The 115,343-nt window shown below is 40.1% G+C and carries 97 protein-coding genes, 3 tRNA genes and 1 riboswitch (1 of these 101 running past the window's edge); of the genes, 87 read left to right on the plus strand and 13 right to left on the minus strand.

The features are described 5' to 3' along the window. Nucleotides 1-620: 620 nt before the first annotated feature. The 25 genes from H8S17_RS04970 (at nucleotide 621) to glgA (ending at nucleotide 25,816) form a co-directional block, all read left to right on the plus strand. On the plus strand, nucleotides 621-1,409 hold the full coding sequence (locus tag H8S17_RS04970; protein ID WP_207723369.1) for a PocR ligand-binding domain-containing protein: 789 nt from the start codon (nucleotides 621-623) through the stop codon (nucleotides 1,407-1,409). Then, nucleotides 1,402-3,204, plus strand: a complete 1,803-nt coding sequence (locus H8S17_RS04975; protein ID WP_243237986.1) for a sensor histidine kinase — start codon at nucleotides 1,402-1,404, stop codon at nucleotides 3,202-3,204. Before H8S17_RS04970 ends, H8S17_RS04975 begins: the two co-directional genes overlap by 8 nt. 62 nt (nucleotides 3,205-3,266) lie before the next feature. Continuing rightward, nucleotides 3,267-3,364, plus strand: a riboswitch (THF riboswitch). Nucleotides 3,365-3,446: 82 nt separating this feature from the next. After that, complete coding sequence (locus H8S17_RS04980) at nucleotides 3,447-3,947, plus strand: folate family ECF transporter S component (RefSeq protein WP_186866652.1); 501 nt, start codon at nucleotides 3,447-3,449, stop codon at nucleotides 3,945-3,947. 27 nt (nucleotides 3,948-3,974) lie between these two features. Further along, complete coding sequence (locus H8S17_RS04985) at nucleotides 3,975-4,820, plus strand: response regulator (protein WP_186866488.1); 846 nt, start codon at nucleotides 3,975-3,977, stop codon at nucleotides 4,818-4,820. Nucleotides 4,821-4,848: 28 nt separating this feature from the next. Continuing rightward, nucleotides 4,849-5,244 (plus strand): LytR/AlgR family response regulator transcription factor, encoded by a 396-nt coding sequence (locus H8S17_RS04990; protein WP_186866489.1) that lies wholly within the window; start codon nucleotides 4,849-4,851, stop codon nucleotides 5,242-5,244. Nucleotides 5,245-5,359: 115 nt separating this feature from the next. Beyond that, nucleotides 5,360-6,181, plus strand: a complete 822-nt coding sequence (locus tag H8S17_RS04995) for an undecaprenyl-diphosphate phosphatase (protein WP_243237977.1) — start codon at nucleotides 5,360-5,362, stop codon at nucleotides 6,179-6,181. 9 nt (nucleotides 6,182-6,190) lie between these two features. Further along, a complete protein-coding gene (gene glgX / locus H8S17_RS05000; protein ID WP_186866490.1) occupies nucleotides 6,191-8,281 on the plus strand; it encodes a glycogen debranching protein GlgX in 2,091 nt (696 codons plus the stop codon). Further along, the gene (locus tag H8S17_RS05005; protein WP_186866491.1) at nucleotides 8,274-8,768 is read left to right on the plus strand and encodes a DNA-deoxyinosine glycosylase; all 495 of its coding nucleotides are present in this window, start codon (nucleotides 8,274-8,276) and stop codon (nucleotides 8,766-8,768) included. The genes glgX and H8S17_RS05005 overlap by 8 nt, the downstream gene beginning before the upstream one ends. 17 nt (nucleotides 8,769-8,785) lie before the next feature. Further along, a complete protein-coding gene (gene greA / locus H8S17_RS05010; RefSeq protein WP_178052445.1) occupies nucleotides 8,786-9,289 on the plus strand; it encodes a transcription elongation factor GreA in 504 nt (167 codons plus the stop codon). Beyond that, entirely contained in the window at nucleotides 9,258-10,097 is an 840-nt protein-coding gene (gene srtB, locus H8S17_RS05015; RefSeq protein WP_186866492.1) for a class B sortase, read from the plus strand. Before greA ends, srtB begins: the two co-directional genes overlap by 32 nt. Before the next feature lie 121 nt (nucleotides 10,098-10,218). Continuing rightward, nucleotides 10,219-12,408 carry a bifunctional diguanylate cyclase/phosphodiesterase gene (locus H8S17_RS05020; protein ID WP_186866493.1) on the plus strand — a complete coding sequence of 730 codons (2,190 nt, stop codon included), beginning with the start codon at nucleotides 10,219-10,221 and terminating at the stop codon, nucleotides 12,406-12,408. A gap of 75 nt (nucleotides 12,409-12,483) precedes the next feature. Beyond that, on the plus strand, nucleotides 12,484-12,873 hold the full coding sequence (locus H8S17_RS05025) for a hypothetical protein (protein ID WP_243237978.1): 390 nt from the start codon (nucleotides 12,484-12,486) through the stop codon (nucleotides 12,871-12,873). 79 nt (nucleotides 12,874-12,952) lie between these two features. After that, complete coding sequence (locus H8S17_RS05030) at nucleotides 12,953-13,330, plus strand: Asp23/Gls24 family envelope stress response protein (protein ID WP_178052450.1); 378 nt, start codon at nucleotides 12,953-12,955, stop codon at nucleotides 13,328-13,330. A 50-nt stretch (nucleotides 13,331-13,380) separates the two neighbouring features. Next, nucleotides 13,381-13,773 (plus strand): transcription antitermination factor NusB, encoded by a 393-nt coding sequence (nusB, locus tag H8S17_RS05035; protein WP_178052451.1) that lies wholly within the window; start codon nucleotides 13,381-13,383, stop codon nucleotides 13,771-13,773. Then, complete coding sequence (gene xseA, locus H8S17_RS05040) at nucleotides 13,770-15,020, plus strand: exodeoxyribonuclease VII large subunit (RefSeq protein WP_186866495.1); 1,251 nt, start codon at nucleotides 13,770-13,772, stop codon at nucleotides 15,018-15,020. The genes nusB and xseA overlap by 4 nt, the downstream gene beginning before the upstream one ends. Further along, on the plus strand, nucleotides 14,998-15,216 hold the full coding sequence (xseB, locus tag H8S17_RS05045) for an exodeoxyribonuclease VII small subunit (RefSeq protein ID WP_178051976.1): 219 nt from the start codon (nucleotides 14,998-15,000) through the stop codon (nucleotides 15,214-15,216). Before xseA ends, xseB begins: the two co-directional genes overlap by 23 nt. Before the next feature lie 21 nt (nucleotides 15,217-15,237). After that, nucleotides 15,238-16,125, plus strand: coding sequence for a polyprenyl synthetase family protein (locus tag H8S17_RS05050; protein WP_186866496.1), 888 nt, complete (start codon nucleotides 15,238-15,240; stop codon nucleotides 16,123-16,125). 11 nt (nucleotides 16,126-16,136) lie between these two features. Beyond that, nucleotides 16,137-18,017 (plus strand): 1-deoxy-D-xylulose-5-phosphate synthase, encoded by a 1,881-nt coding sequence (dxs, locus tag H8S17_RS05055; RefSeq protein WP_186866497.1) that lies wholly within the window; start codon nucleotides 16,137-16,139, stop codon nucleotides 18,015-18,017. Next, on the plus strand, nucleotides 18,014-18,817 hold the full coding sequence (locus H8S17_RS05060) for a TlyA family RNA methyltransferase (protein WP_186866498.1): 804 nt from the start codon (nucleotides 18,014-18,016) through the stop codon (nucleotides 18,815-18,817). The genes dxs and H8S17_RS05060 overlap by 4 nt, the downstream gene beginning before the upstream one ends. A 2-nt stretch (nucleotides 18,818-18,819) precedes the next feature. Further along, nucleotides 18,820-19,650 carry an NAD(+)/NADH kinase gene (locus H8S17_RS05065; protein ID WP_186866499.1) on the plus strand — a complete coding sequence of 277 codons (831 nt, stop codon included), beginning with the start codon at nucleotides 18,820-18,822 and terminating at the stop codon, nucleotides 19,648-19,650. Between the two features lie 41 nt (nucleotides 19,651-19,691). Continuing rightward, on the plus strand, nucleotides 19,692-20,156 hold the full coding sequence (argR, locus tag H8S17_RS05070; RefSeq protein WP_178052111.1) for an arginine repressor: 465 nt from the start codon (nucleotides 19,692-19,694) through the stop codon (nucleotides 20,154-20,156). A gap of 31 nt (nucleotides 20,157-20,187) precedes the next feature. Further along, nucleotides 20,188-21,882 carry a DNA repair protein RecN gene (gene recN / locus H8S17_RS05075; protein WP_186866500.1) on the plus strand — a complete coding sequence of 565 codons (1,695 nt, stop codon included), beginning with the start codon at nucleotides 20,188-20,190 and terminating at the stop codon, nucleotides 21,880-21,882. Nucleotides 21,883-21,976: 94 nt separating this feature from the next. Continuing rightward, nucleotides 21,977-23,203, plus strand: coding sequence for a SpoIVB peptidase (gene spoIVB, locus H8S17_RS05080; protein WP_186866501.1), 1,227 nt, complete (start codon nucleotides 21,977-21,979; stop codon nucleotides 23,201-23,203). A 280-nt stretch (nucleotides 23,204-23,483) separates the two neighbouring features. Then, nucleotides 23,484-24,299 (plus strand): sporulation transcription factor Spo0A, encoded by an 816-nt coding sequence (gene spo0A / locus H8S17_RS05085; RefSeq protein ID WP_178050790.1) that lies wholly within the window; start codon nucleotides 23,484-23,486, stop codon nucleotides 24,297-24,299. Between the two features lie 68 nt (nucleotides 24,300-24,367). Continuing rightward, the gene (gene glgA, locus H8S17_RS05090) at nucleotides 24,368-25,816 is read left to right on the plus strand and encodes a glycogen synthase GlgA (protein ID WP_186866502.1); all 1,449 of its coding nucleotides are present in this window, start codon (nucleotides 24,368-24,370) and stop codon (nucleotides 25,814-25,816) included. Here the strand turns inward: glgA and H8S17_RS05095 are convergent. The 7 genes from H8S17_RS05095 to H8S17_RS05120 form a co-directional block, all read right to left on the minus strand. Next, nucleotides 25,813-26,706 carry a DUF5688 family protein gene (locus tag H8S17_RS05095; RefSeq protein ID WP_186866503.1) on the minus strand — a complete coding sequence of 298 codons (894 nt, stop codon included), beginning with the start codon at nucleotides 26,704-26,706 and terminating at the stop codon, nucleotides 25,813-25,815. The two genes, glgA and H8S17_RS05095, sit on opposite strands and share 4 nt — an antisense overlap. A 156-nt stretch (nucleotides 26,707-26,862) precedes the next feature. Further along, complete coding sequence (locus H8S17_RS16460) at nucleotides 26,863-27,915, minus strand: ABC transporter substrate-binding protein (protein WP_243237979.1); 1,053 nt, start codon at nucleotides 27,913-27,915, stop codon at nucleotides 26,863-26,865. Between the two features lie 12 nt (nucleotides 27,916-27,927). Then, nucleotides 27,928-28,707 carry an ABC transporter permease gene (locus tag H8S17_RS16465; protein ID WP_178050786.1) on the minus strand — a complete coding sequence of 260 codons (780 nt, stop codon included), beginning with the start codon at nucleotides 28,705-28,707 and terminating at the stop codon, nucleotides 27,928-27,930. Continuing rightward, entirely contained in the window at nucleotides 28,701-29,525 is an 825-nt protein-coding gene (locus H8S17_RS05105) for an ABC transporter permease (RefSeq protein WP_186866504.1), read from the minus strand. Before H8S17_RS05105 ends, H8S17_RS16465 begins: the two co-directional genes overlap by 7 nt. Beyond that, nucleotides 29,518-30,591, minus strand: a complete 1,074-nt coding sequence (locus H8S17_RS05110) for an ABC transporter ATP-binding protein (protein WP_186866505.1) — start codon at nucleotides 30,589-30,591, stop codon at nucleotides 29,518-29,520. Before H8S17_RS05110 ends, H8S17_RS05105 begins: the two co-directional genes overlap by 8 nt. Nucleotides 30,592-30,618: 27 nt before the next feature. Further along, the gene (locus H8S17_RS05115; protein ID WP_186866506.1) at nucleotides 30,619-31,158 is read right to left on the minus strand and encodes a cupin domain-containing protein; all 540 of its coding nucleotides are present in this window, start codon (nucleotides 31,156-31,158) and stop codon (nucleotides 30,619-30,621) included. A gap of 192 nt (nucleotides 31,159-31,350) precedes the next feature. Then, nucleotides 31,351-32,358 carry a DUF5050 domain-containing protein gene (locus tag H8S17_RS05120; protein WP_186866507.1) on the minus strand — a complete coding sequence of 336 codons (1,008 nt, stop codon included), beginning with the start codon at nucleotides 32,356-32,358 and terminating at the stop codon, nucleotides 31,351-31,353. Between the two features lie 146 nt (nucleotides 32,359-32,504). Here H8S17_RS05120 and pheA point away from each other — a divergent pair, with 146 nt between their 5' ends. Genes pheA through H8S17_RS05145 form a run of 5 tightly spaced genes read left to right on the plus strand, consistent with a single transcriptional unit; the run spans nucleotide 32,505 to nucleotide 39,383 of the window. Continuing rightward, nucleotides 32,505-33,476: a prephenate dehydratase gene (gene pheA / locus H8S17_RS05125; RefSeq protein ID WP_178050781.1), complete on the plus strand. Its 972-nt coding sequence runs from the start codon at nucleotides 32,505-32,507 to the stop codon at nucleotides 33,474-33,476. 25 nt (nucleotides 33,477-33,501) lie between these two features. After that, on the plus strand, nucleotides 33,502-34,800 hold the full coding sequence (locus H8S17_RS05130) for an ATP-binding protein (protein ID WP_186866508.1): 1,299 nt from the start codon (nucleotides 33,502-33,504) through the stop codon (nucleotides 34,798-34,800). A gap of 35 nt (nucleotides 34,801-34,835) precedes the next feature. Continuing rightward, on the plus strand, nucleotides 34,836-36,362 hold the full coding sequence (locus H8S17_RS05135) for a Ppx/GppA phosphatase family protein (protein WP_186866509.1): 1,527 nt from the start codon (nucleotides 34,836-34,838) through the stop codon (nucleotides 36,360-36,362). Nucleotides 36,363-36,418: 56 nt separating this feature from the next. Further along, nucleotides 36,419-38,545, plus strand: coding sequence for an RNA degradosome polyphosphate kinase (locus H8S17_RS05140; protein ID WP_186866510.1), 2,127 nt, complete (start codon nucleotides 36,419-36,421; stop codon nucleotides 38,543-38,545). A gap of 19 nt (nucleotides 38,546-38,564) precedes the next feature. Further along, entirely contained in the window at nucleotides 38,565-39,383 is an 819-nt protein-coding gene (locus H8S17_RS05145; protein WP_186866511.1) for a Cof-type HAD-IIB family hydrolase, read from the plus strand. 36 nt (nucleotides 39,384-39,419) lie between these two features. Here the strand turns inward: H8S17_RS05145 and H8S17_RS05150 are convergent, their stop codons facing one another. After that, on the minus strand, nucleotides 39,420-40,262 hold the full coding sequence (locus H8S17_RS05150; RefSeq protein ID WP_186866512.1) for a PHP domain-containing protein: 843 nt from the start codon (nucleotides 40,260-40,262) through the stop codon (nucleotides 39,420-39,422). A gap of 385 nt (nucleotides 40,263-40,647) precedes the next feature. Between H8S17_RS05150 and infC the strand changes: the two genes are divergently transcribed. The 3 genes from infC to rplT are packed head-to-tail and all read left to right on the plus strand — an operon-like array spanning nucleotide 40,648 to nucleotide 41,744. Continuing rightward, nucleotides 40,648-41,142, plus strand: coding sequence for a translation initiation factor IF-3 (gene infC / locus H8S17_RS05155; protein WP_178050775.1), 495 nt, complete (start codon nucleotides 40,648-40,650; stop codon nucleotides 41,140-41,142). Between the two features lie 23 nt (nucleotides 41,143-41,165). Continuing rightward, nucleotides 41,166-41,363 carry a 50S ribosomal protein L35 gene (rpmI, locus tag H8S17_RS05160; protein WP_178050774.1) on the plus strand — a complete coding sequence of 66 codons (198 nt, stop codon included), beginning with the start codon at nucleotides 41,166-41,168 and terminating at the stop codon, nucleotides 41,361-41,363. Nucleotides 41,364-41,387: 24 nt separating this feature from the next. Next, nucleotides 41,388-41,744 carry a 50S ribosomal protein L20 gene (rplT, locus tag H8S17_RS05165; protein ID WP_178050773.1) on the plus strand — a complete coding sequence of 119 codons (357 nt, stop codon included), beginning with the start codon at nucleotides 41,388-41,390 and terminating at the stop codon, nucleotides 41,742-41,744. Here rplT and H8S17_RS05170 read toward each other — a convergent pair. Then, nucleotides 41,741-42,628, minus strand: coding sequence for an AraC family transcriptional regulator (locus tag H8S17_RS05170; RefSeq protein ID WP_186866513.1), 888 nt, complete (start codon nucleotides 42,626-42,628; stop codon nucleotides 41,741-41,743). The two genes, rplT and H8S17_RS05170, sit on opposite strands and share 4 nt — an antisense overlap. A 171-nt stretch (nucleotides 42,629-42,799) precedes the next feature. On the opposite strand from H8S17_RS05170, the gene galE reads away from it, so the two are divergent. From galE to cls, 25 genes are all read left to right on the plus strand, one after another. Continuing rightward, a complete protein-coding gene (gene galE, locus H8S17_RS05175; RefSeq protein ID WP_186866514.1) occupies nucleotides 42,800-43,816 on the plus strand; it encodes a UDP-glucose 4-epimerase GalE in 1,017 nt (338 codons plus the stop codon). Between the two features lie 68 nt (nucleotides 43,817-43,884). Continuing rightward, nucleotides 43,885-43,956: transfer RNA gene (locus tag H8S17_RS05180), tRNA-Glu, on the plus strand. A gap of 38 nt (nucleotides 43,957-43,994) precedes the next feature. Then, nucleotides 43,995-44,066, plus strand: a tRNA-Glu gene (locus H8S17_RS05185). Nucleotides 44,067-44,280: 214 nt separating this feature from the next. Then, nucleotides 44,281-48,795: a beta-L-arabinofuranosidase domain-containing protein gene (locus H8S17_RS05190; protein ID WP_186866515.1), complete on the plus strand. Its 4,515-nt coding sequence runs from the start codon at nucleotides 44,281-44,283 to the stop codon at nucleotides 48,793-48,795. Nucleotides 48,796-48,870: 75 nt separating this feature from the next. Beyond that, nucleotides 48,871-52,857: an alpha-L-arabinofuranosidase C-terminal domain-containing protein gene (locus H8S17_RS05195; RefSeq protein WP_186866516.1), complete on the plus strand. Its 3,987-nt coding sequence runs from the start codon at nucleotides 48,871-48,873 to the stop codon at nucleotides 52,855-52,857. A gap of 209 nt (nucleotides 52,858-53,066) precedes the next feature. Further along, nucleotides 53,067-54,941 (plus strand): InlB B-repeat-containing protein, encoded by a 1,875-nt coding sequence (locus H8S17_RS16405; protein WP_207723370.1) that lies wholly within the window; start codon nucleotides 53,067-53,069, stop codon nucleotides 54,939-54,941. A 26-nt stretch (nucleotides 54,942-54,967) separates the two neighbouring features. Beyond that, complete coding sequence (locus H8S17_RS05205) at nucleotides 54,968-56,821, plus strand: cache domain-containing sensor histidine kinase (protein ID WP_186866517.1); 1,854 nt, start codon at nucleotides 54,968-54,970, stop codon at nucleotides 56,819-56,821. Continuing rightward, nucleotides 56,781-58,301: a response regulator transcription factor gene (locus H8S17_RS05210; protein ID WP_186866518.1), complete on the plus strand. Its 1,521-nt coding sequence runs from the start codon at nucleotides 56,781-56,783 to the stop codon at nucleotides 58,299-58,301. Before H8S17_RS05205 ends, H8S17_RS05210 begins: the two co-directional genes overlap by 41 nt. An 18-nt stretch (nucleotides 58,302-58,319) precedes the next feature. Then, entirely contained in the window at nucleotides 58,320-59,564 is a 1,245-nt protein-coding gene (locus tag H8S17_RS05215) for an ABC transporter substrate-binding protein (protein ID WP_186866519.1), read from the plus strand. A 37-nt stretch (nucleotides 59,565-59,601) separates the two neighbouring features. After that, nucleotides 59,602-63,426: a beta-L-arabinofuranosidase domain-containing protein gene (locus H8S17_RS05220; protein ID WP_186866520.1), complete on the plus strand. Its 3,825-nt coding sequence runs from the start codon at nucleotides 59,602-59,604 to the stop codon at nucleotides 63,424-63,426. A gap of 150 nt (nucleotides 63,427-63,576) precedes the next feature. Then, nucleotides 63,577-68,799: a beta-L-arabinofuranosidase domain-containing protein gene (locus H8S17_RS05225; protein WP_186866521.1), complete on the plus strand. Its 5,223-nt coding sequence runs from the start codon at nucleotides 63,577-63,579 to the stop codon at nucleotides 68,797-68,799. A gap of 152 nt (nucleotides 68,800-68,951) precedes the next feature. Continuing rightward, nucleotides 68,952-69,419, plus strand: a complete 468-nt coding sequence (gene rimP / locus H8S17_RS05230) for a ribosome maturation factor RimP (protein ID WP_186866522.1) — start codon at nucleotides 68,952-68,954, stop codon at nucleotides 69,417-69,419. A 32-nt stretch (nucleotides 69,420-69,451) separates the two neighbouring features. Continuing rightward, nucleotides 69,452-70,606, plus strand: coding sequence for a transcription termination factor NusA (gene nusA / locus H8S17_RS05235; protein WP_186866523.1), 1,155 nt, complete (start codon nucleotides 69,452-69,454; stop codon nucleotides 70,604-70,606). Further along, on the plus strand, nucleotides 70,596-70,871 hold the full coding sequence (gene rnpM, locus H8S17_RS05240) for an RNase P modulator RnpM (protein ID WP_178052389.1): 276 nt from the start codon (nucleotides 70,596-70,598) through the stop codon (nucleotides 70,869-70,871). Before nusA ends, rnpM begins: the two co-directional genes overlap by 11 nt. Next, nucleotides 70,858-71,175: a L7Ae/L30e/S12e/Gadd45 family ribosomal protein gene (locus H8S17_RS05245; RefSeq protein ID WP_178052388.1), complete on the plus strand. Its 318-nt coding sequence runs from the start codon at nucleotides 70,858-70,860 to the stop codon at nucleotides 71,173-71,175. The genes rnpM and H8S17_RS05245 overlap by 14 nt, the downstream gene beginning before the upstream one ends. 15 nt (nucleotides 71,176-71,190) lie before the next feature. After that, nucleotides 71,191-74,040 (plus strand): translation initiation factor IF-2, encoded by a 2,850-nt coding sequence (gene infB / locus H8S17_RS05250; RefSeq protein ID WP_186866524.1) that lies wholly within the window; start codon nucleotides 71,191-71,193, stop codon nucleotides 74,038-74,040. 17 nt (nucleotides 74,041-74,057) lie between these two features. Beyond that, nucleotides 74,058-74,474 (plus strand): 30S ribosome-binding factor RbfA, encoded by a 417-nt coding sequence (gene rbfA / locus H8S17_RS05255; RefSeq protein WP_178050908.1) that lies wholly within the window; start codon nucleotides 74,058-74,060, stop codon nucleotides 74,472-74,474. Between the two features lie 3 nt (nucleotides 74,475-74,477). Continuing rightward, on the plus strand, nucleotides 74,478-75,425 hold the full coding sequence (locus H8S17_RS05260; RefSeq protein ID WP_186866525.1) for a DHH family phosphoesterase: 948 nt from the start codon (nucleotides 74,478-74,480) through the stop codon (nucleotides 75,423-75,425). 15 nt (nucleotides 75,426-75,440) lie between these two features. Next, on the plus strand, nucleotides 75,441-76,346 hold the full coding sequence (gene truB, locus H8S17_RS05265; RefSeq protein WP_186866526.1) for a tRNA pseudouridine(55) synthase TruB: 906 nt from the start codon (nucleotides 75,441-75,443) through the stop codon (nucleotides 76,344-76,346). Between the two features lie 26 nt (nucleotides 76,347-76,372). Next, on the plus strand, nucleotides 76,373-77,308 hold the full coding sequence (locus tag H8S17_RS05270; protein WP_186866527.1) for a bifunctional riboflavin kinase/FAD synthetase: 936 nt from the start codon (nucleotides 76,373-76,375) through the stop codon (nucleotides 77,306-77,308). Nucleotides 77,309-77,657: 349 nt separating this feature from the next. Beyond that, nucleotides 77,658-78,746 carry a C40 family peptidase gene (locus tag H8S17_RS05275; protein ID WP_186866528.1) on the plus strand — a complete coding sequence of 363 codons (1,089 nt, stop codon included), beginning with the start codon at nucleotides 77,658-77,660 and terminating at the stop codon, nucleotides 78,744-78,746. A 140-nt stretch (nucleotides 78,747-78,886) separates the two neighbouring features. After that, nucleotides 78,887-79,153, plus strand: a complete 267-nt coding sequence (gene rpsO, locus H8S17_RS05280; protein WP_178052190.1) for a 30S ribosomal protein S15 — start codon at nucleotides 78,887-78,889, stop codon at nucleotides 79,151-79,153. A gap of 326 nt (nucleotides 79,154-79,479) precedes the next feature. Beyond that, the gene (locus H8S17_RS05285) at nucleotides 79,480-81,576 is read left to right on the plus strand and encodes a polyribonucleotide nucleotidyltransferase (protein WP_186866529.1); all 2,097 of its coding nucleotides are present in this window, start codon (nucleotides 79,480-79,482) and stop codon (nucleotides 81,574-81,576) included. Between the two features lie 24 nt (nucleotides 81,577-81,600). Further along, nucleotides 81,601-82,560, plus strand: coding sequence for a S8 family peptidase (locus H8S17_RS05290; RefSeq protein ID WP_243237980.1), 960 nt, complete (start codon nucleotides 81,601-81,603; stop codon nucleotides 82,558-82,560). A 22-nt stretch (nucleotides 82,561-82,582) separates the two neighbouring features. After that, the gene (cls, locus tag H8S17_RS05295) at nucleotides 82,583-84,127 is read left to right on the plus strand and encodes a cardiolipin synthase (protein ID WP_207723371.1); all 1,545 of its coding nucleotides are present in this window, start codon (nucleotides 82,583-82,585) and stop codon (nucleotides 84,125-84,127) included. Between the two features lie 65 nt (nucleotides 84,128-84,192). Here the strand turns inward: cls and H8S17_RS05300 are convergent, their stop codons facing one another. Then, nucleotides 84,193-85,389, minus strand: a complete 1,197-nt coding sequence (locus H8S17_RS05300) for a D-alanyl-D-alanine carboxypeptidase family protein (RefSeq protein ID WP_186866530.1) — start codon at nucleotides 85,387-85,389, stop codon at nucleotides 84,193-84,195. A gap of 148 nt (nucleotides 85,390-85,537) precedes the next feature. Between H8S17_RS05300 and H8S17_RS05305 the strand changes: the two genes are divergently transcribed. The 3 genes from H8S17_RS05305 (at nucleotide 85,538) to H8S17_RS05315 (ending at nucleotide 86,983) form a co-directional block, all read left to right on the plus strand. Beyond that, nucleotides 85,538-86,287, plus strand: a complete 750-nt coding sequence (locus H8S17_RS05305) for a segregation and condensation protein A (RefSeq protein ID WP_178051350.1) — start codon at nucleotides 85,538-85,540, stop codon at nucleotides 86,285-86,287. Nucleotides 86,288-86,299: 12 nt separating this feature from the next. Further along, on the plus strand, nucleotides 86,300-86,857 hold the full coding sequence (scpB, locus tag H8S17_RS05310; RefSeq protein ID WP_178051351.1) for an SMC-Scp complex subunit ScpB: 558 nt from the start codon (nucleotides 86,300-86,302) through the stop codon (nucleotides 86,855-86,857). 51 nt (nucleotides 86,858-86,908) lie between these two features. After that, nucleotides 86,909-86,983: transfer RNA gene (locus H8S17_RS05315), tRNA-Pro, on the plus strand. 59 nt (nucleotides 86,984-87,042) lie between these two features. On the opposite strand, the gene H8S17_RS05320 is transcribed toward H8S17_RS05315, so the two are convergent. Further along, entirely contained in the window at nucleotides 87,043-87,588 is a 546-nt protein-coding gene (locus H8S17_RS05320; protein ID WP_186866531.1) for a Uma2 family endonuclease, read from the minus strand. A gap of 317 nt (nucleotides 87,589-87,905) precedes the next feature. Here H8S17_RS05320 and H8S17_RS05325 point away from each other — a divergent pair, with 317 nt between their 5' ends. The 15 genes from H8S17_RS05325 (at nucleotide 87,906) to H8S17_RS05395 (ending at nucleotide 104,835) form a co-directional block, all read left to right on the plus strand. Then, nucleotides 87,906-88,394, plus strand: a complete 489-nt coding sequence (locus H8S17_RS05325; RefSeq protein WP_186866532.1) for a MarR family winged helix-turn-helix transcriptional regulator — start codon at nucleotides 87,906-87,908, stop codon at nucleotides 88,392-88,394. Then, nucleotides 88,378-90,516 carry an ABC transporter ATP-binding protein gene (locus H8S17_RS05330; RefSeq protein WP_186866533.1) on the plus strand — a complete coding sequence of 713 codons (2,139 nt, stop codon included), beginning with the start codon at nucleotides 88,378-88,380 and terminating at the stop codon, nucleotides 90,514-90,516. Before H8S17_RS05325 ends, H8S17_RS05330 begins: the two co-directional genes overlap by 17 nt. A gap of 58 nt (nucleotides 90,517-90,574) precedes the next feature. Next, nucleotides 90,575-92,374 (plus strand): ABC transporter ATP-binding protein, encoded by a 1,800-nt coding sequence (locus H8S17_RS05335; protein ID WP_408639401.1) that lies wholly within the window; start codon nucleotides 90,575-90,577, stop codon nucleotides 92,372-92,374. Between the two features lie 81 nt (nucleotides 92,375-92,455). Beyond that, nucleotides 92,456-93,724, plus strand: coding sequence for a D-alanyl-D-alanine carboxypeptidase family protein (locus H8S17_RS05340; protein WP_456300142.1), 1,269 nt, complete (start codon nucleotides 92,456-92,458; stop codon nucleotides 93,722-93,724). Nucleotides 93,725-93,822: 98 nt separating this feature from the next. Further along, nucleotides 93,823-95,259, plus strand: coding sequence for an acyl-CoA carboxylase subunit beta (locus H8S17_RS05345; RefSeq protein WP_186866536.1), 1,437 nt, complete (start codon nucleotides 93,823-93,825; stop codon nucleotides 95,257-95,259). 18 nt (nucleotides 95,260-95,277) lie between these two features. Further along, nucleotides 95,278-95,985: an OadG family protein gene (locus H8S17_RS05350; RefSeq protein WP_186866537.1), complete on the plus strand. Its 708-nt coding sequence runs from the start codon at nucleotides 95,278-95,280 to the stop codon at nucleotides 95,983-95,985. A 31-nt stretch (nucleotides 95,986-96,016) separates the two neighbouring features. Beyond that, entirely contained in the window at nucleotides 96,017-96,385 is a 369-nt protein-coding gene (locus H8S17_RS05355) for a biotin/lipoyl-containing protein (protein WP_186866538.1), read from the plus strand. Between the two features lie 19 nt (nucleotides 96,386-96,404). Continuing rightward, complete coding sequence (locus H8S17_RS05360; RefSeq protein ID WP_186866539.1) at nucleotides 96,405-97,556, plus strand: sodium ion-translocating decarboxylase subunit beta; 1,152 nt, start codon at nucleotides 96,405-96,407, stop codon at nucleotides 97,554-97,556. 16 nt (nucleotides 97,557-97,572) lie between these two features. After that, complete coding sequence (locus tag H8S17_RS05365) at nucleotides 97,573-98,991, plus strand: oxaloacetate decarboxylase subunit alpha (RefSeq protein WP_186866540.1); 1,419 nt, start codon at nucleotides 97,573-97,575, stop codon at nucleotides 98,989-98,991. A gap of 155 nt (nucleotides 98,992-99,146) precedes the next feature. Next, nucleotides 99,147-100,070 (plus strand): MurR/RpiR family transcriptional regulator, encoded by a 924-nt coding sequence (locus H8S17_RS05370; protein WP_186866656.1) that lies wholly within the window; start codon nucleotides 99,147-99,149, stop codon nucleotides 100,068-100,070. After that, on the plus strand, nucleotides 100,067-101,296 hold the full coding sequence (locus H8S17_RS05375) for a BaiN/RdsA family NAD(P)/FAD-dependent oxidoreductase (RefSeq protein WP_186866541.1): 1,230 nt from the start codon (nucleotides 100,067-100,069) through the stop codon (nucleotides 101,294-101,296). The genes H8S17_RS05370 and H8S17_RS05375 overlap by 4 nt, the downstream gene beginning before the upstream one ends. 64 nt (nucleotides 101,297-101,360) lie before the next feature. After that, nucleotides 101,361-102,020, plus strand: coding sequence for a (d)CMP kinase (cmk, locus tag H8S17_RS05380; RefSeq protein ID WP_186866542.1), 660 nt, complete (start codon nucleotides 101,361-101,363; stop codon nucleotides 102,018-102,020). 1 nt (nucleotide 102,021) lies between these two features. Continuing rightward, entirely contained in the window at nucleotides 102,022-102,876 is an 855-nt protein-coding gene (gene ispH, locus H8S17_RS05385) for a 4-hydroxy-3-methylbut-2-enyl diphosphate reductase (protein WP_186866543.1), read from the plus strand. Beyond that, nucleotides 102,857-103,954 (plus strand): 30S ribosomal protein S1, encoded by a 1,098-nt coding sequence (rpsA, locus tag H8S17_RS05390; RefSeq protein ID WP_178051033.1) that lies wholly within the window; start codon nucleotides 102,857-102,859, stop codon nucleotides 103,952-103,954. Before ispH ends, rpsA begins: the two co-directional genes overlap by 20 nt. Nucleotides 103,955-104,055: 101 nt before the next feature. Continuing rightward, on the plus strand, nucleotides 104,056-104,835 hold the full coding sequence (locus tag H8S17_RS05395) for a CheR family methyltransferase (RefSeq protein WP_186866544.1): 780 nt from the start codon (nucleotides 104,056-104,058) through the stop codon (nucleotides 104,833-104,835). A gap of 21 nt (nucleotides 104,836-104,856) precedes the next feature. Here the strand turns inward: H8S17_RS05395 and H8S17_RS05400 are convergent, their stop codons facing one another. Further along, a complete protein-coding gene (locus tag H8S17_RS05400; RefSeq protein ID WP_186866545.1) occupies nucleotides 104,857-105,957 on the minus strand; it encodes a ribonuclease H-like domain-containing protein in 1,101 nt (366 codons plus the stop codon). A 228-nt stretch (nucleotides 105,958-106,185) separates the two neighbouring features. Here H8S17_RS05400 and rsxC point away from each other — a divergent pair, with 228 nt between their 5' ends. From rsxC to H8S17_RS16470, 7 genes are all read left to right on the plus strand, one after another. Next, nucleotides 106,186-107,505, plus strand: a complete 1,320-nt coding sequence (rsxC, locus tag H8S17_RS05405; protein ID WP_186866546.1) for an electron transport complex subunit RsxC — start codon at nucleotides 106,186-106,188, stop codon at nucleotides 107,503-107,505. A 16-nt stretch (nucleotides 107,506-107,521) separates the two neighbouring features. Continuing rightward, nucleotides 107,522-108,454 (plus strand): RnfABCDGE type electron transport complex subunit D, encoded by a 933-nt coding sequence (locus H8S17_RS05410; RefSeq protein ID WP_178052144.1) that lies wholly within the window; start codon nucleotides 107,522-107,524, stop codon nucleotides 108,452-108,454. 1 nt (nucleotide 108,455) lies between these two features. Then, the gene (locus H8S17_RS05415) at nucleotides 108,456-109,067 is read left to right on the plus strand and encodes an RnfABCDGE type electron transport complex subunit G (protein WP_186866547.1); all 612 of its coding nucleotides are present in this window, start codon (nucleotides 108,456-108,458) and stop codon (nucleotides 109,065-109,067) included. Continuing rightward, the gene (gene rsxE, locus H8S17_RS05420; protein WP_186866548.1) at nucleotides 109,067-109,762 is read left to right on the plus strand and encodes an electron transport complex subunit RsxE; all 696 of its coding nucleotides are present in this window, start codon (nucleotides 109,067-109,069) and stop codon (nucleotides 109,760-109,762) included. Before H8S17_RS05415 ends, rsxE begins: the two co-directional genes overlap by 1 nt. A 14-nt stretch (nucleotides 109,763-109,776) precedes the next feature. Next, on the plus strand, nucleotides 109,777-110,352 hold the full coding sequence (rsxA, locus tag H8S17_RS05425) for an electron transport complex subunit RsxA (protein WP_178052147.1): 576 nt from the start codon (nucleotides 109,777-109,779) through the stop codon (nucleotides 110,350-110,352). 13 nt (nucleotides 110,353-110,365) lie between these two features. Then, on the plus strand, nucleotides 110,366-111,157 hold the full coding sequence (locus H8S17_RS05430; RefSeq protein ID WP_186866549.1) for an RnfABCDGE type electron transport complex subunit B: 792 nt from the start codon (nucleotides 110,366-110,368) through the stop codon (nucleotides 111,155-111,157). Nucleotides 111,158-111,291: 134 nt separating this feature from the next. After that, nucleotides 111,292-112,239: a M15 family metallopeptidase gene (locus H8S17_RS16470; RefSeq protein ID WP_243237982.1), complete on the plus strand. Its 948-nt coding sequence runs from the start codon at nucleotides 111,292-111,294 to the stop codon at nucleotides 112,237-112,239. Between the two features lie 10 nt (nucleotides 112,240-112,249). Here the strand turns inward: H8S17_RS16470 and H8S17_RS05440 are convergent, their stop codons facing one another. Next, entirely contained in the window at nucleotides 112,250-113,287 is a 1,038-nt protein-coding gene (locus tag H8S17_RS05440; protein WP_186866550.1) for an FAD:protein FMN transferase, read from the minus strand. A 178-nt stretch (nucleotides 113,288-113,465) separates the two neighbouring features. Here H8S17_RS05440 and proB point away from each other — a divergent pair, with 178 nt between their 5' ends. The 4 genes in view from proB to H8S17_RS05460 are tightly spaced (at most 15 nt apart) and all read left to right on the plus strand, a layout consistent with a single transcriptional unit that may run on beyond the window. After that, nucleotides 113,466-114,317 carry a glutamate 5-kinase gene (gene proB, locus H8S17_RS05445; RefSeq protein ID WP_178052150.1) on the plus strand — a complete coding sequence of 284 codons (852 nt, stop codon included), beginning with the start codon at nucleotides 113,466-113,468 and terminating at the stop codon, nucleotides 114,315-114,317. A gap of 3 nt (nucleotides 114,318-114,320) precedes the next feature. After that, on the plus strand, nucleotides 114,321-114,551 hold the full coding sequence (locus H8S17_RS05450; RefSeq protein ID WP_178052151.1) for a DUF896 domain-containing protein: 231 nt from the start codon (nucleotides 114,321-114,323) through the stop codon (nucleotides 114,549-114,551). After that, nucleotides 114,529-115,098, plus strand: coding sequence for a 5-formyltetrahydrofolate cyclo-ligase (locus tag H8S17_RS05455; RefSeq protein ID WP_178052152.1), 570 nt, complete (start codon nucleotides 114,529-114,531; stop codon nucleotides 115,096-115,098). Before H8S17_RS05450 ends, H8S17_RS05455 begins: the two co-directional genes overlap by 23 nt. A gap of 15 nt (nucleotides 115,099-115,113) precedes the next feature. Further along, a protein-coding gene (locus tag H8S17_RS05460; protein ID WP_186866551.1) for a glutamate-5-semialdehyde dehydrogenase crosses the window boundary here: on the plus strand, nucleotides 115,114-115,343 show its 5' portion. 1,024 nt of this gene lie beyond the right edge of the window; only the first 230 of its 1,254 coding nucleotides appear in the window; it begins with the start codon at nucleotides 115,114-115,116; its stop codon lies beyond the right edge, outside the window.

Consider the following 115,343-nt stretch of genomic DNA (forward strand, 5'->3'; position numbering starts at 1 on the left):
TGCCAATATTTATGCAAAAGAGTATAAATTATATTTGCCGGATAAAAAGCTGTTACAGAAAAAGCTAAAAGAATGGCTGGATGAAGAACAGAATTGATTCAGAGGGAGAGTGCTATCTGATGGGATAGCATTCTCCCGTTATTGTTATCTGCATAAGCCTTATACTGGAAGTGGTTCTTCGCATAGCAATTCATCATATTCCAATAAATCATCAAGCAGCAGTTCTTCAAGTAGTCATAACACTAAATCGACAGCAGGAAGCAATACGTCATCGTACAATAGCAGTACAAAGAGACGTTCTACTGGAACAAGCAGCTCAAATATCATTATAATCCGTTTTAAGACAGATTTGCAATCTGTCTTTTTGTCGTACCTTCCTTCATGAGTAAATCGTAAACATATCTGTAAAACGGTTTCACTGAGGCTCATCTGTAATTTGTTTCGCAAGAATTCACTCCCTATTTAACGTTAACTAAATGACATTGGGTGTGAACAGTAACATGTAAAGGCAGAGTAGTATGAATTCTACGGTATGCTGGTTGTAAAATCATACATTTTGTGCTATCCTAAAAGGAAGAGAGGGAAACTCATACTATATAAGAGGATGGAGAGATGCGATAATGGAATTGAAAGATTTTATGGATATGTCTAAATTGCAGAAGATTCAGGATGATTTTTCAAATGTGACAGGGTTAGCAGCTATAGCAGTGGATGTGAAGGGAGAGTATATCACAGAAGGAAGTAATTTTACAGATTTTTGTATGAAATATACCAGAGGTTCTGAAGAAGGGAACAGAAGATGTGTGAAGTGTGATAATGAATGTACAGGAACGTACTTTTGTCATGCAGGACTAATGGATTTTTCCGTAGATATTAAGATTGGAAATGAAAAAGTCGGTGCGATCATTGGCGGGCAGGTACTTCCGAATCCACCGGATGAAGAAAAGTTCAGACAGACAGCAGGGGAACTTGGAATCAATGCCGATGATTACATAGCAGCATTGCGGAAAGTACCGGTCAGTACAGAAGAACGTATCCGGGCATCGGCAGAACTGCTTGGAATGATCGTCAATCAGCTGGTCAATCTGGAATATTTTAAACATAACAATGTAGACAGGGTGGAACGGTTAAGTGATGAGATCCGCCAGTCAGAACAGCTTACAAGAACGATCAATGAAAGTACGGGCAAGTTAAAAGCAATTGCTAATAAACAGAGAATGTTAGCACTGAATGCAAGTATCGAAGCAGCGAGAAGTGGAGAAGCCGGCGTAGGATTTGCCGTTGTTGCAAAGAGTATGCAGGATCTGTCCTCGCAGTCTGCAGTGATCTATAATGATATAGAGAATAATACATCAGAGATCACAAAGACCATCTCGAAATTAGCAGAGCTCTTTGAACAGAATGAATAAGCCGTTATTTTCAAAAATCATATATGGTATAACTATCCTGCTTGCAGTCGTTAGCATGGTCTGTTTTATCAATGGAGATATCCGTTATAACCACTTGAACAAGGACAGGCTTCAACATATACAATTTATAGGAACATTTCACATTGGAGACGATAGAGAGGAACAGCCACTAACCGTTGAAAACCTCAACAAAGTCGGAGCAGTAGAAGATCTGACGATGACAGGTCATGTCTGTGAAGATGTAGAGGAAAATGAACAGTTATTTATCTATCTTAGAAGGATCAGTGTTGAAGTATATAAAAATGGAATACATATCTATTCTTATGGTGGAAACGACACGCACTTACCAAATGTGCGCTCTGCCGGAAATGTCTGGTGCAGTTTCTTTTCGGAAGGGCTTTCCACAGAAGATGAATTAACTTTAAAGTTCCATAATCCTTATCCTAGAAATTCTGCAAAAATATATTCTGTATGCCTGCAGAGATTCTATGTTGGGGATAAGATGGAACTGTTTTTGCATATGATTGGTAAAAAACTGCATATCGTGGTGATCTGCATGTTGATTCTTCTGTCAGGTATCGAATTACTGATCTTAGGTGTTACATTGCGGATCATGCATATACAGCAGGAGTGTGCGATTTTTTACTGTGGAATGTTTTTTATAGCATCTAGTATTTGGCTGTTGGTCGACTATTCATATATTTCTCTGATCATACCACGGGGAATGACCTTAGATGTTGTCGATACACTTGTTTTTATGAGTATACCGATATTAGGATTGGGTTATGGACAGAATTATCTGAATAATATAAAGATTAAAAAGATATTTTTTGCTTTAGAACATATTCTGTTATTTACAGCTATTTTATATATGGTTTTACAGGGATTTGGTATGGTAGATGGTGAAATGATGCAGGAATTATTTATGTTTCTGCTTCCGGTAACTTTTGGAATCACCTTTATCTGCCTGTTCACAGATATTCGGAAAAACGAAGATGCTTATGCTAGACTGGTACTATTTTCGGGGATGCTGCTGATCATTGCCGGTACAGTAGGTTATATCTGGTATGAGATCAGCGGTGTATATGGTATCACTTTATTTGGGGTTGGATTAGGCGGATTTGCATTGATACAGTATGTGATCGTGATGCTCAAGTTTAAAGAACGACATACGGCATGGGTAAAGACAAGAGATTTGGAAAAGGAACTTGTAGAAAGCCGCGTAGCGATCATGCTCAGTCAGATACAGCCGCATTTTCTATATAATTCGATCAGCTGCATACAGGAATTGTGCTTAATGGAGCCAAGGAAAGCTTATGATGCTTTAGCACAGTTTGCACATTTTCTGCGTGGTAATATGGATTCCTTGACGAGTACAGAACCGATCCCATTTGAACAGGAACTGCGGCATGTCAAGAACTATCTGGCATTAGAGAAGATCCGTTTTGATGAACGGCTGTCTGTTGTATACCAGATTGATGAAGAGGGATTTTTTATACCGGCATTGACAATACAGCCGATGGTCGAGAATGCCGTCCGCTATGGCATTAGTAAAAAACGGGCAGGAGGAACGGTCACAATCTCTACCCACAGAAGGGAAGATAAGATCGTGGTAACGATTGCAGACGATGGTGTGGGATTCGACCTTTCTAAACCGGTCGGACGCAGTGATGGACGAAGCCACATTGGTATAGAAAATGTCAGAAATCGTTTGAAGAGCCAGTGTAATGGAAGATTAGAAGTAAACAGCAGTCCGAAGGGAACAGTAGTAGATATTTTCCTGCCGGTGAATTAAAGATAAGGAAGCAGTTGCAGTATCAAAGATGATGTGGTACAATATCTTCCGTCGAAAATAAAAGCAGAGTAGAAGCTGGTGCGTTAAGTGTCATGTGAACAGGGAGTTGTCATGTGAACGAAAAGGAAATCTTGCGATACCAGCTTCGCATCCCGCTGCTACAACATAGAAGTGGTAGCCTTCTGGCGGTAGCATTTACGATCGACAATACAGATCCGTGCTACGGAAGAAAGGAGGAAGCCATGCATACAAAGATGAGTGTGAAGTCAATATCGATCATCGGGATTTTAGTTGCCATGGAAATTATTCTGGCCCGCTTTTCCATACATACATGGAATTTAAAGATCGGGTTCAGTTTTATTCCGGTTGTAGTGGCAGCTATTTTTTATGGTCCGGTTACAGCCGGATTAGTGGGAGCAATCGGAGATATTATGGGATATATCTTGTTTCCGGTTGGTGCATATTTCCCGGGATTTACATTGACAGCGTTTGTTACAGGCATGATCTTTGGATTCTTTTTAAGAAAAAGTCAGTCTGTGCTAAATGTAGTCCTTGCAGTACTTTGCGTACAGATATTTGTAAGCCAGTTTATGAATACATATTGGATTTCATTCCTATATGGAAGTCCTTACTGGGCATTGTTTGCAACAAGGATCTATCAGACAGCAGCAATGATCGCTGTAGAGATCATCAGTACACTTTTGATCGTAAAAAAAGTAGTACCGGTATTGACAAGAGAATGATCATACCGGAGATAGGAGAGAGGTATTATGCATCTGTTGGCAGTTGACGATGAAAAGCTGGCATTATTACATTTGACAAATATATTAGAAGAAATGTTCCCGAATGATACTGTGACTGGATTTTCAGACCAGATTGAGGCTCTTGCTTTTGCAAAAGAATTAATGGAAAAAAAGGAGCAGTTGGAATTTTTATTTTTAGATATTGAAATGTATGGAATGTCAGGAATAGAACTTGCCAGACAGTTTAAGGACATTTGTCCGGAGGTGAAGATCTTATTTGTGACCGGACATGATAATTATGCATTAGAAGCATTCCGCTTACATGCAAGAGGTTATATCCTAAAGCCGGTCACAAGAGAATTGATCGAAGAAGAAATGCAGAATATCGAAGGGTATTCCCAGTCAGAAAGACAGCAGCGTATGCAGGGGGAAACAGAGAAGAAAAAGGTCACTGTGCGTACATTTGGCAATTTTGATATTTATGCAGGGGACGAGCCCCTGCAGTTTTCAAGAAGTAAAGCCAAAGAGCTGCTTGCCTTTCTGGTGGATAAGAAGGGAACCGGAGTCAATACAGCAGAGATCAGTTCTATTTTATGGGAAGATAAGGCATATGACAGAAGCCTTAGAAACCAGACGCAGACGGTAATCTCACAGATGATGAGGAACTTAAAAGCAGCCGGGATAGAAGACTGTGTGATCAAAAAATGGAATTATCTTGCGATCGATCCTGAGCGGATTGACTGTGATTATTATAATTTCCTTGCCGGAGATGTCAGGGCGATCAACTCCTATACCGGGGAATATATGTCAAATTACAGCTGGGCAGAATTTACAACGGCATATTTAGATGACATGCTGTTAAAGGAACGATAAGACTTGATGTACTTATGGTGTACTTTTTATGATACAATATAATGTATTAGAGAGAAATGGAGGCAGGGAGATGGTCATTCTAGTCGTGGATAACGATATGGAGAATCTCTGTAATCTGGAACAATGGATTAAAGCCTGTAGAAGTGAAGATGAGATCATCAGTTTTTCGAATTCTGTTCTGGCATTAGAGTACATAGAAGAGCATGAAGTAGATATTCTTTTTACAGAAGTGAAGATGGCAGGAGCGACAGGGTTTATCCTGACGAAGCATTTGAAGAATAAGAATAATAATTCTTATGTGATCTTTATGACAGATTCCCCGACCTATGCGATGAATGCATGGGAAGCACATGTCAATGGTTATGTCTTAAAGCCGTTAAATCAGAACAAGATTGAAGTTGAATTAGAATATGCAGATGTTTAGATACAAAAGAATCTCAGTTTTGGGGATTCTTTTTTCGATTACGGATATCTATTGAAAAGCTATGGAAAAAGAGATAAGATAAGCAAAGAAACCTATAAAAATAATGGAGGATATTATGTTAGAACTATTACAAGCAATCTTTTTTGGAATCGTGGAGGGAATTACAGAGTGGCTGCCGATCAGCAGTACGGGGCATCTGATCCTTTTAAATGAATTTATCAGCTTAGATGTATCAGATGCATTTTTTAGTATGTTTGAAGTCGTGATACAGCTTGGTGCGATCCTTGCGGTCGTTGTATTGTTCATTAAGGAAATCTGGCCATTTTCAACCAAAGAAAAGTATTTTATCAAAAAAGACACCTTTATCATGTGGTTTAAGATCGTTGTGGCATGCATACCGGCAGCAATCATTGAACTGGCATTCGGTGATGTGATCGAAGAATTATTTTATAATTATATCGTGATCGCACTGGCACTGATCATCTTTGGTATCGCTTTTATCTGGATTGAGAACAGAAACCAGTTAAGAAAGCCAAAGATGAACAGCATTGCGGAAATCACATGGAAAACAGCATTTATGATCGGAATGTTTCAGGTGATCGCAGCCGTATTTCCGGGAACGAGCCGTTCCGGTGCTACTATACTTGGCGGTATCTTATTAGGTGTATCAAGAAGTGTGGCAGCAGAATTTACATTCTTTTTAGCGATTCCGGTCATGTTCGGTGCAAGTCTGATCAAAGTATTGGAATTTGGAAGTACATTTTCTTCCACAGAACTGATGATACTATGTGCCGGTATGCTGACAGCATTTCTGGTATCTGTCATTGTGATTCGCTTTTTGATGGGATATATCAAAAAACATGATTTTAAAGTGTTCGGATGGTATCGAATCATACTTGGGGCACTTGTACTTATTTATTTTACATTTATCAGATAGGAGAAGGGCATGAAGCGTCTAGTATCAGAAGCAAAATACCATTTGATACCGTTAAATGAGATTGGCGGGTATCAGGTCAGACCGGGAATCTATGAGATCAACGGTGCAACGGCGATTCCGGGTGGTGTCAATTTTACGATCCATTCAAATCAGGCAACCGGTTGTGAACTGTTATTATTCCACAGAGAAGAAAATGAACCTTATACCGTCATACCATTTCCGGAAAATTACCGGATCGGAAATGTCTATTCGATGATCGTATTCGGACTTCAGATTCAGGAATTTGAATATGCATACCGCATAGATGGACCATACTGCCCGAAACAGGGGCTTTTGTTTGATAAAAACAGGATTTTGTTAGATCCTTATGCAAAAGCAGTAACCGGACAGAGTGTATGGGGCGAAAAACGAAAAAGTGCCGGTAATCAGTATCATGCAAGAGTCGTAAGGGATGATTTTGACTGGGAAGATGCAAAACCGCTGTTGACACCGTTAGAAGATACGGTGATCTATGAAATGCATGTACGCGGATTTACAAAAGACGCTTCATCAGGGGTAAAGTGTCCGGGTACATTTGCAGGAATCTATGAAAAAATCCCATATTTAAAAGAATTAGGTGTGACAGCCATTGAGTTTATGCCGATCTTTGAATTTGATGAACTGCGGGATGCAAGAGAATATCAGGGAAACCGGCTGCTAAATTACTGGGGATATAATACGGTCAGCTTTTTTGCACCAAATACCAGTTATGCAGCAGGAATTGAATATAATCAGGAAGGAAATGAATTAAAACATCTGATCAAAACATTGCATGAAAATGGAATGGAAGTCTATTTAGATGTTGTCTTTAACCATACGGCAGAAGGCAATGAAAATGGACCTGTGATCTCTTTTAAGGGACTTGATAACCAGATCTATTATATGCTCACACCGGAAGGTTATTATTATAATTTCAGTGGTTGTGGAAATACACTAAACTGCAATCACCCAATCGTGCAGCAGATGATCTTAGAATGTCTGCGTTACTGGGTGATCAGTTACCGCATTGATGGATTCCGTTTTGACCTTGCAAGTATTTTAGGAAGAAATGAGGACGGCTCACCGATGAGCAAGCCTCCGCTTTTACAGTCTTTGGCATTTGATCCGATCCTGGGAAATGTCAAACTGATCGCAGAAGCGTGGGATGCTGGTGGATTGTATCAGGTCGGCAATTTCCCATCATGGAACAGATGGGTAGAGTGGAATGGAAAATACAGAGATGATATGCGGGCATTTTTGAAAGGAGATCTTGGTAAGGCAGAGTGTGCAGTTACCAGGATGTTCGGTTCAAAAGATCTGTATCATGGAAAATTAGGCAATACGACATCGGTGAATTTTATTACCTGCCACGATGGGTTTACATTGTATGACCTCTATGCATACAATCAGAAACACAACGAAGCGAATGGATGGAGTAATTCTGATGGGGCAAATGACAATGCAAGCTGGAACTGTGGCATCGAAGGAGAAACAGAAGATGAAGGTGTGAACTGCTTACGCCTGCGCATGATGAAAAATGCGGCAGCCGTACTGTTATTAAGCCGTGGTGTACCGATGTTTTTAGCAGGGGACGAATTTGGCAATACGCAGTTTGGCAATAATAATCCTTATTGTCAGGATAATATCATTTCATGGCTTGACTGGAATCTTTTAAAAAAGAACAAACAGTTATTTGATTTTTTTAAAGCGATGATCGCATTCCGTAAAAAGCATGATCCGGTGCGGAAATATACACCTGTCTGTGAAATGGGATTTCCTGCGATGAGTGCACACGATGTCAGTCCATGGGAAGACCATTTTAAGGAAGATTCGCATTATATCGGATTGATGTATGCCGGAAGAACGAATGGAAAAGATGACTGTATCTATGTGGCTGTGAATACCTACTGGGAGCCGCTTCATGTAAAACTGCCGAGTCTGCCGCTTAATATGCGCTGGTATCAGGTCGCAGATACCTATGAAGCAGACAGTATCATGGAAAATGGCATCTTAGTTTCCGAAGATATTTATGTGAGAGAACGTTCTGTCATGGTATTCGAGGTGAGAAACGTATATGAATGAAACACATCAGGTTCACGAATTTGAACCGGAATATGAAAAAGATTCTAAAATACTGATACTTGGAAGTTTTCCTTCCGTGAGATCAAGGGAAGTAAAGTTTTATTACGGGCATCCGAAAAACCGCTTCTGGAAATTATTAGCAGCTTTATATGATGATCACAAGCCACAGACAATCGAGGAGAAAAAAATGTTTTTAAAGGCACATAAGATCGCTTTATGGGATGTGATCGAAAGCTGTGACATCATAGGTTCTTCCGACAGCAGTATCCGAAATGTGGTTCCGAATGATATTGCAGGAGTCTTAGTACAGACGAACATCAAAAAAATCTATGCAAATGGAAAAACAGCGGAAAAACTTTACAAAAAATATATCGAACCTGTGACCAGACAAGAGATCACCGGACTTCCCTCTACAAGTCCGGCAAATGCAGCCTGTTCCTTTGAACGGCTGATGGAAGTATGGAAACAGATCCTTACGGTAGAATAAAAAGGGAGAAAAATAAAATGTATGATGAACTGACCAAAAAAGATATCGAAAAAATGGAAGAAGAAATCGAATACCGGAAATTAGTCGTGCGGAAAGAAGCACTAGAAGCAGTCAAAGAAGCACGTTCCCATGGTGATCTGAGTGAAAATTTTGAATATCATGCAGCAAAAAAAGATAAAAACCAGAATGAGAGCCGTATCCGTTATTTAGAGAGAATGATAAAGACTGCAAAAGTTGTATCCGAAGATTCTAAAGAAGATGAAGTCGGCATCAATAATACAGTACAGGTTTATTTTGAAGATGATGATGAAACAGAAGAATTTACGATCGTGACGACAGTCCGGGGTAATTCCCTAAAAGGACTGATCAGTACAGAATCACCGATCGGAAAGGCGGTATTCGGACATAAAGCCGGGGACCGTGTAGAAGTCAAAGTCAATGATGATTACAGCTATTATGTACAGATCAAAGCAATCGGAAAACAGGTAGATGATGAAAAGATCAGTATCCGCAAGTTCTAAAAAACGCTATGTATCGATACTGCTTGGAATACTCTGCATCGGGATCGCAGTTTTTCTGTTGTGGCATATGCAGTCAGAGTATAAAGAAAGTGACCGGTTTTATCAGAAGTTAGAAGGCAGGGCATTAAAAAAAGATGCAGGCAGTCAGCAAAGTAAGCAAAATGAACAAAATGAGCAGATGGTTCAAAAAGCAGAGGATTCAGAAAAACAGGCATCTGCGGCAGATACAGCTTCACTAGAAATTGATTTTGATGCATTAAAACAGGTTAATGGAGATATCATCGGCTGGATCCTGTTTGACAACAATGGGATCAGTTATCCGATCTTACAGGGAAAGGATAATGAAAAATATCTGTACCGGTTAGCAGATGGAACAAAAAGCAAAGCCGGAAGTATCTTTATGGATGCAGCCTGCTCACCGGATTTTTCAGATGCACATACGATCATCTATGGGCATAATATGAAAAATTTAAGCATGTTTGGAAAATTAAAATGGTATCGGACGAAACGTGGGTATTATGAAAATAACCGCTATTTTACGATCTATACACCGGATCAGGTGCTTCGGTATGAGATTTTTTCATGGTATGAAGCAAGCGCAGATGATATGGTATATCAGGTTGGTTTTCAGCCGGATAGATTTTTCTTGACATTTGTAGAGGAAATGGTAAAAAGAAGCAGCCGGAATACAGGTGTTACAGTAGATGAAAATGATAAGATCGTAACACTTTCAACCTGTTCTGCGAATGGAAAGCGGTTTGTGGTACATGGGAAGCTTTGCAGTTGCTGTTCACACTGTCAGGTGTGAACAGCAACGCTGTGTATCCATCAGCCATAATATACACATAATAATAATAGACGTTCAGGTAAAAATGATGTAATATAGTTATGGAACTATTTGTTACATGGGGAATAGTGAGGAAAAGCATATGAGAACAGAGCTTTTAGAGCGTCTGCAAAAGAAAAAAAGATACATTATCGTGCCGATCATGTTATTGGTTGTGATCATTCTTGTTGTTGTATCCGGAACTGTTTATACACGTAAGCTGACGATCACGAGAATGAAAGAATCGCTGCGTGATCAGGTACAGAACCAGACAACAGCAATGAAGGATAAGATCGAGGGAAAGATGTCTTTATTGGGTGGTCTGGCAGTTACGATCACAGAACAGGAACTGACAGATTATTATGCCATGATTGAGAAAACCGGTGTGTTTGAAAAAAAGACAGATTTTTCAGAGATTGCTTTTATTACCGCAGATGCCAGAGTATACAGCAATACAGGGGAAACGTGGGTATTATCAGATAAAAAACATTTCTATTCCTGCATGAATGGCTCTTATGAGATTGATAAATTAAAGGAACATGGACGTGAAAATGATATCGGGATTTTTGTGCCGATCAGGGTGAACAACAGAATCTCCGGTGTATTGTTAGGCATATATCCGCAGGAAAAATTTCAGGAACTATTTCAGGAAACAGGTGCAGGTATCAGTGATGTATCTTATATCATAGATTTTGAAGAAGGGCTGGTTGTCAAAACAGATGCAGCAGAACCATGGGAATCCATTGCAGACCAGATATCAAAAGAACAGAGTGGTGATATCAGCTATAGTATAGACGGTGAACACAGATACGGAGCACTTGAACCGATCGGCATGAATAACTGGTATGTACTTACTGTTCTTCGGGAAAAAGTCATATATCAAAAGAGCAGTGAAAATATGAAGATATTTTCCTATATGCTGTCTGTGATCTTAGCAGCAGGGATAGGAATTACGGTCTATCTTGTGTTTACAGAACACAGACAGGAAAAACAGGCAAGGGAAGAGGCAGAAGAAATGCGTTATGTCCTTGAACATGATGATATGACAGGTGTTCTGACAGAAGGTGAATTTCAAAACAGGGTAAGACAGCGTCTGCTTGATGCAGAAGCGAAGGAATACTGTATTATCTATCTGGATATATTTAAATTTAAACTTGTTAATGAAATGTTTGGTTACGAAAAAGGGGACAGGCTCCTTAAGGTATTAGCAAGGGAACTAGACCATCTTACTGCGGAAAATGATGGGTTGTGCGGCAGGATCAGTGGGGATAAATTTATTCTGTTTCTACCATATGACCGGACATTATTACAGGTATTTTCTACCAGAAAAGAAGTGATGCCGAGAATCCTGCCGATCGAGATCTATCTGCATTATGGAATCTATATCATTGAAAAAACGCAACTTCCGGTAGCAGCAATGATCGACTGTGCACATATCGCACAAAAGACCATTAAGGGGAATTATGATAATTATATTGCATGGTATGATGAAAAACTAAAGCAGCAGATCATACGGGAGCAGGAGATCATCAATTCCATGGCACAGGCTTTAGCAGATGGGGAGTTTACGATTTATTTGCAGCCACAGTATCATTACAGGGATCGTATGATACATGGCTGTGAAGCGTTGGTACGCTGGATCAGCCCGGCAAAAGGGATTATCAGTCCCGGAGACTTTATCCCGCTTTTTGAACGGAATGGATTTATCATCAAATTAGATGAAAATGTATGGGAACAGGCATGTGTACTGCTGCAGAAATGGATCAAAGAAGGAAAAGAACCGCTGCCGATCTCAATCAATGTGTCAAGGGCAGATCTGCTGCGCGGAAATGTATCGGCAAAATTAAAAAGCCTGATCAGAAAATATGGTCTGACGACAGATCTGTTGCATGTGGAGATCACAGAATCTGCATATATGGATAATCCACAGAAACTGATCTTAGAGATCAACCAGTTAAGAGAAGAAGGTTTTCTTGTAGAGATGGATGATTTCGGAAGTGGATATTCGTCTTTAAATATGTTAAAAGACCTGCCAATCAATGTCTTAAAGACGGATTTGAAATTTTTGGATAACAAAGGCATCGCAGAGCGCAGGGAGCAGATCTTAGACAGCGTGATCAAAATGGCACATGAGATGGGACTGACTGTAGTAGCAGAAGGTGTGGAAACAAAAGAACAGGCGGAACACCTAAACGGATTAGATTGTGAGATCATGCAGGGATATTATTTTGCGAAGCCGATTCCGATCAGTGAATTTGAACAATTAGCATATGGTACATTAGAAAAAACTTGATGATACAGGCAGAAGCGGGTATACTGTTACTGTTCGTCACATGGACATATACAGATATCAGAGGACATGGAGGATATGATGAAATTTAATTGTAAGATATATTTAGAAGCGGAAGATGTAGCACAGTCAAGGATTCTTTCTACAACATCTTATGTAAAAAATCTGATCGCAAATTGCAATAATTCCTATATCAGCAGATTACAGATTGATGATGAGAATGATTTAGATGATTTTATCATCCGGCTGTATGCAGAAGCAGAGATTATAGAAGATACTGTTACAGATGAAAAAGCAGCAGAGATGTTAGCACCGCATTTAGCAGAACTTCTGACAGAGATCGCACAGGCACAGTCGTATCTGGATATGGAAGGGAGTTTTCAGGTAGAATATCAGGAGTTGAAAGAAGCGTATACGTTTAAATCAGAACAAGGGGATTCATTCTGTGATTTTGCAGAAGCAGAATAAAAAGAGAATATTTTTTTTGTTTCCAAAAAGAGAATAATTTGCTATAATACTATTATTATATCACTTAGGAGGTATTAAAATGGCTGAGGATAGAAAAGGATTTAAGATCAAAGACGATAAATTAGGCGAAGTAAAGATCGCAGACGAAGTAGTGGCGATCATTGCAGGGCTGGCAGCTACTGAAGTAGAGGGTGTCAGTTCCATGGCAGGGAATATAACAAATGAATTAGTAAGTAAACTTGGAATGAAGAACCTTTCAAAGGGCATCCGGGTAGAAGTGATAGATGGTGTTGTCAGTGTTGATGTTGCACTGAATATCGCGTATGGCTACACGATCATTGATGTATCTTCTAAGGTACAGGAGAAAGTCAAGAGTGCGATCGAGAATATGACAGGGCTTGAAGTGTCCGGTGTAAATATCAGAATTGCCAGTGTGGATATGGGAAAGAGCAGATAAAGTGTGCGTCATGCGCACACTTTTTACTTTATTAGGAAGGAAGAACTACAATGACACGACGAGAAATCAGAGAGCAGGTATTTCAGATCTTATTCCGTATAGAATTTCATCAGGGAGAAGATTTATCAGAGCAGTTAAAATATCAGACTGAAGAAGGAGAAACTGCGGATGCAGATGCTGTCTATATTCAGAACAAGATTGATGCAGTCATTGCAAATATCACACAGATCGATGAAATGATCAATGAAGCTGCAACCGGCTGGAAGACCAGCCGCATGGGAAAAGTCGATCTGACACTTTTACGTCTGGCAGTTTATGAGATCAAGTTTGAAGAAGATATTCCTACGAAAGTAGCGATCAATGAAGCCGTAGAATTAGCAAAAAGATATGGAACAGACAGTTCACCGGCATTTGTGAATGGTGTCTTAGCAAAGATCGCATGAGAAAAAACACATATTCGGTAAGTCAGGTCAATGCTTACATCAAAAATATGTTTGCACAGGATTTTATGCTTCATAGTATCTGCATAAAAGGAGAGATCTCAAACTGTAAATATCATTCGACAGGACATATCTATTTTACGGTCAAAGATGAAAAAGCAGCCATACCGGCTGTTATGTTTTTGGGAAACCGCAAGGGATTAGGATTTAGAATGAAAGATGGGGATAAGGTACTTATCACCGGTTCGATCGAAGTCTATGAACGGGACGGAAAATACCAGCTCTATGCAAGAGAGATCCAAAAAGACGGCGAAGGTGATCTGTTTCTTAAGTATGAAGCGTTAAAGAAAACGCTTGAAGAAATGGGAATGTTCGCTCGTGAATACAAAAAAGCAATTCCAAAGTACATAAAGACACTTGGGATCGTTACCGCTTCTACCGGAGCTGCAATACAGGATATCCGCAATATCGCAGGAAGAAGGAATCCTTATGTGCAGCTGATCTTATATCCTGCAAAAGTGCAGGGAGAAGGAGCAGCGGAGAGCATTGTCAATGGTATACGGGCATTAGAGGACAGACAGGTGGATGTTATCATCGTAGGACGTGGCGGAGGATCGATCGAAGATCTCTGGGCATTTAATGAGGAGATCGTGGCGCGTGCGATCTTTGAATGTGAAATACCTGTCATTTCTGCGGTAGGACATGAAACAGATGATACGATCGCAGATTTTGTTTCTGACCTGCGTGCACCGACACCTTCGGCAGCTGCTGAACTTGCAGTCTATGATGTGCAGGAGCTGATGTATGATATGCAGGCCCTAGAACGCAGATTAAACTTTTTGATGAAACAGAAACAGGAACTGACACGTAGCAGGTATCTTGGATATTTTAACCGTTTACAGTTAAAAAGCCCAAAGAACCAGTTGAATAGCGAAAGACAGTATGCAGCAGGTTTAGAAGAACGGCTCTGTCAGAAGATGAAAGAGAAACTCACAGAGAGCAGGCATCGGCTTCGTATGTTATCAGAACGCATCGATGGAGTTTCACCGGCGAAGAAATTAAGTCAGGGACTTGCATTTGTAGTAGATGGATCAGGAAAACGTATCAGTGATATCCAAAGCGTCAGAAAAGGAGATATCATGCAGGTACATTTGCAGGACGGCAGGATCATGGCAGAAGTGACAGCGGTCATTCCTGATAAAAATAATAAAAAGAAGGGCAGTCGTGATGGCAGAGAAACGGACAGCTAATTTAGAGGATTTATTTACGGAGATCGAAGAAATCTTAAATCATATGGAATCGAGCGAGATATCGTTAGAAGATTCTTTCCGGCTATATGAAACAGGTATGAAAAAGCTGAAACAGTGCAATGATAAGATAGATAAGGTTGAGAAGAAAATGCTTGTGATAAATGAGCAGGGTGAGTTAGAATCATTTGAAGGATAAGAGGAAGTGGAGGATTGACATATGGATATGCAGTTAGAGTTGACATACAGGGCACAGGAGATTGAAAAACTGATACAAAGATATCTTCCGGAAGAAAAAGGATACCAGAAGACAATCTTAGAAGCGATGAATTACAGTATGTTAGCAGGTGGAAAGCGTCTGCGTCCGATGTTAATGATCGAAACCTATAAATTGTTTGCAGGAAGTTCAAAGAGTATCGAACCCTTTGCAGCAGCGATCGAGATGATACACACGTATTCATTAGTACATGATGATCTGCCGGCAATGGATAATGATGAATACCGCAGAGGGAAAAAAACAACACACAGCGTATATGGCGAAGCCATGGGGATCTTAGCCGGAGATGCCCTGCTTAATTATGCATATGAAACAGCAGCAACGGCATTTTCTTTAGATACAGATCATGTGGCAGACGCGAAAGCATTTCAGATACTTACGAAAAAGGCAGGAGTCTATGGGATGGTCGGCGGTCAGACAGTCGATGTGGAATCCGAAGGACAGGAGATTTCCCGTGATAAGTTAGATTTTATCTACCGCTTAAAAACAGGAGCACTGATCGAGGCATCCATGCTGATCGGAGCAGTTTTAGCAAAAGCAACAGAAGAAGAACAGCAGATCATTGAAAAAGTTGCAGGAGAAGTTGGCCTGGCATTCCAGATACAGGACGATATTTTAGATGTGACAAGTACATTAGAAGTTCTTGGAAAACCGATTGGCAGCGATAAAAAGAACCATAAAGCAACTTATGTTGCATTTGAAGGAATTGAAAAGGCAAAAGAAGAAGTAGAACGTCTCTCTGTGGATGCAATGGATCAGATCGCATCTTTATCTGAGAAAAATCCATTTTTGATTGAACTATTACGATATTTGATACATCGGGAAAAATAGAGGTGCCGGTTATGGTATTGGAGAAGATAAAGCAGGAAAATGACATTAAGAAACTAAGCAAAGCAGAACTGCCGGTATTAGCAGATGAGATCCGGGATTTCCTGATCCGGAAAATATCAGTTTCAGGAGGACATCTTGCATCGAATCTGGGTGTTGTGGAACTGACAATGGCATTACACTTAGCATTTGACCTGCCAAAGGACAAAATTGTATGGGATGTGGGACATCAGGCTTATACACATAAGATCTTAACAGGACGTAAAGCCGGATTTGATGAACTGCGTCAGTATGGGGGAATGAGCGGATTCCCAAAGAGAAAAGAAAGTGACTGTGACTGCTTTGATACAGGACACAGTTCTACATCAATTTCAGTAGGACTTGGCTATGCATTAGCACGGCAGATCAAAGGAGAAGATTACAAAGTGGTATCGGTGATCGGTGACGGTGCATTGACAGGTGGAATGGCATATGAAGCTTTGAATAATGCTTCTAGGATACGTTCTAATTTTATTATCGTATTAAATGATAACAAAATGTCAATATCTGAGAATGTCGGCGGTCTTTCGAAGCATTTAAGCAATCTTAGGACAGCAGAGTCTTATCAGGAGATCAAGACGGGAGTGGCAAATTCTCTGAGCCGGATACCGATCTATGGAGAGAATATCGTAGAACGAATCAGACGGACCAAAAGTGGTATCAAACAGCTTTTTGTTCCGGGTATGCTTTTTGAAAATATGGGGATCCTGTATTTAGGACCTGTAGACGGACATGATACAGCCGCCATAGTCAAAGTATTAAAAGAAGCGTCCCGTCTGCAGGGACCGGTACTTGTACATGTGATCACAAAAAAAGGGAAAGGCTATCTTCCGGCAGAACGGCATCCGGCGAGATTTCATGGAACAGAACCGTTTGACATTGATACCGGACTTCCGGTTAAGAACCGTTTAAAAGCCAATTATACCGACATTTTTTCAACGGTCATGCGTAAATTAGGCGACAGGGACGAAAAGGTCATTGCGATCACTGCTGCAATGACAGATGGAACCGGACTGAAACGTTTTCACAATATGTTCCCGGATCGTTTTTTTGATGTCGGGATCGCAGAAGAACACGCAGTTACATTTGCAGCAGCATTAGCGGCTGCAGGTTTAAAACCGGTTGTTGCAGTTTATTCTTCTTTTTTACAGCGGGCATATGACCAGATCTTGCATGATGTCTGTATACAGAATCTTCCGGTTGTCTTTGCCATTGACAGGGCAGGGTTAGTAGGAAGTGATGGGGAAACCCATCAGGGGATCTTTGATTTGTCTTATTTGTCAAGTATTCCGAACATGACGATCATGGCACCGAAGAATAAATGGGAACTTTCCGATATGGTCAAGTTTGCAGTTGACTTTCCGACACCGGTGGCAATCCGTTATCCAAGAGGTGAAGCATATGACGGATTAAAGGAATTCCGTGCACCGGTTGAATTTGGAAAAAGTGAAATGCTCTATGAGGAGAGTAGCATTGCATTAGTGGCACTCGGCAGCATGGTAAAAACAGCCGAAGAAGTCAGAGATGAACTGAAACAAAAAGGATATGCAGTTACGCTTGTGAATATGCGTTTTGCAAAGCCGTTAGATACAGAAATGTTAGAAAAATTAGCAGATACACATAAGCTTGTCGTCACATTAGAAGAAAATGTGATAAGTGGTGGATTTGGAGAGCATGTGACAGAATTTTACAGCCAGAAGCAGTCAGAGGTACAGTTGATCAATATTGCGATCGGGGATACTTATGTGGAACATGGAAATGTTGAAATTTTACGCAGGGAAACAGGCATCGATAAAGAATCTATCATAGAGAGGATTTTTAACGAATATATCAATATAGGACAGGTAGATAAATGAAAGAACGTTTAGATGTATTATTGGTAAAACAGGGACTTGCACCTTCCAGAGAAAAGGCAAAGACCATGATCATGGAGGGAAATGTATTTGTAGACAATAACCGTGAAGACAAAGCCGGCAGTATGTTTAAGGAAGATGCAAAGATCGAGATCCATGGAAATACCTTAAAATATGTCAGCAGAGGCGGTTTGAAATTAGAAAAAGCAATGACACATTTTGGAATCACCTTAGAGCAGAAGATCTGTATGGATATCGGTGCATCTACAGGTGGTTTTACGGATTGTATGCTGCAAAATGGTGCGAAAAAAGTCTATGCAGTCGATGTCGGCTATGGGCAGTTCGCATGGAAATTAAGACAGGATGAGCGTGTTGTCTGTATGGAAAAGACAAATATCCGTTATGTGACACCTGAGGATATTGCAGATGCATTGGATTTTGCTTCTGTAGATGTGTCATTTATCTCATTGACAAAAGTATTAGAGCCGGCAAAGGCACTTTTGACAGATGGCGGTGAAATGGTCTGTCTGATCAAACCGCAGTTTGAGGCAGGCAGGGAAAAAGTAGGAAAAAAAGGCGTCGTCAGGGATAAAGCTGTCCATAAAGAAGTGATCGAAAAGGTCATTGACTATGCAGGAAGTTTAGGTTTTTCCATTTTAAATCTGGAATATTCACCAATCAAAGGTCCGGAGGGAAATATTGAATATTTAGTATATATCAAAAAGAATGGGGAAGGAAATATGGAAGAAGCTGTAGATATTGATGAAGTGGTAAATGCAGCACATTCCACATTAGACAAATAGACATGAAGAATTTCTGTATTATCACAAATCCCTATAAGGATAAGGAATATGCACTTACGAATAAAATGAAATCCTACATAGAACTGAAAGGTGGAAGCTGTCAGGTGATCACTGAAAAAAATGAGATCCCATCTTCGGTCGAAGTGATCTTTGTGCTTGGCGGTGATGGAACATTGATCCGTGCCGCAGGTGTTGCTTCAGAAAAAGATATACCGTTGCTCGGTGTGAACTTAGGGCATTTAGGATATCTTTGTGAATTAGAAGAACACAATGTATGTGCTGCGATCGAGGAGATCATGAATGGACATTATATGATCGAAGAACGTATGATGTTAAGTGGGAGTCCGGTCATTCAGACAGAAGGAGAAAAACTTTCCCAGAAAGCATTGAATGATATTGTGATCTGTAGAAAAGGGGCATTGCAGCTTGTAGAACTGACTGTATCAGTCAATGGAGAGTACCTTAGCACATATCGTGCAGATGGCATCATCGTAGCGACACCGACAGGTTCTACCGGTTACAGTATGTCGGCAGGCGGGCCGATCGTTGATCCAAAGGCGCGCATGATACTGATCACACCGATCAATGCCCATAACCTGAATGCAAAAAGCATTGTGATCGGGGCAGAAGATGAAGTTACGATAGAACTTAGAAGCCGTCAGCCACAAAAGGCTGAATGTGTGGATGTGAATATTGATGGAGAATCAGCCGCAGAATTATCTGTGGGTGATTCGATCACGATACGTGCTGCAAAACAGCGGACAAAGATCATGAAATTAAGCAAGATCAGTTTTTTGGAAATTTTAAGAAAGAAAATGCAGATTTATTCCTAAGGATTCTTAGTACGGAATATGGAAAGAAGCGAGGTCATCAGATGAAATCAAAACGACAGGTGAAAATCTTAGAGCTAATTCGGAAAAATGACATTGAAACGCAGGAAGAACTTTCAGATTATTTAGAAAAAGAAGGGTATCAGGTTACACAGGCAACTGTTTCAAGAGATATCAGGGAACTGAAACTGACAAAGGTAGCTATGAATAATGGCAGGCAGAAGTATGTGGCATTATCAGAAAATACCGAAGGAATGTCAGAAAAGTATATCCGTATTTTTCGGGATGGATTTGTATCCATGGATATGGCACAGAACATTCTGGTCATTAAGACAGTATCTGGTATGGCAATGGCAGTCGCAGCGGCACTAGATGCAATGGACTGTAATGAGATCGTTGGCAGTATTGCAGGTGATGATACGATCATGTGTGCGGTCCGCACCGTAGATGATACAGTTGCTTTGATGAAACGTCTGCGGAAGATCATTTCAGAAACTCAGAAATCATAAGTTCTACAGGTAGAGAGTAGAAGGAGATCATATGTTACAGAGTTTACACGTAAAGAATCTTGCCCTGATCGATGAAGCAGAGGTAGACTTAACTTCCGGCTTAAATATTATGACCGGAGAAACAGGTGCAGGAAAATCAATTATCATTGGTTCGATCAATATTGCATTAGGAGAGAAAGTTCCAAAAGAAATGATCCGCGACAATGCAGATTATGGGCTGGTAGAACTGACCTTTTTTGTAGAAAGCGAACGGGTGAAAAAAGCGTTGGCAGATTTAGAGATCGAGTTAGAAGACGACTGTCTGATCATCAGCAGAAAGATCATAAATGGCAGAAGTATTTCAAAGATCAATGCAGAAACCGTTCCGGTGTCAAAAGTCAGACAGGCAGCAGCTCTTTTGATCGATATCCATGGACAGCATGAGCACCAGTCTTTATTAGTGAAAAAAAATCATATCCATATCTTAGATGAATATGCAAAACAGGATTTAAAAGACGAAAAAGAGCAGCTAAAAGAAGCATATACTGTATATAAAGCCTTGAAAAAAGAATTAGAAGAAGCTAATACAGATACTTCAGAACGTGAGCGGGAGATTTCTTTTCTTTCCTATGAAGTAGATGAGATCGAAGAAGCACAGCTTATGGCAGGTGAAGATGAACAGCTAGAGCAGGAATACAAATGGCTTGTCAATGGGCAGAAGATCTTAGAAGCAGCATCCGGTGCATATGAAAAAACAGCAGAAGGATTTGAGTCTGCAACAGAACAGATCAGTTATGCATTAAAGAATCTTTCCTCCGTATCTGAATACGATGAACAGTTAGCAGATTTTGAAAGCCAGTTGTCGGAAATTGATAATCTTTTGAATGATTTTAATCGGGAATTAGCATCCTATTTAGCAGATACAACATTTGATGAACAGACATTTACAGAAGTCGAGAACCGTTTAAATGTGATCAATCATTTGAAAACAAAATATGGAAGTACGATCGAAGAAATAGTAACTGCCTGCAAAGAAAAAAAAGAGCGCTTAGAAAAGTTAGCTGATTATGATACTTATCTTGCTGACTTGAAACAGCGATTTGCAGACAGTGAAAAAAAATTAGAACAGCATTCAGAAAAAGTATCAAAGATCCGTAAGAAGTCAGCAGAAGAATTGACAGAAGCGATCCGGAAACAACTGATGGATCTGAATTTCTTAGATGTGTCATTTTCCATGCAGTTTCAAAGAACGGATTCATTTACGGCAAATGGATTTGATGATGCTGAATTTATGATTTCTACAAATCCGGGAGAACCCCAGAAATCTTTAGAGAAGATCGCATCTGGTGGTGAACTTTCGAGGATCATGCTTGCGATCAAGAGTGTGTCAGCCGATGCCGATGCAGTCGGAACACTGATCTTTGATGAGATCGATACCGGAATCAGTGGCAGGACGGCGCAGATGGTATCTGAAAAAATGAATGCATTAGGGAGAAATCATCAGATCATCTGCATCACACATCTTCCACAGATCGCAGCAATGTCAGACAGTCATTATCTGATCGAAAAATCGGTGTCGAACCAGACAACGATTTCGACGATCAGACCATTAGATCAGGACGAAAGCATAAATGAACTTGCCAGAATGCTTGGTGGTGTAAAGATCACAAAAATGGTTTTAGAAAATGCAAGAGAGATGAAAGAATTGGCAGCAAATACAAAAAAATCATTGGGTGAAGAAAAATAATCCGTACATACTAAGAAGGATACGTTAAGTATCCTTCTTTTTTTGAGCAGAAGTTTATAGGAATCAGAAAATATATAGGAAAGGGGTCTTTACCGTGTTTTGTTATAAATTGCGGATGCATTTTAGAACATTATTTTTTGTGTTATTTTTCTGCCTGTTGGGTTTTGCAGGTATTACATTATATGATGCAGTACCTGATGAATTATATGTAGTTGCCGGGGAGGAGGAAAAAATGGATTTTTCCGTTCCGGTCAGTTTTGAAAGGAAAGAGGAAAGTATAGCTGTTTTAAAGAATCAGACAAACAAGGGGAAAGCAAACATGGGAGAGAGAGAATATACACTATGCTGTAAATTCTTAAGTCTGATCCCTCTCAAGGAAGTATCTGTACATGTGGTGGAAAGAGAGTCAGTTTTTCCATCCGGAATGCCAATCGGAATCTATACAAAAACGATGGGAGTGCTTGTGATAGGAACAGGAAAAGTAACAGCGGCGGATGGAATGACCTATGAACCATCTGACCAGCTTGTTTCCAGTGGGGATTATATTATGACTGTTAACGGTGTTGAAATACAGGAGAAAGAAGAACTCATAGAGCAGGTGCAAAAATCCGAAGGGGAAGATTTAGTCTTAGGGATCATACGTGAAGATGACCTGATCGAATTAAAGGTCAGACCTGTAAAGGCAGAGGATAAAACATATAAATTAGGAATCTGGGTGAGAGATGATATGGCAGGTGTTGGCACACTTACTTATGTAAAAGATTCAGAATATGGGGCATTAGGGCATCCGGTCAGTGATGCCGATACAGGCAGTATGATCTCACTTTCAAATGGACAGATCTATCAGACAGATATTGTCAGTATCGTAAAAGGCGGGGATGGTGTGCCGGGAGAATTGACCGGAGTGATCAATTATAGTGATCAATATGTATTAGGAAATATCATAGAAAATACCAAGACAGGCATTTATGGAAAAATGGATGAAAAGGTTACGGAAATGGAACAGGAGAGCATGGAGACAGGCATGAAGCAGGAAATTGAAAAAGGAGATGCCTGTATTCTTTCTTCCTTAGACGGTACGCTCAAACAATACCAGATCGAAATTGATGAAATCGATTACAATAACAAAGAAAAAAACAAAGGAATCTTATTTCATGTCACAGATGAAGAACTGTTAGAAAAGACAGGAGGTATCGTGCAGGGCATGAGTGGAAGTCCGATCATACAGAATCACCGGGTGATCGGAGCGGTCACACATGTTTTTATTTCAGATGCGACAAAAGGGTATGGGATTTTTATTGAAACGATGCTCGAACATTAAGTGTACGGCATTAAGTGTTAATATATGACCTGTTCTAAAAAACAGTATGACTATTTTCGACAGAATAGAATCAGGAATATCGTATTCTGGCAAAGCTATCAGGAAAAAGTGACAAAAAGTGGCTAAGATTGCCCGTAACTGTCGAAAAGTGCGAAAATTTATGATTGAATTAGAGTGATAAGATAGATATAATACAAATAGTTTCGATTTTAGCCATGGGATAAAAATGGGGCTTATGGAATATAACCGAACAAAATGTTTTAGGAGGATAAAATTTGGAATGAGTAAATTAAATGTTGCGATTGCGGACGACAACGAGAGAATGCTGCGGTTATTAGGAGATATTATCCGGAGCGATGAAGAATTAGAAGTAGTCGGTATGGCAAAAGATGGGGAAGAAGCTTATAAAATGATAAAAGAAAAAGAACCGGATGTCGTTTTATTAGATATTGTCATGCCAAAGTTAGATGGACTAGGAGTCCTAGACCGGATAAAACATGACACAGAAGTCAAAAAATATCCATCTTTTATTATGATCAGTGCGATCGGTAATGAAAAAGTGACAGAAAGTGCATTTATGTCAGGGGCAGATTACTATATTATGAAACCATTTGATAATGATATGGTCATCAACCGGATCAAACAGGTAAAAAAACAGTTAGAGCCGCAGAAGATCGAGCAGCGTAAGATCAGTGCTTTTGAAAAATCAGACAAACAGGAAGAAAAAGCACCTAGAAACTTAGAAACCGATGTCACCAATATCATCCATGAGATCGGTGTACCTGCACATATCAAGGGATATCAGTATTTGAGAGAAGCGATCATGATGTCTGTAGACGATATAGAGATGCTAAATTCCATTACAAAGATTCTCTATCCTACAATCGCAAAAAAATACCAGACAACACCAAGCCGTGTGGAACGTGCGATCCGTCATGCGATCGAAGTTGCATGGAGCAGAGGCAAGATGGACACGATTGATGAATTGTTTGGTTATACGATCAATAATGGCAAAGGAAAGCCTACCAATTCCGAATTTATTGCCCTGATCGCAGATAAGATCCGTTTAGACTATAAACATAATACTGATTTTTAGTACTTTTTATTAAAGAGAAAATGGAGTATAATAGATCTGCTATATAAGAATATGGGAGGTCTATTTTTATGAAAAAAATACTTTTTGCAGCATCAGAGGCAGTTCCTTTTATAAAAACAGGCGGGCTTGCAGATGTCGTAGGGTCCCTGCCGAGATATTTTGACCGTGGTCAATATGATGTGAGAGTGATCCTGCCGAAATATGCATGTATGGAGGAGAGATTTAAAAATACACTTCAGTTTGTGACACATTTTTATGTGGATCTTGGCTGGAGAAAACAGTATGCAGGTATTTTGACAGCAAAAGAAGAAGGTATCCAATATTATTTTGTAGATAATGAATTTTATTTTGCAGGTGAGCATCCTTATGGGGAAATTTATCAGGATGTTGAAAAATTTGCATTCTTTTCCAAAGCAGTATTAGATGCAGTAGAAAAAATAGATTTTATGCCGGATGTGATCCATTGTCACGATTGGCAGACCGGACTGATCCCTGTTTACTTAAAACATGTATACAATACGAATCCGGCTTATACAAAGATACGGACAGTATTTTCTATTCATAATATCCGTTTTCAGGGCAGATGGGTGATTCCTGAAGTGATGGATATTACAGGATTGCCGGAGAGACTGTTTACATCAGACTGCTTAGAATCCTATCATAAATCTAATTACTTAAAAGGCGGGATCGTCTGCGCAGATGCAGTCACAACTGTCAGCAAAAATTATGCAAAAGAGATCATGACACCAGAGGGCGGAGAAGGGCTTGATGGAGTTTTGCGTCGTTACAGCGATAAAGTATCCGGTATTTTAAATGGTTTAGATTATGAAGAATTTGATCCGCAGAAAGACCACTACATACCGTATCATTTTGATACAGCAAATGTAGTCAGTGAAAAAGCCAAAGATAAAGCAAGACTGCAGGAAGTCTATGGGCTGCCGCAAAAGACAGATACCTTTTTATTAGGAATGGTATCGAGAATGTCTTTCCAGAAAGGATTTGACCTGGTTGCATATATTTTAGATGAATTTTTATCTGTGGCACAGGTACAGATCGTGGTACTTGGAACCGGTGAAACGAAGTATGAAGATATGTTCCGGTATTTTGCAAATAAGTATTCAGATAAGATGTCTGTGAAGATCGGATATTCAGAAGATATCGCACATCTTGTCTATGCAGGTGCCGATGCATTTTTAATGCCGTCACTATTTGAACCATGCGGTTTAAGCCAGCTGATGAGCTTAAGATACGGAACGATCCCGATCGTACGGGAAACCGGCGGTTTAAAAGATACTGTAGAGCCTTACAATAAATATACACAGGAAGGTGTAGGTTTTTCCTTTGCCAATTATAATGCCCATGAGATGAAAGGCATCATTGATAGCGCAATGGAACTTTATTATATGCACAAACCCGAATGGCAGGCACTCATGGTACGTGCCATGCAGGCTGATTTTTCGTGGAACAAGTCTGTGCAGGAATATGCAAAGCTCTACGAAGGTATCTGTGAATCTTAATAAGTAATAAAACCAGAAGCACGTTCAAAGCAGTACACATGGTCTGAGAGAATTTCCTCAGGCAGTACATGTGATGCATTGACTTCATTGATCATCTGATTTAAGTCTAATGATGAAGTGTGCTCATTCTTATGGAATAAGAGTACTTCATGGATACTGCTTGGGATAATATACAGATCACTGTTCTGGGATTTTGCAAAGGCAGCTAATACATCAGGATAGAGGATTGCAGCTGCTCCATACAGTTTTGCTTTATTCGATAAGACATACATCATTGGAAGGCCGACCGGAAAATCCGGTACTGTGATCTGCATGGCATTTCCCATTGATGCTAAGACACTCTCCATACTGACGTTTTCATAAGGAAGCAGTATGGGAGTGTTTTTGGTTGCAAGTTCATATAGGACATCAGCAGTAGTATGCCAGATATCTATATGATGGTTATGTATTAAGATCGTTGCATTTCCATGTGGGGTATCGGACAGAAAACAGCAGAAGACAACAGCAAGATCAAGAAACTTAAAGTGTGGGACATCGGCAAGCAGCTTCTGGTTCTTTTCATAATTGATCAGTTTATAGATGATCTTATATTTGACTTGCTGGTAATCTGTGAAAAAAGAAAAATCCATATTTTCATTCGGAAGATGATCGTAGTAAGAGGAAATGATCTCATCAACGATCTTTGAAAAGTCTTTGCCCATGCGGTAATCTTCATAGTAATAATTCAGATAGACTGTAGGTGAAATATTGACCGACGGTTCTTCAATCGTCAATCCGTCTAAAGACAGATCATTGTTTTTTATGACAGTATGCAAAGAAACAGTAACGTCTTTGCCAAAATGTTTTTTCAGGGAATCTACTATAGATTGTTTAAATGTTGCGTAGTTCATGTATAACTCCTTTATCATATAAAAAGTGGAATTATGTGCATGAATCTGCAGGATTCCTAATGGATCATTAGAATAAAAGATAAAAGAAAATCCACACAGAAGATTAACTGTGTGGATTTAATGTATCATTTCTTTTCATAAAAAGCAAGTATTATTTTAATCGGATTTTAATGTTTTCCATAACTGGTTATAAAGATTTGTGCCTTCTTCATCTAAACTGACATAAACTTCGCAGTTGTCAAGTGTTTCCTTATCAGGGAAGATAGTTGTGTCATTTTTCGTCTCTTCGTCGAGATTATCATATACAGCGGTGTTTGGTGTTGCATAATATACATAATCAAAGTTCATTTTTGCAATATCTTCCCGACAGAGGAAGTTTAAGAATTTTTCTGCATTTTCTGTATTTTTACAGGTCTTAGGGATAAACCAGGAATCAATCCAGAGGTTAGAACCTTCTTTTGGTACGCTGTATTCTAATTTATCCGAAAGGGACTGTGCATAGGCAGCCTCACCGGAGTATACAACAGCAAGAGAAGCATTTCCTGCAGCCATTTCATCACCGGTTTCATCTACAAAATAGGCATAGATCAGAGGCTTCTGGTCTAAGAGCATATCGAGCGCCTCATCTAATTCATCTGGATTTGTGGTATTTAAGGAATATCCAAGCTGTTTTAACGGAACTAAGAAACAGTCACGGACACTGTTTTCCATAATGATCTTTCCTTCGTATTTGGAATCCCAGAGCACATTCCATGTATCCACTTCCGAAGCATCCACTTCATCGGTATTGTATAAGATACCTACTGTACCATAGAAATATGGAAGTGTGTAAGTATGGTCTGGATCGAAAGAAGCGGAAGAATCAATGATATTCTGGTCAATGTTCTTATACTCCGGGATCTTTGTATAATCCATTTTCTGAACTTCACCTTCATCAATGAGTTTTTCAATCATGTAATCAGAAGTACAAAGAAGATCATAGTCGATAGAACCGGCTTTGTATTTGGTATACATTTCTTCCGGACTCTCGTATTCTTCGTATTCTACGGTAATACCGGTTTCTTCCTCAAACATTTTGAGGGCATCCGAATCAAAGTACTTTCCGTAATTTAATACGGTAAGTGTTTCGCCGTTTGAAGAACTGCCACAGGCAGAAAGGCAAACAGCAGAGAAAAGTAAGGTTGTCAGGCAAAATAGTCTTTTTTTCATAATAGTTCTCCTTTAATTGTTTATATCATTTTTCCTTGAGGAACGGAAATTCATAATAAAAAGCAGTATCAGTGCAATTGCAAATAAAAGCGTGGAAAGTGCATACATTTCTGGCTTGATCCCTTTTCTAAGCTCTGTATAAAGCATCGTAGATAAGGTATTGACACCTGCGCCTTTTGTAAAATAAGTGATCGAAAAATCATCTAATGACATCGTAACTGCCATTAAGAAACCGGAAAATACACCGGAACGGATATCCGGCCATACGATCTTATAAAAAGCATACAGCGGTGTGGCACCTAAGTCCATGGCAGCTTCATAAGCGGATCTGCTCGTCTGGTTTAACTTTGGCAGTACGTTTAAGATCACATAAGGAATATCAAATGTCAGATGTGCGATCAGGACAGTTGAAAATCCAAGTTTTGTAAAACGTACAAATAATAACATCATGGAAATACCGGTAACAATATCTGCATTGAGCAGAGGGATATTTGTGGCACCGAGTAAAATGGCCGTTCCCTTCCGGCGCATTGCCTGAATACCGATTGCTGCCAGTGTACCGATGATCGTTGCTAAAACAGAAGCAGTCAGTGTGATCTGTAAGGTCATGGTAAATGCATCCATGATGCTTTTATTCTGAAACATGGAGATATACCATTGTGTAGTAAATCCACCCCACTTGACTCTGGATTTTGAATTGTTAAACGATAGTACCACAAGCACCATGATCGGGAGATATAAAAACAGAAAGATCAGTGCCATATAGATACGGCTGATTGTTTTCTTTACCATACTGCAGTTCCCTCCCCATCTTTATTGTGTGAATTCATAAATGCCATGCTGGCGATGACAAAGATCATCAGAACGATCGATAATCCACTGCCCATATGCCAATCCATATTCTGCATAAATTCCTGTTCAATGACATTACCGATCAGCAGTACCTTGCCGCCTCCTAAGAGGTTGGAAATGACAAAGGAAGTTAATGCCGGGACAAATACCATGATGATCCCGCTTAACACACCAGAGATTGTCAGCGGCATGATGATCTTGATAAATACCTGCAGCTGGTTTGCACCAAGATCCCTTGCGGCATCAATCACGTCTGCAGAGATCTTGCTCATGGAGTTGTAAAGCGGCAGGATCATAAATGGAAGAAAATCATATACCATACCAAATACAACTGCAGAGGGCGTATTTAAAAACTGAAACTGCGGAAGATGCAGTGTTTCTAAAACCGTATTGAGAATTCCGTTGTTTGAAAGCAGAAGCTGCCATGCTAAGATACGCAGCATAAAGTTCATCCACATCGGAAGTACAAATATAAATACGATAAAATTCTGGTGTTTAAATTTCATACTGTTTAAGATCATAGCCAGCGGATAGGAGAGCAGCAGGCAGATCACAGTACAGACCAGCGCAAGCTTTAAAGAAAGCAGAAGTGCTTTCATATGGATCGGTTCTGCTATGGCAATGATATTTGCAAGTGTAAAACTGTTTGAAGAATCAGTCACACCATAATAGACGATCATTAAGATCGGCAGTACGATAAATCCGATGATCCATACGATATAAGGACCGGTCAAAAATTCACGTTTGAATCTATTCATTGATTTCCACCGCCTTTTCATCATTAGATTCAGGCTTATTCATGATCTGGATATTAAACGGAATGACGTGGATACCGACATGTGTGCCCACCGGGAACATTTTCGTTGTATGTACCAGCCAGTCATAACCGTTTGCATGAACTTCAATTTCATAATGTACACCTTTAAAGATGATCGAAACGACATCACCTTCCATAAATCCGGCAGATGGATCGACTAATTCCACATCCTCTGGGCGGATCACAACATCGACAGGCTGATTCAGGTGGAATCCGGTATCTACACATGGGATCTTTACACCGAGGATCTCGACTAATTCATCTTTGATCATAATACCGTCAATAATATTGCTTTCTCCGATAAAATCAGCCACAAAAGCATTGATCGGTTCGTTGTAGATATCTTCCGGTGAGCCGATCTGTTGGATATATCCCTGATTCATAACAACAATCTTATCAGACATTGTCAGGGCTTCTTCCTGATCATGTGTAACATAGACAAAAGTAATGCCGAGTTCTTCTTTTAAGCGGATCAGTTCATATTGCATATCCTGACGCAGTTTTAAGTCGAGTGCACCTAATGGTTCATCTAACAGAAGCAGTTTCGGTTCATTTACGATTGCACGCGCAATGGCAATACGCTGCTGCTGGCCACCGCTTAAAGAATCCACGGTACGGTTTTCGAATCCATCGAGATTCACAAGTTTTAAGGCGTATTTGATCTTATCATCAATATAAGCTTTGCTCTTTTTGCTGATCTTTAAGCCGAAAGCAATGTTTTCTGCAATCGTCATATGTGTAAAGAGTGCATATTTCTGGAATACGGTATTTAATTTACGCTCGTTTGGTGGCAGCATCGTAATGTCAGCACCGTCAAAAAATACCTGTCCTTTATCTGGTGTTTCAAATCCGCCTAAGATACGAAGCGTCGTTGTCTTGCCACAGCCGGAAGGACCGAGCAGTGTCATAAATTCATTTTCTTTGATGACAAGATCTAAATCGTCTAAGATCAGGTCGTTGTCAAAAGATTTTGAAATATGTGAGAGATGTATAAATTCTTTTCCCATGGTAAAAGCCTCCTAAAATGTACAAAACTAAAAACTTGGGGGAGTAGTGATCCAGAGTACCACAGCATCATGTCTGCCGGGATTTTCCAAATGATGCCTTTTTGTAGAAGGAAAGGCAAAGGATTCGCCCGTATGCAGCGTGTATTTCTGGGTGCCAAAGATCAGTTTTATGGTTCCTTTTAATACATAGCCAAATTCTTCCCCTTCATGCGGGAGAAGTTCTTCTGATATACCACCCGGTTGTAAGGTGAGCCGGATCGGTTCCATGCTGTTTTTCTGTGCATTGGGAATGATCCATTCGATCAGTGTATGCTGCTCATCATTGATCTTTTCAAAATAGTCCTCTTTTTTAAAAACAATCTGTTCCGGTTTCGGCTCTGCAAAAAATTCCGCAGGAGTCGTACCAAGACACTGGATGATATCTAAAAGAGTACTGACGGAAGGTGTATTCTGGTTACGCTCTAACTGGGAGATGAAACCTTTCGTAAGTTCCGCCCGGTCGGCAAGTTCCTGCTGCGTAAGTCCATAGAATACACGGAGTTCCTTCATTCTTTTGCCGATATCCATGAACTGCCTCCTTTGTATTGTTAATAGTAGATTAAAAGTTTACTAATTATAAACAAACTAGAAAATATTTTATCGGAAATCGAGAAAAAGTCAATAGAAATTTTAAAGATTTTTTAAGAAATGAAAAGATATATAAAAAGGCTGCCCCATATCCATCTTGGGACAGCCTTAAGCGTTCAGATAAAATGCAGATTATGGATGAAATACCGAAACGGCAGCAGGATCATTGACAGGAAACCGGAACATGGTCTGCTGGTTATCTACGGCAGTAAAATATACATAACCTGCAGTGACATTCAGATTCGTATAATTTCCCTGTTGGATTACCTGATAATCGCTGCCATCTGTTTTGATACTGCACAGGGCGGCATCATCATCTAAATTATTCCGCTGGAAATAGATCGTCTCTCCATAAATATTATAACATTCGATGCGGTCAGACGTAACTGACACAGGTTTTTCCTGCGAACGGTTTAAACGGACTAATGTGTAATTCTGGTCACAGTCGAGAAAATAAATATTGTCATTGTCAGCAGATGGCATCCAGTAATTTCCCTCACAGATCAGATTTGAACTGTTTGTAGAAGTGTCCATCTGATAAATATTATGGTCGGAATCTAAACCATTGTAATAAAAATACTGACCATTTGCAGAACAGGTAAAGAGAGGGCTCTTATTGATCTGTTCCTTTTCACTTCCGTCAATCTTGATGCGGTAGAGGGAAGAAGCGGTTGCGGTATCATAATGTATGTAATAGATGTAATTTCCAATCAGGGAAGCATAGATCGAAGGTTCAGGATCTAAGACAAGCACCTTTTTGGTTTTTAAGTCATAGCGGCAAAGACTGTTTGCATTCAGATGCAGAAAAGAAAGATCACCACTTTTACTGATGTTGTTACGGACATAATAGACATAATGATCATCTGCATTAATATAAGAAACAATATCATTCTGAAGTTTTTTGACATTTCCACCGGTAATGTCCATCGAATACAGATGGTAGTTATCATCAGGATTGCTAAAATAGATCGTACCATCATGTTCGCAGAACAGACCGTTGTTATACAGATTGCCGGCGGTATTTCCATTGACATATGAAGTGTTAAAGTAAGTTCTGCCGGTATAATAGCGGTAGCCTGCAAATCCTAAAATGGCTGCAGCAATCAGAAAAAACACAAGAAAACGTTTTGCATATTTCATAACAGATTCCTCCTTCAAAATTTTACATGAATATTATAACTTTTATACACTAAAGTTACAAGGGTATCTTGCTATCTAAAGTGGATTGTTATATTATAAATATAATAATTTTCCGGCAGCAGCCGGTTTGAGATATGGAGGAGATCATGAGAGGATTACAGGAGATCCGTACAGATATAGCAGATATAGATGAACGGATTTTAAATCTGTATAAAGAGCGTATGCAGCTCACAGAAGAATTAGTAGAATACAGGCTTGCAGCAGGTAAAAAGATCTTTGATTTTACACCGGTAGAAGCCTTTGATTTTAAAAATGCAAGAGTTGTATTCCAAGGTGTCGAAGGTGCCTACAGCCAGCAGGCATTGCAGGAGTTTTTTGGAGCAGATACACAGAGTTATCATGTGGAAACGTGGCGTGATGCCATGGAGGCGATCGCAGGAGACGAAGCAGATTATGCAGTACTGCCGATTGAAAATTCTTCTGCCGGTATTGTGTCGGAGAATTTCGATCTGCTTGTAGAATATGATAATTGTATCATCGGGGAACAGATCATTAAGATCGACCATTGCCTGTTAGGGCTGAAAGATGCCGAATTATCAGATATCACAGATGTATATTCCCATCCGCAGGCTCTTATGCAGTGCTCAAAATATTTAGGGGAGCATCCTGCCATTGAACGGCACAGCTTAAAGAATACCGCAGGTTCGGCAAAGAAAGTCAGAGATGATGGAAAAAAGAATCAGGCAGCGATCGCAGCAAAGATCACAGCAGATATCTATGATCTTAAGGTATTAGCAGAAGGTATCCAGAACAATACCTCTAATTCCACAAAGTTTATTATTGTTACAAAGAAAAAAGTTTTTCGGAAAAATGCAGACAAGATCAGTATCTGTTTTGAGATCCCGCATAAGAGTGGATCTTTGTATCAGACATTGTCCCATTTCATCTATAATAACTTAAATATGAACAAGATCGAATCCAGACCGATCCAGGGCAAGACATGGGAATACCGTTTTTTCATTGATATAGAAGGGAATCTGACAGACGGGGCAGTGCAGAATGCATTGAATGGGTTAGAAGATGAAACAGAGGGTTTAAAGATCCTCGGAAATTATTAAATCAACGACATCAAAGGAGTTAGCAATGAGTAGTACAAAAGAACTGATATTATATAAAGATTTTGAGAACGGAAAATTATTTTATGATTTTACATGGCTGATCGAGAATTATGACAATGATTACTATAACAAAGAAGATAAGGCGGCGTTATATTATGAATGTTTCCATGATCTGATCGAGATTTCCGTAAGTCATGGTTTTGAGGGAAATCTGTGGCATAACTTTTTAGCATTTATCTTGATCAATAACGAGAATGCATACAGCAGATCCTGCGAGATCAGGGGGAAAGTAGCTGGTACGATCAATGCGGTCGCAATGCATGACTTTACGATCTTTAAGGAATTATTTGATTTTGATCTGCATACGTTAGAAACGGCATTTGACGTTACCGGAGCAGATCTTCTCACTGATTATCAGAGTACAGATGGCAGCAGTAAAGTATTCAACCAGCGGATCAGGAACCGTATCTGCGAATTGAGCGTGCATTTAGATGAAGCAGAAACAGTAGAAGCATTTAAGGATGCAGTTACGAAATTCTATCAGGATTTTGGTGTAGGAAAATTAGGGCTGCACAAGGCATTTCGGATCGAACATGCAGAAGATGGGGCAAAGATCATACCAATCACAAATATTGCCCATGTCAAATTAGATGACCTTGTCGGTTATGAGATCGCAAAGAAAAAACTGATCGATAATACAGAGGCGTTTGTCAATGGGAAACAGGCGAATAACTGTCTGTTGTTTGGAGATGCCGGTACCGGAAAATCTTCCAGTATCAAAGCGATCGTCAATCAGTATTATGACAAGGGACTGCGTATGATCGAAGTCTATAAGCATCAGTTTCAGGATTTAAACGATGTGATCGCACAGATCAAAAACAGAAATTATAAATTTATCATTTATATGGATGATCTTTCTTTTGAAGAATTTGAGATCGAATACAAATATTTAAAAGCAGTCATCGAGGGCGGACTTGAGAAGAAACCGGAAAATGTATTGATCTATGCAACTTCAAACCGCAGACATTTAGTGCGTGAGAAGTTCTCAGATAAGGCAGAATTAGCAGATGATCTGCACAACAATGATACCGTACAGGAAAAATTATCCTTAGTTGCAAGATTTGGTGTCCAGATCTATTTCGGGGCACCGGATAAAAAGCAGTTCCAGCAGATCGTAAGAGTATTAGCAGATAAATACCAGATACATATGGACGAAGAAGCACTGTTGTTAGAAGCAAATAAATGGGAACTTAGTCATGGCGGATTATCAGGCAGAACTGCACAGCAGTTTATCAATTATCTGTTAGGGCAGGAAAAAGAATAGTTATCATTTCAAATAGACAGGAGAGGATGGGCACTATGAAGATCACAACATTCGCAGCAATCTATATCGGCTCTTATGAAGTCAGTCTGAAGATATTTGAACTGTCAGCAAAGAAACCTATCCGGGAAATTGATCATGTAAGGGCAAGAGTAGAACTTGGCAAAGATTCGTATCAGAAAGGTTATATCGGATACGAATTGATGGAAGAATTAGGCAATGTATTAGCAGAATACAAAAAGATCATGGAAGGTTACAGAGTCGATGATTATACAGCCTATGCCGGTGGAGTTTTCCGTGATACCAAAAATGAACTGTTTGTCTTAGACCAGTTATATATACGGACCGGAATCCATATACAGGTCTTAAGCAATTCCGAACACCGTTTTATCGGATATAAGTCCGTTGCGTTCCGGCAGGAATTTGATGAAATGACAAGGCAGGGAGCAGCCGTTGTAGATGTAGGTGGTGGAAGCCTTCAGATCACCTTGTTTTCCAATGGAAAAGTGATTACGACACAGCATATGGTCTTAGGAACGATGCGTCTTAGGGAAAAAATTGCTGCGATCGGCAACAGTGTCGCACATTATGAAACACAGTTAGAAGAACTGGTCAATAAAGACCTTGAAGTATTCAAGTCTTTATATATGAAAGATAATAAGATCAAATATATCATTTTCATGGGTGATTATATTATGGAAATGATAAGTAAGACAGATAAGAGGGCAGACCGTACCGTCGCATCGGATAAATTTGTAAAGACCATGCGGAAACTTTACAAAAAGAATCTCGAACAGATCGCATCAGAACTGAATATTTCGAATGAGAATGATGCATTGCTGCTGCCATATCTTGTATTGTATACAAGGATCACAGAAGAATTAAATCCTGAAGAAATCTGGGCACCGGGAGCAAACGTCAGTGATGGTATGGCTTATGAATATGCAGAGAAGAAACAGATATTAAAGCCGGTGCATGATTTTGAAGAAGATATTTTATCTGCAGCCAGAAAATTATCTAAGCGTTATGAGAGTTTTTCCCCACATATCAATGCATTGACAAAAATGGCAGTTTTAATCTTTGATGCCATGAAAAAAGTACATGGCATGGAGAATCGGGAACGCCTGCTGTTACAGGTGGCAGCAATCCTGCATGACTGCGGAAAATATGTCAGTTTAGCAAGAGGACCGGAATGTGCCTATAATATCATCATGGAATCAGAAATCATCGGATTGACGCATTTAGAAAGAGAAATCATAGCAAGAACGGTACTTTATAATACATATCCGTTAGATGATTATGAAGAATTAGCAGATGTTTTAGATCAGAAAAGTTATATGACCGTTGCAAAATTATCAGCGATCTTACGTGTATCAAATGCCATGGACCGCAGCCATAAACAGAAGTTTAAAAATGTCAAGGCATCGATCCGTGGCAAGCAGTTAATTATTACAATAGAAACAGCAGATGATATTATTTTGGAAAAAGGACTGTTTGATACGAAAGCAGAATTTTTTGAAAAAGTATTCGGAATGCAACCGGTGATCAGAGAAAAGAGAATATAAATACCTGTCAGGTATCTTTATCGTTACGGGCAAACATACAATACGAGGTGAGGCAGATGGAAAAATCAAAAATTTTTATGGATCCTGAAAATTATGAAAACAGAGAGTTAAGCTGGATCAAGTTTGACGGCAGGGTATTAGATGAAGCGAGAGATAAAACAATCCCATTATTGGAGCGTCTGAAGTTTGTAAGCATCACATCTTCTAATCTGGATGAATTTTTTATGGTCAGGGTGGCATCTTTAAAAGATATGGTACATGCCGGATATAAGAAAAAAGATATTGCAGGCATGACGGCAACAGAACAGCTAAATGCAATCAATACGGCAACAAGAAAATTAGTCGACACGCAGTATTCGACTTATAACCGTTCCTTACTTCCGTTATTAAAAGCAAAAGATATCCGTATCTTAGATGCCTATGAAGATTTAAACGATACACAGGCAGCTTTTGTAGATGCATATTTTATGGAAAATGTGTATCCGGTACTCACACCGATGGCAGTAGATGCTTCAAGACCATTTCCGTTGATCCGTAATAAGACATTGAATATCGCAGCATTGATCAAGCGGAAAGAATCAGAAAAAGAAGTGGAATTTGCAACCGTACAGGTGCCTTCTGTACTGCCGAGATTAGTAGAGATCCCATCAGAAAAAGAAGGAGGCAGGACATTTTTACTCTTAGAGCAGATGATCGAACGGAATATCTCAAAACTGTTTTTAAACTGTAAAGTCGTATGTGCATATCCATACCGTATTATGAGAAATGCAGATCTTTCCATTGATGAAGATGAGGCAGCCGATTTGTTAAAAGAGATCCAGAAACAGTTAAAGATGCGTCAGTGGGGAGAAGTGATCCGCCTGGAAGTAGAAGATAAGATGGATGAAAAACTGCTTGCGATCTTAAAAGAAGAATTAAAGGTCAAAGATGCAGATATCTTTAAGATCAATGGTCCGATAGACCTGACTTTTTTAATGAAGTTATATGGACTCGAAGGCTGTGATGATCTTAGATATAAGAAATATGTTCCACAGAGAGTTCCGCAGATCGAACCGGGAGAAGATATTTTTGCCGAGATCAGAAAAGGTGATATTTTAATGCACCACCCATACCAGACATTTGATCCGGTCGTAGATTTTATCAGACAGGCAGCAAAAGATCCCGATGTGCTTGCAATCAAGCAGACACTTTATCGTGTCAGCGGCAATTCACCGATCATTGCATCGTTAGCACAGGCAGCGGAAAATGGAAAACAGGTATCAGTATTAGTCGAATTAAAGGCACGTTTTGACGAAGAAAATAATATTGTCTGGGCAAAAAAATTAGAGAAAGCAGGCTGTCATGTTATTTATGGACTTGTAGGTTTAAAAACACACAGCAAGATCGCACTTGTGGTCAGACGTGAAGAAGACGGTATCCGCAGATATGTACATTTAGGAACCGGAAACTATAACGATTCGACAGCAAAATTATATACAGACTGTGGTATCTTTACCTGCTCAGAAGCAATCGGGGAAGATGCAACTGCTGTTTTTAATATGCTTTCAGGATATTCCGAGCCATTGTCATGGAACCGTTTAGTCGTTGCACCGATCTGGCTTCGTAAAAAATTCTTAAAGCTTATCAACCGCGAAACGAAGAATGCAAAAGAGGGAGGAGAAGGAAAGATCATTGCAAAAATGAATTCCCTCTGTGATAAAGAGATCATTGCCGCTTTATATGAAGCTTCGGCAGCAGGCGTACAGATCGATCTGATCGTCCGTGGTATCTGTTGTTTGAAAGTAGGTATTCCGGGGATCAGTGAGAATATCAGGGTACGTTCGATTGTTGGTAATTTTTTAGAGCACAGCCGGATCTTTTATTTCTATAATAATGGACAGCCGGAATTTTATATGGGAAGTGCAGATTGGATGCCGCGTAATTTAGACCGTCGTGTGGAAATTTTATTCCCGGTAGAAGATGAGGAGATCCAAAAGAGCGTGTATCATATTTTAGAGGTAGAATTAGCTGATAATGTGAAAGCTCATATATTGAATAAAGATGGGGAATATGAGAAAATAGATAAAAGAGGAAAAGTCTTAGTGAATTCACAGGATCAGTTCTGCAAAGAAGCAAAAGTCAAAAAGACAAAAGAACAGGGTGTTTATCAGGAAAGGGTGTTTATTCCGGCAGAACCCGTATAACAGCAAAGGAGGCAGGCTTATGCAGGCAGGAAAAATACTTTTTGTAGATTTGGATGCAACCTTACTATCAGATGACAAGACAGTGTCAAAAGGCAACCGTCATGCGATCAGGAAAGCATTAGATCAGGGGAATTACGTTGTCGTTGCTACAGGACGGCCGGTAGAAAGCGGCAGGATCGTCGTCAAAGAATTAGGACTTACGATGCCCGGATGCTATATGATCGCCTTTAATGGTTCGGTACTCTATGACTGTTCGGCTGACAGGGTATTATATAATAAGACAGTTCCGATCCATTATGTATATCAGTTATTTGAAAAGGCAAGACAGGCAGGAATTTATATCCAGACCTATAATCAGATGGAAGTGCTGACAGAAAAGCATTCCAAAGAATTAGATTATTATACGGAACATAGCAAGATGCGATATAAACTTCTGCCGGATGTTGTTGCCGGATTAGAGGAAGAACCGCATAAGGTGCTTTTAATCAGTTTAGAGGATCAGAAGTTATTAGAAGATTTTGAACAGGAAAATGCAGCATGGGCAGAAGGAAAACTAAATAGTTTCTTCTCAAGCACAAAGTATTTAGAGTATTGTCCGGCTGGAGTCAGCAAGGGAATGGCAATCGAATATTTATGTAATTTTTTAAATATCCCGATTGAGAATACGATCGCAGTCGGAGATGAGCGGAATGACATTTCCATGATCAAGGCAGCACATATTGGTATAGCAGTACAAAATGCTGTTGATGCGGCAAAAGAAGCAGCAGATGATATTACGGAAAATGACAATAACCATGATGCGATTGCAGAAGTGATCGGGAAATATATCCTGCTATAATTTATGATCTTATGTCAACAGTTACGACAGTTGATATTAAGATGGGCGAAGGTTAGTCAGCAGGTCGTAAGGAACAAATAAGTGTCCCATACCGCTGCCTAATTTGATATGTGGTTTATTGCTTCCATGAAAATCAGAACCACCGGAAAGTTTCAGATCATATTCTTTTGCAAGTCTGCGGATATACTGTTCTTCACCACGCTGGTAAGTCGAATAGATGGCTTCAATACCATCTAAGCCACAGGACTTACAGTCAGAGATCAGTTCCCGCAGTCTTGCATCGCTCATATGATATAAGATCGGGTGTGCTAAAACGGCAGCACCACCGGCAGCATGGATCAGACCAATGGATTCCTGTGGAGTGATCTTTTCCCTTGCCACATAACAGCGGCAGCCGTCACCGATATATTTCTCAAATGCTTCAGAGATCGTTTTGATATAACCATGTTCTAATAAGAATCTGGCAATATGTGCCCTTGTAAGTACTGCATCAGGAAACATGGCACGTAAAGCTTCTTCGGTCACAGGAAATCCCGCTTCCTGTAATTTTATATACATTTTCTGGTTGCGGTTATCACGGTTATCACGGAATTTTTCTAAATGTGATAATAAGTCTGGATTCGTTTCATCTAAAAACAGTCCTACCATATGGACTTCTTTTTCTTTATATTCGGTAGAAAGTTCCACACCGGGAATCAGTTCAATATCGTAATTATTAGCTTCTTTTTTTGCTTCTGCAATTCCGGCTACAGTGTCGTGGTCTGTTAAGGCAAATGCACTTAGATCAGCTTTTTTAGCTTCTGCAACTAATTCTGCCGGTGTTAATGTTCCGTCAGAAGCGGTGGAATGTACATGTAAATCTATTTTTCTGCTATTCATAAAGATTCTCCTTTAAAAATAATGATAAACACAGGACTTGTGATTTCCTGCTGTTATTATAGGATGTATTGTTTTTAGGGGCAAGGAAAATTCATATGTAATGATAAATTTAGGTTACTGACAGAAAAAACATGAAAATTACTTGACAAGAAAATATATGAATGTTATAGTAAATGAGTTGTTGAAAGCAAGTAGAGTATCCACTCTCACCTAAGCGCAATCGGGCGACTTATGGTTTATAGTTCAGATGACGTTTTACGTTGTTCGTCTAATTTTGTAGTGGATAGTCGTTCTATCCGCTTTTTTTATGATTACATGCAAAATACCCATGGAAGAACCATGGGATGAATATTTATTTTGGAGGTGCACAACCATTAGCGAGTTAATGATTAATGAACAGATCAGAGATAGAGAGATTCGTCTGATCGGAGTAAACGGAGAACAGCTTGGCATCATGTCAGCCAGAGAGGCGATGAAGTTAGCCGAGGAAGCAGAGCTTGATTTAGTAAAGATCGCTCCCACTGCGAAACCACCTGTATGTAAGATTATCGATTACGGTAAATACAGATATGAGTTAGCAAGAAAAGAAAAAGAAGCTAAGAAGAAGCAGAAGGTTGTAGAAGTCAAGGAAATTCGTATGTCACCGAATATCGAGTCGAATGATTTGAATACCAAAATGAATGCGGCTAAGAAATTCCTTGAGAAAGGCAACAAAGTAAAAGTTACTTTACGTTTTCGTGGTCGTGAAATGGCTCATATGCAGAGCAGCAGACATATCTTAGATGATTTTGCTGAGAGTCTTTCTGATACAGCAGTCATAGAAAAAGCACCAAAGGTAGAAGGCAGAAGCATCAGCATGGTGCTTGCAGAGAAAAAATAGCATTTTTAAGGAGGAAATATACTATGCCAAAAATGAAAACCAGCAGAGCAGCTGCAAAACGTTTTAAAGTTACGGGAACAGGAAAATTAAAAAGAAATAAAGCTTACAGAAGACATATCTTAACAAAGAAAACAACAAAGAATAAGAGAAATCTTAGAAAACCTGCAATGACAGATTCAACAAACGTAACAAACATGAAGAAGATTTTACCGTATTTATAGGAAGTAGTTAAGGAGGAATAGAAAATGGCAAGAATTAAAGGCGGCTTAAATGCTAAGAAAAAACACAATAGAGTTTTAAAACTGGCTAAAGGTTATAGAGGAGCTCGTTCCAAACAGTACAGAGTAGCAAAACAGTCTGTTATGAGAGCCTTAACAAGTTCCTATGCTGGTAGAAAACAGAGAAAAAGACAGTTCCGTCAGTTATGGATCGCTCGTATCAATGCAGCAGCCAGAATGAACGGAATTTCTTACAGCCAGTTCATGCACGGCTTAAAATTAGCTGGTGTAGATATGAACCGTAAAATGTTAGCAGAGATGGCTGTAAATGATGCAGAAGGATTTGCAACATTAGCTGAGTTAGCAAAGAGCAAAGTAGCTTAATTGTAATAAGCAGATGGACAGGCTCCCGTTTTTCGGGAGTCTTTTTTGGTAATCTTTTTCTGGAACTGTTTGCGGTAGTCCCTTGGGGACATCTGTTTTTGTTTATGAAAGATCTTAGAAAAATACAGGCTGTTGTCAAAACCGATGGAATTTGCAATGGCTGTGATGGACAGGTTGGAATGTTCTAAGAGATAACAAGCCTGTTTCATGCGGAAAACCGTTAAATATTCCTTAGGAGATATATGTAAGACATTCTGGAATGACCGGAACAGATGACTCCGGCTTAAGCCTACATAATCTGCAATATCTTCTACAGTGACCGCATAGGAATAATTGGCAGTGATATATTCAATCCCTTTCTGGACATAGCTGTTGGCTGTGTCTGGTGCTTTTTCATGGGAGGCGGTCTGCATAAAAAGAGAAAGCATCGTATAGAGCCGTCCGGTCATTTCAACAGCATGTTCTAATTCATTGCCTCTGGCATCATAAATATGAAGGATCTGCCGGTGGATCGATTCTCCGAGAGGATTTTTATGGATGACCGGCGAGTTTGGGGAAAAATCTGTAGCTTTTAAAATGATCGAAGCGTCACTGCCGGTAAAACCCACCCATGCATATTCCCATGGGGATTTATGGCTGGCAATATAAGTGACTTCTGTATTCGGATAGACCAAAAAGGCATCTCCCGCAGACAGCGTATAGGTATTGCCATTGACGATATAACTGCCGCTGCCGGAAATGATATAATGGATCAGGTAATGATCCCGGATTCCCGGTCCCCATTGATAGCCGGGCGTACATTTTTGAAAACCTACATTATATACAGAAAGAGATACTAATTCTTTTTCGCTGACTTTGTAGGAATTTTTGTAATTTGCACTCATAATGCCTCCGAAAAGAAATGATACTGTCATTATAATCTTTGAAAAAAACAGATGCAACAAAATTACATATATTTTATACATTTTTTGCTAGAGGAAATGCAAGGAATCAGCTACACTATAGTCAACAGGAAAACCTAAATAGAACAAGGTAATGGTAAAGGAGGAGTACATATGGCAATCTTAGTAACAGGTGGTGCCGGATATATCGGCAGCCATACATGTGTGGAACTTTTAAATGCAGGTTATGATGTAGTGGTATTAGATAATCTTTCTAATTCCAGTGAGAAATCCCTTGATCGTGTAAAACAGATTACCGGAAAAGAAGTAAAATTTTACAAAGGAGATATTTTAGACCGTGATATCCTTTCTAAGATCTTAGAAACAGAAACGATCGACAGCTGTATCCACTTTGCAGGATTAAAAGCAGTCGGTGAATCCGTTGCAAAGCCATGGGAATATTACAATAACAATATTACCGGAACGTTAACTTTAGTAGATGAGATGCGTAAACATGGCTGCAAGAACATCATCTTTTCTTCTTCAGCAACAGTTTATGGAGATCCGGCAGTCATCCCGATCACAGAAGAATGCCCGAAAGGAACCTGTACTAATCCTTACGGATGGTCAAAATCCATGTTAGAGCAGATCTTATCCGATATGCAGAAAGCAGATCCTGAATGGAATGTGATCTTACTTCGTTATTTCAACCCGATCGGAGCACATAAGAGCGGATTGATCGGTGAGAATCCAAACGGTATTCCAAACAACCTGATGCCATACATCACACAGGTAGCAGTTGGAAAATTAAAAGAGTTAGGTGTCTTTGGTAATGATTATGACACACCGGACGGAACCGGTGTCAGAGATTATATCCATGTCGTAGACTTAGCAGTCGGACACGTAAAAGCATTAAAAAAGATCAAAGAGAATGCCGGACTTTGTATCTACAACCTTGGAACAGGAACCGGATACAGCGTACTTGATATCGTAAAGAATTTTGAAGCAGCAACCGGTGTGAAGATTCCTTATGTGATCAAAGACAGAAGACCGGGAGATATTGCAATCTGCTATTCAGATGCAACAAAAGCAAAAGAGGAGTTAGGCTGGACTGCACAGTATGGGATCAAAGAAATGTGTGCAGATTCATGGAACTGGCAGAAAAACAATCCAAATGGTTATGATGACTAAAGGATGAAACTTTTTGAAAAAAAGACTTGCAAAGTCGGAATTTGTATGTTAAAGTATTAGACGGTCATGGTTCGTTGGTCAAGCGGTTAAGACGCCGCCCTCTCACGGCGGAATCAGGGGTTCGATTCCCCTACGAACTGTTTCTGTTTGATACAGACAGCACAATTTCATATGATATGGTTCGTTGGTCAAGCGGTTAAGACGCCGCCCTCTCACGGCGGAATCAGGGGTTCGATTCCCCTACGAACTGTTCTGTTTATTATAAACAGCCCAACCCGGAAATATCCGAGATTCTATTTAGTTATAGAGTTTCGGATATTTTTTTGTTTTTTTAAAAAAGTATATATATATTAAAATATGGAAGATAGTTTAAAATTGTTGCCTTGTGTATAATTTCTCTTTCCTACATACTAAATATAGCATCATGTGAAAAAAATCACATATTAGGAAAGGAGTAGAGGCGTATGAAAAAACACATGAATAAATCACTGACAGCGGTGGGATTGTCATTTGCAATGTTAGCCACATCGATTGCACCGTCAGTGACAGCGATTGCTGCAGAAACTGACAGCAGCATAGACAGTGCGGCAGCAGACAGCAGCACAACAGGTACAGGGGATCTTGGTACAAACCTTGCCTTGACAGCAACAGCCAAGGCAGCTTATACCAATACGTATGGTATTTCAACAAAAAAAATCAATGACGGAACTCTGGCAACACCAGATGCTCAGACAAGCTGGAACTGCTGGGGCGCAGCAGAGGAAAAGTATCCGATGGAAGTGACATTGACATGGGATACGGCACAGACAATGTCATCCACACGAGTAGCATGGTGGGCTGACGGCGGCGGAGTTACATGGCCGGGCGGTGCTGCACTTTCTTATCTGGATGCAGATGGAACTACATGGAAAGAACTTCCGGATGTAGGAGCAGAACACGCAGATACGACAACAGTCACTAATGAAGTCTGGAACGTGGTGAATTTCGGCAAGGAGATCAGTACAACCGGCTTAAAACTTTTAGTAAACAGAGGCAGCGGTTATAATGCAATCGGTATCAGTGAGTGGGAAGTATATAATGCAAGAATCCCACAGGATATTACGGGAGCATCTGTAACCGGAAATATTAAAGTAAAAGCAGGCAGTACAGAAACTCTGACAGGTAATACAGTGCCGGCAAGTTTATCAGATGAAGCAACCTACGCATGGTCAGTTGCAGAAGAAAGTGGTGACTATATTGCGATCGATGGTGCAGCTAATGAGAGAACTGTAAAGGTAAAAGGTCTTAAAAAAGGTGTTGCCACATTGAAATTATCTGTGACTAGAGAAAGCGTCACAAAGAATACGGATGTTGAGATCCGTGTTATGGATGATTCGATTGAGAGCATTGATACCTATAAGACTGCAACAGCAGCCGGAACAGCACCGATCCTGCCGGATAGTGTTGTAGCAAATGGAATCGAATTTGATGATCCTACGACAAGCACACAAGCAGATTATGGTTATGAATATGCAGAAACGTTTAATTCTAAATTAGTTCCTGTCACATGGGAAGCAGTTGACCCTTCATCTTATGCAGCAGATAAGGTCGGACAGAAATTTACTGTAAATGGTAAAGTGACATATGCAGGTGAGGAGCATCCTGCAACAGCAGAGATCACTGTAGCAGAGCCGGCAGCAGCAGGGACATCAAACAGCAGTGTTACATTTGAAAATGTACAGTTAGAAGATGAGTTCTGGTTACCAAAACAGGAAACAAATGCAACAGCATCTTTAAACAAAGCGATCACTGAGATTGAAAAAGCAAGCGGTGGAGAACCGAACTTTGATAATGCGATCAAAAAATTAAATGGAGAATCCTATGATGCATTCAATGGTTTTGTATTCCAGGATTCTGATATCTATAAGAGTATCGAAGCAATCTCTTATACATTATCTGCAACACAGAATGAAACCAGTGATGAGATGGTTGCACAGAGAGAAAAATTAAAAGAGAAATTAAACAGCTGGATCGAGAAAATCGAAAAAGTACAGTATGCAGATGGTTATATTGATACATTCTTTACTTTAAGAAGTGAAAGCTATAGCGGTGGAGGCAAACCGGGAACACACCGTTTCTGGGAGATGTCTAACCATGAATTATATAATGCAGGACATTTTCTGGAAGCCGTTGTTGCTTATACACGTTATCGTGAAGGAATCGATGAACCGGATTACAGATTATATGTAGCAGGTAAACGTTTTGCTGATGATATTGTAAGACTCTTTGGACCGAATGGAACACGTTACGAAGTACCGGGACATGAAGAAGTGGAACTTGCACTTGTAAAATTCGGAAAACTTGCAGAAGAGTATGAAGGAAAAGGTGCAGGACAGAACTATTATGATACAGCACAGACGTTGATCGACAGACGTGGTCAGAATAAGAATCAACGTAATACAGGATACAATGGAGGAACTTATTCACAGGATGCAACACCGTTTGTAAATGAAACAAATGCAGTTGGCCATTCCGTAAGAGCAAACTACTATTATACAGGTATTACGGATATTGCAACTTTGTTACCGGAATCTGATGAAACAAGAGCAAAATATATCAACAGCTTAGATACGATCTGGAATTCTGTAACGGAAAAGAAAACTTATATTACAGGTGGTATCGGTACGACAACCGCAGGAAGCTCTGCAGAAGGTTATGGTAATGATTATGATCTGCCGCCAGATCAGTCTTACTGTGAGATCTGTGCAGCGATCGGATCTGCAAACTGGAATCAGAGAATGAATCTGCTCCATGAAGATGGAAAATATGCAGATATGGTAGAAACAAACCTGTACAACTCAATTTTAGTTGGTACAAACTTAGATGGAAACCGTTTCTATTACAGTACATTATTAAGAGTCAATCGTGGCAATGGCCGTTCAGAATGGTTTGGCTGTGCATGCTGCCCTCCAAACTTAATGAGAACGATTGCTGCTTTAGGCGGATATGTATATAACGTACATAACAAAGATCTGTTTGTAAATATGTATGCTGCAAGCAACAGTAACGTTACTGTAGATAATACAAAAGTAGGAATCAAACAGAAAACAAACTATCCTTGGGATGGAAAGATCAAGATGACCGTTACACCGGAAGCTGAGAAAGAATTTGCAATGAAAGTTCGTATTCCGGGCTGGGTAAGTGAGCAGAAGAACCAGAATGTAACAATCGATGTTAATGGTGAAGCAGTTACAGCAAAAGCTGAAAACGGATATGTTACCATCAACAGAACATGGAAATCCGGAGATATTGTTAATATTGATATTCCAATGGAGATCAGATTAACAGAATCAAATGAAAACGTTGAAGCAACAAAAGGACAGGTCGCTATTGAAAGAGGACCAATCGTATACTGTATTGAAAAAGCAGGAAATGCACAGTTAAATACATCTATTGAAAACTTTGATCCATTGAACTTTGTTATCCCTCGTGATGCAGAATTAAAAGCAACTTACAATAAAGATCTGTTAAAAGGTGTTGTAGAGATCACAGGAGATGTGAAGTATGCAACTGGAAAAGGTGCAGAAATGATCGATGCAAAATTACAGGCAGTTCCATACTATGCATGGAATAACCGTGGTGATGATGCAGCTTATGAAGCAGGTCTTGCAAGTCCGAAGAATAATTCGTCTAAGATGGAAATCTGGGCTATGGCAGATACACCTGAATATAAAGAAACAACAGTCCGCGATGAAGCAACGCCATCCGTAAGTTATGTAGGCTGGAAAATGGGAGCAGAAAACTTTGTCGATGGTAAAGAAAGCACATTCTGGAATGGTCATAATGATCCAAATCTTCAGACAAAAGATCAGTGGATGATGTATGACTTTGGAGATAAGAAAGCAGAACTTACCGCTTCAAGGATTATGTTCTATAAAGCATCGGATGGTGGTGTTATTGCACCAAATGGTATTAAAATCGAATATACAGATGAGAATGGTGATTGGAAAGAAGTTACGCCTGTTGGTGACTGGGTATGTAAAAATGATGAATATTCTACATTTGAATTCGAAAAGATTATCACTTCTAAGATACGTGTAACAATGGATCACGCTGTTGTAAGTGGAAAAAAGGTTGCGGTAGCTGTAAATGAATGGTATTTAACAGGTCAGCTCGCAGGAGAAAGTAAACCGGAAAATACTGCATCAGCTGAATCTGTTCAGAAATTAAGATCAGCTGTTACATCCGCAGAAAGCACTTATGCACAGTCTAACTATACAGAAGAAAGCTGGAAGGCATATGCAGCAGCATTAGCAGCAGCAAAGACCGTTGCAGCAAAGGAAAATGCGACACAGGCAGAGGTTGATAATGCAAATGCAGCATTAGCAAAAGCAATCAGTGAATTAAAAGCAAAGACACCAAGTGATGGTGGCACCAATAATGGTTCAGACAGCAGTAATAATGGTTCAAGCAACAATAATGGTGCAAATAACAGTACCAACAACAATACAAATAATAATACGAATAACAACACAAATGCTGGTTCTGACCAGAACACACCGGATGCTTCTATCAAAGCAGGTGATACAGTTACCGTAAAAGGTGTTGTTTACAAAGTGACAAATGCTGATAAGAAAGAAGTAGCAGCAACAAAACCAAGCAGTAAAAAAGCAAAGAGTATTACTATTAAGAATACCGTTACTGTCAAGGGTGTAAGCTGTAAAGTGACTTCTATTTCTGCAAAAGCATTTACAGGAATGAAGAAACTGACGAAAGTAACAATTCCAAAGAATGTAAAAACCATCGGATCAAAAGCCTTCTATAAAGATTCTAAGTTAAAGACGGTTAAGATCGCATCTACATCGATCAAATCCATTGGTAAGAATGCATTCAAGGGAATCAACAAGAAAGCAAAAATTGATGTTCCGAACAAGAAGATCAAAGCATACAAGAGATTACTGAAATCAGCAAAAACAGCAAGTTCCGTTAAAGTAAAATAACAGACAGGACAGTATGAGGCAGGGACGAAAGAAATCTTTCGTCCCTGTTTTAAAGCAGGAGGGGATTTTATAGCTATGAAATTAAAAAATATAAAAAAAGCTCTGATCGGTATCGTGTTAGCCGGTGCGATGGTATTATCCTCAGTGCCGGCAGGAACACTTAGCGTATCAGCAGAAAGTTATGAAGATGTTTCGGGAACACCGACACTTCGGAATTATGCAACAGCATCAGTAAGTTATGTTGGATATAATATGGGAGCCGATAATTTCGCAGACAGTAACATGGATTCATTCTGGAATGCCCATGGAGATCCGGATCTACAGTCAAAAGATCAGTGGATGATGTATGATCTTGGCGAACGGAAAGCAGAGATCACCGGATCACAGATCCGTTTTTTAGATGATGGAGGCGGTGTTGTGACACCGACAGGAATCAAGATCGAATATACGGATGAGAACGGAGAATGGAAAGAAGTTACACCAAAAGGTACATGGACCTATAAAGGAAATCAGGATGTGGTCTATGAACATGAACCGGTAACAACTTCAAAGATCCGTATCACTATGATGCATGCCAAGAATGGTACAACAAAGATGGCAGTGGCAGTCAAGGACTGGCTGTTATTAGGAGATGTACCGGACAGTTTTCCAAAGCCAACGGTCGTACCGGCGGAAGACCCGAGTCCGGATCTCAGCCTGCCGGATGCAGCAATCTATGCAGAACCAAGTGCACATTATACATCTGCGTGGGAAAATCTGCACGGGATCAATAATCCTGATTTTGAGCCGACCGGTTCTAATATCGGTACAAATCTTGGCTGGGGAAACTGGCAGCAGAGTACCGGTACGATGGCATGGGTACAGTATGACTGGGATGAACCGATCACAACAAAGACATTTCAGGTATACTGGTATGGTACAGAAGCGGGCATGAAGATCCCATCTGATGTCGGATTCCAGTACAAGGATGAAAGTGGTGCATGGAAAGATGCCACATTAGTTTCCCATCCAAAGAATTTTTCAAAATTCAACCGGTATAATCAGATCACGATCGGGGAGATCACAACAAAGACGATCCGTATGAATATGAAAGTCACCGGAGATTCCTGCGGTATTTACCGTTGGAAAGTCTATGCAGATATACCGGATTCTTTTGGTGTCAGCTATGCAGTAAAGAAGTTAGGGATACCAGAGATATTTGAGGGTAAAGTTTCCAGCAGCATTTATGATAAACTGACATTACAGACATCTGCTTTAAATGGAAAGGCTGCAGTTACATGGGAAAGTGATACACCTTCTGTTATTTCAAATGATGGAAAGATCACAGCACCGGATAAAGATACGTATGTTACATTAAAAGCAACCTGTACACAGGGAGATATTCAGGCATCAAAAGAGATCAGGCTGCTTGTATTAGCAAAAGACAGCACAGAATTTGCTTTAAATATTGATACAGCAAATGAAGGTGCTAAGATCAGTCAGGAATTATTTGGTGTATTCTATGAAGATATCAACAGTTCCGGTGATGGCGGTATGGCAACCGAACTTGTAAAAAATAATTCCTTTGAAAACTATAAGAATATTGATACACCGGATAACCCAACCGTAAAAGGCGATCAGGCTTCATGGAAATTACACTGGACATCCAGCAATGCCGCAGGTTTTAGCGTAGAACAGACAGACGGACTGAATCAGAATAATACGAATTATGCAAAGATCACAGGAAACCTGACTTTAAAAAACCATGGATTTGTCAGAAAAAATTCTCTTGACAAATCTGCAATGGGAATCACAGCAGGTAAGAAATACGATTTTTCTATCTATACAAAAGCAGCGGAGAACTATGCAGGAACCTTAAAAATAAAAGTAGTCAATGATGCAGGAACAGCGATCACAGATGAAGTGGCAATTGATTGTAAAAAAGACGGAACATGGAATCAGTCAAAAGCAACTTTAACAGCATCAAAAACAGAACTCGGTACGATCGCACTGACATTTGAAGGTGCAGCAGATACCGATGTGATGTATATTGATATGGTATCTTTGATCCCGACAGACAGTTTTGGATATGGAAACAAAAACTTCTCTTATGGAGCAGGACTTCGTGCAGACCTTGTACAGAAATTAAAAGATCTCAATCCGAAATTCTTCCGTTTTCCGGGCGGCTGTGTCGTAGAAGGAAGTTATGGTACAGAAAGTTATTATAACTGGGAGGATACGATCGGACCATTAGAGGAAAGAAAAGCAAATGCAAGTTACTGGGGAACAGAAGGTCATCCGGTAAATTATGTAGCAGATTATGGTTATATGATGTCTTATCAGTTTGGATATCATGAAATACTCAGTCTTTGTGAAGAATTAGGTGCAGAACCATTTCCAATCTTAAGTGCAGGTATTTTCTGCCAGTTCCGTAATACGGCAAATGCAGTCAGCGGGGCAGATCTTGAGAAGTTCGCAAAACATGCAACAAACCTGATCGATTACTGCTGGGGTGATCCGGACAGCTCAAATGCCACGCAGGCAGAATGGGCAGCAAAGCGTGTTGAAAATGGACACAGCGCACCATTTAACTTAAATTATGTTGGAATCGGTAATGAGAACTGGAATGATACAGCAAAAAATATATCCTACCGTGATAATTTTATCTGGATCAAAAATTATGTAGAAAAGTATGTCAAAGAGAATTATCCGGGAAGAAAGATCACATTGATCTCATCCACAGGTCCATATTATCAGGGTGGACAGCATACAGAAGCATGGAACTGGATCAATCAGGATATTCCGGGAGAAACTTTGGTAGATGAGCATTATTATGTCAATTATACGAATGATGCAAACAATACCCTGTTAAATGATGATTATGTATATGACGGATATAAACGTTTAAAAGACGGTGGAAGCAACGTATTTGTTGGAGAGTATGCAGGACATATTTCATCTACAACAGAAAATGTTTTAGATACAGCGATCAGTGAAGCAGCCTACATGACAGGACTTGAAAGAAATGGTGATATCGTCCGTCATGCGTCTTATGCACCATTATTTGAAAAAGAAGGCTGTCGTGACTGGGATTACAATCTGATCAAATTTGACGAATATGGAAGTTATGGAACACCGAGTTATTATGTACAGACAATGTTTTCAAATAACTATGGTAACCAGATCGTCAATACAACCTTAGAAAAATTAAATGCCGAAAATGGTTCTTATGAAAAGCATCCGGGACATCAGAAAGATGTATATTATGTATCTTCAAAAGATGATGAGTATGTATATCTGAAATTAGTCAACCATGACAATTTTGCGAAGGATATCACACTCCATTATCCGAAAGTGGCAGATGGAACAAAAGCAGAGATCATCACTTTATCTGGTCGTGCAATGGATGCAAACAGTATGCAGAATCCTACAGCAGTTGCACCGGTAACATCCGATTCACAGATCCATAATGAAAAGATGTTATATACGATTCCGGCAATGTCGTTTACAGTTATTAAAGTTGCTTATAAGGAGAAACCGGCAAACATAACACCGGCACCTGTTCCGGTACCGACACCGGGTAATAATGGCGGTAATACAACTGCACCGGCTCCGGTAACACCAGCGACACCTGCTCCATCTGCGGGAACAAAAGAAGTACTCGCAAAAGGAGATACTATAACCGTCAAAGGTGTGAAATATCGTGTAACAAATGTCAATAAGAAACAGACAGAGGCATATGCACCGGAAAAGAAAAACGCAAAATCCCTTACGGTTGCAAATACCGTAACAGTCAAAGGTGTAAGATGTAAGGTAACAGCAGTTTCTGCAAATGCATTTGCAAATATGAAGAAACTTACGAAAGTAACCCTGCCAAAGAATGTAGTTTCAGTAGGTAAGAAAGCATTCTATAAAGATACAAAATTAAAAACGATCAAAATGAATGCAACAGCACCAAAATCTGTTGGCAAAAATGCCTTTAAAGGAATTTCTAAAAAAGCAAAGATCGATGTACCGAATAAGTACAAAAAGACCTATAAGAGATTACTGAAAAAGGCAAAATATACTGGAAAAGTAGTATAACAGACATAAGATTCCTGTCAGAAGGTAAATTCTGGCAGGGATCTTTTTTGTTCAATTTCAAAAAAATGTGTTAAAATAAGTAACACAGATTAAAAAAATATAGTTGACGATACTTGAAATGGATACGCATAATAAAGTATAAAGCGGTATTTATAGCCAGCGGACAGATCAGTAGCAGGAACACAAAAAGAAGGAGGAAGATTCTAATTATGAAGAAAAAGATAACAGCTTGTCTGTGGATGATCTTCGGAGTATGTATATTATCAGGAGTGTCAGTAAATGCAGCAGATACATCACAGACAGATACAACAAAAGATACTCCGGTCATAACAAAAGCGCAGATGATCAGTGACTGTGATATCGAACTCTACTGGAGTGAGGCAGTCACAGAAGGAGCAGGAAATACACCGGCAAGGGATATTGATAATTTTTCGGTTACCGTTGATGGACAGCCGGCAGAGATCTATCAGTATACATGGGAAGAATATGATTATTCCGAATACGGCATTGTATACTATAGTCCGAAAAATGATCAATATCCGAACAACCCGGACACACCAAAGACATCGATCCGTATCACAGATCCTGTTTCGGATGTGAATGATCTTCCGGAGATCAAAGTTACGGTCAAAGCAGATAAGATCAAAGGAAAAAGTGGAAAATATGCAAAAGCACAGACCATAGAAGTCAAAGATTACGAAGCATTTTATCAGAAAAAGATCACGATGGACTGTGGTGTAAAGATCTGGGGTACGGCAAAAGTGAAATCAGAAGCCATGACCAAAGCAAAAGAGATGTTAGAAGTGATCCTTGCAAACAAAGAAGTTGCCAAACGCATGGGAGAGGGAGGCTGTATCCTTGGAATATATGGCAATGGTGAGATCGCATATGATATTCCGGAACACCGCTATTCGTATGATAAAAATTATCTTTATGTGGAAGGATTCGGTGGTACGCAGTTAGCTTCTATTAAAGACGCAAACGTGTTAAGGATCAAACAGGCAGACAGCGCAGATTATTATACAAATTATCCGGATGAGAGCATCCTGACACATGAATTTGCACATACCGTACAGAATTTCGGTCTGACAGAGGTACAGCAGGCAGAATGGGAAAAAATCTATGCGGATTCTGTTACAAAGAATGGAAAATGGCCGGGAGCAGAACCAGGACAGCTTTCTTATGCGGGATCTAATTCCAGCGAATATTTTGCAACATTATCGGCAATCTGGTTTAATGCCATGGATGATACATGGGATGGTAACTGGGATGGAATCAGAGGACCGATCAATACCAGAAAGGAATTAAAAGCTTATGACCGGGCAGCATATGATTTCTTATCAGATATCTATGTATCCGACCAGTATCTGCCGGAACCATGGAATAACGGAACCGTACCGGATAACAATACATATGTAGCATTTGATGCCAATGGCGGAACAGATGTAGATAAGACCTGTATCATTGCTGATGGAAAGACGATCGGTACACTTCCGGCAGCTGCAAGAGAAGGCTATGTATTTGATGGATGGTATACAGAAGGTGGAGAAAAAGTAACGGCAGATACAAAAGCAGCAGGACTTGACAGTTGTACGTTGTACGCACACTGGACAAAAGAAGGGGATCATACGCCGGTGGATCCGAAACCTACACCGACACCAGTGCAGCCAACACCGACACCGACACCAACGCCGATACCAGTGCAGCCAACACCGACACCGGTACAGCAGCCGGATCAGACACCGGCAGCAGATCAGTCAGCACAGCCGTCAGGTACAGATACCACAGAAAAAGTCAGTGTCAAAAAAGCAAAGATCACTTCTGCAAAAGCACAAAAAGGTAAAAAAATCACTTTAAAACTAAAAAAAGCTGGCGATGCAGATGGCTATAAGATCCTGTATTCCCGGAATGCAAAGTTTAAAAAGCAGGTCAAAACAAAATATATTAAGACGACAAAAGTGACCTTAAAAAAATTGAAAAAGGGAACATGGTATATCAAAGTACAGGCATATAAGACAAATACAGACGGAGTAAAAGTATACGGAAAGGCATCAGCAGTAAAGAAAGTAAAAGTAAAACGTTAGCATACCGTATCAGATAGGAGAATGACATGAGGCAGGGTATAAAACATCTCAGACAGAAATATATGGATCTTAGTTTTAGAAGAAAATTATTTCTGATGTTCTTTTTGATCTGTGCCCTGCCGATCGCTGTATTCCAGATAGTTTCCATGCAGATCAGCATCAGACATTTAAATACCCAGATCGATACTTTGATGACAGAAAACCTGCATCAGACAGCAGAGAGGGCATCATTGATCTTAGATGCGTATACTGCGGTTATTTACCAGATCTATACGGACGATACGATTGAAAAAGATTTAAGTGCTTACCATGATGCCGGAACAATGGAACAGACAGCACTATTCTTTTCCATGAATGAAAAAATCAAACAGTTTGCAGAGATCAAAAGCGGAATACGCTGCATCAGCCTGATCTGCCGTACAGGGGAGAGTATTACCTATGACAAACAGACGGGATCGGTACTAGATAATATCTGGAGAGATTATGAAGACCTAAGGGAGATCGAACCATACCGTCTGACCCATGGAAGGCAGGGAGTCACATTGATCCCGACCAGGCTCATTCAGGATAATGAAGATAAGACACCATTATTTTTCCTTGGGAAAGATATCTATAGCTCAAATCATATGGATCATGGTGCAGTTGCTACTGTGGTCATGGGAATCAGTTCTAATGTATTAGATGAGATTTGTCAGAATGGAACGGAAGATAACAGCAGTGTGAGTTTCATTGTGGACGACAGTGCAACACTGATCTCATTTCCGGATGAATACTATTTAGGAAGTACGATCAAAGATGCGAAAGATGCCTGTTCACTTGTACAAAAGGGCAGGATCATGGATAAAGAAAAACAAAATCTTGCATGCAGCAGTTATTATGACAAAGAAACAGGTTTTACATTTTATAATGTCTATGATTATGATGCGATGATGCGTCCGATCATGAAAGTACAGTGGTGGTACAGACTGTTGCTGTTATTAGATCTGATACTTGTAGTTCTGTTAGTGATATTAGTCAGCAGTTCGTTTGCCGGATTTTTGCGTAAGATCATTGATGGAATCCATCAGGTAGAAAGTGGTAATTTTGATGTACAGATTGTGATAGACAGACATGATGAGTTTGGGCAGATCGGAGAACATTTTAATACGATGACCAAAGAAGTAAAGACGCTGATGCAGGAAGTTGTGGATATCTCCGAAAAGAAAAACCAGGCACAGATACGTGCCTTAGAATCACAGATCAATCCTCATTTTCTTTATAATACATTAGATGCGATCAACTGGATGGCATTAGATAAAGAGGAAGATGAGATCAGCAGGATGATCGGAAATCTGGGATTTATCCTGCGGTATACGATGAATCAGAGTAATGCAATGGTAACTGTTACAGAGGTAGAACGGTGGCTGCAGTCGTATGTGGCATTATATCAGTTAAGATACCGTCATTCATTTTCGTTTCAGATCTCTGTGGAACCGGAAGTGGCATTTGTCCGCATTTATAAACTGTTGTTACAGCCGGTGATCGAAAATGCGATCTTACATGGGATCAAGGAAGTAGAAGGCGGAATGATACGTGTGGATATCGGAAAAACCGATGGAGCAGATAAGATATACATCATTGTCGAAGATAACGGATGCGGAATGGATGAAGAAAAAGTCGAACGTTATAATGACCGGAACCGGAAACCGGGACCGGATGAGCATATCGGACTGGCAAATGTATTTGAACGGATTGAATTATATTATGGAGAGGAAGGAAGCTGGCATATCACCAGCGTTAAGGGAATAGGTACTACGGTAGAGATATTATTACCGTATGTGACAGAAGAAGGGATAAGTTATGATAAATCAGACAGAGAATATGAGGATCGTAGTCATTGAGGATGAAGGGGCTATCCGGGAGGGATTAGTCAATATGATCAATGGCAGAACCAGACATCAGGTAGTCGGTATCTGTAAAAACGGAATAGAAGGCATCTCTGCGATCGAAAAAGAAAGACCTGACTGTGTGATCACGGATATCAGGATGGAGGAAATGGACGGATTAGAAATGTTAAAGATCCTCCATGATAAAAAGATCATGCCGTACAGCATTATCTTAAGCGGATATTCGGACTTTGAATATGCAAGAAAAGCGCTCCGGCTCGGAGTAGAAGAATATCTGTTAAAACCGATCTCAATCGATATGTTAGAAACTTCTTTACAGAAGATCGAAGAGAAACTAGAAAAGAGCAGGAATGAACAGGGGTATCAGTTTGAAAATGATATCCGTGCCTGTCTGTTTGGAGAAAAAGAAGAAGCAGAATCCGCAGAAGAAAGGGTGAAACAGATTTTAGGAGATAGCGACCGTGGTATTCTTCTCACCGGATATTATGGGAATATAGAGGAGAATGTTGACATTCTTGACAGGCAGATCAAAACATTTATACGTCTGTCACCGGATTTAAGGATCGTAGATGTAGCAGAAAAGAAACAGAAACTTAAGGTACTGATATTGATCGGTAAAAATACAGAATGCGAAACTGCTATCAGCCGTTTTAAAGAAAACGTTGTGGAACATGCAGCACTCAGTAAATATGAGATCCATTGGGTATCTAGTGAGAGATGTGTTCTGTCTTTATGGAAAAGTTCATTTGAAAAAGAAAAACAGATGTTATTAGATGCACTTGCTGTTACAGGCAGCAGACTTTTTGAAGCAGGTCATGCAGACAATGAACAAAAGGAAATATTAGAATATCCGCATGGGATCGAGAAAAAGATCCTGCGTGCACTCGGAGATGGTAATAAAGAAGAAACGAAAAAGTACATAGATGAATTTTTAGATACGGTTGTCAGTTTATCATATGATGCAAAAGATATCCGGCGGGTGATCTTAAAACTGATGTCACAGATGATCGATACAGCAAAAGAGATCAACCAGAAAGCGTATGATATTTTACGCACACAGAATGGTATGCAGGATGTTTTAAATGCATATACCAAAAAGGAAATGGGGGATATTTTGACCGCAACCGGTGATGTGATCTGTGAAAAGGATAAAAAAGAAGGTATCAGCAATTATATCGTCAACCGGACATTAGAATATATCAGGATCCATTACAAAGAAGGGATCACATTAGAGGAAACCGCAGAGATCTTAAATATCACACCGGAATATTTAAGTATGCTCTTTAAACGGGAAATGGGAATGAATTTTTCCGTATTTTTGAAAAAATTCAGGATCAGCCATGCAAAAAGACTGCTCCGAGGAACCGATATGAAGGTATATGAAGTTGCAGAAGCCTGTGGCTACAGCAATTCCAATTATTTTACCAGAGTCTTTAAGGAAGAAACCGGGATCTCTCCGGCTGAATTCCATTGAGCAGACAGGGGGGATCGCATGAAAAAATGGCAGTTTAATATGATCCTGCTGCCGCTGCTTTTTACCGCATCAGGTTGTGGAATGAACCGGCAGACAGCATCCATGGAAATGCTCGAAACAGAAACGCAGGCAGAGGAGAGAGAAAACTTAGTCCTCTGGTCTTATTATGAAACCAGAGCCCAGAAGGAAGGGCTTGATTATCTCGTCGAAGAATTTAATAAGAGTCAGCAGCAGTATGAACTCTCATGGGAATATATCCCGATGCAGGATTATGTAAAAAAACTGTCATCGGTTATATCAGAAAATGATTTACCTGATCTGATCCTGTTAGATAATCCTGATATGCCAAGCCTTATCCACAGCGGATTTTTAGAGGATATTACGGAACAGATACCGGAAAAGGTCATGCAGGATAAGTATTATCCTAAGGTGTTTGATACCGTAAGATCGGGAGATAAGATCTATGGCATTCCATTTAGTTGCAATAATACGGCGATCATTTACAATAAAGATATGTTTGATGAAGCGGGTCTGCAGGAACCAGAGACATGGGAAGAATTTGAAAATGCCGCACGGACACTTACCACGCAGGGCGAGGACGGACATTATGGTTTTGCAATGTCAGCAGCAGCCGGTGAACAGGGAGCATTTCAATTTATGCCATGGCTGCTTGCAACCGGTGTAGATACACAGCATATGGAAGATGAATGCACAAGAGAGGCATTTGAATTGATCGATGCTATGCTCGCAGATGGCAGTATGCCGCATGAATGTCTGAATTATTCACAGAATGATCTGACAAGAATGTTTCTTGATGGAAAAGCTGCGATGATCGAAAATGGTCCATGGGCAGTTCCTAAATTAGAAGAATCCGGGATTGATTACGGCATCTGTCCGTTTCCGGAACATACAAAACGAGGTATTGTACTTGGCGGTGAAAATCTGGCACTGATCAAAGGGAAGAATGTTTCCGGTGGAATAGAAGTGATCAATTTCTGCAGCAGACCAGAGATCATAGAACATATCGGGGAACTGACCGGTAATATCTCTCCTGTCATAGATAATGCAGAGAGGTTTAAACAATTTTATCCGCAATATGGGGTGTTTGTAGACCAGATGGGACATGGGATCAGCAGAAGTGATATTCCGGACTGGAAGAAGGTTTGTCAGGCATTATGTGACAGCCTGTATCAATTATTTGGAAGTGAACATACAACAGACCAGGTCTTTGACGCATATGTCCTGACAATTTCAGGACAATGATCTGTAGTTGTATACTGGGCAGAGGAGAAACGCATTTATGAGAAAACACAGAAGCATCATACGGTTACGAAAGGCAACAGTTATCCTATTGATATTTACATGTCTGCTGACGAGCCTGTTTCCAGAATATGTAACAGCAAAAAAGACTGAACAGGAAAAAAACGGACTGGTATTGTATTATGATTTTTCACAGACTGAGAGTCTTTTAACAGGCATTTTAGATATGTCAGGGAATGATAATACCGGTTTCATAAAACGTGTCGGTGGAGAGTCACCAAAGGAAAAATATAAAATCGTCAATGCAGACATCTATGGAAAAACTGTCAAGGCACTGTCTTTGCCGGGGGGTGCAGACGGAACTTATCTACAGCTCCCTTCTGGCTTTATCGATGGTAAAGAAGCTGTTACAGTCAGTATGTGGGTACGGTTAGCCGGAGATGCTTCTTATCAGAGGATCTGGGATTTCGGAAGTAACACTGAAAAATATATATATCTTTTATCCGATGGAAAAAATGCAGGTCATGAAGGATATGCAGCAGCGATTACCGAAAAGGGCTGGAAAAATGAGACCGGAGTCAATAAAAAAAGTGATATTGTAAAGAATACCTGGGTATTTACGACAGTTGTTTTAGATAAGACTACAATGTCAGTATATGAAAATGGAAAACAGACCGGAAAAAGTGTTGATACCGGAATTTCCATCAGGGATCTTGGAAAAATGACAAATAACTGTATCGGTTACGGTCAGTTTAAAGATACACCGACAGAAGCTGAGTTTGCAGAAATTAAGATCTATGATAAAGCATTAACTGCGGAACAGATCCAGACGATGTATGAAACTTTCCATACACAGGGAAATGGTCATTCAAACAGCTTGCGGGAAGAAGATCAAAGCGATAAAGTCAAAACAGTCGAAGAAATAAAAGTGACAACAAAGGAAGGGGTCAGTCCATGCCTGCCGAACAATGTGACAGTAACTTATCAGGATGGTTCAAGTGAGAAAGTAAAGGCAGTCTGGCCGGTAAAGATTGAAGAAGGATCTTATGCAAAAACAGGCAGTTTTACAGTAAATGGTTCATTGACCGGTTTTGATATTCCGGTAACAGCAGAGGTTACGGTGGTAGAAGAAACCGGAGAGAGCATCAAACAGACGGCAGAAAATTTTCCTTTAGAGGATATCACATTAGATAAGACTGGTGCGAACGGATCGATATTGACACAGAACCGTGACAGGGAGATCGATTATCTGAAACAGCTAGATAAAGACCGTATGTTATATAATTTTTATAAGAATTACGGAGAAAATGACAAGCTAAAAGGACTAGAGCCGTTGGCAGGCTGGGACGAGCCGGATGGACTGCTGCGGGGACATTCGACCGGGCGGTATATGTCAGCACTTGCACTGGCGTATAGTACAGATGGAGATGAATCCCTCAAGGCAGATCTTGATCATGTTGTGCATGAATTGCGCAGGATGCAGGAAAAATCATCAGGTGATCCTGCAGAATTTAAGGCAAAAGGTACGAATCAGGGTGTCTGGAGTAAAAATCCCGGAAAATGGGGAGATGGTTATATCGGAGCATTTCCGCCGGATCAGTTTTCATTATTGGAAGAATATACGGATTATGGAAAAATCTGGGCACCGTACTATACACTCCATAAGCTGCTGGCCGGATTTTTGGATGCCTATACTTATACCGGAAATGAAGAAGCATTAGAAGCAGCAAAAGATCTCGGAAGATGGGTATGCAGACGCCTTGGTGCCTGCAGCAGGGAACAGCTTGCAAAAATGTGGGAAATGTATGTAGCCGGAGAATTCGGCGGTTGTAATGAATCATTGGCTCAGTTGTATCTCTATACCGGTGATACTGCTTATCTGGATGGTGCGAAATTGTTTGATAATGTCAGTTTTTTTAACAATCTGGAGAAAAATATCGATGATATCGCCGGACGGCATACGAATCAGCATATTTCCCAGGTGATCGGGGCAGTCAAAGTATATGAAGCAACGGTAAAGGCTGGTATGCCGCAGGAGAGTTATTACCGCCTTGCGGATAATTTCTGGAAGATGGTTGTTTCTCGATATGCTTATTCTACCGGAGGTGTGGGAACCAGTGAAAAATTCACACAGCCATATCAGCAGGCAGATAATATTTCGGGTGTTACAAACTGTGATACCTGTGCATCTTATAATATGTTAAGGCTGACAAAGGCATTGAATGTTTATCAGCCGGATAATGCAGAATATATGGATTATTATGAGAGAACCCTGTATAATCATATGCTTGCATCACAGACACCGAATGTAACAGCAGATATGTCTGCCGGAACAGCGGCACGAGTACCGGTAGGAAACGGATCCGTCCGGACATACAGTGAGAATTATACATCATTTACCTGCTGCCATGGAACCGGAATGGAAAGTCCATTCCGTTATCAGGAGGCAGCATATGTAAAGACAGAAGATACTTTATATGTCGGTTTATATCTGCCGTCCACTGTCACCTGGAAGGAAAAAGGAATTTCTATAAAACAGGAAACAAAATATCCTTCTGAAAATACAAAGTTTACGGTTTCTGCTTTAGCAGGAAAAAAAAGTATGCCGGTAAATGTAAAACTGCGTGTGCCTTACTGGGCCACAGCAGGATTTACGGTTAAGGTCAATGGAGCAGTAAAGATCACAGATCCTGATGTCAGTACTTATGTAGAACTTACAGATATAAAAGCGGGTGATGTGATAGAAGTCTATATGCCATGGACACTGCACTTAGACCAGACACCGGATACTTTAGACAATGCCATGATCGCAAGTGTGATGTATGGACCATTTGTCATGGCAGCACAGGTTAACAGCGAAGACTGGAAAACACTTATTTTGTCTGATGATCTTAAAAAATCTTTTACCATTTCAAAAGATGAAGAAACAGGATTTCCGGTCTTGACAGCACAAAGATATTCTTTTGCTCCGATGTTTTCCCCACAGTATGCAGTCAAGCCATATGATACTTACTTTAAGATATTATACACAGATGATACAAAAAGCCGGTGGTTTGAAGTTACGGTCAGAAATGATACCCCGAAAGATGGTACATTTTATACTGATGCAGATATGGTAAAAGAGGGAGACACATTAGTCATTAGTGCAGTGCCGGAAGATGGATACGTTGTCAGGACATTAGCAGTCAATGGAAGTCAGGTGGAAATGGACAGTGACAATACTTATACAGTACAAAATGTCAGAAAAGACATAGAGATCACCGGAAATTTCAGACTTGCAAATGCAGATAAGACAGATGAAGAACATTTAGAATACAGTGCGTTAGTCACTTCGGATTTTACTTCAAACTGGGAAGATCTAGAAGGGATCATGCGGGACTGGGAACCGGATAAATCGGCTGCCGGAACAGGTAAAGGATGGGGAAACTGGCCACAGCAGGGTGGTTCAGAGCATTATGTGCAGTATGAATGGGAAGAAGCTGTTACGATGGATCGTTTTGATATCTACTGGTATGATGATGGAGGTGATACGGCGATACCGGCAAGCATACAGATCGTGTATAAAAACGCTGACGGCAGATGGAAAGATGCGGTGATGTTATCAGATTATAAAGATGTGATCGAAAAAGATACCTATAATACGATCCATATCCGTCCGCTGACAACAACAACCGTAAAACTGATCTTAACTGTACAGGAGGATAAAGCGGCAACCGGTATCTTACGCTGGAAAGTCAGCAACGAAAATATAAAAGATACAGATCAGGCAGAGCCGGCCGATGTAAATGAAAGAGGCTGGCTGTATCGCATATGGAATGGGCTGGTACAAAATATAAAAAATATAATTTTTCATAAAAAGGCTTAAATTATTATAAGCAGTATAAATTTTTATTCTATAAAAGTTTATACTGTTTTTTTATACTTATCAGTATAAAGTCAATGCTCCGCAAGGGCCTCCCTTTAAAATTGCTTATCCCACCTTTGCGGAGCAAAGAGGGAAAGGAGAATATGATTTATGGAAAAACGAAAGAGAAATAAAAGTTTTCAGAAAATGATAGCATATATGCTGTCATTTGTATTTATTTTTACGAGCCTGTTTCCGTATGGTGTAACAGCACAGGCAGAAACAGTTACAGAAGACGGATTGATCCTGTATTATGATTTCGTCTTACAGAACAGTTATTCTACAAAAATCCCTGACGCTTCCGGAAATGAGCATGCCGGAGAATTAAAACGTGTCGGCGGAGGAAGCGTAGAAGGAAATTATTCAATTATTGATACGAACATTTATGGTAAGAGTGTAAAGGCACTTTCACTTCCGGGTGGAAAAGATGGTTCCTATTTACAGCTCCCGGATGGGATTTTAAATGGTAATGAAGCAGTAACGATCAGTATGTGGGTAAAACTTACCACAGATACCGCATATCAGAGAATCTGGGATATCGGAAAGGGAAGCAGTGAGTATATGTATTTATTATCCGATGGTGGTAATGAAGGATTTAAGGGATATGCTTCCGGAATTACAAAGAGTGGATGGAGCAATGAAAAGGGTGTCCAGAAAGGAACTAATATTGACAAGAACCGCTGGGTACTGACAACGCTTGTTATGGACGGTTCTAAGATGTCCTTATATGAAAATGGCAAACAGATCGGTGAAACAACAGATACAAAAATCAGTGTCAATGATCTTGGAGCAACTACGAATAACCTGATCGGATATGGTCAGTTTGGTGATGATCCGACAAAAGGACAGTTTGCAGAAGTTAAGATCTATAACAAAGCATTGACAGCAGAAAAAATCGCTGCAATGTACAGTGTAAATGATGCAGGGATCGTAGCAGCAGATAAAGAGGAATTAAACCTTGGAGATACAACTGCTGTAACTGGAGACATTGAACTTCCGACAAAAGGTGCGAATGGATCAGATATCACATGGGTAAGTGGAAATAGTGCAGTCACGATTGAAAATGGTGTCGCAAAAGTTACCCGTCCGGAAGCCGGAAATGAAAATGTAACAGGTAAATTAACTGCAACGATCAAATATAACGATGCTACCGATACGAAAGAATTTGACGTTACCGTTATTCCTGCATATACAGATAAACAGAATGCAGAATATGATGCAGACTGGGTAGCAAAAGAAGTTGGAGATCTTTCTTCCGTAATGTCAGATCTGACACTTCCGGTAGAAGGTGCAAGAGGTTCTGCCATTACATGGAGCAGTGATAATGCAGCGATTACGGTAGATGGAAGTGTTGCAAAAGTTACCCGTCCGGCAATTGGATCTGAAAATGCAACCGGTGTTTTAACAGCTACTGTAAAATATGGTGAAGAACAGATTCAAAAGAAAGTTGATTTTACAGTTATTGCATTACGTGAGGCAGTAAGTGTAGATCATGTGGAAGATATCAATGTCACAACATTAAAAGGACACAGTCCATCTCTTCCAAACTATGCAAAAGTAACTTATACAGACAATTCTACAAATAAAGTAAAAACAGTCTGGCCAACAAAGATCGATGCTTCAAAATATGCAGCAGCAGGGACGTTTGATGTGGAAGGTTCTTTAGTTGGTGAAACAAAGAAGATCACAGCACATGTAACCGTTGTAGATGAAGAAGAAGCAGAGAAGAGTGTAGTATCTTCTAATTTTGCCCTTAAAGATATTACCTTAGATAAGGTTGGAGAGAATGGTTCTATCCTGACACAGAACCGTGACAGAGATATTGCTTATCTGAAATTGTTAGATAATAAGCGGATGCTTTATAATTTTTATAATACATTCGGACAGAAAGATAAGATTTCAGGTGTCAGCCCATTAGGTGGCTGGGATGAACCGACCGGACTTCTTCGCGGACATTCCACAGGACATTATATGTCAGCATTAGCACTTGCTTATGCATCAACAGGTGATGAGACATTAAAGACCAAATTAGATGAAATGGTTCATGAACTTCGGGAACTGCAGAAGCTTTCCAAAGGAAATGCAAAGGATTTCAAGACAAATGGTGTCAAGACAAGTACATGGAGTACAGACCCGACAACATGGGGCGAAGGTTTTATCAGTGCATACTCACCGGATCAGTTCGCATTATTAGAGCAGTATACACCATATGGAAGTCCTGATTCAGGTATCTGGGCACCATACTATACCTTACATAAACTGATCGCAGGTTTCTTAGATGCATATAATTATACGGGAAATACAGAAGCTTTAGAAGCAGCAAAAGGTATCGGCACATGGGTATGTAACCGTCTTGGTGCATGCAGTCAGGAACAGCTGACAAAGATGTGGGATATGTATATTGCCGGAGAGTTTGGTGGATTTAATGAATCTTTGGCACAGTTATATATCATTACCGGAGATCAGACATACTTAAACGGAGCAAAATTATTTGATAACACAACATTCTTTGACAAATTAAAAGTGAATGTAGACGATATTGCAACACGTCATGCAAACCAGCACATTCCGCAGATCATCGGTGCGATGGAAACTTATGAAGCAAGTGTAAAAGCCGGAACACCGGAAGTGAAATATTATGATATCGCAGAGAATTTCTGGCAGATGACAGTTTCAAGATATGCTTATTCCATTGGTGGTGTGGGAACAGGTGAAAAATTCACACAGCCATACCAGCAGGCAAATAGTATTTCAGGTACTACAAACTGTGAAACCTGTGCAGCTTACAATATGTTAAAGCTCACAAAGATGTTAAATAATTATGATCCTGATGATGCAGAATATATGGATTATTACGAGAGAACTTTATATAATCAGATCCTTGCATCCCAGACACCGAATGTAACTGCAAATACACACAATGGAACTACTTATATGCTTCCGATCGGACCGGGCTCCACAAGAAGCTATGGCGGTGATTATGATTCATTTACCTGCTGTCATGGTACAGGAATGGAAAACCATGTAAAATATCAGGAAGCAGCATATGTAAAAACAGATGATACATTATATGTAGGTTTATATCTGCCATCTACTTTAACATGGGAAGAAAAAGGCGTTACAGTAAAACAGGAAACAACATTCCCATCTGAAGATACAAAACTTACCGTATCTGGGATCGCAGGAAAAACAGCAGAGTCCTTTAACATGAAATTACGTGTACCATACTGGGCAACCAATGGATTTACCGTAAAAGTCAATGGAGAAGAGAAAGTAAAAGCTCCGGAGATCAGTACTTATGTAACATTAGAAGGCATTAAGGCAGGAGATACGATCGAGATCAATATGCCTTATACACTTCACCTTGACAAAACACCGGATAAACTTGGAAAATCAGAAGTCGGAAGTGTGATGTATGGACCATTTGTAATGGCAGCACAGATTAACAGCACAGACTGGAAAACACTTGTATTATCATCTAATCTGTCTGATTCCATCAAAGTGTCAAAAGATACTGCAACAGGATTCCCGACATTGTCAGCAAACGGATATAACTTTGCACCGATGTTTGACAAACAGTTTGCAACAGAAGCTTATGACGCATATTTCAAGATCTTAACAGCAGATGATGATGGAAGTAAATGGTTTGAAGCTAAGATCACAAATAAGACGCCAAAGAATGGTTCCTTTACGATCGATGCTGATATGGTTAAAGAAGGTAACAGTCTTGTGATCACAGCAGCACCAAATGATGGCTATATGGTAAAAACACTGACAGTGAACGGTAAAGCCGTACAGATCGGTGAAGACAATACTTATACAGTCACAAATGTAAGTGAAGATCTGACGATTGAGGGAAGTTTCCGTCTGATCAATCCACCGACACCAGATCCAAAACATTTGGAATTTACAGCAACAGTATCCTCAGATTATACTTCAAGCTGGGAGAACTTAGATGGTATTATGAAAGACTGGGAGCCAACGAAATCAGCAGCCGGAACAGGTAAAGGCTGGGGTAACTGGCCACAGACAGCAGGTTCAGAGCATTATGTACAGTATGAATGGGATACAGAAGTTACCATGAATACATTTAATATTTACTGGTATGATGATGGTGGTGATACTGCAATTCCAGGAAGCATCAAAGTGATGTATACAGATAAAGACGGAAGCTGGAAAGAAGCGGTAATGCTTTCTAAATATGAAGATGTGATCGCAATCAACCAGTATAATAAGATCGAACTTGAACCGATCACAACAAGTTCTGTAAAACTTGTTTTAACAGTCAAATCCGGAAAAGCCGCAAATGGTATCTTACGTTGGAAAGTAAGCAACGAAGATAAGACACCGGAAGTAGTTGATAAGACAGAATTATCAAACGATATCACAGCAGCAGAATCTAAAGTCGAGAGTGCATATACAGCAGAAAGCTGGAAAGCATTTGCAGAAGCACTTGCAAACGCAAAGAAAGTTGTAGCCGATGAAAAGGCAACAAAGGCGGATATTGATGCAGCAAAAGCAGCATTAGCAGAAGCGGTTAACGGACTGGTAGATATAACAGGATTAAATGCAGCTATCAAAGCAGCAGGAGCTAAAGTTGAGAGTGCATATACAGCAGAAAGCTGGAAAGCATTTGCAGAAGCACTTGCAAACGCAAAGAAAGTTGTAGCCGATGAAAAGGCAACAAAGGCGGATATTGATGCAGCAGAAGTAGCATTAGCAAAAGCAATCAATGGGCTGAAAGAAAAACCATCCACTGACAATGGAAAAGATGACAAGAATAATGACCAGAATAGCGGACAGAATAATAACCCGAGTGCCGGACAGAATAATGGTCAGGATAATAGCCAGAACAACAACCAGAATAATAACAGTAATGGAACAGATAACAGCACTACAGCAGCGATCAAAGTTGGTGATACAGTTACTGTAAAAGGTGTTGTTTATAAAGTAACAAATGCTGACAAGAAAGAAGCAGCAGCAGTAAAACCGAGCAAGAAATCTGCAAAGAGCATTACGATCAAGAATACAGTGAAGATCAATGGTGTATCCTGCAAGGTTGTATCTATTTCTTCCAAAGCATTTATGGGAATGAAGAAATTAACCAAAGTTACGATTCCAAAGAATGTAAAGACCATCGGTTCTAAAGCATTCTACAAAGACTCTAAATTAAAGAGTGTAAAGATCAGCGCTACATCACCGAAGTCAATCGGTAAGAATGCATTCAAGGGCATTGCTAAGAAAGCAAAGATCGATGTTCCAAACAAACAGCTTAAGAAATATAAGAGCATGTTAAAGAAAGCAAAAACAGCAAGCACAGTAAAAATCAAATAAAAGATCGTAAAATCCAATATTTTTCAAAAAAAACTTGCAATACCATTTGTAAAGTGCTATAGTATTAATGTTGAATAACGATGTATCATTTGAGAGTGGGCAGACGTCCACTCTCAAATTACGTTTAGACCCGTTGAAGGAAGGTGAAGAGAGTGGGAAGAAGAGAAATTTATGAAGAAAAGACGGAGAAGTTTATACTTCCGATCTTAGAGAAAAATCGGTTCGAACTCGTTGATGTGGAATATGTAAAAGAAGGAAGCACCTGGTATTTACGGGCATATATAGACAAAGAAGGCGGTATTACCGTTGACGACTGCGAATCAGTTGCAAGGGAAATGAATGAGATCTTAGACAGGGAAGATTATGTAGAAGATTCCTATGTGTTTGAAGTCAGTTCTCCGGGACTTGGAAGGCCGTTGAAAAAGGAAAAAGATTATATCCGTAATATGGGAAAAGAAATCGAGATCCGTACTTATCGTGCGATCAGGCATGCAAAAGAATTTACAGGAACCTTAAAAGCCTATGATGAAAAGACCGTTACGATCACAGATGAAAACGGAGAAGATGTAGTATTTGAAAAAGCAGATATTGCTCTGGTACGCCAGGCACTTGATTTTTAAAAACGTTAAACGAAAATTAGGAGGATGAAAAAATGAGTAGTAATGAGTTGTTAGATGCGTTGACGATTTTAGAGCAGGAAAAAAATATCCCAAAGGAAACTCTTTTAGATGCCATTGAAAACTCACTGATCACTGCATGTAAAAATCATTTCGGAAAATCCGAAAATATCAGAGTGCAGATCGACCCAAAGACTTGTGAATTTCATGTATATCAGGAGAAGACTGTCGTAGAACAGGTAGACGATCCGGTTACACAGATCAGCCTTGCTAATGCAAAAATGATCGATTCTAAGTATGATGTAGATGACATTGTCAATGTAGAAGTAAAGTCCAAAGAATTTGGCAGGATCGCTACACAGAATGCAAAGAATGTCATTTTACAGAAGATCAGGGAAGAAGAAAGAAAAGTGATCTATGATGAGTATTACAGTAAAGAAAAAGATGTTGTTACAGGTATTGTCCAGCGTTATGTTGGAAAAAATGTAAGTATCAACCTGGGAAAAGTAGATGCGATGCTGACAGAAAACGAACAGGTAAAGGGAGAAGTATTCCAGCCTACAGAACGTATCAAATTATACCTGTTAGAAGTAAGACCAACAAATAAAGGACCAAAGATCTTAGTTTCAAGAACCCATCCGGAATTGGTGAAACGTCTGTTTGAATCCGAAGTCACAGAAGTAAAAGACGGTATTGTAGAGATCAAGAGTATTGCAAGAGAAGCAGGCAGCAGAACAAAGATCGCTGTATGGTCAAATGATCCTGATGTAGATCCGGTCGGTGCATGTGTCGGTATGAACGGTGCAAGAGTCAATGCGATCGTAAGCGAACTCCGCGGCGAAAAGATCGACATCATCAACTGGAATGAAAATCCGGCGATGCTGATCGAGAATGCATTAAGTCCGGCAAAAGTTATTTCTGTCATTGCAGATGCAGAAGAAAAGACGGCAAAAGTAGTTGTTCCTGATTATCAGTTGTCATTAGCGATCGGAAAAGAAGGACAGAATGCCCGCTTAGCAGCAAGACTTACCGGTTTTAAGATCGATATCAAGAGTGAAACACAGGCAAGAGAAGCCGGTGATTTCATGGATTATGAGAACGATTATGATGATTATGATGAAGATGAATATTTAGAAGAAGATTATGAAGAACCGGTAGAAGCGGAAGAAGGAAACAGCGATGACGAATAAAAAAATTCCAATGAGGCAATGCGTTGGCTGTCGGGAAATGAAGCCAAAGCGTAAGCTCATTCGTGTGATCAGAACTTCAGAAGATGAAATTTTGATCGATGCGACCGGAAAGAAAAATGGCAGAGGAGCCTATATCTGTCCGAACAGAGAGTGCCTTGAGAAAGCTGTAAAAAATAAAGGCTTGGAACGTTCCTTAAAGATTTCTGTTCCACAGGAAATCTATGAAGATTTTGAAAGGGAGATGGGAAATCTTGAAACCAGATAAAGTATTATCTATGTTAGGGATCGCAGCAAAGGCACATGGAGTCGTAAGCGGTGAATATCAGACAGAACATGCGGTAAAATCCGGTGAAGCATATTTGGTGATCGTAGCAGAAGATGCTTCAGAAAATACCAGAAAAATGTTTTCAAATATGTGTGAGTTTTATCAGGTTGAGATTGCATTTTATGGAACAAGGGAGAGCCTTGGACATTGTATCGGTAAAGAATTTCGTGCATCATTGGCAATCGTTGATGAGGGACTTGCAAAATCAGTCAGAAAGAAACTTATACAGACAACAACTGAATAATGGAGGAGTAAGTATATGGCAAAAGTCAGAGTATATGAACTTGCAAAAGAATTGAATATTGATTCAAAAGAGATCATAACCTTTTTAGGTGGAAAGAATATAAGTGTAAAAACAATGAGCGGCTTAGAGGATTCTTATGTTGAGCTGGTCAAAAATAATTATGCAAAAAAGGAGACGAAAACAATTACGAAGTCAGAATCAGAGATGCATCACAACGAGGAAAAGCAGACGGAAAGACCGAAGAAAAAAGCCGGTATCACGGCAGTTTTTAATCCACAGTACAGCCAGCAGGGCATGAAACGTCCATCAAGGCCAAAACGTCAGGAGCGTCCGGCGGCTGAAAGATCTGCCGCAAAGCCGGCAGAAACAGTAAAACCGGCAGAGAAACCGGCTGTAAAAGCAGCAGAGGCAGCAAAACCGGCAGAGAAATCGGCTGTAAAAGCAGCAGAGGCAGCAAAACCGGCAGAGAAACCGGCTGTAAAAGCCACAGAAACAGCAAAACCGGTAGAAAAAACCTTTGAGAAACCAGCAGGAAAGCCGGCAGCACAGGTAAAAAAAGTACAGCCGGCAGAAGAAAGACCAGCTGCAAAACAGCAGAATGACCGTCCACAGTCTGAGCGTAATAACAACAACCGTTTTCAGAATGGAAACCGTCCGCAGGGAGAACGGAATAATAACAGATATTCCAACGACCGCCAGCAGGGAAGACGTAACGACAACCGCCCACAGAACGGCAATAACCGTCCGCAGGGAGAACGGGGAGGTAGAAACTTTGATAAAAACGGCCAGAAAAATTATCAGAATAACCGCTCTAATTCCAATTATAATCAAGGTGATAGAAATAACCGTGGATTCAATTCAAATCGCCCGAAGGAATTTAAAGGAAGATTAGATCAGGAGATCAATAAGTTCAACAAGGAAGCAGCAGCTTCTACAGATGAATTACGCGGAAAAGAAACAAGAGAACGTGCAGAGAACCGTAAGAATAACAATAACCGTAAACAGGATCATGATAAATTAGGCAGGAAACAGGAACGTTATATCAATCTTGAGAAACATGGCGGCAAGAAGAAACCTCAGCAGCAGCCAAAACAGGAAAAAGAAGAAGATGTAATTAAGACGATCGTATTGCCTGAAAAATTAACGATCAAAGAACTTGCTGACAAGATGAAAGTACAGGCAGCCGTTATCGTAAAGAAATTATTTATGAAAGGAACCATGGTAACGGTCAATCAGGAAGTAGATTATGATACAGCAGAGGAGATCGCATTAGAATTTAACTGTATCGCAGAGCCGGAAGAAAAGATCGATGTGATCGCAGAACTGTTAAAAGAGGAAGAAGAAGACGAAGGCACATTAGTAGCCCGTCCACCGGTAGTCTGTGTTATGGGTCATGTTGACCATGGTAAAACTTCCCTGTTAGATGCTATCCGTTCCACAAAGGTAACAGACCGCGAAGCAGGTGGAATCACACAGCATATCGGTGCATCGGTAGTATCGATCAACGGACAGAAGATCACATTCCTTGATACACCGGGACATGAAGCATTTACAGCAATGCGTATGCGTGGAGCCAATGCAACAGATATTGCGATCTTAGTTGTAGCAGCTGACGATGGTGTTATGCCACAGACGGTAGAAGCGATCAACCATGCCAAAGCAGCAGGTATTGAGATCATTGTTGCAGTCAATAAGATCGATAAGCCGAGTGCAAATATCGAACGTGTAAAACAGGAACTTTCCGAATATGAACTGATTCCGGAAGACTGGGGTGGAAGCACCATTTTCTGTCCGGTATCTGCACATACACATGAAGGTATCGATAATTTATTAGAGATGATCTTATTAACCGCAGAAGTATGCGAGTTAAAAGCAAATCCAAACCGTAATGCAAGAGGTCTTGTCATTGAGGCACAGCTTGATAAGGGACGTGGGGCAGTAGCAACGATCCTTGTTCAGAAAGGTACGTTAAAAGTCGGGGAACCGGTTGCATGTGGAAGCTGTTATGGTAAAGTACGTGCGATGATCGATGATAACGGCAGGAGAGTCAAAGAAGCAGGTCCATCTACACCGGTTGAGATCCTTGGTTTGAATGGTGTGCCGAATGCAGGAGAAGTATTTGTTGCTATGGACAGCGAAAAAGAAGCAAGAAGTTTTGCAGATACTTTTGTATCACAGGGCAAAGAAAGACTGCTGGAAGAAACAAAAGCAAAGATGTCCTTAGACGATCTGTTCAGCCAGATCCAATCCGGTAATGTCAAAGAACTTGACCTGATCGTCAAAGCCGATGTACAGGGATCTGTAGAAGCTGTAAAACAGAGTCTTGAAAAATTATCCAACGAAGAAGTCATTGTAAAAACGATCCATGGCGGTGTTGGTGCAATCAACGAATCAGATGTTATCTTAGCATCTGCATCTAATGCGATCATCATCGGATTTAACGTTCGTCCGGATGCTACAGCAAAAGCAACTGCAGAGCGTGAAGGTGTAGATGTAAGACTGTATAAGGTCATCTACAATGCGATCGAAGATGTAGAAGCAGCTATGAAGGGTATGTTAGATCCTGTATATGAAGAAAAAGTATTAGGTCATGCGGAAGTGCGTCAGGTATTTAAAGCATCCGGCGTTGGAAATATCGCAGGTTCCTATGTTTTAGACGGTATCTTTGAACGTGGCTGTAAAGTACGTGTGACAAGAGAAGGTACACAGATCTTTGAAGGAGATCTTGCATCCTTAAAACGTTTTAAAGATGATGTGAAAGAAGTAAAATCAGGATATGAATGTGGTCTTGTTTTAGATGGATTTAATGATATTCAGGAATTAGACCAGATCGAAGCATATAAAATGGTAGAAGTTCCAAGATAAGAACGGAGCGAATAAAAATGAGAAAAAACAGTATTAAAAATACCCGTATCAACGGGGAAGTTATGCGTGAACTGAGTAATATTATCCGCGGTGAGATCAAAGATCCGCGGATACATCCGCTCACAAGTGTTGTTGCAGTAGAAGTAGCACCTGATCTAAAGACTTGTAAGGCATATATCAGTGTGTTAGGAGATGAAACGGCACAGGCAGATACGATAAGAGGGTTAAAAAGTGCAGAAGGTTATATCCGCAGACAGCTTGCAAAAAATATCAACCTGCGGAATACACCGGAAGTACATTTTATCTTAGACCAGTCAATCGAATATGGTGTTAATATGTCAAAGATCATCGATGATGTCAGCAGAGAAGATGCAAAACATCATGTAGAGGATGTTACGGCAGAGGAAACAGCAGATACAGAAGACGAGGAATAGAACATGAAAGATTTTGCAACCTATCTTGAAGGTGTACAGACAGTTGCGATCGCAGGACATGTCAGACCGGACGGAGATTGTGTCGGTTCCTGTCTGGCAACCTATAATTATATCAAGGATAATTATCCGAAGATAGAGGTGGCACTTTATTTACAGCCGATCCCGAATATATTCAAATTTTTATCGCGGGCAGATGAGATCATGCATTCCTGTGAAGAAGATAAGACTTATGATCTTTTTATTGCACAGGACTGTGGAGATCTGAAACGTTTAGGCGATGCCGCAAAATATTTCGAAACTGCAAAAAAGACGATCTGCGTTGACCATCATGTCAGCAATGATAATTTTGCAGATGAAAATTATATTTTTCCATATGCAAGTTCTGCATCAGAGCTTGTTTTTGGACTGATCGGTGAGAAGTCCATCACAAAGAAGATCGCAGAATGTATTTATGTAGGCATGGTGCATGATACAGGAGTATTCCAGTATTCCTGCACATCTGCAAAAACAATGGAAATAGCCGGAAAACTGATGGAAATGGGCATCGACTTTTCTAAGATCGTAGATGAAACGTTCTATACCAAGACATTTGAACAGAACCGGATCTTAGGAAAGGCATTATTAAACAGCAGGCTCTTATTAGACGGAAAAATGATCGCAAGTGTCATTACGATGGAGGAAATGAAACAGTATCATGTACTGCCTAAGCATTTAGATGGTATTGTGAATCAGCTTCGTGTGACAAAAGGTGTAGAAGCAGCAGTCTTTTTGTATGAAAATGAAGATGGCAGCTATAAAGTCAGTACACGTTCGAACGGGCTTGTCAACGTGGCAGAATTAGCAGTCAAATTCGGCGGAGGTGGTCACGAACGGGCAGCAGGATTTTCCATGGAAGGCACACCGGAGGATCTGATCAACAAGGTTGCTTTTGAAATCGAAAAACAGCTATAGAAGCAGGGACAGAACATGGATGGAATTATAAATGTATATAAAGAGGCAGGATTTACTTCCTTTGATGTTGTTGCAAAGCTTCGAGGGATCTTAAAACAGAAGAAGATCGGTCACACAGGAACACTCGATCCTGATGCAGAAGGCGTACTTCCGGTATGTCTTGGCAAAGCAACAAAGATCTGCGAATATCTGACCGAAAAGGATAAGACCTACCAGACAGTGCTGCACTTAGGAATTACGACAGATACACAGGATCGTTCAGGAAATGTGCTAAAAGAACAGAATGTGGAAATATCAGCGGAAGAACTTCTTACCATTATTCAGGGATTTGCCGGAAAACAGCAGCAGATACCACCGATGTATTCTGCATTGAAAGTCAATGGGCAGAAACTTTGCGATCTTGCAAGAAAAGGTATTGAAGTGGAACGTAAGGCGAGAGAGATCGAGATTTTTTCCATTGATGTGCAAAAAATCGATCTGCCATTTGTCACAATGGAAGTACACTGTTCAAAAGGGACGTATATCCGTACCTTGTGCCATGATATCGGAGAGCGTGCGGGCTGTGGCGGCTGCATGGAAAAACTGCTTCGTACAAAGACCGCCGGATTTTCATTAGAAAATTCATACCGTCTTACAGAGATTGAACAGGTCGTAAAAGGAATGGATGAGAAAGGACAGAGTATCGGGGATATCCTCATACCGATCGATGCAGTACTGCATGATTATCCAAAAGTGACTGCGGTCAAAGGGACAGAAAAATTATTATACAATGGCAATAAGATCCCGGCAGAAAAGGTTTGCGGCATTGATACGAAATCAGGCGGTAATTACCGTTTATATGATGCAGAGGATCATTTTATCGGAATATTTTCATATCAGATGAAAGATCAGGTATTCAAACCGGAAAAAATGTTTTTATAGCCAGTGAGGAATTAGGATGAATAGTTATGGAATATAGGAAAGATATCACAGATTTTTGTATATCAGAAGAAACCGTTATCTCTTTAGGAAAATTTGACGGTATCCACAGAGGGCATGAACGTTTGATGGAATATCTTGCAAAGGAAAAGAAAAAAGGGTTAAAGGCGGTGATCTTTACCTTTGATATTCCACCAAAGAAAAAAGTAAAACAGCAGGAGATTGAAAAGGTCTTAACGACGAATGAAGAAAAAATGCATCTGTTTGAACAGCATGGCATTGACTATCTGATTGAGTGCCCATTTACCGAGGAAATCATGCATATGGAACCGGAAGATTTTGTAGACTGGATCGTAACAAAGCTGCATGTTAAAAGTTTAGTTGTGGGTACAGATTTTCATTTTGGATATCAGAGAAGGGGCGATCATAAACTTTTGCAGAAACTTGCTTTATCTTACGGATATCAGGTGGAAGTTGTCGAAAAAGTACAGGAAGACGGATGTGATATCAGCAGTACAAGGATCAGGGATACGATCACAAAAGGACAGATCAGAAAAGCGAATAGCCTGTTAGGATATCATTATTTTGTACAGGGAATCGTGGTACATGGCAATGAGATCGGGCGTACATTAAATGCACCGACCGCAAATCTGCTGCCACCGGCAGAAAAGATACTGCCCCCATTTGGTGTTTATCTGACGAGGACAATCATAGATGGCAGGACATATGGCGGAATTACCAATGTCGGCTGCAAACCGACGATCGGTGGAGAAAATCCCATCGGGATCGAAACAAATCTGTTTGATTTTGATGAACAGATCTATGGGAAAGAGATCAAAGTTGAATTTTTAGCACCGGTCAGACCGGAAATGAAATTTTCTTCTTTAGAGGAATTAAAAGAACGTATGCAGGCAGATATTGCTTATGGGAAGCAGGTTTATGTAAAGACTTATAAAAGCTTATAAAAGTGAGTTACTATTTACAGCTGCTTCTTATCATTCGCAATCCCGCACTTCGTGCTTTAAAGCTTGCTTTACAAGCAGTATTTAGTTACTGTTCAGACGCAAGCTTGACACTGCGTTGTCAAGCTATGCGCCATAGTGTTGATTATTGTGTGATTACAGCCCCTGCCTCGTAGAGGCATTTTAAATGGGCTGTAATCGTTGCTGGTCACACTGCTAGGTGTGAACAGTAACAGTATTTAAAATTGTTACACAATTGTTACAAAAATATGTTGACATTGTAAATGTGTCTTGCTATACTTCTAACAGTGAGCAATTTACTGTATGGAGAAGGAAATCTTAGGAGGAATTTATGAAATTTAGAAAAATGATCAGTTTCATAGCAGCAGGAACCATGTTAATGACAATGCCGATGGTGACAGATGCAGCGACAGCAGGAGTCAGTGCTGGCGTATCTAAGAAAATTACAGCAAATATGAACAGTGATACGACTGTGAGTGCAGGTGTTTCATCTGCTTTAGCAACATGTATAGACATATCTACAGCAAAAGCGACAGTGTCAGCTGCCGAAGATACAACAACAGCTTCCGGACAGCAGGAAACTGTATGCGGTTATACCAATCTTGGTGTCGCAAAAGTAGAAGGAAACTTAAATGTAAGAGAAGGAGCCGGTGAGGACGCAGAACTTGTTGGAAAGATGCCCGGAGATGCCGGTTGTGAAATATTAGGAACCGAAGGTGAATGGACACAGATCCAGTCCGGGGAAGTAACCGGATATGTCAAGAGTGAATTTTTGATCACAGGTGAAGAGGCAAAGGCATATGCAAAAGAAGTCATGTCTACGATCGCAACCTGTACAACAGAAACCCTTCGTGTAAGAGAAGAGCCGAGTACGGAAAGTGAGATTTTAGCACTTATGCCGGAAGGTGAAGAAGTAGAAGTATTAGAAGATCAGGGTGACTGGTTCAAAGTATTAGTCGATAGTGAAGAAGGATATGTCAGTGCAGATTATGTATCTACATCTGAGCAGCTTACAAAAGCAATGACAATGACAGAAGTAAAATATGGTCAGGGCGTATCCGATGTCAAAGTAGATTTAGTATCTTATGCATGTCAGTTTGTCGGCAACCCATATGTATGGGGCGGCACAAGCCTGACACATGGAGCAGACTGTTCAGGATTTACCTTATCGATCTTTGCAAAATATGGTATCTATCTGCCACATTCATCCGCTGCACAGGCAAATTGCGGAACCAGGATCAGTGCAGGCGATGCACAGCCGGGAGATCTGTTCTTCTATGGAAGCGGAAGCCGGATCAGCCATGTAGCAATCTATATCGGTAACGGACAGATCGTACATGCAAGTTCAGCAAGAACAGGTATCAAGATCTCAAACGCATACTACCGTTCACCAATCTGTGTCGTACGGTTGTTAAAATAAATTATATGTTTACAAAGCAAAAAACATATGATATACTACTTTAGTATGAGTTGAACCCATATTCGGTAAGAGGACACTCCGACCTTTTTCTGAGTATCATACGTTAGCTGGGTGATTAAATTATTATAGGAGGATTTATCATGATCGCAAAAGAAAAGAAACAGGCAATCATTGCTGAGTACGGAAGAACACCGGGAGATACAGGATCACCGGAAGTTCAGATCGCAATCTTAACAGCAAGAATTCAGGAGTTAACAGAGCACTTAAAAGCAAATCCAAAGGATCATCATTCAAGAAGAGGTCTTCTTAAGATGGTAGGACAAAGACGTGGACTGTTAGCATACTTAAAGAAAATTGATATTGAAAGATATCGTTCTTTAATTGAGCGTTTAGGAATCAGAAAGTAATGATGGCATATAAATAGAGCGGAGTTTATTTCCGCTCTATTTTTGCACGCTTTTGCAGAGGTAGAGTGTCACTAGAAGTGACGCTAAAGCGGCGCAGAATATCGCTATGCGATATTCTATTTTCTTGTTTTATAAAGGCAGGGGATATCTGCCGAGACCACTGATATATGTATTGATTGATGTATAGCTTATCTGGCAGAATTACCGGAATTATCACTGATCTACAATACACATATCAGTAGTTTCGGAATCTTCTGCCGGATAACAGATAAGAAGAACTGTTATCTTAGAAACTATGAGTCAGACAATAAATAAGGAGAATGAATATGTACAAAAGTTTTTCAATGGAACTTGCCGGAAGAACACTTACAGTAGATGTAAACAGAGTCGGCAAGCAGGCAAATGGATGTGCTTTTATGCACTATGGAGAAACAACCGTATTATCTACGGCAACTGCTTCTGACAAACCAAGGGACGGAATTGATTTCTTCCCATTAAGTGTAGAATATGAAGAAAAATTATATTCTGTAGGAAAGATACCGGGAGGCTTTAATAAGAGAGAAGGAAAAGCATCAGAAAATGCAATTTTAACATCACGAGTAATTGATCGTCCGATGCGTCCGCTTTTCCCAAAAGATTACAGAAATGATGTCACATTAAACAATATGGTAATGAGTGTAGATCCAGCCTGCAGACCAGAGTTAGTCGCAATGTTAGGTGCTGCGATCTCTACATGCATTTCCGATATTCCATTTGATGGTCCTTGTGCCATGACACAGGTAGGAATGGTAGATGGAGAATTTATCATCAACCCTTCACAGGAACAGTGGGACAACGGAGATCTGATGCTGACAGTTGCTTCTACTGCACAGAAAGTCATTATGATCGAAGCCGGAGCAAATGAGATTCCAGAAGATAAGATGATCGAAGCAATCTATAAAGCACATGATATCAACCAGACGATCATCGCGTTTATCAATAAGATCGTAGCAGAAGTAGGAAAGCCAAAGCATGAATATACAAGCTGTGCGATCCCTGCTGAAATGTTTGAAGAAATGAAGAAGATTGTAACACCGGAAGAAATGGAAGTTGCAGTTTTCACAGATATGAAACAGGTCAGAGAAGAAAACATCCGCAATATCACAGAAAAATTTGCAGAGGCATTTGCAGAAAACGAAGAATGGTTAGCAGTATTAGATGAAGCTGTTTACCAGTACCAGAAAAAGACAGTCCGTAAGATGATCTTAAAAGACCATAAACGTCCGGACGGACGTGCGATCGATCAGATCCGTCCATTATCAGCAGAAGTTGATCTGATCCCTAGAGTACATGGTTCTGCGATGTTTACCAGAGGACAGACACAGATCTGTGATGTTGTTACATTAGCTCCATTATCAGAAATCCAGAAAGTAGATGGCTTAGATGAGAATGTAACTTCCAAACGTTATATGCATCATTACAATTTCCCATCTTACTCTGTAGGAGAAACAAAACCATCGAGAGGACCGGGACGTAGAGAGATCGGTCATGGTGCATTAGCAGAGCGTGCACTCATACCGGTACTTCCTTCAGAAGAGGAATTCCCATATACGATCCGTGCCGTATCGGAAACTTTTGAATCAAACGGTTCTACTTCCATGGCATCTACATGTGCATCCTGTATGTCTTTAATGGCTGCCGGAGTACCGATCAAAGCTATGGTAGCTGGTATTTCCTGTGGACTTGTAACAGGAGAAACAGACGATGATTACCTTGTACTTACAGATATTCAGGGATTAGAAGATTTCTTCGGAGATATGGACTTTAAAGTAACCGGAACGAAGAAAGGTATTACAGCGATCCAGATGGATATTAAGATCCATGGACTGACAAGACCGATCGTCGAAGAAGCGATTGCAAGAACAAGACAGGCCAGACTTTATATTATGGACGAGTGTATGTCAAAAGCAATCGCAGAGCCGAGAAAAGAAGTCAGCGAATATGCTCCTAAGATCATCCAGATCCAGATCGATCCGGCAAAGATCGGTGATGTTGTAGGCCAGAGAGGTAAGACGATCAACGAGATCATTGAGCGTACCGGTGTCAAGATCGATATTACAGATGAAGGATCTGTATCTGTATGCGGAACTGATAAAAAAGCAATGGATGAAGCAGTTGACATGATTAAGATCATCACAACTGATTTTGAAGCTGGACAGATCTTTACAGGAAAAGTCATCAGCATCAAAGAATTTGGAGCATTTATCGAGTTTGCTCCATCAAAAGAAGGTATGGTTCACATTTCTAAGATCTCAAAGGAAAGAATCAACCGTGTAGAAGATGTTTTAACACTTGGCGATACCGTTACTGTTGTATGCCTTGGAAAAGATAAGATGGGACGTATCAGTTTCTCTATGAAAGATGTTCCTGCAAAAGCAGAATAATCAGATAAAAAAACAGACGGCAGTATGCGTAAAAACGTGTACTGCCGTTTTGGAACTCCTGAAGTTTATGCGCATAAACTAAAAGAAAAGGCATTTTATGCAATGGATCAGGTTCGGAAAAAGTTAAAAGCAGATTATGCACATAGAAAAAGGATCACCGGACGGGGAGTTACCGTTGCGGTCATGGATACCGGGATAGCAGTACATCCTGATTTTGATAACCGGATATTAAAATTTACCGACTTTACACAGGGAAGAACCCGGATATATGATGATAATGGACATGGGACGCATGTTGCAGGGATTATTGCAGGAAGTGGAAAGATGAGCCGTGGTATTTATATGGGCATGGCACCGGAAAGCAATCTTTTTGTAATAAAAGTATTAGACCGGAAGGGAAATGGGAATACTTATCAGGTATTAAAAGCCATTGATCATGTGATCGAAAATAAAGAAAAATACAATATCCGTATTCTAAATATCTCCGTAGGAATGCTGCCAACTGCGGATGAAGAAGAGAAAAAGAATCTGATGCAGGCAGTAGAAAGAGCATGGAAATCCGGCATCGTCGTCGTTGCAGCAGCAGGCAATAACGGTCCGATGAAAAACAGTGTCACGATTCCGGGACAGTGCAGAAGTATTATAACTGTTGGAAGTATTGATGATTATATGGGACAGAAAAAAGGATTGAAAAAAGGCTATAGCGGCAGAGGCCCGACAGAATGTTGTGTGGTTAAGCCGGAGATCTTAGCTCCTGGGACATCGGTAAAGAGCTGTTCGCTTCGTGGAAATGCCTATGAGATCAAAAGCGGTACTTCGATGTCTGCACCTGTGATCTCGGGAGCATTGGCATTATTATTACAGAAATATCCGGCTATGACACCTGCGGAAGTAAAGCTGCGTCTATATGAAAGAGCGGTCAAATTAGAAGAAGCAGGTGGACGGAATTATTGGGGAGTTGTCTATTTAAACAGGTTATTATAGAGGTAGTTACAGGGAGAGAAAGATGAAACAGATCAAAAAAATTACAAGTATTCTATTAAGTCGTCTTTTTATGGCAGCGGTTGCGATTTTTGTACAGTTTGGATGGATTTTTCTGACATTATATCATTTTAGCCTGAATTATACATTCGTAGATATCTGTATCCGTATTTTAGCCGTGATCGTTGCACTGAAAGTTATAAATAACTGGTCAAATCCATATTATAAGCTGGCATGGACATTTATCATCCTTTTATTCCCACTGTTTGGGATATGCCTGTATTTAGTATTTGGAAGGTCCGAACTGACAAAAAGGACACAGGAACGTATGGATCTTATGCATCTGGAGATTACGGAATGTTTAAAGGAAGATCCGCTTGCCATACGGGAATTAAAAGCAGCCGATAAAGAAGCAGCCATGCAGTCAAAATATATCCACGATCTGGCACAGGCTCCGCTTTACCGGAATTCCAAAACAAAATATTATGCCTGTGGTGAGGATATGTTTCAAGACATGTTAGGGGCGATGGAGCGGGCGAAAGACTTTATTTTCCTTGAATATTTTATCATTGCAGAAGGAAATATGTTAGAAAAAGTATTAGCTGTCTTAGAACGCAAAGTAAGAGAAGGCGTAAAAGTGCGTCTGATCTATGATGATGTCGGTTCGATCAAGACGATACCGCCACATTTTAAGAAGCGGCTGTCTGATATGGGGATTTCCTGTGCTGTATTCAATCCATTCCGCCCGATCTTGTCTATCATATTAAATAACAGGGATCACCGTAAGATTCTAGTCGTGGATGGACAGGTCGGATTCACCGGTGGGATCAATATTGCCGATGAATATATCAATGAAAAAGTGCGTTTTGGATATTGGAAAGATACCGGTATTGAGATCAAAGGAGAAGCTGTCTGGAGTCTTACGACAATGTTTTTAGAGATGTGGAACTACATTAACCAGACCAAAGAAGATTACTATCAGTATCTTCCGGATATTTATAATAAAAAGATTAATCCAAAAGACGGTTATGTACAGCCATATGGAGATACGCCGTTAGACCATGAAAACGTGGGTGAAAATGTCTATCTGAATATGATCAATCGTGCCAAAAAGTACGTTTATATCTATACTCCGTACCTGATCGTAGATAATGAGATGACCGTTGCACTTGAAAATGCTGCAAAATGTGGCGTAGATGTCAGGATCGTGACACCGGGGATACCGGATAAAAAACTGATCTTTCTGCTGACACAGTCCTATTATGAACAACTGATCTTAAATGGTGTAAAAATCTATCAGTACACGCCCGGATTTTTACATGGAAAGTGTTTTGTCTGTGACGATAAGATCGCAACTGTGGGGACGATCAATTTAGATTACAGAAGTCTGTATCTGCATTTTGAATGTGGTGTATTTATGTACCGTTCGCAGGCAGTCATGGAATTAAAACAGGATGTATTAGATACGATCGCAGGTTCTAAGCAGATCACGCTGGACTTTTGCAGGAACAGAAATATTTTTAGCAAACTGCTGCAGAGTATTTTGCGGTTATTTGCACCGCTTTTATAAACAATGTATGCCCGAAAGTTTTTCGTTTTTCGGGCATACATTGCTCAAAAGTAACGGTTCTATACTTAAGAAAAATAAAAACGGAGAACCTTTTGCATATAATCAGCAAATACCGCCTGAATCATATCTTTTTTTGCAATGATATCCGTCGAACCAAGTTCTTTTTCTCCAATCCGGTAAACCGCTTCTCCGATCTTATCCCCTTTTTTGACAGGAGCAGTTACAGAATCCGGGAGAGAAAGGACTTTTTCTATCGAACTAAAATCCATGTCATCACAGGAAAGATACTGAAATTCATTGTGATATTCGATCGGAAGGGTGTCCGTTGTTCCCTTTTTTACCGGAATATCCGGCAGGGATTCCTGATTTTTGTCAGTATAGATACGGCATTTGGAAAAACCGTAATTTAACAGGGAGGCAGCATCCGAAAAACGGTCTTTCGGTGTAGGTGCACCCATGATCACAGCGATCAGTTCCATGCCGTCTTTTTTTGCGGTAGCAGAAAGACAGAATTTTGCAAGGCTGGTAGAGCCGGTTTTTAAGCCGGTCGCATATTCATACTGGCGGATCAGTTTATTTGTATTTGTAAGACCAAATTCAGAAGAACCTTTTGCCGTTACGTGGGTGATCGTATCCATCCAGATCGTGCAGTAATCATGGATCTGCGGATGATGGATCGTTAATTCCCTTGACATCAGTGCAATGTCGTGGGCACTTGTTAAGTGATTATCGGTATCAAGACCGCAGCAGTTGATAAATGTGGTATCTTTCATGCCAAGTGCGGCAGCTTTTTTGTTCATTTGTGCCACAAAGGCTTCTTCACTGCCACTGATAAATTCAGCCATGGCAACAGAAGCATCATTTGCACTTGCAATGCTGATGCATTTGATCATTGTTTCTACATCCTGCCTTTCTCCGGTTTCTAAAAATACCTGAGAACCGCCCATACTAGCAGCATGTTCAGAAACAGTGACCGTATCGGTTAATGTGATATTTCCTTTTTCAAGTGCTTCAAAGATCAGAAGAAGCGTCATGATCTTTGTGACACTTGCAGGCGGGCGGCGTGTGTGGGAATCTTTTTCATAGATGATCGTTCCGGTAGATGCCTCCATCAAAACAGCACTAGGAGCCGTGATCGTCACTTCAGCAGAAGAAGATTCTGTGGCGGGAACTTCTTTTGTGTTAGAAATGAGCGAAGGCAGGGGCAGGATAGAACAGATCAGAAGGTGCAGGCAAAGGAATACAGATAAAATCGGTTGCATATAAAACCTCCGGAAGTCATAACAAATCTCTATTATAATGTAGGCTGTTTTGTAAAAATTATGACCACAACTTGAAATTTTCCTCAAAATAACTTAGAATGAAATCTATATGCAAAATGTATAAAAACTTATAAAGAACGGATCATATATGGAATTAACAGTGAAATTAGAAGCATTTGAGGGACCGTTAGATCTGCTCCTTCATCTGTTAGAAAAGAATAAAGTCAATATTTATGATATCCCGATCGTAGAGATCACAAACCAATACTTAGAATATATCAGGGAAATGCAGCGGCAGGATTTAAATATCATGAGTGAATTTTTAGTCATGGCAGCAACCCTGATCGCTATCAAGTCCAAAATGCTTCTGCCAAAAGAAGTGACAGAGGAAGAAGAGGAGGAAGATCCAAGGGCAGAACTTGTGCAGCAGTTATTAGAATATAAGATGTATAAGTGTATGTCTTACGAATTAAAAGACCGTCAGACCGATGCTGGGAAAGTGCTCTTTAAACAGCCAACCGTTCCAAAAGAAGTTTTAGCATACGAAGCACCGGTAGATTTAGAAGAACTGATGGCAGATCTGACCTTGAATAAGCTGAATGATATTTTTCAGTCCGTCATGCGCAGACAGGAAAATAAAATAGACAGAGTCCGTGCAGGATTTGGCAAAATAGAAAAAGAAGAAGTGTCCCTTCCTGATAAAATGGCATATTTAGAGCAGTATGCCATTGCACACAGACATTTTTCTTTTCGGAATCTGTTAGAATCCCAGAGCAGTAAAATGGAAGTCATTGTCAGCTTTCTTGCTATATTAGAATTGATGAAAACAGGAAAGATTTCCATCAGGCAGGAGAATCTGTTTGACGATATTGAGATCGAATCGAAGATATGTGCATGATGAGGTATGAAAATGGAAGATAAGAAATATAAAACGATCATAGAATCAATTCTTTTTACCATGGGTAATTCCGTAGAACTTGATAAGATCGCAGCAGCAATCGAATTAGACAGAGCAGAAACAAAGCGTCTGATCTTAGAACTTTCAAAAGAGTATGAAGAAAATGACAGAGGGATGCGGATCATCGAATTAGATGAATCCTATCAGATGTGCACAAGCCAGAATACTTATGAATATCTGATCCGTATTGCAAAACAGCCCAAAAAATACGTGTTGACCGATGTTCTTTTAGAAACGCTTTCGATCATTGCCTATAAACAGCCGGTAACAAAAGCTGAGATCGAAAAGATCCGCGGTGTTTCCTGTGACCACGCTGTCAGCAAATTAGTCGAATACAATTTAGTCAGTGAATTAGGAAGATTAGATGCACCGGGACGGCCGATGCTGTTTGGAACAACAGAAGAATTTCTACGCAGTTTCGGTATCCATTCCTTAGAAGAACTGCCGGAAATGAGTTCTGTACAGTTAGAAGAATTTAAGCAGGAGGCAGAAGCAGAGGTGCAGATTTAAGGGATATTTTTGTTGAATATCAGATATAAGATATGTTATAATGAATGTCTGCGGGGTATGGCTCAGTTTGGTCAGAGCGCACGGCTGGGGGCCGTGAGGTCGCAGGTTCGAATCCTGTTACCCCGATGAGTGGATACAGCCGGAAACGTAGATTTAATGATGAGATCATGGGTTTCCGGCTGTTTTTATTTTAATAATTCAGCAATGTTAATTGTCAGATCATCATAAATGCATACCTGTATATCATCATCGAAGCAGTATTGATCGGTGAGAGCTTCTTTTTCAAAATCATAGACATTTACAATTCTTGTACGAGGATTTACGATCCAGTATTCACGCACACCTGCAGAGCGGTATTTGAATAATTTTATACTATAATCAATCCGTTTGGTGCTGGGAGATGCAATCTCAATGATCCAGTCAGGAGCACCGTTGCAGCCTTTATCATCTAATTTGTCATTATCGCAAATGACGGATATATCTGGCTCTACATAGTTTCTGTCATCTGCATTTAGAAAAACAGCAAATGGAGCAGGATAAACCTTGCAAACTCCCTTATTTTTCTTGATATAGTCAGTGATCTTGTAGTGAAGTTCAGAAACAAGTTCCTGATGCAGTCTGTTTGGCGGGGCCATATCATAAATAACACCATCAATCAGTTCTGCCCGCTGTCCTTCTGGAAGTGAGTAGATGTAATCAGTTGTATAAGTGTTTTCTTTTGGCAATGGCATATGCATATCTCCTTTAAAAATGCTTTTTGTTCAGATATTTTTATCAGTAACATCGTAATTGATTGATAAGAAAATAGTAACATCGAAATATGAAAATTTCAATAGAAGGAACCGGAAATCATATTTTCCATAAAATTCTTAAGAAACGTTTCTAAAAAATCTATAAATTCCAATATTCCCATATTGACACCTTTAAACACCGGTGCTATTATCACTTACGCACATAAATAATTAACAATGCAAAATATTTCCAAGTAGAAATATTGCAATCGTTAAAAAGAACACATAAACGATCATATCCTATCGGAGGTGACAACATGAAAGCAGAAGAGAAAGCATTTTTAGAAACGATGAAAAAGTTTCGGAAACTGCATATATCTTCCATGCTCCCGGGGATCAATTCCGGAGATTTTGCTGTAATGAAAACGATAGACCATTGCACAAAAGAGCAGGAAGTACAATGCGTCAAAGTTTCTGATCTGGTGAAGAATATGCGTGTAGCAGCACCGGCAGTTTCAAGATGTTTAAAGAGTTTAGAAGGAAAAGAATACATTGTGCGTACGGTCGATACGAAAGACCGTAGAAATACTTATGTAGAGCTGACAGAAAAAGGAAAACAAGTTCTCATAGAAACAGAAGAAATATTCAATTCCTTTACAGATGCAGTTTTTGGTGAAATGGGAAGTGAAAATATGCAGGCACTCAATGCGTATTTGGATAAACTGTTGCAGACAGCACAAAGAGAGATTGAAAAGCGTAAAATAGAGCATAGGAAAGGAGCGGCAGACAGTGAAAAAAATATTTAAAAATATGATCCCTTACTGGAAAGTGATCGTACTGATCGTATTGCTGCTAGTCGTGCAGGCATTTTGTGATCTGGCATTACCACAGTATACGTCAGATATCATTGATGTCGGTATTATTAATAACGGTGTATCTCATACTGTACCGGAAAAGATCACACAGGAGGATTACGAAAAAGCAAAATTCTTTATGACAGATGAAGAAAAAAACATCTGGGATGACAGTTATACGCTGAATACAGAAGGTATCTATGAGCGTAAAGAGATGAAAGCTGAAGATTTAGATGCGTTAGATGAAACGCTCCGTATGCCGTTACTTATGGTTTATCAGGCACAAACGATGGCAGACAGTGATGTCAAAACCGAAATGCAGGAGGGTATGCCGACAGATCTTACAGCACTCAGGGAGCAGTTAGAAAAAATGACAGAGTCCGTTGGCAGCAGTACCTTATCCTCGATGGGTGCAGCATATGCGGCTTCCTGTGATAAAGCAGCCGGAATGGATATGGATAAATTGCAGATGCAGTATCTATGGCAGTCCGGGGCAAAGATGCTTGGCATGGCATTTGTAATGTTAGCGGCATCGGTTGGTGTATGTTACCTTGCTGCAAAAGTCGGGGCAGGAGTCGGAAGAAATCTGCGAGGAGCTGTTTATCAGAAGGTGATCGGCTTTTCGAATGCACAGATGGATCGGTTTTCAACAGCATCTCTGATCACAAGAAGTACGAATGATATCCAGCAGATACAGATGGTGACAGCTGTTATGCTGCGTATGATCTTATATGCTCCGATCATTGGAATCGGTGGTATTTACAAAGTTGTACAGACAGGAGCAGGTATGGGCTGGATCATTGTATTAGCAGTACTTGTGATCGTTGGTCTTGTGATGCTTTTAATGGCAGTTGCAATGCCAAAATTTAAGGCAATGCAGAAATTAGTTGATGCGTTAAACTTAGTTTCCAGAGAGATTTTGACCGGTTTATCGGTTATCCGAGCATTCGGACGTGAGAAAAAAGAAGAAGAACGGTTTGATACAGCAAATAAAAATCTGACAAAAACACAGTTATTTACCAACCGGGTCATGACATTTATGATGCCGGGCATGATGCTTGTCATGTATAGTGTAACCTTATTGATCGTATGGGTATCTGCACACCGGATTGATGCCGGACAGCTTCAGGTAGGTGCCATGACCGCATTTATCACGTATTCCATGCAGATCGTCATTTCATTCTTAATGCTGACTATGATGTCGATCATGCTGCCAAGGGCAGGTGTTGCAGCAGAACGTATAGATGAAGTTTTACAGACAAAAAATTCAATCAGTGATCCGGATGAACCGGAAAAAATAGAGAATCATCAGGGAATCGTCCGGTTTGACCATGTGAATTTCCGGTATCCGGGTGCAAAGGAAGATGTGCTGTCAGATATTGATTTTGTGGCAGAGCCGGGAAAAACAACAGCGGTCATCGGAAGTACAGGATGTGGAAAATCTACATTAGTCAACCTGATCCCTCGTTTTTATGATGTGACAGAAGGAAGTATTACGATCGATGGAAAAGATATTCGTAAGATCTCATTACAGGAGTTGAGAGATGAGATCGGTTTTGTTCCGCAGAAAGGTGTGTTGTTCTCAGGAACGATCGCATCGAATCTCCGTTTTGGAAATGCATCTGCAAGTGATGAAGTAATTGAAGAAGCAGCTCAGATCGCACAGGCAGGAGAATTTATTTCTGAAAAGGCAGACGGATATGAAAGCCAGATTGCACAGGGCGGCAGCAATGTATCCGGTGGACAGAAACAGCGTCTTGCCATTGCAAGGGCAATCGCAAAACAGCCAAAAGTATTTATTTTTGATGACAGTTTTTCGGCATTGGATATGAAAACAGATGCGGCACTTAGGAAAGCATTAGAAAAGAAAGTGACAGACTCTACTGTGATCATAGTGGCACAGCGTATCAGTACGATCTTACACGCAGATCAGATCTTAGTATTAGATGAAGGAAAAATTGCCGGAAAAGGAACACATGAAGAACTGTTAGATCAGTGTGAAGTATACAGACAGATCGCAAGATCACAGCTTTCCGCAGCAGAATTAGGCTTAGAAAAAGGAAAGGAGGATTAGCATGAGCGACGAGAAGAATACAGAGTTTGACTCTGCACAGAGAAGAAGACCTGGCAGAATGCAAAGAGGTATGATGCCGGGTGAAAAAGCAAAAGATTTTAAAGGTTCTTTTGGAAAATTATTCCGCTATTTAGGCAGCTACAGAGCAGCCATCGTTCTTGTCATGGTATTAGCGGCATGTTCTACTGTATTTTCTGTTTTAGGACCTAAGATCATGGGTAAAGCGACAACCTCTTTATCAGAAGGTCTGATGAACAAAATTGCCGGCACAGGCGGCATCGATTTTAATTATATTGCTAAGATCTTATTGATCACGTTAGGGTTATATCTGATCAGTTCCGTATTGTCATTTTGCCAGGGAATGATCATGACAGGCATCACACAGAAGATCTGCTACCGCATGAGAAAAGAAATTTCAGAAAAGATTAACCGGATGCCGATGAAATATTTTGAGAGCAGAACATATGGAGAAGTGCTCTCTAGGATCACGAATGATGTAGATACGTTAGGTATGGGATTGAATCAGAGTGTGACACAGATCATTACATCCGTTGCAACACTGATCGGTACACTTGTTATGATGCTTTCCATATCACCGCTTATGACACTGATCGCACTTATCGTGCTTCCGGTTTCTGCAGCTTTAGTTTCGGCAGTTGTTAAAATTTCGCAGAAGCATTTTAAAATGCAGCAGGAATATTTAGGACATATCAATGGACAGGTAGAAGAAACCTATAGTGGACATTTAGTAATACAGGCATTTAATAAAGAAAAAGAAAGTATCCGGAAATTTAATGAAACCAACAGCATATTATACGAATCTGCATGGAAATCCCAGTTTTTATCGGGTATGATGCAGCCGATTATGGTGTTTGTCGGTAACTTAGGATATGCAGGTGTGGCAATTTCCGGTGGTATTTTAGCAATCAAAGGAAAAATCGGAATTGGAGATATCCAGGCATTTATCCAGTATGTAAAAAACTTTACCCAGCCGATCCAGCAGATCGCGCAGGTGATCAATCAGGTACAGTCCATGACGGCTGCTTCCGAGCGTGTTTTTGAGTTTTTAGAGGAAGAGGAAGAAGAACAGACTGTAGAAGATCCGGTATCGTTAGCAGAAGTCAAAGGAGAAGTATCTTTTGAGGATGTCAGCTTTGGATATCAGAAAGACCAGATCATTATCCACGATTTCTCTGCAAAAGCAATGCCGGGACAGAAAATCGCGATTGTCGGTCCGACCGGTGCCGGAAAGACAACGATCGTTAAGCTTCTGATGCGTTTTTATGATGTCGATAGTGGAAAGATCTGCATTGACGGACATGATATCAGAAACTTTAACAGGAGAGAACTGCGGGATGCCTTTGGCATGGTTTTACAGGATACATGGCTGTTTAAGGGAACGATCCTGGAAAATATCCGTTATGGAAGATTAGATGCAACCGATGAAGAGGTGATTGCAGCAGCAAAAGCAGCACATGCACATCATTTCATACAGACACTTCCGGGTGGCTATGATATGGAATTAAATGAAGATGCAAGCAATGTATCACAGGGACAAAAGCAGTTACTTACGATCGCCCGTGCCATTTTAGCAGACAATCCGATCCTGATCTTAGATGAAGCAACATCTTCTGTCGATACCCGTACAGAGATCAGGATACAGAAAGCCATGGATAATTTAATGCGCGGCAGGACCAGCTTTATCATTGCACACCGGTTGTCAACGATCCGTGATGCAGATCTGATCCTTGTAATGAAAGATGGTGACATCATCGAGCAGGGAAATCACGAAGAACTGATGAAACAGCAGGGATTTTATGCGGAACTTTATAATTCACAATTTGAAGAAGCATCGTAATGATCCATTGCAACGAAACACATCATAATCACAACAAGCCTGACATAGAATACAGTAAGTACATCAATGTGGAATAAAATGATGAAACGTATTTTTGCATGTATTTTATGGATAGCAGTCTGTCTTTGTACATTTTTTGAAAGTGCAGCAGTATGTTACGCACAGGAAAATGGGACAACAGAAGTAAAGAAATTATACGCTCGGTCAGCGGTTCTTATGGACGCTGATTCCGGGCGTGTTTTATTTGAAAAAAATGGAGATGACATACTTCCCATGGCAAGTACGACAAAGATCATGACCTGTATTTTAGCACTCGAACATGGAGATCTTGCAGATATCGTAGAAGTGTCAGAGTATGCAGCATCCATGCCGGATGTGCAGTTAAATATCCGCATGGGGGAAACTTATTACCTGAAAGATCTGTTATATTCCATGATGTTAGAATCCCATAACGATTCTGCCGTTGCGATCGCAGAACATATCGGTGGAAGTGTAGAAGCGTTTGCGGAAATGATGAATCAGAAGGCAGCAGAGATCGGCTGTAAAAATACATGTTTTATCACGCCAAATGGTTTAGATGCACAGGTCAGCATCCAGAATGCAGAAGGAAAAAACACGACGCATATACATTCTACAACTGCAAAAGATTTAGCGTCAATCATGAGCTACTGCATAAAAAAATCGCCAAGAAAAGACGTTTTTCTGGAAATCACAAGAACACCCTCGTATAGTTTTTCTGATATCAAAAATACCAGAAGTTTTTCCTGTAATAACCACAATGCATTTTTGCAGATGATGGAGGGAGCACTGACCGGAAAGACCGGATTTACCGGAAAAGCAGGTTACTGTTATGTCGGGGCATTAGAAAGAGATGGAAAAACATTTGTTGCAGCGCTGCTTGCCTGTGGCTGGCCGAACCACAAAACTTATAAATGGTCAGATATGAGAGAACTGATGGATTATGGATTGTCGAATTATCATAAGGCAGATCTGTCAGCAGAACCGCTAGATGATGCATGGTGTGCCAAAATACCAGTCGTTAATGCAAAGACAGATCATCTGTTTGAAGATGCAGCCGCAGAAGTGTGTTTAGAAGATGCTAAGGAAGTGCATTCTCTTTTACTTAAAAATGATGAAAAAATTTCCGTCACATGTACGGTAAAAAAGGTATTAGAAGCACCGATAGAAGAAAATACGGTTGTCGGAAGTGTTTTATACAGTATTGACGGTGATGTCATCTGGGAAAGAAAGATACGCACAAAGGAATCTTTTGAGGAAAAAAACTATATATGGTATCTGAAAAGAATATGTGATACTTATTTAGATATAAATCTTAAGAATTCTTTGTGATAAAATTAACAAAAACTATTGAAATTTTATGCAAAACGATATAAACTTACACTAGCGAAATTTTTTAAAAATTTTCTAAAATAGATGGAGGGCAAGAAATGAGCAGTACTAACAACAGCTTAGCAATGCAGCGTATTGTTAAGTTACTCGACGAAAACAGTTTCATGGAAATTGGTTCTCTCGTCACAGCAAGAAGCACAGATTTTAATTTGTCTAATACAGATACACCTTCTGATGGTGTTATCATCGGACATGGTCTGATCGATGGAACTCTGGTATTTATCTACAGCCAGGACGCATCTGTATTAAATGGAACCATCGGTGAGATGCACGCAAAGAAGATTGCTTCTGTTTATGACATGGCAATGAAAATGGGAGCACCGGTCATCGGATTTTTAGATTGTGCCGGCATCCGTCTTCAGGAATCTGTAGATGCCTTAAACGGTCTTGGACAGATCTACCTGAAAGAAGCAGCAGCTTCAGGTGTTATCCCACAGATCTCTGCAGTATTTGGTTCTTGTGGCGGTGGGCTGACAACAGTACCTGCAATGTGTGATTTCAATTTTATTGAATCCTCAAATGGTAAAATGTTTGTAAATGCTCCTAATACAATTCCTGGAAATAACAAAGATAAATGTGATACTTCTGCAGCACAGTTCCAGTCAGAAGAAACAGGATGTGTAGACGGCATCGGTACAGAAGATGAGATTTTAGCATCTATCAGAGAACTTGTAACATTCCTGCCGGGCAACAACGGTATGGGTGGACTGACAGAGGACTGCGCAGATGATCTGAACCGTGCCTGCGAGAATTTAGGCACAATGAAAGGTGATCCGCGTTATGTATTAAGTGAGATCGCAGATGACCATATCTTCTTTGAAACAAAGAAAGATCATGCAATGGATATGGTAACCGGTTTCATCCGCTTAAATGGTACAACCATTGGTGCAGTAGCAAACTGTACAGAAGTATATGATGAAGAAGGCAAAAAAGACAAAGAATTTGCAAATGTTCTTTCTGCAAAAGGATGTGAAAAAGCAGCAGAATTTGTAAACTTCTGTGATGCATTTGATATTCCTGTATTATCCCTTACAAATGTAAAAGGATATAAGGCATGTATGTGTGCAGAGAAACGTCTTGCAAAAGCAATGGCACGTCTTACATATGCATTCTCAAATGCAAGCGTTCCAAAGGTAAACCTGATCACAGGAGAAGCTTATGGAAGTGCTTATGTAACAATGAACTCCAAATCCATCGGTGCAGATTTAGTATATGCATGGTCTGAAGCAAAAATCGGAATGATGGACGCAGAACTTGCAGCTAAGATCATGTACGCAGATGCATCTGCAGATGTGATCAGTGAGAAGGCAAAAGAATATGATGCATTACAGTCTTCTGTACTTTCAGCAGCAAGAAGAGGTTATGTGGATCTGATCATTGAACCAGACACGACCAGAAAGTATTTAGTGGCAGCATTTGAAATGCTTTATACAAAGAGCGTTGCTGACTCTCTGAAAAAACATGGTACAAAATAATAGGAAAGGTGAAGTTTCATGAAGAAAAAAATATTTCTGATTGCCGTCTTATGTTTATGTATGCTTGGACTGGCAGCATGTTCAAAAACGGATCCTACAACAGTTGATTATAATGGTTATTCTTATGATGATCTAAAGACAAATTGTCAGGGAACAGTTCAGACACTTGCATCCATGACAGATGAGGACAAGCAGTATTATCTTGAGAACAGTACAGAAATAATCGCAAATCTGATCACCAGATGGGAAGACGCTGTTGAGGAATATGGTTCTTTTGTTGATTTTGGAGATTTTGAGATCACAAAATCCGGTAAGACATTAACCGCAGCACAGACATTACACATGGAAGACCGTGATGTGATCCTGACATATGTTTATACATATTATTCGATGGAGCTTGAAGATATTACGATCGATGGTGTTTATTCTGTTGGAGAAAAAATGTCAACAGCATTGATGAATACATTGATGGGTATGTTAGTTGTATTCTGCGTGCTGATCATTATTTCACTGATTATTTACTGCTTCAATATCTTCCCATATTTAGAGAAGAAAAAAGCAGCAAAGAGTGAACCTGCTAAATCTGATGTTGTAACACAGATCGAAGTACGTGAAGAACAGCAGACAGATGATGGGGAACTGATCGCAGTAATCGCTGCAGCGATCGCAGCAGCAGAGGGAACTTCTACAGACGGCTTTGTAGTACGTTCTATCCGTAGAAGATAAGATTGAAGAACAAATTAGGAGGATTATTTCAATGAAAAATTATACAATTACCGTAAATGGAAATGTTTATGATGTAACCGTAGAAGAGAACGGAAGCACAGGTGCAGCAGCACCGGCACCTAGAAAAATGGCAGCAGCTCCAAAAGCAGCACCGGCAGCAGCTCCAAAAGCAGCAGGCGCAGCAGGAAGCATTAAAGTAGAAGCACCAGTAGCTGGAAAAGTATTTAAGATCGAAGCAAACGTTGGAGCATCTGTAAAAAGAGGCGATACAATTTTAATTCTTGAAGCTATGAAGATGGAGAACCCGATCGTAGCACCGGAAGATGGTACAGTAGCAAGCATCGACGTTGCAGTAGGCGATGCAGTAGAATCAGGAGCAGTTTTAGCAACATTAAATTAAATCAGGAGGTTGAAAGGCTATGTGGTCATATATTGGCGATACAATGGGGAATCTCTTGCATCAGACAGCATTTTTTAATCTGACCTGGGGAAATTACCTCATGATAGCAGTTGCCTGCTTGTTCTTATATCTGGCAATTGCGAAAGGCTATGAACCATTACTTTTAGTACCGATTGCATTTGGTATGCTTCTGGTTAATATTTATCCGGATATTATTGCAAGCCCGGAAGAAACAAGTAATGGTGTCGGTGGCTTACTTCATTATTTCTATATGTTGGATGAATGGTCTATCTTACCTTCCCTGATCTTTATGGGTGTAGGAGCGATGACAGACTTTGGTCCATTGATTGCGAACCCGATCAGTTTCCTGTTAGGAGCAGCAGCGCAGTTTGGTATTTTTGGTGCTTACCTGCTTGCGATCTTTATGGGATTCAATGACAAGGCAGCAGCAGCCGTATCTATCATCGGTGGTGCAGATGGTCCTACCTCTATTTTCTTAGCAGGTAAACTTGGACAGACAAGTCTCATGGGACCGATCGCTGTAGCAGCATACTCCTATATGTCATTGGTTCCGATTATCCAGCCGCCTGTTATGAAGGCACTGACAACCAAAAAAGAACGTGCGATCAAAATGGAGAATTTAAGACCGGTTTCTAAATTAGAGAAAATCTTATTCCCTATTATAGTTACCATTATCGTTTCTATGATTCTTCCAACAACAGCACCATTGGTTGGTATGCTTATGTTAGGAAACTTATTCCGTGAATCCGGCGTTGTACGTCAGCTTCAGGAAACAGCTTCTAATGCATTGATGTATATTGTAGTTATTTTACTTGGTACATCTGTTGGTGCAACTACCAGTGCAGAAGCGTTCTTAAATGTCAGCACTATTAAAATCGTAATTTTAGGACTTGTTGCATTCGTATTTGGTACCGCAGCAGGAATCTTATTTGGAAAACTGCTTTGTGTCATTACAAAAGGAAAGATCAATCCACTAATTGGTTCTGCCGGAGTTTCTGCAGTTCCTATGGCTGCCCGTGTTTCACAGAAAGTCGGTGCAGAGGAAGATCCGACAAACTTCTTGCTCATGCATGCAATGGGACCTAACGTTGCCGGAGTTATCGGTACTGCCGTAGCAGCCGGTGTATTTATGGCAATATTTGGAATTTAATCAGGAGGATAGAATCATGTCAGAAACGACAAAGAAACCGTTAAAGATAACTGAAACAGTATTACGTGATGCGCATCAGTCTTTGATAGCTACAAGAATGACTACAGAGCAGATGCTGCCGATCGTTGATAAAATGGATAAAGTTGGATTCCATGCAGTAGAGTGCTGGGGTGGAGCAACTTTTGATGCATCCCTTCGTTTTTTAAAAGAAGATCCATGGGAGCGTCTTCGTAAATTAAGAGCAGGATTTAAAAATACAAAATTACAGATGTTATTCCGTGGACAGAATATCTTAGGATACCGTCCATATGCAGATGATGTTGTAGAATATTTCGTACAGAAATCCATCGCAAATGGTATTGACATCATTCGTATTTTCGACTGCTTAAATGACCTTCGTAACTTACAGACAGCAGTTACAGCCTGCAACAAAGAAAAAGGTCATGCACAGGTTGCATTATCCTATACATTAGGAGATGCTTACACATTAGAGTACTGGATGGATATTGCTAAGAGAATCGAAGATATGGGTGCAGATTCTATCTGTGTCAAAGATATGGCAGGTCTGTTAGTTCCTTCTAAAGCAACTGAATTAGTTCAGGCATTAAAGGATTCTACAAAACTTCCGATTGAACTTCATACACATTATACATCCGGTGTTGCCTCTATGACTTATATGAAAGCAGTAGAAGCAGGATGTGATATCATCGATACAGCAATGTCACCATTTGCTCTTGGTACAAGCCAGCCTGCAACAGAAGTTATGGTTGAAGCATTCAAAGGCACTGAGTACGATACGGGCTTAGACCAGAATTTATTAGCAGAAATTGCAGATTACTTCCGTCCAATGCGTGAAGAAGCAATCGCAAGCGGATTATTAAATCCAAAGGTATTAGGCGTTAATATCAAGACCTTATTATATCAGGTACCGGGTGGTATGTTATCTAACATGGTATCCCAGTTAAAAGAGCAGGGTGCAGAAGATAAATACGAAGAAGTATTAAAAGAGATACCTCGTGTCCGTAAAGACCTTGGTGAGCCGCCACTTGTAACACCATCTTCACAGATCGTTGGTACACAGGCTATCATGAACGTCTTAATGGGAGAACGTTACAAAGTTGCTACCAAAGAAACCAAAGACGTTTTACTTGGAAAATATGGACAGACTGTAAAACCATTCAATCCGGAAGTTGTAGATAAAGTTCTCGGTGATGAGAAGAAAAATGCGATCACATGCAGATATGCAGATTTACTTGAGCCGGAATTAGATAAGATTGAAGCTGAAATGAAACAGTGGAAACAGCAGGATGAAGATGTATTATCTTATGCATTGTTCCCACAGGTTGCAACAGAGTTTTTCAAATATCGTGAGGCACAGCAGAAAGGTGTCGATGCTTCTGTAGCAGATACTAAAAACGGTGCATATCCGGTATAAGGGAAATAAAAAAAGATTTTAAAGAGAGGACGAATGTCCTCTCTTTTTCATGTACAATTCACAAGTTGTATGCTATAATATAAAAATGTGCAGAAAACTGCCAAAAGAGGGGAAGGACGAAGACCGTAGCAGAATACGGCATGGTAAATGAAAAAATGAGTAATACAAATGATTTGAGCAATCGAATCAATGAAAAGTACAAAAGCATGAGTAAAGGCCAGAAGCTGCTGGCATCCTATATTACTGATAATTATGATAAAGCAGTTTTTTTGACTGCAGCCAGATTGGGAGAAGTAGTAGGTGTCAGTGAATCGACCGTTGTGCGTTTTGCTACGAATTTAGGTTATAAAGGATATCCGGAATTCCAAAAAGCACTCGAAGAGTTAGTGCGTAATAAATTAAATTCCATCCAGCGGATGGAGGTGACATATGGCAGGATCAGTCAGTCACAGATATTAGAAACGGTACTGCAGTCAGATACAGAAAACTTAAAGAGTACATTAGAGAGTATTGACCAGAATGCATTTGAATTAGCAGTAGATACGATCTTAAATGCAAAAAATATCTATGTGATCGGAATCAGAAGCTGTGCACCGCTTGCAAGTTTCTTGGCATTTTATCTGAATCTGATGTTTGATAAAGTCCATCTGCTCCATACGAGCAGTTCAAGCGAATTATTTGAACAGATGGTGCGGATCGGGAATGAAGATGTGATCATCGGGATCAGTTTTCCAAGGTATTCGATGCGTACACTAAAGGCAATCGAATTTGCGAATAATAGAAATGCAAAAGTTATCACACTGACAGACAGTGTGCATTCACCGATGAATCTGTATTCGTCCTGTAACCTGATCGCAAAAAGTGACATGGCATCTATCGTAGATTCTTTAGTGGCACCGCTTAGTGTGATCAATTCCCTGATCGTGGCACTATGTATGAAAAAACAGTCGGAGGTTGTTGGTACATTAGAAATGTTAGAGGAGATATGGGGAGAATATCAGGTCTATGAAAATGATGAGATCGACCATATAGATGATTCTATCAAAATGCGTTATGCCAGAATCGGAGAAGAAAAGTGAAAAAAGTGATCGTAATCGGTGGAGGTCCGGCTGGTATGTTTGCGGCACTCGCAGCAGCACAAAACGGACATTCCGTTAGTTTATTAGAAAAGAATGAAAAATTAGGAAAAAAATTATATATTACCGGAAAAGGACGCTGTAATATCACAAATGCAGGTGATGTGGATACTTTGTTTGAAAATGTAATGACGAACCGCAAGTTTTTATACAGTGCATTTTATGCATATGATAATCAGCGGGTGATCGATTTTTTTGAAACACATGGCGTCAGAACAAAAATAGAGCGTGGAAACCGCGTGTTTCCCTATTCGGATCATTCGTCAGATGTGATCGCAGCGTTAAAACGTGCATTGGTAAATGCAGGAGTAAATATACATCTGCATACTTGTGTCAAAGAACTGCTGGTGGAAGATCTGCGTTGCAGAGGAGCTGTTTTAGAAGATGGAACAAAAGAAATGGCAGATGCAGTGATTCTTGCAACAGGAGGCTTTTCCTATCAGAGTACAGGATCAACCGGAGATGGTTACCGTTTTGCGAGAGCCTGTGGACATCAGGTAACTGAAATCGAACCGGCATTAGTGCCATTTAATGTCAAGGAAACATATGTGACAGAAATGCAGGGACTAGCCTTAAAAAATGTCCGTGTGACCATCAGGCAGGAAAAGAAAATTTTGTTTGAGGATTTTGGGGAAATGCTCTTTACACATTTCGGAGTCAGCGGACCGCTGTGCTTAAGTGCAAGCAGTAAAGTCGGAAAAGAATTAAAAAAGGGGGATTTAGACATGAGGATCGATCTAAAACCTGCCTTGACAGAAGAACAGCTGGATCACAGGCTGCTTCGTGATTTTGAGGAAAATCAGAATAAACAGTTTAAAAATGCACTTCAGGGACTTCTACCGGCAAAGATGCTGCCGGTAGTGATCGAATTATCGGATATTTTTACGGATAAAAAAGTAAACGAGATCACAAAAGAGGAACGAAACCGTCTGCTGCATCTTTTGAAACAATTCCCGGTTACATTGACAGGACTGCGGGATTTTAATGAGGCGATCATTACAAAAGGCGGAGTTGTGGTAAAAGAAGTCAATCCGGCAACAATGGAGTCGAAACTGGTCAGTGGATTGTATTTTGCAGGAGAAGTATTGGATTTAGATGCTTTAACTGGTGGATTTAATCTTCAGATCGCATGGTCTACCGGCTATTTAGCAGGGGACAGTATAGTATAAACAGATCGTGTTCACATAACAGTTGTGGATGGTAACTGAAAATATTTGAAATGAGGGACAGCATATGAATATTGCAATTGATGGACCGGCTGGCGCCGGAAAAAGTACGATCGCAAAAAGACTTGCAAAGGAGTTAGATTATATTTATGTGGATACCGGAGCTATGTACCGGGCAATGGCATTGTATTTTTTAGAACAGGGGATCGATGCTTCTGACGAAAAAGAAATCTCATCTGCAAGCGAAAAGGTTGATATTACGATCGCATATCAGGGTGGAGAACAGCAGGTGATCTTAAATGGAGAGAATGTCAATGGCAGGATCCGCAGGGAAGAAGTCGGCAATATGGCATCTGCAACAAGTATTTATCCGGTAGTCCGTAAAAAATTAGTTGCCTTACAGCAGAAATTGGCGGCGACCGCAGATGTGATCATGGACGGCAGAGATATCGGCACCTGTGTGCTTCCGGATGCAGAAGCGAAAATCTATCTGACAGCAAGCGTTGCTACCCGCGCAAAACGCCGTTATGATGAATTACAGGCAAAAGGAGAACGTTGTGATATAGCAGAAATCGAAAAAGATATCGAAGAACGTGATTACCGGGATACACACCGGACAACTTCACCACTGAAACAGGCAGAAGATGCAGTCTTAGTTGATACATCTGAAATGAATATTGATGAAGTTGTTGAAACAATTCGAAAAATCTGTCAGGAGAAACAATAGCATGGGTGTTATTTTAGCAAAAAGTGCAGGATTTTGTTTTGGCGTGAAACGGGCTGTTGATAAAGTATATGAGGAAGCAGAAAAAAATCAGGTGCCGGTCTATACATATGGTCCGATCATCCACAACGAAGAAGTGGTCAATGATCTTGAAAAACGTGGGGTACATGCAATTCTTGATACCAGTGAACTAAAAGATCTGCAAAAGGGAATTGTAGTGATCCGTTCCCATGGAGTAGAAAAAGGTGTCTATGATACGATAAAAAGTGAAGGATTTACAGTTGTGGATGCAACATGTCCGTTTGTATTGAAGATTCACCGGATCGTAGAGGAATACAGTAAAAAAGACTACCATATCATCATCATCGGAAACGATTCGCACCCCGAAGTGGAGGGGATCAAAGGCTGGTCAGATCCGGCAAAGACAACAGTGCTCCAGACCAGAGAAGAAGCAGAAAAATTAAATTTTCAAATTGGTGAAAAAGTATGTATTGTATCTCAAACGACATTTAATTACAATAAATTTCAAGAATTAGTTGAAATTATTCAAAAAAAAGGTTATGATATAGTTGTTTTAAATACAATCTGTAATGCAACTGAGGAAAGGCAGACGGAAGCTGCTGAGATTGCATCTGAAGTAGATGCCATGATCGTCATTGGCGGTCGCCACAGTTCGAATACACAGAAGTTATTTGAAATATGTAAAAAAGAATGTGAAAATACTTACTATATACAGACACTTGATGACTTGGATATGAGCGTATTTCAGTCCATTGATAACGTAGGTATTACCGCAGGGGCTTCTACCCCAAACAAAATTATTGAGGAGGTTCAAAAGAATGTCAGAAGTAAGCTTTGAACAAATGCTGGAAGAATCAATTAAAACAATAAGAAATGGAGAGGTAGTCGAAGGAACTGTTATCGATGTGAAACCAGATGAAATCGTCTTGAATATTGGATATAAGTCTGATGGAATTATTACACGTAACGAATATACAAACGAGCCAAACGTTGATTTGACAACTGTAGTATCTGCCGGCGACACCATGGAAGCAAAAGTAATCAAAGTGAATGATGGAGAAGGACAGGTTCTTCTTTCATACAAGCGTCTTGCAGCAGAAAAAGGAAACAAAAAATTAGAAGAAGCATTTGAAAACCAGACTGTATTAACAGCTAAGGTTGCACAGGTATTAGGTGGAGGCTTAAGCGTTGTTGTAGATGAAACAAGAGTATTCATCCCTGCAAGCCTTGTATCTGATACATATGAGAAAGATTTAAGCAAGTACAAAGATCAGGAGATCGAATTTGTGATTACAGAATTCAATCCCCGCCGCAGAAGAATCATTGGTGACAGAAAACAGTTATTAGTTGCTAAGAAAGCAGAATTACAGAAAGAACTGTTTGCAAGAATCCATGTAGGTGATGTTGTAGAAGGAACAGTGAAAAATGTAACAGACTTTGGTGCATTCATTGATTTAGGTGGAGCAGACGGACTTCTTCATATCTCTGAAATGTCATGGGGAAGAGTAGAAAGTCCTAAGAAGGTATTCAAAGTTGGTGATGTTGTAAAAGTATTCATCAAAGATATCAATGATACAAAGATCGCACTCAGCATGAAATTCCCAGAGGAAAACCCATGGAATGATGCTGCTTCCAAGTTTGCAGTTGGAACAGTTGTAAAAGGAAAAGTTGCACGTATGACAGATTTTGGTGCATTTGTGGAACTTGCTCCTGGTGTTGATGCATTATTACATGTTTCCCAGATTGCAAAAGAACATATTGAGAAACCATCTGATGTATTATCTGTTGGACAGGAGATCGAAGCTCAGATCGTTGATTTCAATGAAGAAGAGAAGAAGATCAGCTTAAGCATGAAAGCACTTTTAAATGCTGATGAAGAAACTGAAACAGCAGCAGAAGATACTGTAGAAGAATAATATAGCGGGCTGTAGCTGCGATTGCAGTTACACGCTGATCATAAATAGAAAGTCCGCAATGCGGACTTTCTATTCATATACAATGAAAAGGGGTGAGATTTATGCTTGGTGATTATGAAAAATTTAAAAAAAGTATCTTTTCTTTAACACAGATTGATCTAAGTTCTTACAAAGAGAAACAGATGCGCAGAAGAATCGATACTTTGATTACTAAGAATAAAGTATCGTCTTATGATGCATATGTGGAACTGATCAAAAAAGATAAAGAGAAATTCGAACAGTTTGTTAATTTCCTGACGATCAATGTATCAGAATTTTATCGGAATCCTGAACAGTGGAAATTGTTAGAAAACGATATTATACCGGAACTGATCCATAAATTCGGTAAGAATATCAAAATCTGGAGTGCTGCATGTTCCACAGGAGATGAACCATATTCTCTTGTGATGGCATTTTCCAGACATCTTCCACTGAACCAGATTAAGGTGATCGCAACTGATCTTGATAAGCAGGTATTAGATACAGCACGTATGGGACTATACAATGAGAAAAGTATCTCAGGTGTGCCGGAGGAATTTAAGAAGAAATATTTTACAAAAGTCGGGAACTCTTACCAGATTTCAAATGAGATCAAATCCCGTGTGGAATTTAAAGAACATAATCTTCTTAAAGATCCTTATCCAAGTGGCTGCCATCTGATCGTCTGCAGAAATGTGCTGATCTATTTTACAGAAGAAGCAAAAGAAGAGATTTATAAGAAATTTAACAGTTCACTGGTCAAAGATGGTATATTGTTCATCGGAAGTACTGAACAGATCATGAATTATAAAGAATTGAATTACCAGAGGAAAAGTTCATTCTTCTTCTCAAAGGAAAATTAGCCGTGATCGCCCTTGTTGCAATTATTTTTGCAGACAGGACGATAGAAGATAGTCTGCATATTGCAGAAGTGCAGAATGATCGCCTAAAAAATCATCGTTTAATTCAAAAAATGAGATCCGGGCATTTCTTTCAAACGAAAAGACAGGTGTAAACCAAATGTCTTTTTGCGGAAGGAATGTGCCGGATCTTTTTGTATAACAGGTTTTAGCAGTCGCTTTTTTTCGGTGGGAACTGTCTACAAAAGAAGCGACACTTTTATGAATGGCAGTATCTTCTTCCGGCAGATAATAATAGTCTTTGTAATTGTCATAAAAGAATTTTAATATTCCGGTATATACCGGAATCACAAGTTTCACAGAAGAATCCTTACAATGCAGACTGCATAAATCTCCCTGATATAAAAATGGAGAAGGGAAACGGACAGGTACAGAAAGTTCAAGTAACAGTTCTGTTTCTTCTGTGTCGGATCCGTAGGGGTGATACATTTCTAAATGGCTGTTTACAAGCTTATGTGGCTCTCTAAACAGATCCCGGTAAGCAAACAGGGACAATAATTTTGTCATGCCAAGGACATCTTCATAATTGTGTAAAAGAAGCAGAGTTTCCGGTTCTTTTTTTTGTTCCTTTTCATACTCATAATAGATAGAGATGAGCTCTTTTCCGGTATACTGATCTTCTCTGCTGATACTTAAAAAACGTTCTATGGATTTCTGCTTTTTATCCGGCAGATGAAACAGGTGGGCATAATTTGCAGAGAGCCGGTAGAGGTCGATCTGTTCATATGAAGAAAGATCATTATGTAAGGAGGGATATGATCTTGAGCGGGCATTGATAAATGGAATATCAAATCCGGCACCGTTAAACGTAACTAAAATATCTGATGGATGCAGCATGGCATAAAATGCGGCGAGCAGGTCAGCTTCGTCGCTGCGGTTTTGTGCAAGAAACTGATGGATATGTATGCTGTCATTTTCTCTGATGGCAAGACCAATCAGATAGATAAAAGAAGTTTTCGATGAAAGACCGGTTGTTTCAATATCAAAAAAGACAAAACCATCCGAAAAATACTGACTGGTGTAGTAATCATCTGTAACAAAAATTGTTTTATGGATATGCTTCATAAAAGCTCCTTTCCGGAATGAAAAACCAGATAAAAATTTGAAATAAGTTTACTACAGATATCGTTCTTATAATATCTGAAAAATGTACTTATATTATACCATGAGTTCTTGAAAAAATACAAAAATAGTCTGTAAATTTCGACAGATTATGTTATAATTTATTAGATAAGATTTTTATATTTTTTATTTATAAAAGTCAAATATATTAAAGAAAGTGGGGCACGAAAAATGGGTTTAATGACATTTAAAGGTGGCGTCCATCCATATGATGGCAAGGACTTGTCGAAAGATAAGCCGGTCCGCGAATTGTTACCCAAAGGTGAACTGGTATATCCATTATCACAGCATATCGGAGCACCAGCGAATCCTATTGTAGCTGTCGGAGATACCGTATTAAGAGGGCAGAAGATCGCAGAAGCGAATGGCTTTGTATCTGCACCGGTCTACGCATCTGTTTCAGGTACAGTAAAAGCAATCGAGCCGCGTCGTGTTACGGTTGGTGACATGGTGAATTCTATCGTGATCGAAAACGATGGAGAAATGAAAGAAGTGGAATTTACTGCAACAGAGGATGTTACCAAACTGTCTAATGATGAGATCATCGGTAAGATCAAAGAAGCCGGTGTCGTAGGAATGGGTGGTGCAGGTTTCCCGACGCATGTCAAGTTATCTCCAAAAGAGCCGGAGAAGATCGAGTACATTATTGCAAACTGTGCAGAATGTGAACCTTATCTGACATCTGATTACAGAAGGATGATAGAGCAGCCGGAGAAATTAGTTGCAGGAATGAAGATCGTCTTACAGCTTTTTCCAAAGGCAAAAGGTGTATTCGGTGTCGAAGATAATAAGCCGGACTGTATTGCTAAGTTAGAAGAACTGACAAAAGATGAACCACGTATGGAAGTTGCCAGATTACAGACAAAATATCCGCAGGGTGGTGAGCGTCAGCTCATTTATGCAGTCACAAAACGGTCGATCAATTCTAAGATGCTTCCGGCAGATGCAGGCTGTATCGTAGATAACGTAGAAACGTTAGTAGCAATCTATCAGGCAGTTGCATTAGGACAGCCGTTAATGAACCGTATTTTTACAGTCACCGGTAATGCAATCGCAGAACCACAGAATTTTTATATATGTATTGGAACAAGTTATGAAGAACTTTTAGAAGCCGCAGGCGGTTTTAAGAGTGAATGTAAGAAGATGATCGCAGGTGGTCCGATGATGGGATTTGCGATGTTTGACATTCATGTACCGACAACAAAGACAACATCTTCCCTGCTCTGCTTTACCGAAGATGAAGTTGCCGCATACGAAACAACCGCATGTATCAACTGTGGACGGTGCGTAGAGGCATGTCCGGAATTATTGGTTCCGGCAAGATTAGCTGATTTCTACAAACATGCAGATCCGGCAGCATTTGAAAAATGGCATGGACTTGAATGTGTAGAATGTGGAAGCTGCAGTTATGTCTGTCCGGCACGCCGACCGATCGCACAGTCGATAAAGACGATGAAAAAGCAGATTTTAGCAGCTAAGAGAAAAAAATAGAAAGAGGTGGATTCCTGTGAGTGATTTATATAATGTTTCCTCATCGCCACACGTTCGTGCTAAAGATAACAGCAGCCGGATCATGCTGTATGTGATCCTTGCATTACTGCCGACAACAGCATTCGGTATCTGGAATTTCGGATATAAGGCATTGATCTTGATTCTGGTTACGATCGCAAGCTGTGTGGCTTCTGAATGGTTATTTGAAAAGATCGTACATAAGAAAAGCACGGTCAACGATTACAGTGCCGTTGTAACAGGTTTGTTGTTAGCATTAAACCTTCCGGCAACACTTCCATGGTGGGAGGCAGTGATCGGTGGTGTATTTGCCATTGTGATCGTAAAAATGATGTTTGGCGGTTTGGGTCAGAACTTTATGAACCCGGCATTGGGCGCAAGATGTTTCCTGCTGATTGCATTTGCCGCAGATATGACGAACTTTGTCATTGATGATTATACCGGAGCAACGCCGCTTGCAGCAATGCGTAATGGAGAAGCTGTCAATACTATGGATATGCTGATCGGTAAAACAGCCGGTACGATCGGAGAAACTTCCGTAATCGCAATCCTGATCGGTGCAATTATTTTAATCCTGCTTGGTGTTATTGATCTTAGGATTCCGGGAACTTACATCGTGACATTTGTTCTGTTCCTTATTATTTTCAGCGGACATGGATTTGATGCAGATTATATTACTGCACAGCTTTGTGGTGGTGGACTGATGCTTGGTGCTTTCTTTATGGCAACGGACTATGTGACTTCACCGATCACACCACTTGGAAAGATCCTCTTTGGTGTCTGTCTTGGTGTATTGACCGGGCTGTTCCGTCTGTTTGGTGCAAATGCAGAAGGTGTCTCTTTTGCGATCATCTTAAGCAACTGTCTTGTTCCGATGATCGAGAAGATTACAATTCCAAAGTCCTTTGGATGGGTAAAGGAGGGAAAATAGCATGAATAAGAAAATTGTGCATGATGCATTGATCTTAACAGCATTTACCTTAGTAATTGGCTTGATTCTTGGAATTGTCTATGGAATTACAAAAGGTCCCATCGATGAAGCAAATAAAAAAGCAGCACAGACTGCTTATCAGGCAGTATTTGCCGATGCATCCACGTTCGAAGCCTATACAGATTTTGATGCGGCACAGGCAGAAGAACTGATGACAGAAAACGGATATAGTGATGAAATTGATGATGTGCAGGTAGCAGAAGATGCTTCCGGCAATCCACTTGGTTATGTGATTACCGTAACTGCAAAAGATGGCAGCCAGGCAAATATCACATTTTCTGTAGGAATCGCAAATGATGGTACTGTCAATGGATATTCGATCACAAGTATTTCTGAAACACCGGGACTTGGTGATAAAGCAAAGACCGAAGAATTTTCCGGTCAGTTTGCAGGCAAGCAGGTAGATGCATTCAGTGTTGTAAAATCTGCTCCGGCTTCTGACAGCGAGATTGAAGCCATTTCCGGTGCGACCATTACTTCAAAAGCCATGACAAATGGTGTGAATGCATGTATTACATACTTCCAGAATGTATTGGAAGGAGGCGCAAATTAATGAATAAATATACAGAGCGTTTATATAACGGTATTATTAAAGAAAATCCTACATTTGTATTGATGCTTGGTATGTGTCCGACACTTGCCGTTACAACTTCAGCGTCAAATGGTCTTGGTATGGGACTTTCTACCACAGTCGTACTGGTACTTGCAAACCTTCTGATCTCTGCTTTCCGTAAAGTGATCCCAGACGGTGTGCGTATGCCGGCTTATATCGTGATCGTAGCATCGTTAGTTACGGTAGTAGAGTTTATTATGAAAGCATATACACCGGCACTGGCAACGAAATTAGGTGTGTATATCCCTCTGATTGTTGTAAACTGTATCATCCTCGGACGTGCAGAAAGTTATGCTTCTAAGAATCCTGTATTACCTTCTATTTTTGATGGTATCGGTATGGGATTTGGATTTACGGTCGGTCTTACGAGCATTGGTATCATCCGTGAGATCTTGGGTGCAGGACAGTTATTCGGACATCAGATCCTTTCTTTAAACTGGTTTACACCGATCACAATCTTTGTTATGGCACCGGGAGCATTCCTTGTATTATCATTCCTTGTTGCCGGCATGAATATCATCCGTGCCAAAATGGATGCAAAAGGCAAACCGCTTGCAGCTCCGTCAGGCTGTCTGACAGGTGACTGCGCAAGCTGCAGCCAGTCAGCAATGTGTACCGGTAAAAAAGGAGAATAGGAGGATAGATACATATGGAAAAATTGATATTGATCGCAGTTGGTTCTGCAATCGTGAATAACGTAGTATTGAGCCAGTTCTTAGGTATCTGTCCATTTTTAGGTGTATCTAAGAAAACAGAAACAGCAGCCGGAATGGGCGGTGCAGTTATCTTTGTTATTACCATATCATCATTTGTAACATCACTGATCTATAAGTTTATATTGACACCGACGGATACGCAGTATTTACAGACGATCGTATTCATTCTTGTCATTGCAGCTTTAGTACAGTTCGTGGAAATGTTCTTAAAGAAATCCATGCCGGCATTATATAAGAGCCTTGGTGTGTATCTGCCGTTGATCACTACAAACTGTGCAGTACTTGGTGTAGCACTTACAAATGTAACGAAAGAATATGGTATTTTAGAAGGCGTTGTCAACGGATTTGCAACAGCAACAGGTTTCTTCATTGCAATCTGTATTATGGCTGGAATCCGTGAAAAAATTGAATATAATGACATCCCAAAACCGTTTCAGGGTACAGCGATCGTGTTGATCACAGCTTGTCTGATGTCGATCGCATTCATGGGATTCTCAGGAATGATTTAGGAGGAAAGAGAAGATGAGTATACAGGCAATTATCATTGCTGCGGTTATCGTCGGCGGTGTAGGTATTTTTATTGGATTTTTCCTTGGAGTTTCCGGAGAAAAATTCAAAGTAGAAGTAGATGAGCGGGAAGAAGCTATTTTAGGCGTACTTCCGGGAAATAACTGTGGTGGCTGTGGATATGCAGGCTGTTCTGGTCTTGCAGCAGCGATCGCAAAAGGAGAAGCTCCTGTAGGACAGTGTCCGGTAGGTGGAGCACCGGTAGCAGCTAAGATCGGTGAGATCATGGGAGTTGCAGCAGAAGAAGGCGAGAGAAAGACAGCTTTTGTAAAATGTGCAGGAACCTGTGAAAAAGCAAATCAGGACTATGTATATACCGGAGTAGAAGACTGTGCGGCTATGGCATTTGTACCGGGTGGCGGATCGAAATCCTGCAGCTATGGCTGTCTTGGCTATGGAAGCTGCGTGAAAGCCTGTCCATTCGATGCGATCCATATTGTAGATGGAATTGCAAAAGTCGATAAGGAAGTCTGCAAAGCATGTGGTAAATGTGTTGCTGCATGTCCAAAACATCTGATCGAGTTAGTTCCTTATGAGGCAAAACATCTTGTAAGCTGTAGTTCAAAAGACAAAGGTAAAGATGTGATGAAGGCTTGTTCGGTAGGATGTATCGGATGTCATCTCTGCGAGAAGAATTGTCCGAGTGATGCAGTCCATGTGGTAGATAATGTAGCATATATTGACCAGAGTAAATGTACCGGATGTGGCGTCTGTGCAGAAAAATGTCCGAAGAAGATTATTTTGTAAGCAGTGAAACGTCATAATATGATAATAGAAAATACCGGAATCCCATTGCCTAGTGTAAGGCTAAGACTGGGATTCCGGTATTTTTGTCATTATGATATGCTATATAAAAAGGCAGACAGAAAGGAAACGATGTGATGAGAGCAAAAAAAAAAATCATGGTGTTTATCGTGCTTGTATGTGCGGGAGGATTACTTTATGCCATGTTACATTTATATGTAAATGGAAAACACGATGCTGACAGACAGGCAGAGGCATCGACAGAAACATTCACAGACCGCATGGCAGAAGTTTCAGAAGATATAGATACCGAAGATGAGCAGGGAATGGAATTATCTGCAGCGGAAAGTGATCAGGATACAGAAAGTGGAATATCAGATAAAGAAAATACAACAGAAGTTTCTCAGGCAGCTTTCATACAGTCCGAATATCAAAGGATCATGGAACTTCCGGCAGGAAATATGGCTGTAGAGGGAATGGTTTCCGATGAACTGATCAACCGTCTGTTTTTTGCAAATGCGATCGATGATACCCTGCTTGCAAGAATCAACGGATATTCTTATACACCAAATGATACCGTGAATGTCAATGATCTTTCGTATTTGCGGATGTTATATTACGGTTCTGATGGCAATACTTATGTGGGTGAGATGATCGTAAACTGGAAAATAGCAGATAAGGTACTGGAGATTTTTCAGAAACTGTATGAGAATCAGTATCCGATTGAGAAAATGGTGCTGATCGATACATATCATGCCGAAGATGAGGCTTCTATGTCAGATAATAATACCTCTGCATTCAATTACCGTCCGATCGCAGGCAGTAAAAAACTGTCAAAGCATAGTTATGGATTAGCTATTGATCTGAATCCAAAGTACAATCCTTATGTCAAAACAGTCTTCGATGGTACAACGATCTGCCAGCCGGAAAATGGAAGAAGCTATATAGACAGAAGCCTTGATTTTGCTTATAAGATCGATGAAAATGATCTGGCGTACCAGTTATTTACCGAAGCAGGTTTTACATGGGGCGGACATTGGAACAGCTTGAAAGACTATCAGCATTTTGAATACGATGCAAACTAGCAGAGTCATTTTAATCATTATATAGGGTGAGTTTATCTTCTAAACCGGACGAAGCATGAAGTTTGTAATCATTTGTGATAAAAACGGCTTCTGTATCAGGCAGATTTTCGATAAGTTCCATACCTTTTTCTAAACCAAGGGAAAAACAGGTCGTACTCAACCCATCACCATCGACTGAATTTTTACAGATGATGGAAACTCCATAGAGATTATTTTCGTATGGGAATCCGGTTGCAGGATTTAAAATATGGTGATAGAGGTTTCCGTCAGAAGTAAAATACCGTTCATAGACACCGGAAGATACAACTGTTTCATCAGACACTTCAACAGAAGCGATCGCACTGCCTTCTTCATCAAATGGTTTCTGGATACCGATGCGGTAAGCATTTCCATCGGCTTTTGGGCCGACACAGAGGACATTGCCGCCAAGGTTGATGATCCCTGAGGTAACACCCTGTTCCTTTAAGTAAGATTTCATTTTATCTGCGATATAGCCCTTTGCAATGCCGCCAAGATCAATCTTGCTGTCAGGATTTTTAAGGGCAACAGTATTTCCTGAAATGCTAATGTTATGATAGTCAACCGTTGAAAGTGCATCTGCAATCGCAGTATCAGACGGAATTGTGCCATTATTATCATCAAAATCCCATAGAGAAGAAAGGGCACCGATCGTAATATCAAAACCACCGGAACTAAGATTGCAGTATTCTAATCCCTTTTTGATCAGTTCAATCGTTTCGGGATGCACCTCAACGGCAGCTCCGTTGGCATCATTGATCTTTGAAATGTCACTGTCAGAACGTGTGGCACTAAAATAGCGTTCGTAAGTATCTGCGAGTGCAAAGCAGTCATCTAATAAAGGAGAAAGTTCTGGATCATAGAGCGTGATCTTAATGACAGTATCAAAATAAAAACCGGATTTTGATACCGGTTCGGTCGTTTTTGAACAGCCTGCTGCAACAATAGATACTACAAGCGTAAAAATGATAAGTGATATAGTCTGTGATATATGTTTCAAAATATTTCCTTTCTGTGGTGATGGTTTCATTTTTCAATTTGTAAAAAAGAATAGCATATTTTTAAGTTGTAGACAAGGAGGATGTATGATAAAGTAGTGTATTAGGTGATAGTGTGTTACTGTTCAGACGCAAGCTTGACACTGCGCTGTCAAGCTATGCGCCATAGGTCAAACTGTTACTATCTATTAGAAAACGAGGGATTTATCAATGGAAACGCAGCAGATAAGAAAAGTAAAGCTACCAAAACGTGTAGTGATCAAGATCGGTTCGTCCTCTTTGAACCATGAAGAAACCGGTGGACTCAATTTTACAAAATTAGAAAAATTAGTCCGTGAATTATGTGATCTGAGAAATCAGGGTGTAGATGTATGTTTAGTCAGTTCCGGGGCGATCGCAGTCGGAAGAAGCTCTATGGGCATGAAAGAACGTCCCAAAACGATGGCAAAAAAACAGGCATGTGCAGCCGTTGGTCAGGCAAGACTGATGATGACTTACCAGAAAATGTTTTCCGAATACCATCAGACAGCCGGACAGGTTCTTATGACGAAAAAGACGATGCTCGACAATGTATCACGTAAAAATGCACAGAATACATTTGAAGAACTGTTTGAACTTGGAGTCATACCGATCGTCAATGAAAATGATACAGTATCTACTTATGAGATCCAGTTTGGTGATAATGATACATTATCTGCGATCGTAGCTTCTTTGATATCCGCAGACTTACTGATCCTGCTGTCTGACATTGATGGTTTATATACAGATGATCCACATGCAAATCCAAATGCAAAACTGATCAAAGATGTGGATGTGATCGATGAAAAATTATTACATATGGCAAAAGAATCGACAGGAAGTGATGTCGGCACCGGCGGCATGGCAACAAAACTTACAGCAGCAAGGATCGCAACACGTTCCGGCTGTGACATGATCATTGCTAATGGTAAAGATGTAGGTATCCTGCATGAGATCTTTGAGGGAGACTTTACAGGAACATTATTTCATCAGCATTATGATGAAGATTTTTATATCAGTGATTATATTGAGGAGACACTTTAATCTATGAATCAGGCAAAAATTGACAGGATCAATGAATTATACCGCAAATCAAAAGCAGAAGGACTGACAGAAGCAGAGAAAAAGGAGCAGGATCTTTTGCGGAAAGAGTTTGTCGCAAGTGTAAAGAGCAATTTAAAAGCGCAGTTAGATAATATCGATATTCAGAATCCGGATGGAACGATCGAAAATCTAGGCGAGAAATATAAAGACAATGGGAAGAAAACAGCAAATTAGGAAACAACATCTGTCAGAACGAAGTGCACTGTCAGAATCTGTGGCAGAACAGCTTTCTGCGCAGATATCTGCATACAGCAGGGAATATCTGACCGGGCAGAACAATCTGCGGGAACATGGTGTCTATGGATATTATCCTTTAAAAAAAGAAGTTTCTTTATTACATCTGTATGCATGGCTGTCAGCAGAGCATGTGCCTTTAGCATTTCCAAGGGTATGCGGTGATACGATGGAGTTTTATCAGATAACTTCGATGGAAGATTTTACAGAAGGTGCATTTCATATTATGGAGCCACAGATGAAGTGCCCGGTGGCAGATTTTCCGAAGGCATATTGTTTTGTCCCCGGAAGTGTATTTGATCTGACAGGAAACCGTTATGGTTATGGAAAAGGTTATTATGACAGATATTTTGCACAGCATGAAAAGCTGATCCGTATCGGGACTGCGTATGAGATGCAGGTAGAAGAATGGATCGAGGCGGAAGAAACAGATGTGAAAATGCAGTTTTTAGTAACAGAAACAGGTATCAGAACATTTGACAGGTAACAGGAGGGTGAAAATATGGAATTATTAGAAATCTGTAAACAGGCAAAAGAAGTAAAACAGCAGATCGCAGTCTTATCAACGGTACAGAAGAATCAGGCATTGTCTGCTGTAGCTGATAAATTAGTAGAAAAACAGAAAAAACTCATCGATGCGAATTCGATCGACATGGAAAATGGAAGAAAAAACCAGATGCCGGAAGGCTTGTTAGACCGTCTGTTATTAACTGAAGCAAGAATCGCACAGAT

Origin of the sequence: Roseburia zhanii (assembly GCF_014287635.1) — a bacterium.
GTDB classification, from domain to species: Bacteria; Bacillota; Clostridia; order Lachnospirales; family Lachnospiraceae; genus Roseburia_B; species Roseburia_B zhanii.

Excerpts from the sequence above, each read along its gene's own strand:
- rsxE (WP_186866548.1), top strand. The coding sequence starts at position 109,067 with ATGAATAAATATACAGAGCGTTTATATAACGGTATTATTAAAGAAAAT.
- H8S17_RS05335 (WP_408639401.1), top strand. The coding sequence starts at position 90,575 with ATGCAAAGAGGTATGATGCCGGGTGAAAAAGCAAAAGATTTTAAAGGT.
- H8S17_RS05455 (WP_178052152.1), top strand. The coding sequence starts at position 114,529 with ATGGGAAGAAAACAGCAAATTAGGAAACAACATCTGTCAGAACGAAGT.
- H8S17_RS04975 (WP_243237986.1), top strand. The coding sequence starts at position 1,402 with ATGAATAAGCCGTTATTTTCAAAAATCATATATGGTATAACTATCCTG.
- H8S17_RS05105 (WP_186866504.1), bottom strand. The coding sequence starts at position 29,525 with ATGAATAGATTCAAACGTGAATTTTTGACCGGTCCTTATATCGTATGG.
- dxs (WP_186866497.1), top strand. The coding sequence starts at position 16,137 with ATGGTATTGGAGAAGATAAAGCAGGAAAATGACATTAAGAAACTAAGC.
- H8S17_RS05210 (WP_186866518.1), top strand. The coding sequence starts at position 56,781 with ATGATAAATCAGACAGAGAATATGAGGATCGTAGTCATTGAGGATGAA.
- nusB (WP_178052451.1), top strand. The coding sequence starts at position 13,381 with ATGACACGACGAGAAATCAGAGAGCAGGTATTTCAGATCTTATTCCGT.
- H8S17_RS05215 (WP_186866519.1), top strand. The coding sequence starts at position 58,320 with ATGAAAAAATGGCAGTTTAATATGATCCTGCTGCCGCTGCTTTTTACC.
- H8S17_RS05260 (WP_186866525.1), top strand. The coding sequence starts at position 74,478 with ATGAAAGATTTTGCAACCTATCTTGAAGGTGTACAGACAGTTGCGATC.
- H8S17_RS05135 (WP_186866509.1), top strand. The coding sequence starts at position 34,836 with ATGAAGATCACAACATTCGCAGCAATCTATATCGGCTCTTATGAAGTC.
- infB (WP_186866524.1), top strand. The coding sequence starts at position 71,191 with ATGGCAAAAGTCAGAGTATATGAACTTGCAAAAGAATTGAATATTGAT.
- H8S17_RS16460 (WP_243237979.1), bottom strand. The coding sequence starts at position 27,915 with ATGAAAAAAAGACTATTTTGCCTGACAACCTTACTTTTCTCTGCTGTT.
- recN (WP_186866500.1), top strand. The coding sequence starts at position 20,188 with ATGTTACAGAGTTTACACGTAAAGAATCTTGCCCTGATCGATGAAGCA.
- rsxA (WP_178052147.1), top strand. The coding sequence starts at position 109,777 with ATGGAAAAATTGATATTGATCGCAGTTGGTTCTGCAATCGTGAATAAC.
- H8S17_RS05050 (WP_186866496.1), top strand. The coding sequence starts at position 15,238 with ATGGATATGCAGTTAGAGTTGACATACAGGGCACAGGAGATTGAAAAA.
- H8S17_RS05115 (WP_186866506.1), bottom strand. The coding sequence starts at position 31,158 with ATGGATATCGGCAAAAGAATGAAGGAACTCCGTGTATTCTATGGACTT.
- rpsA (WP_178051033.1), top strand. The coding sequence starts at position 102,857 with ATGTCAGAAGTAAGCTTTGAACAAATGCTGGAAGAATCAATTAAAACA.
- greA (WP_178052445.1), top strand. The coding sequence starts at position 8,786 with ATGTATGATGAACTGACCAAAAAAGATATCGAAAAAATGGAAGAAGAA.
- H8S17_RS05150 (WP_186866512.1), bottom strand. The coding sequence starts at position 40,262 with ATGAATAGCAGAAAAATAGATTTACATGTACATTCCACCGCTTCTGAC.
- H8S17_RS16470 (WP_243237982.1), top strand. The coding sequence starts at position 111,292 with ATGAGAGCAAAAAAAAAAATCATGGTGTTTATCGTGCTTGTATGTGCG.
- H8S17_RS05440 (WP_186866550.1), bottom strand. The coding sequence starts at position 113,287 with ATGAAACCATCACCACAGAAAGGAAATATTTTGAAACATATATCACAG.
- argR (WP_178052111.1), top strand. The coding sequence starts at position 19,692 with ATGAAATCAAAACGACAGGTGAAAATCTTAGAGCTAATTCGGAAAAAT.
- rplT (WP_178050773.1), top strand. The coding sequence starts at position 41,388 with ATGGCAAGAATTAAAGGCGGCTTAAATGCTAAGAAAAAACACAATAGA.
- H8S17_RS04995 (WP_243237977.1), top strand. The coding sequence starts at position 5,360 with ATGTTAGAACTATTACAAGCAATCTTTTTTGGAATCGTGGAGGGAATT.
- xseA (WP_186866495.1), top strand. The coding sequence starts at position 13,770 with ATGAGAAAAAACACATATTCGGTAAGTCAGGTCAATGCTTACATCAAA.
- H8S17_RS05325 (WP_186866532.1), top strand. The coding sequence starts at position 87,906 with ATGAAAGCAGAAGAGAAAGCATTTTTAGAAACGATGAAAAAGTTTCGG.
- xseB (WP_178051976.1), top strand. The coding sequence starts at position 14,998 with ATGGCAGAGAAACGGACAGCTAATTTAGAGGATTTATTTACGGAGATC.
- H8S17_RS05005 (WP_186866491.1), top strand. The coding sequence starts at position 8,274 with ATGAATGAAACACATCAGGTTCACGAATTTGAACCGGAATATGAAAAA.
- rnpM (WP_178052389.1), top strand. The coding sequence starts at position 70,596 with ATGACGAATAAAAAAATTCCAATGAGGCAATGCGTTGGCTGTCGGGAA.
- cls (WP_207723371.1), top strand. The coding sequence starts at position 82,583 with ATGAAACAGATCAAAAAAATTACAAGTATTCTATTAAGTCGTCTTTTT.
- pheA (WP_178050781.1), top strand. The coding sequence starts at position 32,505 with ATGAGAGGATTACAGGAGATCCGTACAGATATAGCAGATATAGATGAA.
- rsxC (WP_186866546.1), top strand. The coding sequence starts at position 106,186 with ATGGGTTTAATGACATTTAAAGGTGGCGTCCATCCATATGATGGCAAG.
- scpB (WP_178051351.1), top strand. The coding sequence starts at position 86,300 with ATGGAAGATAAGAAATATAAAACGATCATAGAATCAATTCTTTTTACC.
- H8S17_RS05340 (WP_456300142.1), top strand. The coding sequence starts at position 92,456 with ATGAAACGTATTTTTGCATGTATTTTATGGATAGCAGTCTGTCTTTGT.
- H8S17_RS05110 (WP_186866505.1), bottom strand. The coding sequence starts at position 30,591 with ATGGGAAAAGAATTTATACATCTCTCACATATTTCAAAATCTTTTGAC.
- rpmI (WP_178050774.1), top strand. The coding sequence starts at position 41,166 with ATGCCAAAAATGAAAACCAGCAGAGCAGCTGCAAAACGTTTTAAAGTT.
- H8S17_RS05225 (WP_186866521.1), top strand. The coding sequence starts at position 63,577 with ATGGAAAAACGAAAGAGAAATAAAAGTTTTCAGAAAATGATAGCATAT.
- truB (WP_186866526.1), top strand. The coding sequence starts at position 75,441 with ATGGATGGAATTATAAATGTATATAAAGAGGCAGGATTTACTTCCTTT.
- H8S17_RS05195 (WP_186866516.1), top strand. The coding sequence starts at position 48,871 with ATGAAATTAAAAAATATAAAAAAAGCTCTGATCGGTATCGTGTTAGCC.
- H8S17_RS05430 (WP_186866549.1), top strand. The coding sequence starts at position 110,366 with ATGAGTATACAGGCAATTATCATTGCTGCGGTTATCGTCGGCGGTGTA.
- H8S17_RS05450 (WP_178052151.1), top strand. The coding sequence starts at position 114,321 with ATGAATCAGGCAAAAATTGACAGGATCAATGAATTATACCGCAAATCA.
- H8S17_RS05140 (WP_186866510.1), top strand. The coding sequence starts at position 36,419 with ATGGAAAAATCAAAAATTTTTATGGATCCTGAAAATTATGAAAACAGA.
- H8S17_RS05030 (WP_178052450.1), top strand. The coding sequence starts at position 12,953 with ATGGCTGAGGATAGAAAAGGATTTAAGATCAAAGACGATAAATTAGGC.
- H8S17_RS16405 (WP_207723370.1), top strand. The coding sequence starts at position 53,067 with ATGAAGAAAAAGATAACAGCTTGTCTGTGGATGATCTTCGGAGTATGT.
- H8S17_RS05275 (WP_186866528.1), top strand. The coding sequence starts at position 77,658 with ATGAAATTTAGAAAAATGATCAGTTTCATAGCAGCAGGAACCATGTTA.
- infC (WP_178050775.1), top strand. The coding sequence starts at position 40,648 with ATGATTAATGAACAGATCAGAGATAGAGAGATTCGTCTGATCGGAGTA.
- H8S17_RS05290 (WP_243237980.1), top strand. The coding sequence starts at position 81,601 with ATGCGTAAAAACGTGTACTGCCGTTTTGGAACTCCTGAAGTTTATGCG.
- cmk (WP_186866542.1), top strand. The coding sequence starts at position 101,361 with ATGAATATTGCAATTGATGGACCGGCTGGCGCCGGAAAAAGTACGATC.
- proB (WP_178052150.1), top strand. The coding sequence starts at position 113,466 with ATGGAAACGCAGCAGATAAGAAAAGTAAAGCTACCAAAACGTGTAGTG.
- H8S17_RS05300 (WP_186866530.1), bottom strand. The coding sequence starts at position 85,389 with ATGCAACCGATTTTATCTGTATTCCTTTGCCTGCACCTTCTGATCTGT.
- H8S17_RS05415 (WP_186866547.1), top strand. The coding sequence starts at position 108,456 with ATGAATAAGAAAATTGTGCATGATGCATTGATCTTAACAGCATTTACC.
- srtB (WP_186866492.1), top strand. The coding sequence starts at position 9,258 with ATGATGAAAAGATCAGTATCCGCAAGTTCTAAAAAACGCTATGTATCG.
- H8S17_RS05400 (WP_186866545.1), bottom strand. The coding sequence starts at position 105,957 with ATGAAGCATATCCATAAAACAATTTTTGTTACAGATGATTACTACACC.
- H8S17_RS05120 (WP_186866507.1), bottom strand. The coding sequence starts at position 32,358 with ATGAAATATGCAAAACGTTTTCTTGTGTTTTTTCTGATTGCTGCAGCC.
- H8S17_RS05065 (WP_186866499.1), top strand. The coding sequence starts at position 18,820 with ATGAAGAATTTCTGTATTATCACAAATCCCTATAAGGATAAGGAATAT.
- H8S17_RS05345 (WP_186866536.1), top strand. The coding sequence starts at position 93,823 with ATGAGCAGTACTAACAACAGCTTAGCAATGCAGCGTATTGTTAAGTTA.
- H8S17_RS16465 (WP_178050786.1), bottom strand. The coding sequence starts at position 28,707 with ATGGTAAAGAAAACAATCAGCCGTATCTATATGGCACTGATCTTTCTG.
- H8S17_RS05025 (WP_243237978.1), top strand. The coding sequence starts at position 12,484 with ATGATGAAATTTAATTGTAAGATATATTTAGAAGCGGAAGATGTAGCA.
- H8S17_RS05360 (WP_186866539.1), top strand. The coding sequence starts at position 96,405 with ATGTGGTCATATATTGGCGATACAATGGGGAATCTCTTGCATCAGACA.
- rpsO (WP_178052190.1), top strand. The coding sequence starts at position 78,887 with ATGATCGCAAAAGAAAAGAAACAGGCAATCATTGCTGAGTACGGAAGA.
- rbfA (WP_178050908.1), top strand. The coding sequence starts at position 74,058 with ATGAGAAAAAACAGTATTAAAAATACCCGTATCAACGGGGAAGTTATG.
- H8S17_RS04990 (WP_186866489.1), top strand. The coding sequence starts at position 4,849 with ATGATACAATATAATGTATTAGAGAGAAATGGAGGCAGGGAGATGGTC.
- H8S17_RS05355 (WP_186866538.1), top strand. The coding sequence starts at position 96,017 with ATGAAAAATTATACAATTACCGTAAATGGAAATGTTTATGATGTAACC.
- H8S17_RS05170 (WP_186866513.1), bottom strand. The coding sequence starts at position 42,628 with ATGAGTGCAAATTACAAAAATTCCTACAAAGTCAGCGAAAAAGAATTA.
- H8S17_RS05270 (WP_186866527.1), top strand. The coding sequence starts at position 76,373 with ATGGAATATAGGAAAGATATCACAGATTTTTGTATATCAGAAGAAACC.
- H8S17_RS05060 (WP_186866498.1), top strand. The coding sequence starts at position 18,014 with ATGAAAGAACGTTTAGATGTATTATTGGTAAAACAGGGACTTGCACCT.
- H8S17_RS05145 (WP_186866511.1), top strand. The coding sequence starts at position 38,565 with ATGCAGGCAGGAAAAATACTTTTTGTAGATTTGGATGCAACCTTACTA.
- H8S17_RS05205 (WP_186866517.1), top strand. The coding sequence starts at position 54,968 with ATGAGGCAGGGTATAAAACATCTCAGACAGAAATATATGGATCTTAGT.
- H8S17_RS05095 (WP_186866503.1), bottom strand. The coding sequence starts at position 26,706 with ATGAACTACGCAACATTTAAACAATCTATAGTAGATTCCCTGAAAAAA.
- galE (WP_186866514.1), top strand. The coding sequence starts at position 42,800 with ATGGCAATCTTAGTAACAGGTGGTGCCGGATATATCGGCAGCCATACA.
- H8S17_RS04980 (WP_186866652.1), top strand. The coding sequence starts at position 3,447 with ATGCATACAAAGATGAGTGTGAAGTCAATATCGATCATCGGGATTTTA.
- glgX (WP_186866490.1), top strand. The coding sequence starts at position 6,191 with ATGAAGCGTCTAGTATCAGAAGCAAAATACCATTTGATACCGTTAAAT.
- H8S17_RS05220 (WP_186866520.1), top strand. The coding sequence starts at position 59,602 with ATGAGAAAACACAGAAGCATCATACGGTTACGAAAGGCAACAGTTATC.
- H8S17_RS05320 (WP_186866531.1), bottom strand. The coding sequence starts at position 87,588 with ATGCCATTGCCAAAAGAAAACACTTATACAACTGATTACATCTACTCA.
- H8S17_RS05305 (WP_178051350.1), top strand. The coding sequence starts at position 85,538 with ATGGAATTAACAGTGAAATTAGAAGCATTTGAGGGACCGTTAGATCTG.
- H8S17_RS05365 (WP_186866540.1), top strand. The coding sequence starts at position 97,573 with ATGTCAGAAACGACAAAGAAACCGTTAAAGATAACTGAAACAGTATTA.
- H8S17_RS05350 (WP_186866537.1), top strand. The coding sequence starts at position 95,278 with ATGAAGAAAAAAATATTTCTGATTGCCGTCTTATGTTTATGTATGCTT.
- H8S17_RS05395 (WP_186866544.1), top strand. The coding sequence starts at position 104,056 with ATGCTTGGTGATTATGAAAAATTTAAAAAAAGTATCTTTTCTTTAACA.
- H8S17_RS05190 (WP_186866515.1), top strand. The coding sequence starts at position 44,281 with ATGAAAAAACACATGAATAAATCACTGACAGCGGTGGGATTGTCATTT.
- H8S17_RS04985 (WP_186866488.1), top strand. The coding sequence starts at position 3,975 with ATGCATCTGTTGGCAGTTGACGATGAAAAGCTGGCATTATTACATTTG.
- glgA (WP_186866502.1), top strand. The coding sequence starts at position 24,368 with ATGAAAAAAATACTTTTTGCAGCATCAGAGGCAGTTCCTTTTATAAAA.
- H8S17_RS04970 (WP_207723369.1), top strand. The coding sequence starts at position 621 with ATGGAATTGAAAGATTTTATGGATATGTCTAAATTGCAGAAGATTCAG.
- H8S17_RS05020 (WP_186866493.1), top strand. The coding sequence starts at position 10,219 with ATGAGAACAGAGCTTTTAGAGCGTCTGCAAAAGAAAAAAAGATACATT.
- H8S17_RS05285 (WP_186866529.1), top strand. The coding sequence starts at position 79,480 with ATGTACAAAAGTTTTTCAATGGAACTTGCCGGAAGAACACTTACAGTA.
- spo0A (WP_178050790.1), top strand. The coding sequence starts at position 23,484 with ATGAGTAAATTAAATGTTGCGATTGCGGACGACAACGAGAGAATGCTG.
- nusA (WP_186866523.1), top strand. The coding sequence starts at position 69,452 with ATGAGTAGTAATGAGTTGTTAGATGCGTTGACGATTTTAGAGCAGGAA.
- ispH (WP_186866543.1), top strand. The coding sequence starts at position 102,022 with ATGGGTGTTATTTTAGCAAAAAGTGCAGGATTTTGTTTTGGCGTGAAA.
- H8S17_RS05370 (WP_186866656.1), top strand. The coding sequence starts at position 99,147 with ATGAGTAATACAAATGATTTGAGCAATCGAATCAATGAAAAGTACAAA.
- H8S17_RS05130 (WP_186866508.1), top strand. The coding sequence starts at position 33,502 with ATGAGTAGTACAAAAGAACTGATATTATATAAAGATTTTGAGAACGGA.